This is a genomic window from Terrisporobacter glycolicus ATCC 14880 = DSM 1288, assembly GCF_036812735.1.
Classification (GTDB): Bacteria; Bacillota; Clostridia; order Peptostreptococcales; family Peptostreptococcaceae; genus Terrisporobacter; species Terrisporobacter glycolicus.
The window spans coordinates 1787814-1903156 of sequence record NZ_CP117523.1 but is presented as its reverse complement, the minus strand read 5'-3'; the positions used below and the strand labels follow the sequence as shown (position 1 = coordinate 1903156).

The 115343-nt window shown below is 27.3% G+C and carries 124 protein-coding genes, 1 pseudogene, 1 riboswitch and 1 other annotated feature (2 of these 127 cut by a window edge); of the genes and pseudogenes, 28 read left to right on the top strand and 97 right to left on the bottom strand.

What is annotated here, in order from left to right; translation table 11 throughout:
• The 3 genes in view from ilvD to TEGL_RS09465 are tightly spaced (at most 25 nt apart) and all read right to left on the bottom strand, a layout consistent with a single transcriptional unit that may run on beyond the window.
• A protein-coding gene (gene ilvD, locus TEGL_RS09475; RefSeq protein WP_018591047.1) for a dihydroxy-acid dehydratase crosses the window boundary here: on the bottom strand, positions 1–64 show its 5' end (the start). The gene continues 1583 nt to the left of window position 1, outside the view; the window shows 64 of its 1647 coding nt (coding positions 1–64); it begins with the start codon at positions 62–64; its stop codon lies beyond the left edge, outside the window.
• A 10-nt stretch (positions 65–74) separates the two neighbouring features.
• Positions 75–287 (bottom strand): tautomerase family protein, encoded by a 213-nt coding sequence (locus tag TEGL_RS09470; RefSeq protein ID WP_018591048.1) that lies wholly within the window; start codon positions 285–287, stop codon positions 75–77.
• Positions 288–312: 25 nt separating this feature from the next.
• On the bottom strand, positions 313–1299 hold the full coding sequence (locus TEGL_RS09465; RefSeq protein ID WP_018591049.1) for an ornithine cyclodeaminase family protein: 987 nt from the start codon (positions 1297–1299) through the stop codon (positions 313–315).
• 269 nt (positions 1300–1568) lie between these two features.
• Between TEGL_RS09465 and TEGL_RS09460 the strand changes: the two genes are divergently transcribed.
• Complete coding sequence (locus tag TEGL_RS09460) at positions 1569–2456, top strand: sulfite exporter TauE/SafE family protein (RefSeq protein WP_018591050.1); 888 nt, start codon at positions 1569–1571, stop codon at positions 2454–2456.
• Between the two features lie 117 nt (positions 2457–2573).
• Here TEGL_RS09460 and TEGL_RS09455 read toward each other — a convergent pair whose 3' ends face one another.
• The 4 genes from TEGL_RS09455 to TEGL_RS09440 form a co-directional block, all read right to left on the bottom strand.
• Positions 2574–3752, bottom strand: a complete 1179-nt coding sequence (locus TEGL_RS09455; protein WP_018591051.1) for a CD0519/CD1768 family membrane protein — start codon at positions 3750–3752, stop codon at positions 2574–2576.
• 387 nt (positions 3753–4139) lie between these two features.
• The gene (locus TEGL_RS09450; protein ID WP_018591052.1) at positions 4140–5765 is read right to left on the bottom strand and encodes an ABC-F family ATP-binding cassette domain-containing protein; all 1626 of its coding nucleotides are present in this window, start codon (positions 5763–5765) and stop codon (positions 4140–4142) included.
• Positions 5766–5983: 218 nt separating this feature from the next.
• A complete protein-coding gene (locus TEGL_RS09445) occupies positions 5984–6709 on the bottom strand; it encodes a hypothetical protein (RefSeq protein WP_018591053.1) in 726 nt (241 codons plus the stop codon).
• Between the two features lie 23 nt (positions 6710–6732).
• Positions 6733–7233: a QueT transporter family protein gene (locus TEGL_RS09440; protein ID WP_018591054.1), complete on the bottom strand. Its 501-nt coding sequence runs from the start codon at positions 7231–7233 to the stop codon at positions 6733–6735.
• Positions 7234–7451: 218 nt separating this feature from the next.
• Between TEGL_RS09440 and nhaA the strand changes: the two genes are divergently transcribed.
• Positions 7452–8609, top strand: a complete 1158-nt coding sequence (gene nhaA, locus TEGL_RS09435) for a Na+/H+ antiporter NhaA (protein WP_018591055.1) — start codon at positions 7452–7454, stop codon at positions 8607–8609.
• A 46-nt stretch (positions 8610–8655) separates the two neighbouring features.
• Here the strand turns inward: nhaA and TEGL_RS09430 are convergent, their stop codons facing one another.
• The 13 genes from TEGL_RS09430 to TEGL_RS09370 form a co-directional block, all read right to left on the bottom strand.
• Positions 8656–8967 (bottom strand): hypothetical protein, encoded by a 312-nt coding sequence (locus TEGL_RS09430; protein ID WP_018591056.1) that lies wholly within the window; start codon positions 8965–8967, stop codon positions 8656–8658.
• A 135-nt stretch (positions 8968–9102) separates the two neighbouring features.
• Complete coding sequence (locus TEGL_RS09425; RefSeq protein WP_018591057.1) at positions 9103–10047, bottom strand: L-lactate dehydrogenase; 945 nt, start codon at positions 10045–10047, stop codon at positions 9103–9105.
• 199 nt (positions 10048–10246) lie between these two features.
• Positions 10247–11113 (bottom strand): methionyl aminopeptidase, encoded by an 867-nt coding sequence (locus tag TEGL_RS09420; RefSeq protein WP_018591058.1) that lies wholly within the window; start codon positions 11111–11113, stop codon positions 10247–10249.
• A gap of 27 nt (positions 11114–11140) precedes the next feature.
• Positions 11141–12379 (bottom strand): peptidase U32 family protein, encoded by a 1239-nt coding sequence (locus TEGL_RS09415; RefSeq protein WP_018591059.1) that lies wholly within the window; start codon positions 12377–12379, stop codon positions 11141–11143.
• Positions 12380–12622: 243 nt separating this feature from the next.
• Positions 12623–14053, bottom strand: coding sequence for an MATE family efflux transporter (locus TEGL_RS09410; protein WP_018591060.1), 1431 nt, complete (start codon positions 14051–14053; stop codon positions 12623–12625).
• A gap of 228 nt (positions 14054–14281) precedes the next feature.
• Positions 14282–15658: an NCS2 family permease gene (locus tag TEGL_RS09405; RefSeq protein WP_018591061.1), complete on the bottom strand. Its 1377-nt coding sequence runs from the start codon at positions 15656–15658 to the stop codon at positions 14282–14284.
• Between the two features lie 259 nt (positions 15659–15917).
• Positions 15918–16514, bottom strand: a complete 597-nt coding sequence (locus TEGL_RS09400) for a TIGR04100 family radical SAM protein (protein WP_018591062.1) — start codon at positions 16512–16514, stop codon at positions 15918–15920.
• 23 nt (positions 16515–16537) lie between these two features.
• Entirely contained in the window at positions 16538–17071 is a 534-nt protein-coding gene (locus TEGL_RS09395; protein WP_018591063.1) for a TIGR04002 family protein, read from the bottom strand.
• 142 nt (positions 17072–17213) lie between these two features.
• Entirely contained in the window at positions 17214–17450 is a 237-nt protein-coding gene (locus tag TEGL_RS09390; protein ID WP_018591064.1) for a hypothetical protein, read from the bottom strand.
• A 60-nt stretch (positions 17451–17510) separates the two neighbouring features.
• Positions 17511–18752, bottom strand: coding sequence for a sensor histidine kinase (locus tag TEGL_RS09385; protein WP_242827308.1), 1242 nt, complete (start codon positions 18750–18752; stop codon positions 17511–17513).
• Entirely contained in the window at positions 18736–19416 is a 681-nt protein-coding gene (locus tag TEGL_RS09380; protein WP_018591066.1) for a response regulator transcription factor, read from the bottom strand. The genes TEGL_RS09385 and TEGL_RS09380 overlap by 17 nt, the downstream gene beginning before the upstream one ends.
• A 134-nt stretch (positions 19417–19550) precedes the next feature.
• On the bottom strand, positions 19551–20063 hold the full coding sequence (locus tag TEGL_RS09375; protein ID WP_278244905.1) for a peptidase dimerization domain-containing protein: 513 nt from the start codon (positions 20061–20063) through the stop codon (positions 19551–19553).
• 11 nt (positions 20064–20074) lie between these two features.
• Positions 20075–20533: a M20/M25/M40 family metallo-hydrolase gene (locus TEGL_RS09370; protein WP_018591068.1), complete on the bottom strand. Its 459-nt coding sequence runs from the start codon at positions 20531–20533 to the stop codon at positions 20075–20077.
• Between the two features lie 232 nt (positions 20534–20765).
• On the opposite strand from TEGL_RS09370, the gene TEGL_RS09365 reads away from it, so the two are divergent.
• On the top strand, positions 20766–21293 hold the full coding sequence (locus TEGL_RS09365) for a 2'-5' RNA ligase family protein (RefSeq protein WP_018591069.1): 528 nt from the start codon (positions 20766–20768) through the stop codon (positions 21291–21293).
• A gap of 180 nt (positions 21294–21473) precedes the next feature.
• Entirely contained in the window at positions 21474–23306 is a 1833-nt protein-coding gene (gene typA, locus TEGL_RS09360) for a translational GTPase TypA (protein WP_018591070.1), read from the top strand.
• Between the two features lie 87 nt (positions 23307–23393).
• Here typA and TEGL_RS09355 read toward each other — a convergent pair whose 3' ends face one another.
• Positions 23394–23591, bottom strand: a complete 198-nt coding sequence (locus TEGL_RS09355; protein ID WP_018591071.1) for a hypothetical protein — start codon at positions 23589–23591, stop codon at positions 23394–23396.
• Between the two features lie 572 nt (positions 23592–24163).
• Positions 24164–24389 (top strand) — a binding site (T-box leader).
• A gap of 55 nt (positions 24390–24444) precedes the next feature.
• Between TEGL_RS09355 and thrC the strand changes: the two genes are divergently transcribed.
• The 3 genes from thrC to TEGL_RS09340 all read left to right on the top strand — a co-directional run bounded on the left by thrC (position 24445) and on the right by TEGL_RS09340 (position 28196).
• The gene (gene thrC, locus TEGL_RS09350; protein ID WP_018591073.1) at positions 24445–25926 is read left to right on the top strand and encodes a threonine synthase; all 1482 of its coding nucleotides are present in this window, start codon (positions 24445–24447) and stop codon (positions 25924–25926) included.
• Between the two features lie 8 nt (positions 25927–25934).
• On the top strand, positions 25935–26831 hold the full coding sequence (gene thrB / locus TEGL_RS09345) for a homoserine kinase (protein ID WP_018591074.1): 897 nt from the start codon (positions 25935–25937) through the stop codon (positions 26829–26831).
• A 429-nt stretch (positions 26832–27260) separates the two neighbouring features.
• A complete protein-coding gene (locus tag TEGL_RS09340) occupies positions 27261–28196 on the top strand; it encodes a magnesium transporter CorA family protein (protein ID WP_018591075.1) in 936 nt (311 codons plus the stop codon).
• 108 nt (positions 28197–28304) lie between these two features.
• On the opposite strand, the gene TEGL_RS09335 is transcribed toward TEGL_RS09340, so the two are convergent.
• Complete coding sequence (locus TEGL_RS09335) at positions 28305–30158, bottom strand: tetratricopeptide repeat protein (protein ID WP_018591076.1); 1854 nt, start codon at positions 30156–30158, stop codon at positions 28305–28307.
• A gap of 249 nt (positions 30159–30407) precedes the next feature.
• Between TEGL_RS09335 and TEGL_RS09330 the strand changes: the two genes are divergently transcribed.
• Entirely contained in the window at positions 30408–30560 is a 153-nt protein-coding gene (locus TEGL_RS09330; RefSeq protein ID WP_018591077.1) for a hypothetical protein, read from the top strand.
• Between the two features lie 66 nt (positions 30561–30626).
• On the opposite strand, the gene TEGL_RS09325 is transcribed toward TEGL_RS09330, so the two are convergent.
• Positions 30627–31649: a TDT family transporter gene (locus TEGL_RS09325; protein ID WP_018591078.1), complete on the bottom strand. Its 1023-nt coding sequence runs from the start codon at positions 31647–31649 to the stop codon at positions 30627–30629.
• 219 nt (positions 31650–31868) lie between these two features.
• Positions 31869–33029: a ComEC/Rec2 family competence protein gene (locus tag TEGL_RS09320; protein WP_018591079.1), complete on the bottom strand. Its 1161-nt coding sequence runs from the start codon at positions 33027–33029 to the stop codon at positions 31869–31871.
• 214 nt (positions 33030–33243) lie between these two features.
• Between TEGL_RS09320 and TEGL_RS09315 the strand changes: the two genes are divergently transcribed.
• Both TEGL_RS09315 and TEGL_RS09310 read left to right on the top strand, forming a co-directional pair.
• Positions 33244–34104: a YitT family protein gene (locus TEGL_RS09315; RefSeq protein WP_018591080.1), complete on the top strand. Its 861-nt coding sequence runs from the start codon at positions 33244–33246 to the stop codon at positions 34102–34104.
• 80 nt (positions 34105–34184) lie between these two features.
• Entirely contained in the window at positions 34185–34487 is a 303-nt protein-coding gene (locus TEGL_RS09310; RefSeq protein WP_018591081.1) for a hypothetical protein, read from the top strand.
• A gap of 26 nt (positions 34488–34513) precedes the next feature.
• On the opposite strand, the gene TEGL_RS09305 is transcribed toward TEGL_RS09310, so the two are convergent.
• From TEGL_RS09305 to TEGL_RS19800, 12 genes are all read right to left on the bottom strand, one after another.
• Positions 34514–34738 (bottom strand): hypothetical protein, encoded by a 225-nt coding sequence (locus tag TEGL_RS09305; RefSeq protein WP_026255114.1) that lies wholly within the window; start codon positions 34736–34738, stop codon positions 34514–34516.
• A 23-nt stretch (positions 34739–34761) separates the two neighbouring features.
• Positions 34762–35343, bottom strand: coding sequence for a TetR/AcrR family transcriptional regulator (locus TEGL_RS09300; RefSeq protein ID WP_018591083.1), 582 nt, complete (start codon positions 35341–35343; stop codon positions 34762–34764).
• A gap of 98 nt (positions 35344–35441) precedes the next feature.
• The gene (gene thiE, locus TEGL_RS09295; protein WP_018591084.1) at positions 35442–36074 is read right to left on the bottom strand and encodes a thiamine phosphate synthase; all 633 of its coding nucleotides are present in this window, start codon (positions 36072–36074) and stop codon (positions 35442–35444) included.
• A 10-nt stretch (positions 36075–36084) separates the two neighbouring features.
• Positions 36085–36702 (bottom strand): energy-coupled thiamine transporter ThiT, encoded by a 618-nt coding sequence (gene thiT, locus TEGL_RS09290; protein ID WP_018591085.1) that lies wholly within the window; start codon positions 36700–36702, stop codon positions 36085–36087.
• Positions 36702–37364: a thiaminase II gene (tenA, locus tag TEGL_RS09285; RefSeq protein ID WP_018591086.1), complete on the bottom strand. Its 663-nt coding sequence runs from the start codon at positions 37362–37364 to the stop codon at positions 36702–36704. The genes thiT and tenA overlap by 1 nt, the downstream gene beginning before the upstream one ends.
• A 16-nt stretch (positions 37365–37380) precedes the next feature.
• Positions 37381–38184: a hydroxyethylthiazole kinase gene (gene thiM, locus TEGL_RS09280; protein ID WP_018591087.1), complete on the bottom strand. Its 804-nt coding sequence runs from the start codon at positions 38182–38184 to the stop codon at positions 37381–37383.
• A 15-nt stretch (positions 38185–38199) separates the two neighbouring features.
• On the bottom strand, positions 38200–38994 hold the full coding sequence (thiD, locus tag TEGL_RS09275) for a bifunctional hydroxymethylpyrimidine kinase/phosphomethylpyrimidine kinase (protein ID WP_018591088.1): 795 nt from the start codon (positions 38992–38994) through the stop codon (positions 38200–38202).
• Between the two features lie 106 nt (positions 38995–39100).
• A riboswitch (TPP riboswitch) is annotated at positions 39101–39195 on the bottom strand.
• Between the two features lie 38 nt (positions 39196–39233).
• Entirely contained in the window at positions 39234–39539 is a 306-nt protein-coding gene (locus TEGL_RS09270) for a GIY-YIG nuclease family protein (protein WP_018591089.1), read from the bottom strand.
• Between the two features lie 110 nt (positions 39540–39649).
• A complete protein-coding gene (locus TEGL_RS09265) occupies positions 39650–39838 on the bottom strand; it encodes a ferredoxin (RefSeq protein ID WP_018591090.1) in 189 nt (62 codons plus the stop codon).
• A gap of 83 nt (positions 39839–39921) precedes the next feature.
• Complete coding sequence (locus tag TEGL_RS09260; RefSeq protein ID WP_018591091.1) at positions 39922–40437, bottom strand: flavodoxin domain-containing protein; 516 nt, start codon at positions 40435–40437, stop codon at positions 39922–39924.
• A 61-nt stretch (positions 40438–40498) separates the two neighbouring features.
• Positions 40499–41107, bottom strand: a complete 609-nt coding sequence (locus TEGL_RS09255) for an NUDIX hydrolase (RefSeq protein ID WP_018591092.1) — start codon at positions 41105–41107, stop codon at positions 40499–40501.
• Positions 41108–41374: 267 nt separating this feature from the next.
• Entirely contained in the window at positions 41375–41452 is a 78-nt protein-coding gene (locus tag TEGL_RS19800) for a hypothetical protein (RefSeq protein ID WP_278245127.1), read from the bottom strand.
• Between the two features lie 457 nt (positions 41453–41909).
• On the opposite strand from TEGL_RS19800, the gene TEGL_RS09250 reads away from it, so the two are divergent.
• A complete protein-coding gene (locus TEGL_RS09250; protein ID WP_018591093.1) occupies positions 41910–42137 on the top strand; it encodes a hypothetical protein in 228 nt (75 codons plus the stop codon).
• A 93-nt stretch (positions 42138–42230) separates the two neighbouring features.
• Here TEGL_RS09250 and TEGL_RS09245 read toward each other — a convergent pair whose 3' ends face one another.
• The 3 genes from TEGL_RS09245 to recQ form a co-directional block, all read right to left on the bottom strand.
• Entirely contained in the window at positions 42231–42953 is a 723-nt protein-coding gene (locus TEGL_RS09245) for an EcsC family protein (RefSeq protein ID WP_018591094.1), read from the bottom strand.
• A gap of 164 nt (positions 42954–43117) precedes the next feature.
• Positions 43118–43360 (bottom strand): hypothetical protein, encoded by a 243-nt coding sequence (locus tag TEGL_RS09240; protein WP_018591095.1) that lies wholly within the window; start codon positions 43358–43360, stop codon positions 43118–43120.
• A 48-nt stretch (positions 43361–43408) separates the two neighbouring features.
• Positions 43409–45886, bottom strand: a complete 2478-nt coding sequence (gene recQ / locus TEGL_RS09235) for a DNA helicase RecQ (RefSeq protein ID WP_018591096.1) — start codon at positions 45884–45886, stop codon at positions 43409–43411.
• A gap of 255 nt (positions 45887–46141) precedes the next feature.
• Between recQ and TEGL_RS09230 the strand changes: the two genes are divergently transcribed.
• Together TEGL_RS09230 and TEGL_RS09225 are read left to right on the top strand one after the other, a co-directional pair.
• Positions 46142–47401, top strand: a complete 1260-nt coding sequence (locus TEGL_RS09230) for an SLC13 family permease (protein ID WP_018591097.1) — start codon at positions 46142–46144, stop codon at positions 47399–47401.
• 16 nt (positions 47402–47417) lie between these two features.
• Positions 47418–47882 carry a hypothetical protein gene (locus tag TEGL_RS09225; RefSeq protein WP_018591098.1) on the top strand — a complete coding sequence of 155 codons (465 nt, stop codon included), beginning with the start codon at positions 47418–47420 and terminating at the stop codon, positions 47880–47882.
• A 50-nt stretch (positions 47883–47932) separates the two neighbouring features.
• On the opposite strand, the gene TEGL_RS09220 is transcribed toward TEGL_RS09225, so the two are convergent.
• From TEGL_RS09220 to TEGL_RS09170, 11 genes are all read right to left on the bottom strand, one after another.
• Positions 47933–48304, bottom strand: coding sequence for a NifB/NifX family molybdenum-iron cluster-binding protein (locus TEGL_RS09220; RefSeq protein ID WP_018591099.1), 372 nt, complete (start codon positions 48302–48304; stop codon positions 47933–47935).
• The gene (locus tag TEGL_RS09215) at positions 48301–48672 is read right to left on the bottom strand and encodes an ArsR/SmtB family transcription factor (RefSeq protein ID WP_018591100.1); all 372 of its coding nucleotides are present in this window, start codon (positions 48670–48672) and stop codon (positions 48301–48303) included. The genes TEGL_RS09220 and TEGL_RS09215 overlap by 4 nt, the downstream gene beginning before the upstream one ends.
• 203 nt (positions 48673–48875) lie before the next feature.
• Positions 48876–49766 (bottom strand): NAD(P)/FAD-dependent oxidoreductase, encoded by an 891-nt coding sequence (locus tag TEGL_RS09210; protein WP_018591101.1) that lies wholly within the window; start codon positions 49764–49766, stop codon positions 48876–48878.
• 25 nt (positions 49767–49791) lie between these two features.
• Positions 49792–50109: a thioredoxin gene (gene trxA / locus TEGL_RS09205; protein WP_026255117.1), complete on the bottom strand. Its 318-nt coding sequence runs from the start codon at positions 50107–50109 to the stop codon at positions 49792–49794.
• A gap of 122 nt (positions 50110–50231) precedes the next feature.
• On the bottom strand, positions 50232–51461 hold the full coding sequence (locus TEGL_RS09200; protein WP_018591103.1) for a sensor histidine kinase: 1230 nt from the start codon (positions 51459–51461) through the stop codon (positions 50232–50234).
• On the bottom strand, positions 51451–52122 hold the full coding sequence (locus TEGL_RS09195) for a response regulator transcription factor (RefSeq protein ID WP_018591104.1): 672 nt from the start codon (positions 52120–52122) through the stop codon (positions 51451–51453). Before TEGL_RS09195 ends, TEGL_RS09200 begins: the two co-directional genes overlap by 11 nt.
• Before the next feature lie 82 nt (positions 52123–52204).
• On the bottom strand, positions 52205–53035 hold the full coding sequence (locus TEGL_RS09190) for a hypothetical protein (protein WP_018591105.1): 831 nt from the start codon (positions 53033–53035) through the stop codon (positions 52205–52207).
• 37 nt (positions 53036–53072) lie between these two features.
• The gene (locus TEGL_RS09185) at positions 53073–53699 is read right to left on the bottom strand and encodes a hypothetical protein (protein WP_018591106.1); all 627 of its coding nucleotides are present in this window, start codon (positions 53697–53699) and stop codon (positions 53073–53075) included.
• A gap of 189 nt (positions 53700–53888) precedes the next feature.
• Positions 53889–54677 carry a metal ABC transporter permease gene (locus TEGL_RS09180; RefSeq protein ID WP_018591107.1) on the bottom strand — a complete coding sequence of 263 codons (789 nt, stop codon included), beginning with the start codon at positions 54675–54677 and terminating at the stop codon, positions 53889–53891.
• A 2-nt stretch (positions 54678–54679) separates the two neighbouring features.
• Positions 54680–55366: a metal ABC transporter ATP-binding protein gene (locus tag TEGL_RS09175; protein ID WP_018591108.1), complete on the bottom strand. Its 687-nt coding sequence runs from the start codon at positions 55364–55366 to the stop codon at positions 54680–54682.
• Positions 55367–55391: 25 nt separating this feature from the next.
• Entirely contained in the window at positions 55392–56324 is a 933-nt protein-coding gene (locus tag TEGL_RS09170; RefSeq protein WP_018591109.1) for a metal ABC transporter substrate-binding protein, read from the bottom strand.
• A 224-nt stretch (positions 56325–56548) separates the two neighbouring features.
• On the opposite strand from TEGL_RS09170, the gene TEGL_RS09165 reads away from it, so the two are divergent.
• The gene (locus tag TEGL_RS09165; RefSeq protein WP_018591110.1) at positions 56549–56965 is read left to right on the top strand and encodes a Fur family transcriptional regulator; all 417 of its coding nucleotides are present in this window, start codon (positions 56549–56551) and stop codon (positions 56963–56965) included.
• 52 nt (positions 56966–57017) lie between these two features.
• Here the strand turns inward: TEGL_RS09165 and cysS are convergent, their stop codons facing one another.
• From cysS to TEGL_RS09100, 13 genes are all read right to left on the bottom strand, one after another.
• Positions 57018–58436 (bottom strand): cysteine--tRNA ligase, encoded by a 1419-nt coding sequence (gene cysS, locus TEGL_RS09160; protein ID WP_018591111.1) that lies wholly within the window; start codon positions 58434–58436, stop codon positions 57018–57020.
• Positions 58437–58788: 352 nt separating this feature from the next.
• Positions 58789–59556, bottom strand: coding sequence for an AAA family ATPase (locus tag TEGL_RS09155; protein WP_018591112.1), 768 nt, complete (start codon positions 59554–59556; stop codon positions 58789–58791).
• A gap of 164 nt (positions 59557–59720) precedes the next feature.
• A complete protein-coding gene (locus tag TEGL_RS09150; RefSeq protein WP_018591113.1) occupies positions 59721–60014 on the bottom strand; it encodes a nitrous oxide-stimulated promoter family protein in 294 nt (97 codons plus the stop codon).
• Between the two features lie 12 nt (positions 60015–60026).
• Positions 60027–61700 (bottom strand): amino acid ABC transporter ATP-binding/permease protein, encoded by a 1674-nt coding sequence (locus TEGL_RS09145; RefSeq protein WP_018591114.1) that lies wholly within the window; start codon positions 61698–61700, stop codon positions 60027–60029.
• Positions 61693–63465: an ABC transporter ATP-binding protein/permease gene (locus TEGL_RS09140; RefSeq protein WP_018591115.1), complete on the bottom strand. Its 1773-nt coding sequence runs from the start codon at positions 63463–63465 to the stop codon at positions 61693–61695. Before TEGL_RS09140 ends, TEGL_RS09145 begins: the two co-directional genes overlap by 8 nt.
• Positions 63458–63844 carry a DUF454 family protein gene (locus tag TEGL_RS09135; RefSeq protein ID WP_018591116.1) on the bottom strand — a complete coding sequence of 129 codons (387 nt, stop codon included), beginning with the start codon at positions 63842–63844 and terminating at the stop codon, positions 63458–63460. Before TEGL_RS09135 ends, TEGL_RS09140 begins: the two co-directional genes overlap by 8 nt.
• A gap of 11 nt (positions 63845–63855) precedes the next feature.
• Positions 63856–64629 carry an ABC transporter ATP-binding protein gene (locus TEGL_RS09130; protein WP_018591117.1) on the bottom strand — a complete coding sequence of 258 codons (774 nt, stop codon included), beginning with the start codon at positions 64627–64629 and terminating at the stop codon, positions 63856–63858.
• On the bottom strand, positions 64623–65621 hold the full coding sequence (locus TEGL_RS09125; protein ID WP_018591118.1) for a FecCD family ABC transporter permease: 999 nt from the start codon (positions 65619–65621) through the stop codon (positions 64623–64625). The genes TEGL_RS09130 and TEGL_RS09125 overlap by 7 nt, the downstream gene beginning before the upstream one ends.
• The gene (gene isdE, locus TEGL_RS09120; protein ID WP_018591119.1) at positions 65614–66489 is read right to left on the bottom strand and encodes a heme ABC transporter substrate-binding protein IsdE; all 876 of its coding nucleotides are present in this window, start codon (positions 66487–66489) and stop codon (positions 65614–65616) included. The genes TEGL_RS09125 and isdE overlap by 8 nt, the downstream gene beginning before the upstream one ends.
• Positions 66490–66539: 50 nt before the next feature.
• Entirely contained in the window at positions 66540–67103 is a 564-nt protein-coding gene (locus tag TEGL_RS09115) for a class D sortase (protein ID WP_018591120.1), read from the bottom strand.
• 3 nt (positions 67104–67106) lie between these two features.
• Positions 67107–67727: an NEAT domain-containing protein gene (locus TEGL_RS09110; protein ID WP_018591121.1), complete on the bottom strand. Its 621-nt coding sequence runs from the start codon at positions 67725–67727 to the stop codon at positions 67107–67109.
• 10 nt (positions 67728–67737) lie between these two features.
• On the bottom strand, positions 67738–69771 hold the full coding sequence (locus TEGL_RS09105; RefSeq protein WP_018591122.1) for an NEAT domain-containing protein: 2034 nt from the start codon (positions 69769–69771) through the stop codon (positions 67738–67740).
• A gap of 149 nt (positions 69772–69920) precedes the next feature.
• Positions 69921–70691 carry an arginase family protein gene (locus tag TEGL_RS09100; RefSeq protein ID WP_018591123.1) on the bottom strand — a complete coding sequence of 257 codons (771 nt, stop codon included), beginning with the start codon at positions 70689–70691 and terminating at the stop codon, positions 69921–69923.
• A 197-nt stretch (positions 70692–70888) separates the two neighbouring features.
• On the opposite strand from TEGL_RS09100, the gene TEGL_RS09095 reads away from it, so the two are divergent.
• The 3 genes from TEGL_RS09095 to TEGL_RS09085 all read left to right on the top strand — a co-directional run bounded on the left by TEGL_RS09095 (position 70889) and on the right by TEGL_RS09085 (position 73295).
• Positions 70889–71926 carry a hypothetical protein gene (locus tag TEGL_RS09095; protein ID WP_018591124.1) on the top strand — a complete coding sequence of 346 codons (1038 nt, stop codon included), beginning with the start codon at positions 70889–70891 and terminating at the stop codon, positions 71924–71926.
• 105 nt (positions 71927–72031) lie between these two features.
• The gene (locus tag TEGL_RS09090; RefSeq protein ID WP_018591125.1) at positions 72032–72442 is read left to right on the top strand and encodes a hypothetical protein; all 411 of its coding nucleotides are present in this window, start codon (positions 72032–72034) and stop codon (positions 72440–72442) included.
• 106 nt (positions 72443–72548) lie between these two features.
• The gene (locus TEGL_RS09085) at positions 72549–73295 is read left to right on the top strand and encodes a DUF6873 family GME fold protein (RefSeq protein ID WP_018591126.1); all 747 of its coding nucleotides are present in this window, start codon (positions 72549–72551) and stop codon (positions 73293–73295) included.
• Positions 73296–73373: 78 nt separating this feature from the next.
• Here the strand turns inward: TEGL_RS09085 and abc-f are convergent, their stop codons facing one another.
• The gene (abc-f, locus tag TEGL_RS09080) at positions 73374–74912 is read right to left on the bottom strand and encodes a ribosomal protection-like ABC-F family protein (protein WP_018591127.1); all 1539 of its coding nucleotides are present in this window, start codon (positions 74910–74912) and stop codon (positions 73374–73376) included.
• A 457-nt stretch (positions 74913–75369) separates the two neighbouring features.
• On the opposite strand from abc-f, the gene TEGL_RS09075 reads away from it, so the two are divergent.
• Together TEGL_RS09075 and TEGL_RS09070 are read left to right on the top strand one after the other, a co-directional pair.
• Entirely contained in the window at positions 75370–75759 is a 390-nt protein-coding gene (locus TEGL_RS09075) for a GntR family transcriptional regulator (protein WP_018591128.1), read from the top strand.
• The gene (locus TEGL_RS09070) at positions 75752–76855 is read left to right on the top strand and encodes a DUF5808 domain-containing protein (RefSeq protein ID WP_018591129.1); all 1104 of its coding nucleotides are present in this window, start codon (positions 75752–75754) and stop codon (positions 76853–76855) included. The genes TEGL_RS09075 and TEGL_RS09070 overlap by 8 nt, the downstream gene beginning before the upstream one ends.
• A gap of 57 nt (positions 76856–76912) precedes the next feature.
• Here TEGL_RS09070 and TEGL_RS09065 read toward each other — a convergent pair whose 3' ends face one another.
• The 4 genes from TEGL_RS09065 to TEGL_RS09050 all read right to left on the bottom strand — a co-directional run bounded on the left by TEGL_RS09065 (position 76913) and on the right by TEGL_RS09050 (position 81072).
• On the bottom strand, positions 76913–78016 hold the full coding sequence (locus TEGL_RS09065; RefSeq protein ID WP_018591130.1) for an FUSC family protein: 1104 nt from the start codon (positions 78014–78016) through the stop codon (positions 76913–76915).
• Positions 78017–78027: 11 nt separating this feature from the next.
• The gene (locus TEGL_RS09060) at positions 78028–78462 is read right to left on the bottom strand and encodes a MarR family winged helix-turn-helix transcriptional regulator (RefSeq protein WP_018591131.1); all 435 of its coding nucleotides are present in this window, start codon (positions 78460–78462) and stop codon (positions 78028–78030) included.
• Positions 78463–78773: 311 nt separating this feature from the next.
• Positions 78774–80369 (bottom strand): putative ABC transporter permease subunit, encoded by a 1596-nt coding sequence (locus TEGL_RS09055; RefSeq protein ID WP_018591132.1) that lies wholly within the window; start codon positions 80367–80369, stop codon positions 78774–78776.
• Positions 80338–81072, bottom strand: a complete 735-nt coding sequence (locus tag TEGL_RS09050; RefSeq protein WP_018591133.1) for an ABC transporter ATP-binding protein — start codon at positions 81070–81072, stop codon at positions 80338–80340. Before TEGL_RS09050 ends, TEGL_RS09055 begins: the two co-directional genes overlap by 32 nt.
• A 244-nt stretch (positions 81073–81316) precedes the next feature.
• Here TEGL_RS09050 and TEGL_RS09045 point away from each other — a divergent pair, with 244 nt between their 5' ends.
• Positions 81317–82084: a sulfite exporter TauE/SafE family protein gene (locus TEGL_RS09045; RefSeq protein ID WP_018591134.1), complete on the top strand. Its 768-nt coding sequence runs from the start codon at positions 81317–81319 to the stop codon at positions 82082–82084.
• Positions 82085–82131: 47 nt separating this feature from the next.
• On the opposite strand, the gene TEGL_RS09040 is transcribed toward TEGL_RS09045, so the two are convergent.
• The 7 genes from TEGL_RS09040 to TEGL_RS09010 all read right to left on the bottom strand — a co-directional run bounded on the left by TEGL_RS09040 (position 82132) and on the right by TEGL_RS09010 (position 90374).
• Positions 82132–83076 (bottom strand): alpha/beta hydrolase, encoded by a 945-nt coding sequence (locus TEGL_RS09040; RefSeq protein ID WP_018591135.1) that lies wholly within the window; start codon positions 83074–83076, stop codon positions 82132–82134.
• A gap of 71 nt (positions 83077–83147) precedes the next feature.
• The gene (gene dhaK / locus TEGL_RS09035) at positions 83148–84899 is read right to left on the bottom strand and encodes a dihydroxyacetone kinase subunit DhaK (protein WP_018591136.1); all 1752 of its coding nucleotides are present in this window, start codon (positions 84897–84899) and stop codon (positions 83148–83150) included.
• Positions 84900–85001: 102 nt separating this feature from the next.
• The gene (locus TEGL_RS09030; RefSeq protein ID WP_018591137.1) at positions 85002–86132 is read right to left on the bottom strand and encodes a glycerol dehydrogenase; all 1131 of its coding nucleotides are present in this window, start codon (positions 86130–86132) and stop codon (positions 85002–85004) included.
• A 389-nt stretch (positions 86133–86521) separates the two neighbouring features.
• Positions 86522–86791: a helix-turn-helix transcriptional regulator gene (locus tag TEGL_RS09025; protein ID WP_330370763.1), complete on the bottom strand. Its 270-nt coding sequence runs from the start codon at positions 86789–86791 to the stop codon at positions 86522–86524.
• A gap of 41 nt (positions 86792–86832) precedes the next feature.
• Positions 86833–87543: a PocR ligand-binding domain-containing protein gene (locus tag TEGL_RS09020; protein ID WP_330360099.1), complete on the bottom strand. Its 711-nt coding sequence runs from the start codon at positions 87541–87543 to the stop codon at positions 86833–86835.
• Positions 87544–87594: 51 nt separating this feature from the next.
• Positions 87595–88374, bottom strand: a complete 780-nt coding sequence (locus tag TEGL_RS09015) for a M48 family metallopeptidase (RefSeq protein ID WP_018591138.1) — start codon at positions 88372–88374, stop codon at positions 87595–87597.
• A gap of 14 nt (positions 88375–88388) precedes the next feature.
• On the bottom strand, positions 88389–90374 hold the full coding sequence (locus tag TEGL_RS09010; protein WP_018591139.1) for a GTP-binding protein: 1986 nt from the start codon (positions 90372–90374) through the stop codon (positions 88389–88391).
• A gap of 277 nt (positions 90375–90651) precedes the next feature.
• Here TEGL_RS09010 and TEGL_RS09005 point away from each other — a divergent pair, with 277 nt between their 5' ends.
• The 3 genes from TEGL_RS09005 (at position 90652) to TEGL_RS08995 (ending at position 93171) form a co-directional block, all read left to right on the top strand.
• On the top strand, positions 90652–91374 hold the full coding sequence (locus TEGL_RS09005) for a helix-turn-helix domain-containing protein (RefSeq protein ID WP_018591140.1): 723 nt from the start codon (positions 90652–90654) through the stop codon (positions 91372–91374).
• 123 nt (positions 91375–91497) lie between these two features.
• Complete coding sequence (locus tag TEGL_RS09000; RefSeq protein WP_018591141.1) at positions 91498–92700, top strand: sodium/glutamate symporter; 1203 nt, start codon at positions 91498–91500, stop codon at positions 92698–92700.
• Between the two features lie 162 nt (positions 92701–92862).
• Entirely contained in the window at positions 92863–93171 is a 309-nt protein-coding gene (locus TEGL_RS08995) for a DUF1540 domain-containing protein (RefSeq protein ID WP_018591142.1), read from the top strand.
• Between the two features lie 32 nt (positions 93172–93203).
• Here TEGL_RS08995 and TEGL_RS08990 read toward each other — a convergent pair whose 3' ends face one another.
• Positions 93204–93944 carry a lysophospholipid acyltransferase family protein gene (locus TEGL_RS08990; RefSeq protein WP_018591143.1) on the bottom strand — a complete coding sequence of 247 codons (741 nt, stop codon included), beginning with the start codon at positions 93942–93944 and terminating at the stop codon, positions 93204–93206.
• Between the two features lie 154 nt (positions 93945–94098).
• On the opposite strand from TEGL_RS08990, the gene TEGL_RS08985 reads away from it, so the two are divergent.
• Positions 94099–94371 carry a hypothetical protein gene (locus TEGL_RS08985; protein WP_018591144.1) on the top strand — a complete coding sequence of 91 codons (273 nt, stop codon included), beginning with the start codon at positions 94099–94101 and terminating at the stop codon, positions 94369–94371.
• Positions 94372–94417: 46 nt separating this feature from the next.
• Here TEGL_RS08985 and TEGL_RS08980 read toward each other — a convergent pair.
• Positions 94418–96025: pseudogene (locus TEGL_RS08980) on the bottom strand (Na/Pi cotransporter family protein).
• A 369-nt stretch (positions 96026–96394) separates the two neighbouring features.
• On the opposite strand from TEGL_RS08980, the gene TEGL_RS08975 reads away from it, so the two are divergent.
• Both TEGL_RS08975 and TEGL_RS08970 read left to right on the top strand, forming a co-directional pair.
• Positions 96395–96586 (top strand): hypothetical protein, encoded by a 192-nt coding sequence (locus TEGL_RS08975; RefSeq protein WP_018591146.1) that lies wholly within the window; start codon positions 96395–96397, stop codon positions 96584–96586.
• Between the two features lie 90 nt (positions 96587–96676).
• Positions 96677–96868: a DUF2992 family protein gene (locus TEGL_RS08970; protein ID WP_018591147.1), complete on the top strand. Its 192-nt coding sequence runs from the start codon at positions 96677–96679 to the stop codon at positions 96866–96868.
• Positions 96869–96975: 107 nt separating this feature from the next.
• On the opposite strand, the gene moaA is transcribed toward TEGL_RS08970, so the two are convergent.
• The 4 genes from moaA to TEGL_RS08950 all read right to left on the bottom strand — a co-directional run bounded on the left by moaA (position 96976) and on the right by TEGL_RS08950 (position 99919).
• Positions 96976–97887, bottom strand: coding sequence for a GTP 3',8-cyclase MoaA (gene moaA, locus TEGL_RS08965; protein WP_018591148.1), 912 nt, complete (start codon positions 97885–97887; stop codon positions 96976–96978).
• A gap of 119 nt (positions 97888–98006) precedes the next feature.
• Positions 98007–98147 carry a hypothetical protein gene (locus tag TEGL_RS08960; protein ID WP_018591149.1) on the bottom strand — a complete coding sequence of 47 codons (141 nt, stop codon included), beginning with the start codon at positions 98145–98147 and terminating at the stop codon, positions 98007–98009.
• A gap of 20 nt (positions 98148–98167) precedes the next feature.
• Positions 98168–98485, bottom strand: a complete 318-nt coding sequence (locus TEGL_RS08955) for a YbjQ family protein (RefSeq protein WP_018591150.1) — start codon at positions 98483–98485, stop codon at positions 98168–98170.
• 87 nt (positions 98486–98572) lie between these two features.
• Complete coding sequence (locus TEGL_RS08950) at positions 98573–99919, bottom strand: sodium-dependent transporter (RefSeq protein ID WP_051082137.1); 1347 nt, start codon at positions 99917–99919, stop codon at positions 98573–98575.
• A 173-nt stretch (positions 99920–100092) separates the two neighbouring features.
• Here TEGL_RS08950 and TEGL_RS08945 point away from each other — a divergent pair, with 173 nt between their 5' ends.
• On the top strand, positions 100093–101058 hold the full coding sequence (locus TEGL_RS08945) for a DMT family transporter (protein WP_018591152.1): 966 nt from the start codon (positions 100093–100095) through the stop codon (positions 101056–101058).
• Positions 101059–101159: 101 nt separating this feature from the next.
• Here the strand turns inward: TEGL_RS08945 and TEGL_RS08940 are convergent, their stop codons facing one another.
• The 3 genes from TEGL_RS08940 to TEGL_RS08930 all read right to left on the bottom strand — a co-directional run bounded on the left by TEGL_RS08940 (position 101160) and on the right by TEGL_RS08930 (position 103719).
• The gene (locus TEGL_RS08940) at positions 101160–101738 is read right to left on the bottom strand and encodes an HDIG domain-containing metalloprotein (RefSeq protein WP_018591153.1); all 579 of its coding nucleotides are present in this window, start codon (positions 101736–101738) and stop codon (positions 101160–101162) included.
• Between the two features lie 141 nt (positions 101739–101879).
• Entirely contained in the window at positions 101880–102872 is a 993-nt protein-coding gene (locus tag TEGL_RS08935; protein ID WP_018591154.1) for a peptidylprolyl isomerase, read from the bottom strand.
• The gene (locus TEGL_RS08930) at positions 102823–103719 is read right to left on the bottom strand and encodes a polysaccharide deacetylase family protein (protein ID WP_018591155.1); all 897 of its coding nucleotides are present in this window, start codon (positions 103717–103719) and stop codon (positions 102823–102825) included. Before TEGL_RS08930 ends, TEGL_RS08935 begins: the two co-directional genes overlap by 50 nt.
• 252 nt (positions 103720–103971) lie before the next feature.
• Between TEGL_RS08930 and TEGL_RS08925 the strand changes: the two genes are divergently transcribed.
• The gene (locus TEGL_RS08925; protein WP_018591156.1) at positions 103972–104106 is read left to right on the top strand and encodes a hypothetical protein; all 135 of its coding nucleotides are present in this window, start codon (positions 103972–103974) and stop codon (positions 104104–104106) included.
• A gap of 74 nt (positions 104107–104180) precedes the next feature.
• On the opposite strand, the gene hisIE is transcribed toward TEGL_RS08925, so the two are convergent.
• The 13 genes from hisIE to TEGL_RS08860 all read right to left on the bottom strand — a co-directional run.
• Positions 104181–104843: a bifunctional phosphoribosyl-AMP cyclohydrolase/phosphoribosyl-ATP diphosphatase HisIE gene (gene hisIE, locus TEGL_RS08920; RefSeq protein WP_018591157.1), complete on the bottom strand. Its 663-nt coding sequence runs from the start codon at positions 104841–104843 to the stop codon at positions 104181–104183.
• A gap of 16 nt (positions 104844–104859) precedes the next feature.
• On the bottom strand, positions 104860–105618 hold the full coding sequence (gene hisF / locus TEGL_RS08915; RefSeq protein WP_018591158.1) for an imidazole glycerol phosphate synthase subunit HisF: 759 nt from the start codon (positions 105616–105618) through the stop codon (positions 104860–104862).
• A complete protein-coding gene (gene hisA / locus TEGL_RS08910) occupies positions 105612–106322 on the bottom strand; it encodes a 1-(5-phosphoribosyl)-5-[(5-phosphoribosylamino)methylideneamino]imidazole-4-carboxamide isomerase (RefSeq protein WP_018591159.1) in 711 nt (236 codons plus the stop codon). Before hisA ends, hisF begins: the two co-directional genes overlap by 7 nt.
• A complete protein-coding gene (hisH, locus tag TEGL_RS08905; protein WP_018591160.1) occupies positions 106319–106924 on the bottom strand; it encodes an imidazole glycerol phosphate synthase subunit HisH in 606 nt (201 codons plus the stop codon). Before hisH ends, hisA begins: the two co-directional genes overlap by 4 nt.
• Positions 106924–107502, bottom strand: coding sequence for an imidazoleglycerol-phosphate dehydratase HisB (gene hisB / locus TEGL_RS08900; protein ID WP_018591161.1), 579 nt, complete (start codon positions 107500–107502; stop codon positions 106924–106926). Before hisB ends, hisH begins: the two co-directional genes overlap by 1 nt.
• Positions 107503–107510: 8 nt before the next feature.
• Positions 107511–108536, bottom strand: a complete 1026-nt coding sequence (hisC, locus tag TEGL_RS08895; protein WP_018591162.1) for a histidinol-phosphate transaminase — start codon at positions 108534–108536, stop codon at positions 107511–107513.
• Positions 108537–108550: 14 nt separating this feature from the next.
• On the bottom strand, positions 108551–109195 hold the full coding sequence (hisG, locus tag TEGL_RS08890) for an ATP phosphoribosyltransferase (protein WP_018591163.1): 645 nt from the start codon (positions 109193–109195) through the stop codon (positions 108551–108553).
• A 12-nt stretch (positions 109196–109207) separates the two neighbouring features.
• Positions 109208–110152 carry an ATP phosphoribosyltransferase regulatory subunit gene (locus tag TEGL_RS08885; RefSeq protein ID WP_018591164.1) on the bottom strand — a complete coding sequence of 315 codons (945 nt, stop codon included), beginning with the start codon at positions 110150–110152 and terminating at the stop codon, positions 109208–109210.
• 564 nt (positions 110153–110716) lie between these two features.
• Positions 110717–111367 carry an FMN-dependent NADH-azoreductase gene (locus tag TEGL_RS08880; RefSeq protein ID WP_018591166.1) on the bottom strand — a complete coding sequence of 217 codons (651 nt, stop codon included), beginning with the start codon at positions 111365–111367 and terminating at the stop codon, positions 110717–110719.
• Positions 111368–111487: 120 nt separating this feature from the next.
• Positions 111488–112525 (bottom strand): Fic family protein, encoded by a 1038-nt coding sequence (locus TEGL_RS08875; RefSeq protein WP_018591167.1) that lies wholly within the window; start codon positions 112523–112525, stop codon positions 111488–111490.
• A gap of 206 nt (positions 112526–112731) precedes the next feature.
• Positions 112732–114012, bottom strand: a complete 1281-nt coding sequence (locus tag TEGL_RS08870; RefSeq protein ID WP_018591168.1) for an FAD-dependent oxidoreductase — start codon at positions 114010–114012, stop codon at positions 112732–112734.
• A gap of 15 nt (positions 114013–114027) precedes the next feature.
• Complete coding sequence (locus tag TEGL_RS08865; protein ID WP_018591169.1) at positions 114028–114984, bottom strand: sulfide/dihydroorotate dehydrogenase-like FAD/NAD-binding protein; 957 nt, start codon at positions 114982–114984, stop codon at positions 114028–114030.
• Between the two features lie 145 nt (positions 114985–115129).
• Positions 115130–115343 carry the end of a hypothetical protein gene (locus TEGL_RS08860; RefSeq protein WP_018591170.1) on the bottom strand. The gene runs 245 nt beyond the window's last position, so 214 of the gene's 459 nt are visible here — the last part of the coding sequence; its start codon lies off the right edge, out of view; it ends in the stop codon at positions 115130–115132.

Genomic DNA, 115343 nt, shown 5'->3' with positions numbered 1-115343 from the left:
CAGCTGCTTTCATCATAACTCTTCTATGTGCAGCATCTTTTCCATTCCAGTAACTTTTGCTCATTTTACCCCTCCTAGAAATTTGGTCTTTCATATAATTCTTCATCTTTGATTTTATCCATGACTTCAGATTGCCAATTTTCTTTATCTATTTCTTCAACAGAAATAGAAATAAACTTTTCATCCATTTCTAGTTCCTTAACCATAAATTCTTTAGTATGTTTAGCTAATTTAGCTTTTACTTCTTCACTTCTACCTGGATACATTTTAATATTAATATGTGGCATGTTTAATTCCCCCTATTATAATTTTTTATTCCCAATTAGTTCCAACTTTAGATTCTACAGCTTTTAAATATATAGCTCTTGCTGTCATCAAATCTAAAACGCCTATGCCAACGTTTTCATAGACAATAATTTCCTCATCATTTTCACGTCCAACAACTTTACCAAGCAACACATCTCCTATATCACCTGTAAAATCGTCTTTTGTTATTATCCCTTCTTCTAAAGGTATTAATATATCTCCAGCTTCTGATAAAACTGCTTCTTCTGAATCAAAGTATATTTTTGAAGCTCTTGGTAATATAGCAGGATCCATTTCTTGCATATGATGTTGATATGCTCCTACACAACTTACTGTTGCACCCTTTTTAACTTTTGTTCCATCAAATACAGGCTTAGTTGAAGGTGTTACTGTAACTATTATATCTGCATTTTCTATTGCATTATCTGAAGATGTAGCTTCTACTATTTTAGTACCATAACACTTAAGCTCTTCTTGCATTTTGCTTACAAATACCTGTCTTCTGTTTTCATCTAAATCAAATACTCTGACTTCATCTAATTCTCTAGCAACCATCATAGCCTCTAATTGAGTAGCTGCCTGACCACCAGTTCCTATCAAAGCACCTATTTTAGCATCCTTTATTGCAAATAAATCAAATGCTGCTCCTGAAGATGCGCCTGTACGTAATTGTGTAACATATGTTCCATCTAATATTGCAGTAACTATTCCAGTTTTTCCATCTATTAATAATACCTGTGCTGGAGCTGTAGGTAAATTTTCCTTAACATTTTCAGGGAATATATTAACTACTTTCAATCCTGCTGCATCTAATTCCTCAACATAAGATGGCATAAATAAAAACACTCCATTATGATTTGGTGCTTGTATAGTAGTTCTTAAAGGCACCTCACTTTTACCTTCTGAAAATAATTTAAAACATTCCTTGTTAGTTTCTATGGCATCTTTCATAGTAAACACTTTCTTTATGTCTTTTCTTGATAATAATAACATCTCATACCTCCACTTTTTATTTTTAAAACTCCTTTTAGTAGCTCCCTTTAGTAACTATTGTATTTAGTTGTTATTATTTTGTCAATACAATTAGTAAAATTTTCTATTTTATTTTAATTTTTATTATTTTACTCTGTTTTTATTGACATAAAAATATAAAAAATAAAAATATAAAAAATAAAAATATAAAAAAGATATCATGTAGTTACCAAAAGTTACTACTACTCCTAATTTGTAGCTCCTTAAACTAATTTTAGGAGGATAAATCTATGGTTTTATTTCTACGTGTAGCCATCGTAGTATGGTGTGGTATATTCATATTCTATTTAATTAAGGATTGCATAAATCATAAAGAAGATTTTAAAAAAGGACACCTTGTTATTTATGGAATAATGGGGGCTGTATTAAACTTTCTTGATACTTTAGGTGTGGGAAGTAATGCAACTCAAATGGCATTTTTCAAGTTCACAAAACTTAGTCCTGGTGAAGAACTTCCTGGAAATGGTAATGTTATTTTTGCTGTTCCTGTTGCTGCTGAATTCATTCTTTTTCTAAATATAGTAGAAGTAGACCCTATAACTTTAATTTCAATGTTAATCGCTTCAATTATTGGTGCCACTTTAGGTGCTACTGTTGTAACTAAACTACCAATAAACACTTTAAGATCAATTCTATCCGTCACTTTATTATTCGTAGCAATACTTCTAATAACAAGATCACTTGGTGTGGGTCCATTTGCAATCGTTGAAACTGCTACTACTCTAACTGGTTCTAAATTAATAATAGGTATAGTAGTCAATTTTATTTTAGGTGCACTTATGACTGTAGGTGTAGGTCTTTATGCTCCATGTATGGCCTTAGTTGCTTTACTTGGAATGGATATTACTGCTGCTTTTCCAATTATGATGGGATCTTGTGCATTTTTAATGCCTCCTGCTAGCATTCAGTTTGTAAAGACAGGTAAGTATAATAGACCTGCTGCAGCTATAGCTTCATTAACAGGTGTCATAGGAGTGCTTATTGCTTACTTCTTTGTAAAATCAATGTCTACCACTATTCTTACTTGGATTGTATCTTTAGTATTAGTTTATATGTCGTTAAATTTTGCCAAAACTGTTTTAAAAGTAAGAAAAAACTCTATTAAGGATAAAGCATGAAAAAGTTAATTTTTTATAGGTCTAAATTAATATTATCTTTAAATATATAAATTAAAAGCTGACTTCTAATTTTTTAGAAGTCAGCTTTTGATTTATATTAATTTTTAATATTTATTACTAAGCAAGAAGCATAAATATAAAGTGTGCTGACATACCTGCGCAAAGCCCACCTATCGTATGTGAAAGAATTGCTTTTCCTGTTAAAGGTCTTGCATCTAATGCATCCATCATACCAACATGTGTACTTAAATATCCACTCCAACACATTCCCATTGCTGTAAATACTGCAATATCATTTGGTGTTACTATACCATCAGTTATAAATTTAGGAACTAAACTCATTGCTGCCCCAACTGCACCTAAAGATGTTATAGGGAATGCTATAGCTTCTGGAGAAGTAAATCCAAATAAAGGTTCTAATATGAAGCTTAATTTATCTCCTAACATAGGAAGTAATCCTATACCTTCATAAGCAACTCCTGTATAAATAGCTTTTCCTGTTTCTGGATCAGTTGATGGTCCAAATGTTAAAATCATAACTAAAGTACATACAATTAACACTCCTGGAATTATTGCCATACCAAGTTCTACACCATTTTTTCCACCTTCAAGCATTGCTTCTAATGATCTTTGGAATACATTTCCTGCTCTAACTTGACGTACTTCTTCTATTTTTTCGCTTTTGTGTAAAGCATCTTTTGTTCCATCATATTTGTAGTATTTTTTTGTAAAGTGAAGCATTATTCTAACACTTACAATACTTCCTACTATTGCACCTAAGTTACCTACAAGTGCAGGTAAAACAAATTCACTTCCTTGTGAAATCATAAACGTTGTAACTATAAGACCCATTCCAAATGCTGTACCTATATTACATAATGCAGGTACTTGATAATCTTTAAAATACTTTGTGAAAGACTTATCTTTTGCAAACGCAATTATAGCTGGGTTGTCAGATAAGTAAGTAGTAATAACTCCCGCTATACTAGCTCCTGGCATGCCATATAAAGGTTTCATAAATAATGCAAATATCTTATTTAATAAAGATATAACTCCAAACTCAGATAAAAGTGCACTTAAAGCTCCTGCTAGTACTGCCATAGACATGATTAAGAATACAGTATTTAGAAGTAAGTCATGAGCAGTGGCCATAATTACTTTAAACATAGTTCCTGCACCCATGATACTACCTACATATCCAAATCCTCCTATTAATATAGCTAAGAATACGAAAGTTTCTAGGCTTACATTTTTTACTTTCTTTTGATTTAGTTCATTTTTCGATACAACTTCCATTTAGATGTTTCCCCCTCTAAAATTTATAAAAATTTAACATTTACCAGTAAGTATACAGATAATTTGTTAAATTTGCAAATATATTGAAATATGTTTAAATTGCGAATAAATTTTAATTTTTCAAAATATTTTCATTATGGGTTTATATTTTTTTGTAATATTCAATTGTCTCTATATTTAGACTTCATATATTTTATTTTTCTATAAATACATATAGTTTATATAACACTTATAGTACATTATACAAATTGTATCCGTTTTCATAATCTTACATATATTGACATTTACTTATTTGTATAAATTAGATAGTTTTTTTTCAAAAAAAACATTTTTTTTATAAAAAAAAGAACAAACCAATATGTTATAGTTTGTTCTTTTCATTAAAAACTATCTTTCAACAGCATACATTTCTTTTAATTGTTTTTGTATATCCTTATTTTCTAAATACTCTTCTAAAGTAGTTTTTCTATCCATTATTCCACCAGGAGTAATTTCTATTATTCTATTTGCAAGAGTTTGTATCATCTCGTGGTCATGAGAACTGAATAACATAACTCCAGAGAATTTTTCTAAACCTTTATTTACAGAAGTTATAGACTCTAAGTCTAAGTGGTTAGTTGGATCGTCTAAAACTAATACATTTGAGTTTGAAAGCATTAATTTAGATAACATACATCTAACTTTTTCTCCTCCTGATAAGACGTGGGCTTGTTTTAAAGCTTCTTCACCACTAAATAACATTCTACCTAAGAATCCTCTTATGAATGATTCAGATTTTTCTTCTGAGAATTGTCTTAACCAATCAACTAATGAATATTCGCATCCTTCAAAGAATTCATTGTGGTTCTTTGGAAGATAAGATTGAGAAGTAGTTACACCCCATTTGAATGTACCAGCATCTGCGCTGTCTTCTCCCATTAATATATTGAATAAAGTAGTTATAGCTATTTCATCTCCCATAAAAGCAACTTTATCTTCTTTATCAAGTCTGAAAGATACATTATCTAATACTTTAACACCATCAACAGCTTTAGTTAATCCTTCAACTTCAAGAACTTCGTTTCCTATTTCTCTTTCTGGAGTAAATCCAACATATGGATATCTTCTTCTTGATGGTTGTATGTCTTCAACTTGTAATTTATCTAATTGTTTCTTTCTTGATGTAGCTTGTTTTGCTTTAGAAGCATTTGAGCTAAATCTTGCGATGAACTCTTTTAATTGAGCTATTTTTTCTTCAGTCTTTTTATTTTGGTCTTTTTGTAATTGTAATGCTAATTGACTTGATTCATACCAGAAATCGTAGTTACCTACGTACATTTGTATTTTACCAAAGTCAACGTCAACTATATTTGTACATATTTGGTTTAAGAAATGTCTATCATGTGATACAACTATTACGATAGAATCTTCTAAGTCCATTATGAAGTTGTTTAACCAGTTTATAGATTGGAAGTCTAAGTGGTTAGTAGGTTCATCTAGTAATAATATTTCTGGCTTACCAAATAAGGCTTTAGCAAGTAATACCTTAACTTTTTCTCCACCTTCTAATTCTTTTAATTGCTTGTAATGTAGGTCTTTGTCTATTCCAAGACCCATTAATATTTTTTCTGCATTTGTTTCTGCATCCCATCCATCAAGTTCAGCAAATTCTCCTTCAAGTTCTGCAGCTTTTATACCATCTTCTTCTGAGAAATCTTCTTTCATATATAAAGCATCTTTCTCTTTCATTATTTGGTATAATCTTTCATGTCCCATTATAACAACATCTAAAACAGTTTCTTCATCGTATTTGAAGTGGTCCTGTCTTAAAACAGACATTCTTTCTTTTTCTGTTATACTTATAGATCCTGTGTTTGGCTCTATATCACCAGATAATATTTTAAGGAAAGTAGTTTTTCCTGCACCATTAGCTCCTATTATCCCGTAGCAATTCCCTTTTGTAAATTTTAAGTTAACATCTTTATATAATTCTTTATCTCCGAATCTAAGTCCAACATTAGTAACTTGTAACATATATATCAATCCTTTCTCTTATAGTCATTTATAAAACACAACATTCTAATCTTATAATAAATAATCACTTTAGTCAATAAGTCTATAACTAGAATATATAATATTTTTTTCTAATACAACTATACTAATTTAAATGTCATAAAATTTTATTAAAATATAAAAATTGCAAACAAATTTATTTGCTTGCAATCTTATTAATACTACTTAAAATTTCAATATTATTTACTTATTAAACATATTTTAACTTTGTCATTATTTTGGTTAGTAGCATTATATGAAAACATAATATCATAAGTGTTGCCTAATACTTCATTTATTTTCATATTAACGTCATTTATAAACATTAATTCATTTTCTATTAAGTTTTGAGGCATTTCATAAAATACTAAAGCTTTCTTTTTTACCTCTTCCCCTACAGTGGTATAAGTCTCTTCTGTAAGTAGTTTAGCTATTTCATCAACAGTTGCTTCTTTTTCGAATTCTTCTATAGAATAAGATATAGCTGAGTCTTTAGCAAATATTTCTTTTAAATCTGTATAATCTATAGCTAAAAATAAATTTTCATCAACAGCTTCTACTACTATGTTCATTAAATCTTGCACTTTTTCACTATTGTATTTATTTATTTTTATTTCTTTGTCTAGACCCATTTCATCTTTATTTTCTTTTAGTGAACTGTCTAAGCCTATACAAATTACTCTTCTTTCATTTGCCATAAAAGAAATAGCTTTTACTATATCTTTTACCTTTGCTTCTTCACTGTTGTAAGATATAAATAAAATTTCTATACCATCTAATAAAGCTCTAACATATTCTTTATCCACATCTTGATTTAGATTTATTTCTTCTAAACTAAAGTTTTTTTCTAATTTATTTTTAAATGAATTTAGAGTTTTTATCCCCTCACTACCTACTCCTATAAACTTAGAATATTTCTCCTCCATAAATTGCCTCCTTGCAAAATTAATTATTTTAAATTTTTTATTCTATTGCCATATTTATTATTAACCATTTTAAAAACTGGTAAACCTACGATAGTTATAACTACAAATTCACCAAATCCAACTTGAAGAAATCCTAGTACAAATGGTACTCCAAAGAATTTATATAATTCCCATCCTATTATTAAAGCATTTATTATTGTTGGCCAAAGAGATGCAATGAATAATGTATATTTATTGTTCTTAATAAGTTTTGGCGTATAGTAAACTAAAATAGAACTTAATAAAGTTGCCAGTGTACCAAATATTATATCAGGAACTCCAAATGGTCCTACTACATTTGCTAAAAAACAGCCTAGTGTTAAAGCTATTATGTATTCTTTACCAAATAGAGGTAAAAACATTAATATTTCTGAAATTCTAAATTGAATTTGTCCATAGCTAATAAATCCAAGTGCTAAAGTTATTACAGCATAAAGAGCTGCTATTAATCCAACTATAGCAATTTTTCTATTTTTATTTGTCATACTTCCCTCCTAAGCATAAGTTATACTTTTCTTAATTATTATGCAACATGAACGATTATATTATAAATCCATAAATATCTCAATAAGATAATTACTAGGATTTAATATTTATTTTATTTATTAATCATATACATATATAAGTAATTTTACTTTCTACTCCTTTTTACTATTAAATTTATATAGTAACAAAAGATTAGTTTTAAATATGAGGTGATAATATGGTAAAAAAACATAGAACATTGTTTAAAGTTGATATAGAACCTATTACAAGTGTATTACTTATCTTATCTACTGTTTTTGCTTTATATATATACAATAGCCCATACAAATACTTGTATGATAACTTTTTTTGTAATACTTACATTATAAATAATTTTAATTTACATAGTTTTGTTAATGACTTTTTAATGTCCATATTTTTTTTATTAGCAGGATTAGAAATAAAAGAAGAAGTTTTATATGGAAGCTTGTCTTCTTTTAAAAAAGCGTCTTTTCCTGTAATTGCATCTATTGGTGGTGTAATAATGCCTGCAATAATTTTTACATATTTTAATTTAAATACAAATTATATTAATGGAATTTGCATACCTATATCTACTGATATTGCCTTTTCTATGGGTATTTATTTTTTATTTAGTAAGTATTTAAATCCTTCAATAAAAATGTTTTTATTGTCTTTAGCTGTAGTAGATGATTTAGTATCCATAATATTAATAGGTACAGTTTATTCATCAAAAATCAATTTATCTTTTTTTATTTTAGCTCTTATTTGTTTAATTGTAATTTGTATTGGAAATAAAGCTTTTAAATTTGAAAGTATATTTTTCTATTTACTACTTGGCCTATTTTTATGGTACTTTATCCACCTTAGCGGCATTCATTCAACTTTAAGTGGAATACTTTTAGCTATAGTCATTCCAACAAAATCATATAAAAGAAAATATTCAGTATCTCATTTCACAAGGAAATTTTTTAATATTTTTAATAATTTTATTATAATACCATTGTTTGCATTTGCTAATACAGGAGTAAGCATTGACTCTAGTTTAAATTTGTCAAAATATCCAACTGTATTTTTAGGTATATATTTAGGACTTTTAATAGGAAAGCCACTTGGAATAATGCTATTTACCTATATTAGTAATTTAGTAGGATTATCTAAAAAACCTAGGGAGCTAAACTGGGCATCCGTATTTATTGTATCTCTAATTTCTAGTATTGGTTTTACAATGTCAATATTTGTTTCAGAAGTTGCTTATGTTGGCAATATGGAACTTATAAGTATATCTAGACTTTGCATATTGATAAGCAGCTCAACCTCAATAATACTTTCATCTTTATGTATAAAAACATTTAAGGAATTACATATTCTATAATAAAAAATAGCTATTCACAAATTTGATGTGATAGCTATTTTTATTTTTAGTCTATTTTTTCTTCTTCTGATTTAACATTTTCTTTATTAATAGTCGAAGGACTTAAGTTATTTAGTTTATTAATTATATATCCAATTGCCCAAACCACTATTGCATAAAATACATAAGGCATTGATGTAGTTATATAGTAGCTAATAACTTGTGCCATTTGATCTTTTATAACTATACTACCCGCTGCTACAAGACTAGAAATATATGTATATGAAGTATATATTGTAAATATAGAATAAACTGCTATAAGAGCAGCAACCACATATAATACTATTGGTATAATAGCTTTTTTATTTCCTTTTTTCATTTAAATGTCTCCTTTTTAAGTTTTTTCTACAATAAAATATTATCAAATCCATATGAATTACATATGAATTAATCATGTACTTTGTATGTATTAATTCTATTATAAGAAATAAGATACTTATAAGTATCTTATTTCTTATATATCTAGTTTTGCTATATTTTCTTTCATTATTTCTATTGAATCATCAAGCTTAACTTTTTCTTCCTTCTCTAAAGGTAGCTCTATTACTTCTCTAACACCAGTTTCATTTACAACACTTGGTACAGCTATAAATACATCATTATGTCCATATTTGTTATCTAAGTATGATGATACTGTTAATATACTGCTTTCATTTTCTAGTACAGCTTGCGTAATTCTAGCTAAAGCCATGCCTATTCCATAATAAGTTGAATTCTTACAATCGATTATTTTATAAGCTATGTTTCTCACTTCATCTTCTATTAGTTCTAAATCTTCAAATTTAACCTTTGAATCCTTTTTTGAAGCTACTTGATATATTGGTTGAACTCCCATTAATGCATAGCTCCATGCTACAAATTGAGAATCTCCATGTTCCCCCATTACATAAGCATGTATGGATTTTGGAGTTACTCCCAGTCTTTCACCTAAACTAAATCTAAGTCTTGCTGTGTCAAGCGTAGTTCCTGATCCCATTATTTTCGATTTATCGTATCCTGATGCTTTCCAGACAACATAAGTCATAATATCAACTGGATTTGATGCAACTATAATTATTCCATCAAAACTGGTTTTCTTTATTTCTCCAACTATTGATTTCATTATTTTAGTATTTTTATGTAATAAATCGAGTCTAGTTTCTCCAGGTACTTGAGTAGCTCCTGCCGTTATACAAATTATATTCGCATCACTACAGTCATTATAGTCACCTGAATAAATTTTCATTTTTCTAGGTGCATAGCTTAATCCATGATTTAAGTCTAATGCCTCACCAACAGTTCTATTTTTATCTATATCTATTAAAACCAATTCTTCACATGTTCCTTGGTTTACCATTGAATAGGCATAACTCATGCCAACCATTCCTGCTCCAACTACAACTACTTTATTCTTTTTCATTTTGTCCCTCCTGAAGTCTGTTATATTTTGTCAAATATATTATATATATTAACTTTCATTAACGTCAACATCTATTATTATATATTATTTATTTTTACAAACATTTAATTCACTTAACAGTTAATTATTATTTGTTATACTTATAACATTTAATCATTTAACACATAAAAAAGAACACCTATAAAGGTGTTCTTTTTTATTAATATGCTAAAATTTCATATCCATCTTCAGTTACAAGTATCATGTTTTCCCATTGTGCAGAAAGCTTTCCATCTTCTGTATATGAAGTCCATCCATTATCTGCATCTATATATAATTCATGACGACCTTCATTTATCATAGGTTCTATAGTAAATATCATTCCAGGAACCATAAGCATTCCTTCATTTCTAGTTCCATAGTGGAATACAAACGGATCTTCATGGAACTCTAATCCTATACCATGGCCACCAAATTCTCTAACTACAGAATAACCATTAGCTTTTGCATTTTGTTCTATTGTATGTGCAACATTTCCAAGTCTAGTCCAAGGTTTAACAGCTTCTATACCTTTTATCAAGCATTCTCTTGTTACTTCTACTAATTTCTTAGCATTATCACTTACTTCACCTATCATATACATTCTAGATGCATCTGAATAATATCCATTCAATATAGTAGAAACATCAACGTTTATTATGTCACCGTCTTTTAAAACATATCCATCTGGTATACCATGGCATATTTGGTCATTAACAGACGTACAACAACTTTTAGGAAACCCACTGTATCCGAGAGGTGCTGGTATAGCTCCTTGTGATACTGTGTAGTCATGTACTATTTGGTCAACTTCTTCAGTAGTCATTCCTGCTTTGATTTTTTGTCCAACTAAATCTAATATCTCATTATTTATTTTGGCACTTTCTTTTATTTTTTCTACTTGTTCAGGAGTTTTTATTAAACTTCTATGTGGCACCTCATAACCTTTTGACTTAAATTCTTTTATTTTTTCATCAAAATTCATATGGCACTTTTTATACTTCTCACCACTACCACACCAGCATTTATCATTTCTTCCTATAATCATTTATACTCTCACTTCCTTAATATATATCTATAATATTCTTGTTTTTTCTATAGGCTTTCTTAATATATAGTTTTTCTCTAGCTTTATTCCAACCTTCATTTTAACTATTTGTCTTGCATGAGGAGCCGACTCTATTGGGTTACCTTCTTCATCATACATTTCTTCTATAGCAGTAAACATAGTATCTTTGAAAGGCCCTATAACTTCAATTTTATCTCCCACATACATTTTATTTCTCTGCTCAACTATATATAATCCTGTTTCTTCTTCATAATCTTTAACTAATCCTATAAAATCATAATTTCTTATATAAGAAGCTGATTCATAGTTATTAGAATTTTCATCAGGTCTGTTTAAGAAAAATCCAGTTGAATAATCTCTATGACTTCCTTTTTTTAGTTCTTCTAGCCAAATAGGATTAAACCTCCAGTTTTCAGGATCTTTGTAATACTCATCTATTGCCATTCTATAAGCTCTAACTGTTGTTGCCACATAATAAGCTGTTTTCATTCTTCCTTCTATTTTTAATGAAGTTATTCCACTTTCAAAAATTTGTGGTATGTATTTTATCATACATAAATCTTTTGTATTAAAGAAAAATTCTGGATCAATATCTTCTACAACAGGAGTATATTCACCCTCATTTTCTTCCATTAAAGTATATTTCCATCTACAAGATTGAGCACATGAACCTTTATTTGCATCTCTTCCTGTTGTATAGTTGCTTATTGTACATTTTCCTGAATAAGACATACACATTGCACCATGAACAAAAGCTTCTATATCCATATCTTGTGGAATATGTTCTCTTATTTCTTTCGTTTCCTCAAAAGACAACTCTCTCGCTGTTACTATTCTTTGAGCACCTTTGTTATACCAAAAGTTAGCTGCAACATGATTTGTTGTACTTGCTTGAGTACTTATATGAATTTCCATGTTAGGTATAGTTTCTCTTACTATTTTGAATACACCAGGGTCTGATACTATCACAGCATCTACTCCTATTTCTTCTAACTCTATTAAGTAATCTCTAAGTACTTGTAAATCTTCACTTCTTGGTATTATATTACAAGTAACAAAAACTTTTTTACCTTTTTCGTGTGCAAAATTCACACCTTCTATCATATTCTCTTTAGTGAAGTTTTTTGCTGCAGATCTCATTCCAAAAATTTCTCCACCTATATAAACAGCATCTGCTCCATATTCAAATGCTATTTTTAGTTTTTCTAAATCACCAGCGGGGGCTAATAATTCTATTTCTCTCATTTTGTCTCCTTTGATTTTATATATTTCTAGTAATATATACAATTAATATATTTTAATTATTAAATTAAGATATTATAAATATGTTCTATCTGAACTTTTCCATACTTATTATACCACAATATCTTTCATATAAATTAAAATTACCCTTATAAATTATTTTTAAGCATATTAATCTATTATATATAATCTTCTTCTAATTAAAAAAGAGCAATAATATAAAAGATATTACTACTCATTTTAATATTAATTTTCATTTGTACATTCTATAATTTTAACATTATTATTTTCCCCATTTAAACTTTCTTCATTTTTAACTAACGGCACTATTTCCTTTTTGTATACATATTTGAATCCTATAATACTTAAAAGAACAGAAGCTAACTCTGCAATAGGAAAAGCCCACCATACAAGATTTAAATTATTGGTTTTAGATAGCAAATATGCTACAGGAAGCAATACAACTAACTGTCTGCCTATCGATACAATTAAACTCATTACTCCATTTCCAAGGGCTTGAAACATAGAAGATACAACTATACAGTATCCTGCGAATAAAAAACTAAGGCTAATTATTCTAAGGGCTGGAATACCAATGTTTATCATTTCTTCTGATGCACTAAATAAGCTTAATAGTTGTTTTGGCAAAATTTGAAATATACATAAACCAGCAATCATTATTATTATTGCATAAATAATACTTATTTTTACAGTTTTCATTAACCTATCTTTATGCTTGGCTCCATAATTATAGGATACAATTGGAACCATACCGTTATTAATTCCAAGTACAGGCATAAATATAAAACTTTGTAATTTAAAATATACTCCAAACACTGCAGTTGCTGTGGATGTAAAGACAAGTAAAATCTTATTTATACCAAATGTCATAACTGATCCTATTGATGCCATTACGATTGAAGGTATACCGACAGAATAAATATCTTTTATTGTTTTAATATTAGGCCTGAAACCTTTAATCTTAATTTTTATTTCTTTATTTTTCGTACTATTTAGATAAATACCTAAACTCATTCCACTAATTTGACCTATAACTGTTGCAATTGCTGCTCCAGCTATACCCATCTTAGGAAATCCAAACAATCCAAAAATTAGTATAGGATCTAATATTATATTTATTATTGCGCCAGCTAGCTGAGTCATCATTGAGTATACTGTTTTTCCTGTAGATTGCATTAATTTTTCAAATACTAATTGACCATATAAACCAAAAGAACAAGTGGTACAAATAATTAAATACTCATACCCACCTTCTACAATTTCTTTTATATCTGTTTGCCACTGAAAAAAAGATTTACTAAATAATATACCTATGACTAAAAAAGCTAAATAACTTAAAACTGCCAAGAAAATTCCATTGTTTGCTGCATTATTTGCTTCTTCAAATTTTTTTTCACCTAAAGATCTAGATAGTAGTGCATTTATACCTACACCTGTTCCTACCCCAACAGCTATCATAAAATTTTGAACTGGAAAAGCTAATGATACGGCTGCTAAAGCATTTTCACTAATTTGAGAAACAAAAATGCTATCTACAACATTGTATAGTGCTTGAACTAACATGGATATAATCATTGGAAGTGACATTGTTATAATTAATTTATTTACAGGCATAGTACCCATTTTATTTTCCTTAATTATATTTTCACTTGACATATATCTAATCTCCCCCTTTCATAATTATAATAGTTGCATAAACAACTATTATTTAATAAATAATGGGTATTCTTAACTATTGTATAGTTATAATACCCATTAATTTAAGTGTATATATAGTGAATTATATTGTCAATATACTCAAATATATTACGCTTTTATTATTCAATATTAAAATTTAATAAACAAAAAGAAGTTACTTAGTAGCTAACTTCTCTTTTAATTATATTATAAGTAAATAAGTTTTAAAACAAATAATACTGCAAGAACCACCATTACTGACGAAATTTTTTTTCTTTCCTCTTTTGGTGCAATTAAATTATATAGTATATTTATTACTACATATGATAAAACACCAAGTGTTAAACCATCACCTATTGAATAAGTAAATGCCATAGCTCCTATTGTTATGAACGCTGGAACACCTTCAGTTATATCAGAAAAATCTATATCTTTCACAGTACTAAGCATTAAATATCCAACATATATTAAAGCTGGTGAAGTAGCACATGAAGGTATAGCTATAAATATTGGTGAGAAAAACATAGCTACAAGGAATAATACTCCTACAGTTATAGCAGTATATCCTGTTCTGCCACCTTCAATTACACCTGTTGAACTTTCAACATAAGTAGTAACTGTTGAAACACCAAGTCCTGCACCTATAGTAGTTGCAAATGCATCTGCAAGTAACGCTCTCCCTACATGAGGCACATTCCCGTCTTCATCTATCATATTTGCCTTAGAAGCAACACCAACTATAGTACCTACTGTATCAAAAAAGTCAACAAATAAGAAAGTACAAAGCACTAAAATAAAGTTAGTTAAATTTGCAGGATTTGTAGCATAGCTAAAGTCTAACTTACCTGCTATTGGTGCTAAGCTTTCAAACTTGAATACTCCACTAGGTAAATAGATGCCAAGCTTTGCTGCAGCTGTTGGATTAGATAGTGCATAACCCCAAGCAACTAATGAACAAACAACTATACCTATTAATATAGAACCTTTAACATTTCTCTTTGATAATACTGCTATTATTATAATTCCAACACAGCTTATTAAAACTGCTGGAGTAAAATGTCCCATAGTAATTAATGTTGCATCACTCTTTACAACAAGACCACAGTTTATAAAGCCTATAATTGCTATAAATAAACCTATACCTCCAGATACTGCTAATTTCATATTAACTGGAATTGCATTTACTACTGCTTCACGTACTTTAAATAATGATAAGAATATAAAAATAATACCTTCTACGAAAACTGCAGCTAAAGCAACTTCCCAAGATACTCCCATACCTAAAACTACTGTGTAAGCAAAATATGCATTAAGACCCATTCCAGATGCCAAGGCAAATGGTAGGTTTGCAACAATTCCCATTATAAAGCATCCTATTGCTGCAGCTAAACATGTTCCTGTTACCAATGCTCCTGCAGGCATACCAGCTTCTGATAATATACTTGGGTTAACAGCTATAATATATGCCATAGTTAAAAACGTTGTAACCCCTGCCATTATCTCCTTTTTCATATTTACTCCCTCATTTTCAAGAATAGGAAATAATTTTGTCATAGTATTTGATTCCTGTTTCGCCACTTGCATTAATCAAAACACCTCCGTAATTTAATAATAAATTGACCCCAAATTTTATACTCTGATATTTTATGAAATAGTAATTATATAAACAGAGATAACTATTTCCATATAATACCATTTTACAAGTATAATTCTAAAATATAAAAATCATAATGTCAACATAATTACGAATATATTTTATTAAAATCAAATAATGATTCGTAATTTTTAAATAAATAATATTTTACAATAAAAAATAGCTTATTTTTCAATAAGCTATTTTTATCTAGTTTTTATGTCTTACTCTAAGGACTATATTCATTTTATCAGCCAATTTTTGTGACTCTTCAATTTCTTCATTACTAATTTCATCAACTACAGAAAAGTTCACTTCTTCAACATACGCTTTGCAATCCTCTGCAAAACTTAATAATGCATCAAATGATTTTTCACCAAATTTAGGTTTTGTAACTTCATTGTATCTAGTTTTATTGGGTGCATTCAAACTAATAGATACAGAGTCTATATTGTCTTTTAATAGAATGGCTGTTTTTTTATTGTGAATTAAATCAGATAGACCATTAGTGTTTATTCTTATTTTCAAATCTGAAACACTTCTAATATATTTTGCAATTTCTATAACTTCATTTATTTTTACTAGTGGTTCACCATATCCACAAAATACTATCTCATCATATTTTTCTAAATTAAATTTTTTAAATTCCTCTTTTACTTCTTCTACTGTAGGTTCATGATCTAACCATAAACTATTACTATTTCCCACATGATCAGTTTCTTTTCTTATACAGAAAACACAAGAACATGGACATTGGTTTGTTATATTAACATAAAGACTTTCTTTGTAATCATATAAAATTGTCATTTTTAAATCCCCCATTTTTATGCTTATTTTACCATTTCTTTTATTTTTAATTTATCAAATACTAAACCTATAACTACAAACACTATTAAACTTCCTATTGGTTGAACAAGGCCTACTAATGATAAAACAAAGGCACTAACAAAACTTCCATACATTATTCCTTCTGCTATCATATACAAAACTGTTCCTACTATTCCTGCTAAAATTGCTGCACATATATTTCTTGTATTAATAATTTTTTTACTTTTATTTGTAAAAAATAAAACAAGTATTGGTTTTATTATTATTGTTGCTAAGGCCCAATTAGCTGACCCTGTAAGTATATCTGCCATACCAGCACCTATTGCTGCTGCGCAAGCTGCATAAGGTGTAGGAAGAAGTACTGCTGCTAAATATATAAAAGCATCACCTACATGAACAAATCCACCATTACCTCCCACTGGTATATGAAGAAAATAAGCTATAGTAATACATATAATTCCTGCAAATAAAGCTGCCGATACCAATGTTCTAGTTTTAGATGATAAATTTGTTTTTTGTTGTTTTGTATTTTCCATTATCTCTCCCCCAAATTCTATACTCTATCAAGATAATTATAATACACTTTTATATTTTTATTATAACTATACATATTATTCCTACATTGTATCAGTACAATTATTTCAAAATAATAAAAGGAACCTCGAAAGGCTCCTTTTATTATTTTTTCATTTCATCTTCTATTTTGTCTTTTATGTCGTCAGCTTTGTCAGTAACATCAGACATCATACCAACCATATCGTCTTTAAGGTCCATAGTAGTATGTTTTACTGCATTAGTCAATTTTCCAGCTGCATGTCCTATATTGCTAACAGTATTTTTCATTCCATCTCCTACTTTATCTAAGCCTTTCTTCAAATCATCTTTCATATTTTCCATATCATTTCTTAGATTCATATTCATGCCTCCTATTTATTTCTTAGATATATTTTTCCTTAATTTATGAAAATTATTTATCTAAAAATAAATAGTAAATAAAACAGAGTTTTTCTTGCTTTCCATTTTGTAATAAAGGTTATGACTTTTTAGTATTTTACTTACTATATAAAGACCTAATCCACTTCCACCTGTTTTTCTATTCCTAGATTTTTCCACCCTGTAGAAAGGATTAAATACTTCACTTAGATACTTTTGTTCAATTGTAACTCCCGTATTTTCTATTTCTAGAACTACCGTTTTACTTGCTTTTGATTTGAATGCTTTCACAATTATTTTTTCATTGTTAGGAGAATATTTAATAGCGTTATTTATTAAATTATTTAAAACTTTTATAATTTTTTCTTTGTCAACTTTTATAAATAATTTATCTTCCACTTTATATATAAGATTTAAATTCTTATTTTCAATTAAATAACTTTGCCTGTTTACTAATTGTCCTAACATCTCACTTAAATTAATAATCTCTATCTTTAAATCTTTTTCTTGCAGTTCATTTTTTGATATTTCCATCATTTCATCTACTAGCACTTTTAGTTCTTGAGTAGATTCATATGATTTTTGCAAGTAGGTTTCTCTATCTTTATATTTACCTACATTATATATCATTCCCTCTAATTGACCACTTATTATCGTTATTGGTGTTTTTAATTCGTGAGAAATAGTTGCAATAAACTCTTTTCTTTTTTGCTCTTCTTCTCTTTCTTTATTAATAATTTCAATTAATGGCTTTGTTATTGTCTTAGAGTAAATATATGCTCCAAGTAGAGCTATAAAAAAGGCTGAAATTATTATAAATGGCAAAATATTTCTAAGTACTGTATTTGCCTCATCTATAGGTTGAAGAGGCATTGCAATTTCTAGATGATATAAATCGGGGCTCTCTTTTAATTTTATAGTCGCCCTTATTGTATATTCCTTTATCTGATTAGACATAGGAATATCTCCAGCATACTTATTAGTAATATGTTGTTCATTTTTGCCAAAAATAATAAATCCTTTATCATCTGTTAATATCATTGCAACATTTTGTTTTTTTCCTAAAAAATAAAGCCTTTGTTGTAACTCTTCCAAGTCATAAAACTTAGAGTCTTCTACAATGGAATTTACACTATTTTTTAATAGTTCAATTTTATATTGGTGATAATATGCTGGCATAAAAAAATATAACGTTAAATAAACTATAAATGCTAAGAATATAAGAAGCCCTGATGTAATAGTAAATAACTTATATTTTATATTTAAACTATTCCAAAACTTCAATATCTTTTTCAAGAGTATAACCTATTCCTTTTACAGTTTTAATATATGGAAGGCTTATTTTTTTTCTAAGATTTTTTATATGAGCATCAACTATTCTTGTATCACCATAATAATCGTATCCCCAAATACTATCTAATAAACTTTCTCTTGTTATCACTTGAGGATATTTTTCTATTAATGTTTTTAAAATATTAAATTCTTTTAAAGTTAATTCTATATTATTATCATCTAACTGTACTGAGTAAGTATTCAAATCCAACTTTATTTTTTCAAAAGTTAAAAAATCATTGCTTAAATTACTTTTACCACGCCTTAACACTGCTTTTACTCTCTGAATTAAAACATTAAATGAAAATGGCTTTGTTATATAATCATCGCATTCTAATTCAAATCCCTTAAGTTGATTGCTTTCTTCATTCATTGCAGTTAAAAATATTATTGGCACATTAGAACTTTTTCTAATCATTTTGCATACAGAATAACCATCTAAATTTGGCATCATTATATCTAATAATACTAAATCATATTCCTTTTTTTTAAATAATTGTATTCCTTCTATACCATCACTGGCAAAGTCAACATCATAGCCCTCTGCTTTTAAAAACTCTACTATTAATTCTTGTATATTCACATCATCTTCCATAACCAAAATAGATGTATTCATTTAATCACTCCTATAATTTTATATACCTTAAATACCTATTATTATATTTTATCGTTAAAAAATATAAATATTTTTACCTTTATATTATAATACATATGTGAATTTATGATGAAATTTTTATTCAATAATATGCTTTATTTTATATTGTTTTCTACTAGGTATTTGTTGTATTCATTGATGATATTGTAGAAAAACTCGATTCCAATCTTTAAGTCTTCTAAAGTCATAAATTCATTGATACCATGAATAACCTTTCTATCTTCACTATTACATCTAAAAGGACAGAATTTGTATATATTATCACTTAAATTATCAAAGTATATAGAATCTGTTCCACCTACCATAATAAATGGAACTACTTCAGATACATTTTCATAAGCTAACTTAATACTTTTGCTTATTAAATCAAATTTATCATCAACTTTAGAAAACTTTGAAGAATTTCTAGTAATTAGTAGTTCCAATTGAAATTCTTCTCCAATAACATTTTTAATATGAGATAATAAATCTTCTAAAGTATTCCCTGACAATAACTTAAAATTAACTATTATAAAAGCACAGTTTGGGAAAATATTAGTAGCTTCAGCTCCCTTTGCCATTGTAAGTGACGTTGTAGTTCTTACTAATGCATTTGATTTTGTTCTAATTTACAAGCTGCTTAACATATTTTTCCAAGTGCAGTGCTACCTGGTGGCATAGAAGAATGTTCGCCTTGTGAACTATAAGAAATTTTTATATCTGCATATCCCTTTTCACAAGTACCTACTAAAGCGATTTCTTCTTTCAGTCCTAATATACCATCTGATATCATTCCACCTTCATCAATTATCATAGCAAATCTTATGTTTTTTTCTTTCAAATAATCTGCAACATATTTTGCACCATTTCTTCCCCCTACTTCTTCATCAAATCCTAGTGAAAAATATATATCAAAATCAACTTCCTCATTTTCATTTAACATATATTCTGTCCCTTCAAATATGGAAATTAACTGACTTTTCATATCTTTAGCTCCACGACCCCAAACTATATTGTTTTCTATTATTCCACCAAAAGGTTCATGTTTCCATTTATTAAATATCTCTTTAGCTACAGGAACTACATCCATGTGAGCCATAAAAATCACTCCAAATTTGTGTCATTATCCAATGTAAGTACCATAACTTTATTTTAATTATACATATAAAAATAATTAAAAAGTTAATAATCATTGAAATATTTAAAATTTTCTTTTTTTTCCAATGGCCCAGAACATAGTTGTATTTTCGTTTTACTTTTTATCTTTAAATATCTGTATAATCTTTACAAAATCTTATATTATAATAATAAAAAGTTCTGGAGGTATGAAATTGAGATATGTAATTGTTAGTGTTGTAAAAGGAGATGGTGGAGATTTTAATAATAACCTAAGAAAAGAAGTGTATGAAATATTTAAAGCAAAATCTTCAAAATTACCAGCACATTTTACTATTAAGTCTCCTTTTGAAGAAGAAAACATTAAAGAGGTTGAAGAAGTCTTGAAAACTTTTGTGAAAGATAATTATAAATCTAGTTACACTTTAAATGGATATGATCACTTTGATGACAGAGTAATTTTTATGAAAGTCAATATGAGTGATGAGGGTAAAAAACTACATGATAAATTAATTGATAAACTAAGTGAAATTAATTATATTAGCTTCACTGAAAAAGACGGAAAAAATAAAATTTTTCATGTAACTGTAAGTTCTAAAAAAATCAAAAAAATATATACGGATTTATGGAATTATGTAAATGAATTTCCTTTTAAATTCCACTGTGAATTTGATAATATTTGCATATATAAATGGGAAGATAACACTTGGAAGCTACATAAAGAATACCTTTTTAAAATATAATAATTTATCTATTATACATATTTTCATAAATATATAATAATTATTATTTAATTATGATTTTCTTTTTCGAATTAAGTTAATACTAATAATGATGTAAGAATTTGACTTTAATTTATTTTACTTTTTTACTGTGGTATGATATACTATAAAAGTTATTTTTTAGAAAGGAAAATTAAATAAATGACAACAAAACATAAAATTATCAATATAGCTGTTATTGCCCACGTTGATGCTGGAAAATCAACTTTAGTTGATGCTTTCTTATCTCAAAGTGGTGTGTTTAGAGCCAACGAAGTAGTTAAAGACTGTGTAATGGATAGTAACGACCTTGAAGCAGAGAGAGGTATAACAATATATTCTAAAAACTGTTCTATAAACTATAAAGATTATAAAATAAATATAGTAGATACGCCAGGACATAGTGACTTCTCTTCTGAAGTTGAACGTGTTATTAAAACTGTTGATACTGTTGTATTACTAGTTGATGCATCTGAAGGACCAATGCCTCAAACTAGATTCGTGTTACAAAAATCTTTAGAATTAGGTTTAAGACCAATACTATTTATAAACAAGATAGATAAGTCAGATCAAAGAGCTGAAGAAGTTGTTGATGAAGTATTCGATTTATTCGTAGACTTAAATGCAACTGATGAACAATGTGAATTCCCTATCATATATGGTATAGCTAAACAAGGTATAGCTAAGAGAGAAATGGATGATGATTCTACAGATTTATCTCCTTTATTCGAAACTATAGTTGAACATGCTTCAGCTTACCCAAATTATGATGATAAACACCTTCAATTACAAATATCTGCACTTGCATATGATAACTTTGTAGGAAGACTTGGAATCGGTAGAGTTTACAAAGGAACTGTAAAAAGCGGAGAACAAGTTTCTGTTTGTAAAGCAGGAGAAGTTGTAACTAGAGGAAAAATATCTAAACTTTCTGTTTATGAAGGACTAAAGCAAATTGACGTTGATGAAGCTCACTCAGGAGACATCGTAGTAATAGCAGGTATACCTGATATATCTATAGGTGAAACAATTTGTGAAGTTGGACATCACTTACCAATGGAAATGATACATATAGAAGAACCTACTCTTTCTATGAACTTCTTGGTTAATGATTCTCCATTTGCTGGTAAGAGCGGTAAATTTGTTACTACAAGACACTTAAAAGACAGATTAGACAAAGAATTAGAAGTTAATGTTGGTTTAAAAGTTGAACCTATGGATACAACTGACGGATATAGAGTATCTGGTAGAGGTGAACTTCACTTATCTATACTACTTGAAAACATGAGACGTGAAGGTTATGAAATAGGTGTTTCTAAACCAGAAGTTTTAATGCACAGAGATGAAAACGGAAAATTAGTAGAACCAATTGAAAAAGTTATAATAAACTGTCCAGAAGTTTACTCTGGTACTGTAATAAACAAAATGAACTTAAGAAAAGGTATGATGGAAGCTATGTCTATAGAAGGAGATTTCGTTAAAATAGAATTCTCTGCTCCAACTCGTGGACTTTTAGGATATAGATCTGAATTTATAAATGATACTCGTGGTGAAGGTAATATGGTTCGTTCATTTGCTAGATACGAGGATTACAAAGGCGAAATACCATCAAGAGCTAATGGTGTGTTAATATCTCAAACTAACGGTTCTACTATGGCTTACGGATTAGCTGCTTTAAGTGAAAGAGCTACTATGTTCGTAGATCCAGGTGTAGATGTATACGAAGGTATGATAATAGGTATGAACTCTAGAAAAGATGATATGATAGTTAACCCAACTAAAAATAAAAAGTTAACTAACGTTCGTGCTTCTGGTTCAGATGATGCCATAAAGTTAAATGCTGCAAGAACATTTACTCTTGAAGAAGCATTAGAGTTTATAGATGATGATGAATTAGTTGAAGTAACTCCAGATTCTATAAGACTTAGAAAGAAATATTTAAATGAGCATGAAAGACTTCAATACAATAAAAGAAGAAGATCTTCAGGACAATAATAAATAAAAAACAGAGATTATATTTAATCTCTGTTTTTTTATTTCAGCTATTTCCCTTATACATAGGAAATTCACAAAAAAATATAACTATTTACATTGTTCAAAAAACTCCTCTTCAGTTTTTGTCATAACATAAACTCCATTAATTCTACCAAAAAAGTGTGTTTTTTCCCTTCTACAGGCACTTACACATCCTATCTTTACATTCTCTTCACCGATTGTTTTTTTCAATTTATCAACATCAATATTTGAACAAAAAGGGCATACTCTCACTAACTTATTCATTTTTATTCTCCTTATTATATATTTTATATAACATTAATACCCCTGTGTCTAATTTCAAAACTTTTTAATTTAATCATACATTTTCTATTATTTATTTTTCAAATAAGTAAAATATATTGTAACCCATAATACTAAAAAAAGATTGATTAAAAATCAATCTTTTTACATATATTTAAATAGATAAAACTATTTTATTCTTTTATGCTCAGAGTTATTCTTCTATTAAACTTAACTCTGATAAGTATGATAAAAATGATAATCCAAGCATTATTACTACTAATACTGCTGTTATAAGTACAATTGCCATATTAATTCCTCCTTTTGTTAATATTATAATACCCCAATATGAATAATTTATGAATTTAATAGGAATTCTAATTCTTCTTATATTATTTTATACAAAATACTAGTTAATTTCTCTTAAGAATAATAATATAATACCATATTTTCACTTTGTAAAGAGTTAAGACTTTGTAACATTCTAATATAAATAGAATCTTTTTCCATATTTTTTTGTAATTTTTCTTGACATTCTTAAATACTTTAGTTAGAATTTATAATAAATTTAATATAAATAAGCTGTGATTAGGAAGAGTAAATTTTAATCGGTTACCAGAGAGGGAAATTCATCGGCTGAAAGATTTCCTTAATTAGAAATATTGAAAACTACCTAGGAGCTTCATTCTGAAGTTATCTTTTGATTTTAGTAAGAATAGACGATTTACATACGTTATATGTAACAAGTGGATTTTTTAATCAATTCGGGTGGAACCGCGGGAATATACTCTCGTCCCTTTTTTAGGGATGAGAGTTTTTTTATTGCAAAAAACATAATTTATGAGGAGGTACAAATATGCACTTTATAAGTACAAGAGGATGTAGTGAAAAAATAAAGGGATCAAAAGCTATAGTAAACGGACTTTGCTCAGATGGTGGATTATATGTGCCAACAGAGTTTCCCAACTTAGCAGGTAAATTTAATAAATTTATTGGGCTTACCTATAAAGAACTATGCTTAGAAATTTTAAAACTATTTTTAGATGACTTTACCGAAGAAGAATTAAAGTCATGTATTAATAATGCTTATAATGATAAATTTGACACAAAACTAATTGCACCTACTAAAAAAATTAATAATCATTATTTTTTAGAATTATATCACGGACCTACATGTGCATTTAAAGATATGGCTTTGACACTAATGCCACATCTTCTAGAAAAATCACTTAAAAAAAATAACATTAAAGAAGACTTAGTTATTTTAACTGCAACATCAGGTGATACAGGTAAGGCTGCTTTGGAAGGTTTCAAAGACTTGGATAAAATTAAAATAATTGTTTTTTTCCCAGAGGATGGTGTAAGTAATATACAAAAACTTCAAATGAGAACTCAAGAAGGAAATAATACTTATGTAGTTTCAATAAATGGCAATTTTGATGATGCCCAATCTGGAGTAAAAAATATTTTTAGTGATGAAGAATTCAGTAAATTATTATTAAAAAATAATTATATACTATCTTCTGCAAACTCTATAAATATTGGTCGATTATTACCTCAAGTTGTTTATTATTTTTATTCTTACTTAAATTTGGTAAGAGATAAACAGATTAAGTTAGGTGATCAAATAAATTTCGTAGTACCTACAGGTAATTTTGGCAATATTTTAGCAGCTTATTACGCTAAGCTTATGGGATTGCCCGTCAATAAATTAATTTGTGCTTCCAATGAAAATAATGTACTTTATGACTTTTTTGAAACTGGCAAATATGACAAGAATAGAATTCTTCATCTAACAACATCTCCTTCTATGGATATATTAATATCTAGCAATTTAGAACGACTTTTATTTGAAATTACTAACCGAGATTGTAGTAGGGTTAATTCTCTAATATACAACTTAAATAATAAAGGTTTTTATGAAATAGATAAAAATATGAAACTAAACTTAAATACATTCCATGGAGAATATGCAACGCAATCTGAAGTCAAAGAAAATATTAATAAAGTCTTCAAGGAAAATAATTATTTAATAGATACACACACATGTGTGGCTTATACTGCCTATGAAAAATACAGAAAAAACAATTTTGAGGATATAGCTACTGTAATAGTTTCTACTGCAAACCCTTATAAATTCAGCAAAGACGTATTATCTTCTTTAGATAAAAATATTGAAAATCTAGATGAGTTTAATATTTTAGATAGTCTTAGTTTAGAAACTAATACAAATATTCCATTACCGATAAAAAATTTAAAAAACGCTAAAATTTTACACAATAGAAATTGCGAGAAGTATGAATTAAAGAAAGAAATCAAAAATATTTTAAAGGTGTAGGTGATAATATGTTAGAAGTAATAGTTCCAGCTACTAGTGCAAATATTGGTCCAGGATACGATTGCCTCGGAGTAGCTTTAAATTTATATAATAAATTTTATTTTGAAGAAATAGACGAAGGTATTATAATCGAGGAAAAAGAGAAAGAATATATTAATGAAGATAATATGGTATACAAATCAATGCAATATTTTTTTAAAAAAATTAAACCTAGTATTATCCCAAAAGGTATTAAAATAAAAATTGCAGACGAAATACCTATATGTAGAGGTCTAGGAAGTAGCGCAACATGTATTATAGCAGGACTTGTGGGGGCCAATTATCTTAGCAAATCAAATTTAAATAAAGAGGAAATATTAAAATTAGCAACAGAAATTGAAGGTCACCCTGATAACGTTGCTCCTGCTCTATATGGAAATATGATCGTATCATTTGTGGAAAAAGGAAAAATATACTACGATACTATCAAAGTCCCTAAACAATTAAGGTTTTGCGCTCTTATTCCCAATTTTAAGCTTTCAACAGAAAAAGCAAGATCTGTACTGCCAAAAATAATAGATCATAATGATGGTGTTTTTAATGTTTCAAGAGCAACTCTTTTAGTTACAGCTTTTATGAATAATAATCTAGAGTTACTAAAAGTAGCATGTAAAGATAAATTTCATCAAGAATATAGAAGTCCTTTGATAAATGACTATGATAAAATTGTTAGTCATTCAAATAAATTAAATTGCTTAGGCACATTTTTAAGCGGTGCAGGCCCAACTATAATGTCCCTAACTTCTGATGATGATAAAAATTTTTTACCTGAGATGAAATCCTATTTAGAAACTTTAGAAAACAAATGGCAAATTAAAGATTTACATTGTGATTTTGAAGGTACAGTTATAAATATAATAGAATAGTTAATCTTAATATGTAATTTAAAGGCCTACACACTTTTGTGTATACCTTCATCCATTAAAAGATATAATTTTTAAGATTATATCTTTTTCTATCTGAGCAAATTTATTTTGTCAAATAATAAATTTTTATAAAAAGGATTTTATATTTTTTTTAAAAGGTTTATAATATAAGATAGTTCTATTATTTTTAATCATAATTTTTTTCAAGTATTGATTTATTTTAAGAAAATTATTAATATATAATAGATGTTTCAATAATAAAGGAGAGTGATGAAAAATGGACAGTATTCCGATACTCTTGTTTCGGACTGTAAGACTTTTTAATCACTTAATAATATCTATTTATGACTAATTCCCTTTTTATATATTGGTCTTTTAATAGATATCATTAAGTGCCAATATATAAAACTGAATAAAGGATGTGTTGCCATGATAAGATATTACAAAACAATTGAGACAAAACTAGAAAAACTTAACGACTTTGAAGAAGGTTGTTGGATAAATCTTGTTGAACCAAGTCATGAAGAAATAAGATATATTTCAGATAGATTTGATATAGATATTGATAGTATCAATGCGGCTCTTGATGAAGAGGAACGTTCAAGAATTGACGTTGAGGATAATCATACATTAATTTTAATAGATATTCCCATAGACGAGTCTGACTCTGACTCTGCTCACTACTCTACTATTCCTCTTGGAATAATATTAACTAGTAATTCAATAATTACTGTATGTACTGCTCAGAGTAAGATTTTAAATGACTTTATTGCTGGTCATATTAAGGAGTTTTATACTTATAAGAAGCCTCGTTTCATACTTCAAATTTTGCACAAAAATGCTACTTATTATCTATTATATCTTAGAAGAATTAATAGAATGACAATAGCAATAGAACGTGAAATACACAAGTCTATGAAAAACAAAGAACTTGTTCAATTATTAGAACTAGAAAAATCCTTAGTGTATTTTTCTACATCGTTAAAAGCAATTGAACTAGTTTTAAACAAGATGCTTCGTACCTCTACAATAAAAAAGTATTCTGAAGATGAGGATTTATTGGAAGATGTTATTATAGAAAACAGACAGGCACTTGAAATGGCATCTATTTATGGCGATATTCTTAGTAGAATCATGGATGCTTTTAGTGCTATTGTTAATAATAATCAAAATAATGTAATGCAACTATTAACCGTTGTAACTCTAATTTTATCAATACCTACAATGATTTCAGGATATTTTGGTATGAACGTAGAGGATCTCCCATTTTCAAATGATCCAAATGGATTTTGGATAATACTATTTATCTCAGCAATTATTTGTTTAATATTATCAATACTATTATCTAAAAACAAGCTACTGTAAATGTACTTTTAGTATTGATTTTTTAACTTAATATATAAAAGTGTTTAATAATTTATTTGTAATATAAAAAGGTGCTTATATGGATTTTCATTTAAGCACCTTTTATTTTTAATATTCTATTTTCATTTCATACTCAATATCTTCAAATTCATTTTCTAGGTTTTCATTTACTTCTAAAATATACTGAGGTATATATTCTTCTTCATCTTCATCCAATACCTCTTGGAAGGCTGCAATCAGTCTTTTATTTTTATCTACATCTAGCTCTAAAAGTTCATTATAAATTTTTTCACTATTTCCATAATCGCCTTCACTTAATTCTTTAAATATACTTTTACTTTTTTCATAATATAAATATGCTAGCATATATTCACAATTTTTGTCTTCTTTTCTTAAACCTTCCATAAAGTATTTTTCACTTTCATCTATTTCTCCTAACTTAAGAGAAAGCTGACCTAAATTGTAAATTGATTCAACACATTCTTGTTCTTTAGACTTTTCATACCAATATTTTGCATTCGTATAATCATTGTAATAATTTTCATAGATTAAACCTAGCATATTTTGAGAGTATATATTATTTTCATTTGCACTTATGTCAAACATATTCTTTGCTTCTTCATAATTTCCTTCATTATAATATATTCTTCCTAAATGAATACGGCTATTTAAATGATTATTTTCAACGGCAAAAATGAAATATTTTTTAGCTTCTTCATAATCTTCTAACTCCTCATATATTAATCCTAAAGAATAAGCAGAATAAATATCATTGTTTTCAAATGCTTTTTGATACCAAACTATAGCCTCATCAATATTATCAATTCTTCTAAAAATATCCCCCAGTTTTATTTGACAAGATATAAGAGTAGAATTTCGTTGATAATAGGAAATAGCTTTTTCTATATCTCCAATTTGATCATACAAATCACCAATATTCTCTATTGCTATTTTGCATCCATCTACTATTGCTTCATCATAGTTTTTTATAGCTTTATCGTAGTTTTTCTCCTCAAAATATAGTCCAGCCAAGTTATTTTTAGCTTCTACCATATCATTAGATGCCAAGTCATAATACATCTTAGCTCTTTCGATTTCATTTTCTCTATTGCATAAATTAGCTAATCTAAATTTACACAAAGGATTGTCATGCTCGATACCTTTTTCGTAATACTCAATTGCATCATCTCTTTTATCTTGTCTATCATATAGGTACCCTAGTCTATACTGCGATTTAGCAAATTCACTTTTACAGCTTTTCAAATAGTACCTTTCGGATTCACTTTCATCCTTATTTATTTCCATTATTAATCCCATATTATAACATCCCTTTGCATGAGCTGAACGATATAATTGCTTATACATAGAGATAGCATTCTTTTCATTATCGTTTTTTCTATGTAAAACAGCTAAATTATATTTACAATCATCGGAAAGTAACACGGATCCTTTCTTAAAGTATTCTATAGCTTCTTCTTCTTTCTCTAAATGAAGATACAAAATACCTAAATTGAAGCATGCACTACCTAAATTATCATCTACCGCTATTTTTAACCATTTTTCACTTCTTGAATAATCACCTAGTTTATAATGAACTACCCCAAGGTTATTTTGTGCCTTTACATTTCCTTCCATTGCAACTTTTTCATACCAATATAATGCATACTCATATCCTTCTAGGTCATAATACATATTACCTAAATCATAAGCAGCATTCTCATGGCCATTTTTAAATGCCATAGAAAACCATCTTTCTGCTTCATGGTATTGCTTTTTGTTTAAAAATATCTTCCCTAATGAATATTGTGATTTGACATTTCCTTCTTCTGCTGAGACTTTGTATGATTCAATTGCTTCATCTACTTTTCCCATCTTTTCTAAGATAACAGCCTTTTTATGTGTCAAGCCAGATTCTTTAGGCAAATCTTTAATTTTTCCAAAAGAAAATTTTGAACTCATCATCTTTCTTACTCCTATTTATTTTAATATAATAATTCCAATAATAAATATTATATTACATTGTGTGTACTTCATGAATAATTTTTCAAAATTGTAATAAAGATGTAATTTTATGTTTGCATTATCCATCTATTATATTATTTTTATAATTAGTTTTATTATGCAAAAAATGAAAAACTTGATTAATTAGTAAAAAAAATATATTATATATACATTGACAATATAATATTCTATATTACAGGAGGAATTCATATGGATTTAAATTTATTATTAAAAATTTGTCTTTTAGTAGTTGTCATAGGAATTGGTTTTAAACTATTAAAAGTTTTCACATCTATGATTTTTAAAGTAGCATTATTTGTTTTAGTATGTTTATTAGTGTTTAAATTTTTCAACCTATTTTAACTATAAAACCTCTTAAAACTTATTTTTATAAATTAAGTCTTAAGAGGTTTATTTGAATAGTTATTATTACATTTCATTAACATTATTTTCATAAATAGCTTTGCCAATTATTTTTTCTTCATTTTCGATGAATTTTCCTACCTTAGAGTTTATTGCTTTAATAAACATATTTATAAAGTTTAATAAAACGAAGAAAACTACATAAGTCGCAATAAATATTTCCACATTGCCTAAAGCACTAAATACATGTCCTAAACTTGCATGTCCTGTTGATACAAAGAAAGTTGATAATTTATAAGCTGCTAAAGTTGCAATTGCCAAAGGGAATGTAAATGCTGCATAAGATGGTTTAAAACCATCTTTAAATAGTTTAATAATATATCCATAAACAACACCTAAAAGTATTAATCCTGTTACAATTAACCATATTAACATATACATGTTTGGTTGTGACTCTATTGCTAATATACCAACTATACCTAATGGCGCTGGTGAACAAATAATACCTACAGTAGGAAGTTTTTTATCATCTAGTATTTCACTTTTAAATACGATATATAAAACTACTGGTAATAATATTGTATAGAAAGTAAATCCAAACATTAACATAAAGTGAGCTATAGAAGGTATTATTCCACCCATTCCAACACTGGCAACACTTCCTGTTATCATGCCTGTATATATAATAAAGCACGTAGGCATTATATTGCTAAAGTCTCTTTCTTTAATTCTTATTATTGTATAGTAAATTGCTATAGAGTAATGATAGATAGCTGCCCCTAACCATAAATACGAACAAAGTCTTGGTGCATGAGAATAAAAATAAGCTGATACTAACCAGGCTACCATACCAAATGTAGGATAAAATGTTCCCATAACTGGGTCTCTAAGTTCTTTTAACATTGTTTTAGGAAATTTAATAAACCTAATTAACATCAAAGACAACATTATTACTGCTAATATTATTGATAATGGTTTTAAATAATTTATATCCTTTATTAACCAACAGTTACTCAGTGTTATAAATGCTAAACAAGTACCACTAATTCCTATGTGTAAATTTTCTAATTTATCTAAATACTGATTCATTTAATCACCTCTACATATATTTTATTTACACTTTATTTAATTGCCGGCTTTAAGTATGTAAATTATTATACCACCATTATATTAAAAATAAATAAAGTATCAGCATTTTATGCATTTGACTTTTTCATGCTAACCATAAACTTTCCTTATGATTTATTACATTTATAATATAAAAATATTATAAATGTATTTTTCTATTGCATCTTATAAGACATATTATTAACGACCATAATTGTAACTTCCTTTCACACAATTAACTATTAAGCCATTTCCAGTTGATTTAAATAAAATATTACCACATTCATCACTTCTATGAACTTCTATGTTTTCTTTTTTTAAAGTCTGCATAGTTTCTTTATTAGGATGACCATATCTATTGTTTTTTCCAACAGTTATTACTGCATATTGGGGATTAATTTTTTTTATAAAATCAATATCAGAACTAGTATTGGAACCATGATGACCTATTTTAATTAAATCAACTTCTTTTACATCTATAATCCTTTCAATATCTGTACCAGCATCCCCCATAAGTAACATTTTATCATTTCCATTTAAATATTCTAAAACTATTGAATTATCATTAGGATTATTTAAATTTGCGGCAGATAATACCTTAAATTTTGATGTTCCTAAATAAAACTCTGCACCCAATAAAGGCACACTAGGATATAAATTTTTACTAGACATTGCATTAATAAAGTCTGAATAAGTTTTTGTATTAGCATCACCATTACTCACATAAACAGTTTCTACAGGTATTGAATTAATTACGGCATCTAATCCTCCTATATGATCAGCATCTGGATGTGTAGCTATAACATACTTTAGTTCTTTAACACCTATATCTTTTAAATAGTTAACAACAGTACCTTCATCATCATTGTCTCCCCCATCAATAAGAGCTGCTTCTCCACCTTGTCTAATAAGTATGGCATCTGAATTTCCCGTATTTATAAAATGTAGTTGGCCTTCATAAACATTAGATATTACATCCCCGTCTTTTTCTTTACTTAATTTTTTTTCTTTTTTATTAGTGGTTAAAGAAATTTTGTTGATTGTTTCCGATAATAATTGCGAATCAGCTATTGCTTCATTTATATTGGGTGTTGAGGTTATGAAAACACACAAAGTAATTAAATAACATATTAAAGTATGTAGAAATATTTCTTTTTTCTTTTTGTTTTTTATTTTTTTAATAAAAGCTTTAAAATTACAAACTAATGATGGTGTCATCAAAAGAAGTAAATAAAGCGATATATCACTTATATCTTTGGATGTTCCTAAAAGAAAAAGCAATGTAGTTAAAAAATAATATATACTAGCTTTCTTTTTCTTCTTAGAATTATTGCTCCTAAATCCTGCAATGTACTTTTTCATATTATTTCTCCCCTTAAATTTTATACTTAAATATCATTATAACTGAAAATCTTAAGTATTTTTATAAATTTTTGTAAATTTAATAGCATAATATGCATCTTATATTTTTTGCACTTATTTGTATTTTCAGAATAAAGTTAATATTACATATTATTTCAAACCATTAGTAAAATTCTATTTTACTTGTTATAATAGACCTTATGGAGGGATATAAATGAAAAATAATTTAAAAAATATGATTACAGAAGTTTTAGGTATGATAGTGGGATGTATACTACTAAGTTGTGGTATAAACATATTCTTAAGTCCTCATACTATTGCTCCAGGTGGCCTAAGCGGTCTATCTGTAGTTTTAAGTAAAGTTAGCGGTTTATCTGTGTCGACAATAATGTTAATTTTAGGTATACCTCTAATAGTGTTTTCAATTAAGATTTTAGGGAAAAAAGATGCTATAAAAACTTTATTCGGAATGTTACTACTATCTGGATGTATAGAAATAACATCTTCATTTTCTCAAATTTCAGTAACAAATGATGTTTTACTATCAGCAATAACAGGAGGTATACTTAACGGTCTTGGACTTGGAATTATATTTAGAGTTGATGGTTCCACTGGGGGAACAGATTTAATAGCCTTAATGGTTAACAGAGCAATACCAAGCATTCCAATATCAAAATGCTTAGTATTTATAGACGGACTTGTTGTACTATCATCTGGTATAGTTAATAAAAACTTAGAAACAGCTTTATATTCTGCAATTAGTTTATATGTTATAGTAAAAATGGTAGACTTTATTGTTGCGGGATTTGATTATTCTAAGAGTTTTATGATAATAACAAATGAAGAGGAAGCTCTAAAAAACGCTATTGTAAATGATATGAATAGAGGCATAACAATTCTTGAGGGAAAAGGTGGTTATACTGATAGTAATAAAAGTGTACTAATAGTTGTTGTAAATAAAAATCAAGAAGTTCATCTAAAAAAATTAATTAAAAAAGTTGACAAAAATGCTTTTATTATAGTTAGTGATGTACACGAAGTATTCGGGGAAGGATTTTCTCCTATAAGTGCGTAAATTTATACTAATATAAAACTTGAAATTTCTTAGCAATATATTATAATTATATTTACTTTATTAAAAAGAGGTATAAACTAATGAATATAAAAATAGCTGCAATATGTGATAATGAATTAAGTGGGAAGCTTCTTAAAGAAGCAGGATCTAAATTTGGAATAATTGTAAATTATGAAATCCAAAATGAAAAAGGTATAATAAATAAATTATCTAAAAATATTATACAAAATTCAAATATAGTATTATTTATAACTGAAAAAGAAATTGAACAAGTTGAAGAAATAGAAAGATTTATAGATCGTGAATACTATGAAGTATTACCTCAATTTGTTATAGAAAATCCTGAAAATGTAATTTCAGAAATAACTTTAGATTTAAATTAAAAGAGAGAGAATAAATTCTCTCTCTTTTAATTTATTTTATTTAGGTCAATATATGCCTCAATTTGAGGAATATAAATCATGTTGTCCTTTATATGGGTATTTCCAAACTCCTTTAACTCATTTCCATCTTTATCTTTAGTAATTTTATATTTTACAACTTCACTATTAGGGTTTATTTCAGCATGAAAATACATGCTTTCATATTGCTTAAATTTAAAATTAAAGTTTTCTCTAGTGAGTTTAATATTAATATTGCTCATATTTACCATCCTTGTTAATCTATTCTAATGTCTTTTAAAAACATTTCTAAAAGTTCAATACCATAAGAAGATAAAGGATAATTTCCTTCACAAATGCACCAATCGTATAAAACTGCTCTTTCCTGTATAGCATAAATTTTAGCTAACTCCCAAAATGATTTATCATTTCTTATTTGATTTCTACTTTGACCTTCACTTATTATTTGTTGCAAAACTTTATAATATACTCTTTGTTGATCAAGTAAATGCTTTTTGCCTTTCTTAACAATTTGTGATGAATATAAAATAGACAATAATTCTACTGGTACACTTTCTTCTATAAATCGAAATAAATGTTTACTAGTTGCTATAAGCTTATCGAAACTATTCATATCCTCATTTAGATTACCCATTATTTTTGTGTATTCTTCGTCAAATATATCTGATAATGTATTCAATAAATCATCCTTTGCGCTAAAGTAATGATAGAAGTTTCCTTTTGATATGCCACATTCATTTATTATTTGATCCACTGTCGTTGCTTCATATCCCTGTTCATAAAATAATTTCCATGCAACAGAAGATATTCTGTTTTTTGTTGAATTTAATTGATCCATTTACTTTCCCCTTTATAACTTATTGCTAAAACATATATCCTTTTTCAAGTTCATTATAACATAAAGAAATGACCTATTTCTAGGTCATTTCCATATATCTATATTTTATCATTCCATAGTTTCACTCTAGAGTCTATATCTGTTGCTGCTAATATGCCTGAAACAAGAGCATATCCATCTGGATTAAATGATTTTAGCTCATGTACATTTTTCAGGCTTATCCCCCCAATTAAAACAAATGGCAGATTAACTTTTTTTATTATTTCATTTAGAGTATTAAAAGAAACATTTTTAGCATCTAATTTTGTACTTGTTGAAAACATTGAGCCAATACCTAAATAATCAGCTCCATCTTTTTTAGCTTGTTCAGCCTCTTCAACAGTTCTAGCTGATACTCCTATAATTTTATTCTCACCAATTAATCTTCTTACAGATACAGCATCTATATCACTTTGACCAACATGAACGCCATCAGCATCCACTAACAAAGCAATATCTATTCTGTCATTAACAATAAATGAAACATTATATTTTTTAGTAAGTTCTCTAAGCTTTATTGCTTTTTCTAAAAACTTCTTACCATCGGCATCTTTTTCTCTAAGTTGCACCATGGTAACTCCAGCTTTAATAGCATCTTCAATGCATTTATAAAAATCTCTTCCTTTTAACAAACCTGAATCTGTTACTAAATATAATTTAAGTGATTTTTTTAACTTATTCTTATCTACCATAATAATCTCCTTAACTTACCTTATTTAGTGTAGTTATATTAGCCATTTTCATAATTTTTCCTATAGGAATTATTGTTATAACTAAAGAACTTAAAAATGCCTCTATTCCTTCTCCTGTTAAATTATATACTAAAGAATAGGCTAAAGGACTCCAACCATCAGGTGCATATTCATAAAAATATACACAACCTGATATTACATGCACTGTGACTTTAAGTACTACTGCTATTAAACATCCTAAGAATATTTTACTTCTCTTTTGTGAACCACATATTCCACTTAAACCTAATAACATTGTTGGAAGTATGTAGTCTAATAAAAATTGAGCTGGATGGACTATAAATAGCTCTCCACCTATTAAAGTTATTACTCCTGACACTAAACCACAAGTCATACCTATTGTTGGTCCATATAAAACACCAACTAATAGTATAGGTAAGGATGCAAGTAAATTAAATCCTCCACCTTGAGGATATTGAACAAATTGTATTTTTAATAAAACAAAGTGAACACCTGCAAACAAAGCTATTATCACCATTGTTTTTGTATTTAATTTAAAGTCCTTAAGTTTAGATATATAATATATTACAGGTATTAAACATAAACCTAATATAAATGTATTTATCATTACCTCATCTCCTTGTAAGCCATATCCCAAAATGCCATTTCATATAAGCTACCTTTTATAAAAATATCTTTTAGTTTTTCTCTTTTATTATCGTCTATATTTTTACAAAGTTCGTTTGCCAAATCTATATTTTCATTGGCACACATTCTATATTCTTCACAAGAATATGACTCTATCCATGCAGCGTAATAATTATTTTCTAAATTGTCCTTATATATTTCTTTCATTTCTTTAGCTATATAATAATAACTCCACGCACATGGAAGTACTGCTATTATTAAATCTTGAATATCTCCTGTTAATGCTATGCTTTTCATAAAATTAGTATAGTTTTCATTTTCCCATTTTATATTATGTCTTTGAAGTGTTTTAATATCTTCACCTAGCTCTTTTAAATAAGCTATATGTGTAGCACTTTCATCTTCCATAATTCCATTTACACTATCTTTAAAAAACTTCATATGCTTTACGTCATTGCTTTTTATAAATCCCATGGAATAAACTTTAGCATAGTCTAGAAGATATAAATAATCTTGAACTAAATAGTCTCTAAATTTTTCTTTGTCTAAAGTTCCTTCTCCCATTTCTACTATAAAAGGATGTTTTAAATATTCATCCCATATTTTCTTACTTTCATTAAATAAATAATCTGATAATAACATAGCGTCCCCCTTTCTGCTATAATGAAAATTTAAGTTGTGCTAACTCAATTTTTCCATATTTATTGCAAGTATCTTCATTCAAAATAAACATTTCATCAAATAGTCTTGTTTTAAAGCTTCCTATTGATGGATTTTCTCTATTAGCTAACTCTCCACAAAGAGACATTACTAAAGTTCCCATTACTGCAGCATCTATTTTCTCTTCTGCACATGGTAAAAAACTTCCTATTAAAGATGTACTCATACAACCTGTACCTGTTATAAATTTAAGTTTTGGTGTTCCATTACTTATTTTATAAATTTTATCTCCATCACTGATTACATCAGTCTTTCCTGAAGCAACAACAACGCACTCAAGTTTTTTAGCCACCTCTTTAACAATAAATGATGCATCACTTCCATCATCAAAAGAATCTACACCTTTCCCTTTAACATCTAATCCACCTATAAACTGAATTTCCGATATATTGCCTCTTATTACATCAAATTTAACTTCATTTAATAATTTATTAGTTAAATCGGTTCTTGCCTTTGTAGCAAATACTCCTACTGGATCTAATATAACTGGCTTATTGTACTTATTTGCAGTTTTTCCAGCTAATACATATAAATCTAGTAGTTCACTATTCATAGTTCCAATATTAATAACTACACTGCTAGAAACTTTAACTATGTCATCCACTTCTTCATAAGAAAAACTCATTAGTGGACTTGCCCCTATAGCTAGTGTTGTATTAGCACAATCTGTTATAGTAACATTATTTGTATAGTGTAATACAAGTGGATTTATTTCCTTAACTTTTTTTAATAATTTATACATAATATCCCCCTATGTTTAATCAAATTTATAAAAATGATGTACCGGTCCTACTCCTTGACCTATATCAAAGCTATGCTTTATGGCTTCTGTAATATATTCTTTACTAAGTTTTACTGATTCTTTGATGTCATATCCTAATGCTAAGTGAGATGTAATAGCAGAAGATATAGTACACCCAGTTCCATGAGTATTTTTCTTATTAATTCTTTCGCATTTATAAACCTCAAAAGTGTCTTCTCCCATTAATACATCTACACAATCTCCATCTAAATGACCACCTTTCATAAGCACAAATTTAGATCCTAGATCAAGAATTGCTTTACCTACTTTTTTCATATCTTCAACTGTATTTATTTTTATATTGCTTATTTCCTCAGCTTCAGGAATATTTGGTGTTACTATATATGCCTTAGGTATAAGATATTTAATTAAATTATCTTTAGCTTCTGGTTTAAGAAGTGAATATCCACTTTTAGAGATCATAACCGGATCCACAACTAAATATTTACAAGGATATTTTTCTAATGATTCAACTATATCTTTAATTATTTCTGGAGAAGATACCATCCCTACCTTTATTGCTTTTGGTTGTATATCTTCACATACAGCTTTTATTTGTTCCTTAATTATTTTTGAGCTAAGTTCTTCTACATAAAAAACCCCTTGTGTATTTTGAGCTGTAATAGCTGTAATTACACTCATTCCATAGGTTCCTATAGCTGAAAATGTTTTTAAGTCTGCTTGTATTCCTGCCCCTCCAGATGAGTCTGAGCCTGCAATTGTTAAAGTTGGTATTTTGTAATTTTTCATATCTTTACTCCCTCTATTTTCAATGTTATATAATTTCTGAGCATAAAAAAATGCTATACCCGTAGGCATAGCATAATATAAACAAATTTAAAACCCTTGTATGGTTATAAAATTCATGGTGCTTTCCTACGCTGGCATTATCCAGATCAGGTACAAGGGTTGGTATAAACCTCTCAGCCAATGGCGCCCCTAGCAATTTATTTACTTTCAACTTCATTATAATACTTTTATAAAAATTGTCAACTTTTATTTATTTTTCCTATTCTTATTGAAAATTTATCTTTAACTTCATCTATAAACAATTCCGGATTATTTATTATCCATATTTTTTTAGATTTGCTTAATTTTTTAATATAATATTCTAATTTCATAGCTTGGCTTTTATTATCAATTTCAAAAAATATCTCTAATTTATCAAAACCATTAGCTCTAGTGTATTTAGAATTAATACCTTGCTTATGTTCTTCCATACGCCTTATTATATCTGTAGTATAACCTGTATATAGAGTATTATTTTTGCATTTAATTATATATGTATAGCACATAAATCTCCCCCAGTATTTTTATACTTTTTATTATACCCTATAAGCACTGTAGAAAACAAAATTTTTAACTAAAAAAGAGTTATCAAAATTTGATAACTCTTAAATAAGTACTATTCAACTTTTATTGCATCTACTGGACAGCTTTCTTCTGCATCCTTAGCATCATCTTCTGAACCTGATGGAACAGTATCCACTATTACATGAGATAAACCATCATCACCCATTTCAAATACTTCTGGACATACAGATGGACAAACACCACATCCTATACATAAGTCTTTATCTACATATGCTTTCATTTCTTACCTCCAAATATAAATTTCAATATCGTATATATTATTATCAGTTTATAATAAAATAATACATTAGACTGTATGTATTTCTAGTATGTTTTGTCTAAAACATAATTAATTATTGGCATTATAGTTCGTTTATTACTTCTATCAATACACCTATATTTTTCTAATTTTATCATTTCAAAAGATTGATTTTTATTTATGCTCTTTTTGAATTTTGTTTTATCTATTCTTGTTAAATCATTAAAATCAATACAACCTTGCAAGAAAAAGAACTTCATTTGTTTTTTAATTTCTTCATCTTCAAAATTATGTTCAACTATATCTTCCCTACTTTGCATATTCATACTAACACAAAATAAAACTATATTTTTATTTTTCAAAATCTGATACTTTTCTTCTATATAGTCTGCCAAACATATTTTAGAATTATATATGGGGCTACCAAATATAATTGTTTTATATTTTAATAAATCCCATCTTCCAACGTCAGATATTTCGTACAAATCTGCATTTAGTTTTATGGCTAACCATCCAGCATATTTCATAGTACATCCATATTTAGTTTTATACACAATGGCTATTTTTTTATCATAAGGCACAATAATCCCTCCATATTTTTATATATTAAAAATATGGAGGGATTATGAATTCTTTAATGAATTATAAAAACATTTTTTCTCCTAAAATTGAAAATGACTGTAAAGCCAAATAGACTCTAATATCTAAAGAAGTATGATTATTTTTTATTATTTCTTTTGCTTCTTCCTTTGAAACTAAAACTGCTTCGATATCTTCATCATCTTCTAAAAACTCACTGCTTATCTCACCTTCACATATACAATAAACAAAGGCTGCAGATTCATCTGTCATTCCTGGTGATAAATATACTTGGTTACAACTAAGATCTTTATTTATTTCGATTACATCTAAACCTGTCTCTTCCTTTAACTCTCTTATTACAGCACTTTCAAAATTTTCATCATCACTATCTACAAGTCCTGCTGGCAGCTCATAAATATATTTATTTATTGGAACCCTAAATTCTTTTATTACAACTAACTTTTCACTTTCTTTATGATATGCACATATTATTACTGCATCTACTTTATCCTTTTTATTTTGAAGATAAATGCCTTCTAATACTTCTTTTTTCTTTCTTGATGCAACTGTCCAATTTTTCTCTTCGTTATTTTTATTTAAATATTTAACATTATATAAACTTATAAATTTTGTTTCTACCAATGATGTAATATTTTTTATTCTGTTCATATTTACCTCCTATTAAATAAATCAAAAATTTATTTCTTTATTTTTTTATATTTTTATTAAAATAGTATTCTTCAACTCTTTTAATATTATAATTTCGTAAGTTGTATCTTCATTTTTCAACTTATTCAAATCACCCATATTTTATATAGATAATGGCAACCCTAAATTACTTTTTCTATAAGTTCCTTATTTAATAAATTTATTAACCCTTTGGATCTAGAACTGCTGTAGGTTCGTCCATTATTAGTATTAATGGCTTCATAGCTATTATTGTTGCAATGGCATCAAACTTACACAAAGTCGTAACAACAACGTTGATTTTCCTGCTCCATTAGAGCCTACTATATCTAAAGAATCTCCTTTATCTAAACTAATATTAATATTGTTTAAAGCTTGAAATTTATCTGTATAAATAAAGCATAAATTATCAAACTAATATCATTCATTATCTTCCCCCATTACCAATTAACCTAAGAATAATGGTATATTTACATATTTAAAAACAATAAAAAATATAATACAAAAATCAATGTAAATAAAATCATTTTTTGAATCTTTCATTTTCCCCAGATATGTACTCTCATGAAAACCTTCTATGGATCATTGCATTATAAACATCCCCTATTTATAAATAGTTTAATTTAATTATACTATAATCATTCTATTTTTTAGCCATTACTATCAATTTATTTATTCCAAATAGATTCTTTAATTCATTTTTTCTTTTATAGTGAATATATTGTCAGAAAAATTTAATAATATTACTATATCTACATTTTATTACTTAAAAGGAGTGAAAATAATGGATAATAATAATTCATATAATAATTTTTTACAAAAACCTGTTGAAGTAAATACTTATTTAAGTTCAGTTCCTATAGTTGGAGAAATAGTTGATTCTGACGATAATTCAATTACTATAGCACCAACATTATCAAATTCAGGTTCTGACTATCATAAAAGTAATTATGACAAGGAAAATACTTATTATTTACCTAATAACTCAATTATTTCACTTAAAGAAATTTAAATAATTGCTATATAATCAAATCGTCAAACATCGTTTAACAACACTATGTTTGACGATTTTTACTTAAACTTATACAAGTTTTTATTATATTACTTACTTAAATTCTTCTAATCTCATACGATAAGAATTTATTGCTACATCTCCTAATTTATCAAGCAACTTTCCATTAACATAGAAGCCCACAGCTGCACCTATAACAGGCATTAATTGAAGCAACTTAGCCAAGTCTAAATAATCTCTATATTCTTGTTGAAATGATTTCCAGTCAAAATCATTAATATTCCCTGGTAAATTATATGAATACTCATCCCATTTTTCCATTTTATTATAAACATCCTTACTATAACTTTGAGAGGAAAAAGCTAACTGAATAATGTTAAGTATATATAATCGCTCTTTGTAATCTCTCACATCAAACCCATAAATTGCAGCAATATCATATAATAATTTCACCTTTATACTAAGTAGTAATGGAAAATCTGTCAATCCTAATATAAAACCTCCTGCTCCTGTAGCAAGACCTTCTGCCATAGCAGTTTTTTTATAGAAATCTATTTTACTTTTAACAATTTTTTCTCTCTCTTCTATGGAAATATGATTAAGAGGATCTTTAGTAATATACTTATATCCAAATAATACTGTTTTTACCATGGTTTTAACTGCATTAGTTAATATTTCATGGTATTTTCGGGGCAACATACTATTAAACTTTTTTTGCGTTTTTGATGCTATCTTATTTATTAAGGATACCTTCTTTTTCATTTCTCTTTTCCATAGTTTATGTTGAACTTTTGCATCAATCATATAATCATCCATATAAACCTCCTTATTTAAAACATATAATAATTTTATTCTTAATACGTCTTATTTATATATGTAATATATATTTCCCAAGAAATACATATATATTTTTTTATATCTCAACTTATTTATTAAAAATATAAAGCCATAGTAATAATATACTATGGCTTTATGAATAATTATCTTTTTCTTTTCTTTTTTTTCTTTTTTACTATGTTTTTATCATAAGGATTTGATGCTTTTTCCTTATTAGGTGGATCTACATTTTTATAAATATTCTTAAAACCTTTCCATGCAACACCTAACCCAAATGCCGCTAAGCAAAGTATTAAAGGATTGTACCTAACAAATAATAAACTTATTATAAAAAATGCTAAACCTCCTAAGCTTACAAGTACATTGAGTTTTTTCCATCTCTCCATATTAAGCCTCCACCAATAAGTATAATTAGATTACTTATTCTATAATGCTTAACATAATTCCTTCTTTTTATTTGACAAATTTAAATTATTTTCAATTATTACTGCCATAATACTTTCATATTTAATGTTGGATGGAAGTATTTTTTTGATTAAATTTAAACTTTGACTTTTACACTCATCTATAGCTTTTAATATTTTATCTTTTTCATTTTCATTATAATATTCATTTAATTCTAAATCAAAATTTAAAGTATTACCTTCCACAATATAGTCATTAACATAAGTTAGTAAAGTTGCTGGAGATACTTCAACTTCTAAACTTACATCATTTAACTCTCTCCCTTGATTGAGCAAATCTAAGGCTATTTCGTTATTTTTACGATTCTCTCCGTCTATAACTATACTAAGCTTCTTTTTTTCTTTCCAAGGAGGATTCATATTTTTCTCTTCTAAGTATTCCTTTACAACTTTAATAATCTCTTCACCATATTTTTTGAATTTTACTGAACCTATACCACTAATGTCTAATAATTCCTTTTCACTTATAGGATATCTTCCACTAATTTCTTTTAGTGTATTTTTAGATAGTATTTTATAGAAAATAGTATTTTCTTTCTTTGCATAAAAAGCTCGAAGTTCTTTAAGTCTCTCATATAGTTCTTTATTACTATTTACATATAAAAATTCATCGTATTGTTTTAAATTACTATTTTCTTCTTTTGTACTATTTATTTTTATATTATTTTCATCTGTATATTTTATTATTTCTCCAATAAACATCTCACCATATTTATCAAATTTAACTTCTCCTACACCAGATATACCTAGCATTTCTTCTTTATTTATTGGATACTTCTTGCTCATCTCCATTAAAGTAGAATCAGAAAATACCATATATGGTGCAATATTATTTTTCTTAGCTACGACAAATCTTATCTCTTTCAATTTTTCATATAGATAATTAACTTCTTTTTCATCTTCTTGTGAAAAAATTTCATATAACATTACTTTTTTATTACCCTTGATTACTTCTTTTGACATGTTGTTAATTCTTATAGTTGCAAAAGAAGTATTATTTGAAACACTTTCTACCATATCTAAGTAACCATGAGATATTAAAGTATTAATAAATATTTTTAAATCCTCACTTTTATAGTTTTTCATAATACCATATGTAGATAAACCATTAAAACCTAAACTAATTACTTTCTTATTTTTAGATCCTCTAAGTACATCCACAATCATATTTATTCCATAGCTTCTTTTCATTCTGACAATACAGGAGATTACCTTCATAGCATCCTCACTCTTATCAACCATAATTCCCCTATTTAAACAATTACTACAATTGTCACATTTATTTTCAAACTCTTCTCCAAAGTAGTTTAAAATACTTTTCCTATAACAATCATTACTATAAACTAAATCTATTATCTGTTGTAATTTAATATACTGACTTTGTTTTCTTTCCATATTAGATATTCCAGAATCAATAAGTAGTTTTTGCGTCTGAATATCTTGTGGAGAAAACAGTAACGTACATTTACTTTTTTCTCCATCCCTTCCAGCTCTACCTATTTCTTGATAATAGTTTTCTATACTTTGTGGCATATTATAGTGAAGAATCCACCTAATATTACTTTTATCTATCCCCATACCAAAGGCATTTGTTGCTATCATTATATTTTTTTCATCCTTTACAAATAGCTCCTGATAGTGCTGTCTATCTTCATTATTCAATCCACCATGGTATTTTACAACAGAATAATTTCTTCTTTTTAAGCTTTCATATATTGCTTCTACAGATTTTCTAGTAGCAGCATATACTATTCCGCTATTGTCTTTATTTTTTTCCATATAACTTAATATATATTCTTTTTTATTACAGTTTTTAACTATGTTTATTTCCAAATTATCTCTATTAAATCCTGTAATATACTCCTTGTAATTTTGCAGCTTTAAATTCTTTATTATGTCTTCTTTTACTTTAGTAGATGCAGTTGCAGTAAAAGCTGTAACTATAGGTCTTTCTTCTAAATCACAAATAAAATTTGATATTTTAGTATAACTTTTTCTAAAATCATGACCCCATTGTGAAATACAGTGAGCCTCATCTACTGCAATTTGACTTATATTTGCTCTTTTTATAACATTTATAAAATCATAATTATCTAACCTTTCTGGGGCAACATATATAATCTTATATTCATCATTATATACACCATTTAATATATTTTTTATTTTATTGTCTGATAAAGAACTATTTATATATGATGATTTAATATTCATTGAATTTAAAGTATCTACTTGATCTTTCATTAATGATATTAGTGGCGATATAACTATGGTAATACCATCTAATATAAGTGCTGGAATTTGGTAACATAATGACTTTCCACCACCTGTTGGCATTATAGCTACCACATCTTTTTTATTTAGTATGGAATTAATTATCTCTTCTTGACCTTTTCTAAATTCTTTGTATCCAAAATACTTTTCCAATATTTCTATAGGTTTTTTATACATATTTCATCTCCTATATACGAACTTGTGTTTGTTAATAATTATATCCTAATTTACTTCCTTAATACAAGTTTATTATTATAATTTTAAATACCTTTATATAAAGCGAAGGCATTGTCATAGTACTTTTTTATTTTCTCTTTAATTAATATATTAACAATGAAAAATCCGTTTTACCATTACCTTTTTGGAAATATATGCTAATATTAATATTGTGGCTAGTCTTTCTAATTATTCAATGACTATGGAGGTGATTTTATGAGTAATCAAATTATATCAGTTTTAATCTTTGCAGCAGTAATACTATTTATTGTAACAGAAAAAATAGATAGAACTGTGGCTGCTATTAGTGGTGCTGTCCTTATGATAATTACCAATGTTTTAACTTTAGAGAAAGCTATTTCACATATAGACTTTAATACTATTGGGGTACTTATGGGTATGATGATTGTAGTATCAATAGTTAAAAATTCAGGTTTATTCGAATATATTGCTATTTATTCAGCAAAGAAGTCTAAAGGAAATCCTTGGAAAATAATGATTTACTTTATTGTTATTACAGCTGTATTATCTGCATTGTTAGATAACGTAACAACTGTATTATTAGTAGGCCCTATGACCATTGTAATATGTCAGATTCTTAATGTTAACCCAATTCCATTTCTTATGACAGAAATAATTGCTTCTAATGTTGGAGGTACATCTACTTTAATAGGAGACCCTCCAAATATAATGATTGGTAGTGCGGCAAATTTAAGTTTTTCTGATTTTATTATTAATGTTGGACCTGTTGTTGTAGTTATTTTATTTGCTGTAATTATATGTTTTAAGTTCATATATAAAAAAGACATTTCAAATATGGCAAACGAGGCATGTATTACTTCTTTAGATGAGGAAAAGGCTATACAAGACAGACCTCTACTTTATAAAAGTATCTGTGTTTTATTTTTAATCTTGCTTGGATTTATTTTTCATAGTAGTTTAAATATAGAATCTTCTATGATTGCTTTGTCTGGGGCATGTGTTATGCTTATCATAGGAAAACAAGATACAAATGAGATAATAAGTAGTGTTGAGTGGAGTACAATATTATTTTTCATAGGTTTATTTATAGTTGTAGGTGGACTTTCTGAGTCAGGTGTTATAGATAACCTTGCACAGTTTTTAATAAATTTAACAAAAGGAAATACTACATACACAATGTGTCTTATATTATGGATTTCAGCTATAATATCTTCTTTCCTTGACAATATACCATTTGTAGCCACTTTAATTCCATTAATACTTACTATGCAATCTCAAGGAATGGATGTTATGCCACTTTGGTGGGCAACGTCTTTAGGTGCTTGTCTTGGTGGAAACGGAACATTAATAGGTGCTTCAGCCAATGTGGTCTTAGCAAATATTGGTGAGAAGCATGGGTATGATATTTCTTTTAAAAAATACTTTAAACTTGGCTTCCCAGTCATGTTACTGACAGTTTTTATTTCAACCATATATTTATTATTAAAATATTAACTAGGATGGTGATATAATGAAAATCATAGATACTTATAGTACAAAAGGCGATTCTATTGAAATACTACTTAGACAAATTGGAGCTACTAAAATAACCCGTGTTAGAGGATATTTATATTTTATTAAATTTAAAATTGATGATTTAGATATTACATATACATACAATATAAATCATAAGAATCAATATTTCTTGCAAAGAATTGAGCCTTACCCACTGGGTAAGGGTATATTTGATAATGAAATTGAAATAGTTTCATTTATACAAAAAGATTTAAGTAAATTTAAAAAAGCTAAAAAACTTGATAATTTTAATAATTTTTTAAACTTGAATAATGCAATAACTTCTTTAACAACAGATGTGGAAAATTTATTTTTAAACTACGATATTTCTGATGTTAATATTAGCCAACTTGAAGAAACTTTAAATGCATTTTCAGACAAAATCGAGGAATGTAAAAAAAATATCAATAATATAGAGTAATAAGTAAAAACATCTTGAAGCTAATATTGCTTCAAGATGTTTTTTGTTTTTTAGTGATTTCCACAATCATGGTGATTGCAACCATTATTTGCAGTAAACTCAACTAATTTATTTTCTTTTAATAATTCAAGGTTTTCTTTTACGTTTCCTTCAACACCTCTAAATACTTTTGTTCCCATACTATTTAATTTAGATATTGCTCCAGCACCTATTCCTCTTACTATAACAACATCTACAGCTTTGTTAGCTAAAGCTTTCATTGGTTGACATTTTCCGTGTTCGTGATTTAAATCACCATTATCTATTACCTCTACTTCTTCTCCATCTAAGTTAACAACTAAAAATTTTGGAGCTGACCCAAAGTGATTATATGGAGTACTTTCCATTCCTTTATTTTCTACTACTGGTATACAAATTTTCATTTTAAATTCTCCCTTTTCCTACAACATTTTGACTTCCCTTTACAGGTATTTCCACAACAGTTTTTACTAGTTTCAATATTTGTCATATGTATAAAATTTTGATCATCATCATTTATAAACTTCATAAAAGATATACATTCATTAAAAACTTCTTCATTAATTTTATAAAAAACATAATATCCTTCTTTATATCCTGTTAAAATATTTGCCTCTTTTAATATTTTAATATGCTGAGAAACTGCTGAGTCTGAAATCTGCAAATGCTTTGATATGCCTTTTTGGCACATAACTTTACTAGATATAATCATTAAAATCTTCAATCTAGTTTCATCACTTAGCGCTTTAAATACCTTTACTAAAGTTTCCATGGATACCTCTTTTTATTTAAGTACTTACTTAACTAAATAATAGTACACTTAACTAGTTTTATCAAGTACTTTTTTATTATTTTTTATATAATAAATATTTACACAAAGCTATAATATTAACTTAATATTTATTTCTGCAATAAAAAAGAGTTAATATATTATGACTTTTGAATTAAAAATCATTAATATTAACTCTGAAAATTTTATTTAATATTTTTTTCTTTTACTTTTAATTGATCTATATATGACACTGCATTAATTGCTGCTATTTGACCTTGCCCAGCTGATTTAATATAAGAATAAGGTTTACCAGCTATATCTCCACATGCAAAGCACCCAGCAATATTAGTATTCATATTTATATCAACTTTAACGTGCGACTCATCAACTTCAAGTCCTGGAACTAAAGTTTTTGGAGATGCACTATCTTTTATTACAAAAACTCCATCTACGTCTATAGCACTATTTTTAAATGATACTTGATTTACTAACATTTCTCCTTTTATTTCAACTGGCCTTTCATTTATAACTTCTATACTTGTATCTAAATCATTACCTCTCATAAGTCCTTCTTTTTTATACATTGGTATAAAATATGTTTTAGATGCTATTTCATTTAAAAAATTTGCTTCTTCTTCAGATTCTTTATTGTAACCTATAATAGCTACAGTTTTTTCTCTATATAAAGGAGCATCACAAGTAGCACAATAGCCTACACCTCTACCTAAATATTCTTCTTCACCTTTAATTGGTTTGCCATATTGAACGCCTGTTGCTAATATAACTGTAGTAGCTTCAAACATATTTTCACCACTCATTAAAGCAAAATAATCACCCATAGCATAAATATTTGTAATTTTATTATTAGAAACTTTAATTCCCATACTATCTATATGGTGCTTAAATTTGCTTTTTAGATCTTCTCCACTAATTTCATGAAATCCTAAATAGTTGTTTATTTCTGGAGCTTTCTCTAGTTTGTTACTCAAATTATCATTTCCAAATACTATTATATTTTTATTTCTAATTTTCGCGTTTATTGCCGCTGAAAGGCCAGCTGGCCCACTTCCTACGATTGCTATATCATACCTCATTATTATTCACCACAATTCACAGCTCTTATAAATGAGCCTTTATTTTAGATTTTATTTGTTCCTTTGGAACGAACCCTACTATTCTTTGAACTTCTTTTCCATTTTTAAACATTATCATTGTTGGAACAGAAACTATTTTATACTCCTCTACCACTTCTAGACTTCTATCAATATCAATTTTAGCAAAGTCAACTTTATCGGACATTTCATCGCTTAAAGATTCAAATATGGGCGCTAGCATTTTACAAGGTCCACACCACGTTGCAAAAAAATCCATTACTACTAACTTATCTGACGTTCTAACTTTATTATAAAATTGAGAATTATTTAATATACTTGGCATTATTTCTCCTCCTAATGTATCACTATATAATATTAATTTTTTGCAATAAAGGTTAACATTATATGAATAGATATGTATATTATATTTCATTTATAACCACTTTATAACGGAAAAAACTTTATTTAAGAAATTTCTCTAGGTATTATTATTTCAAATTTAGATCCTTCGTTTACTACAGAATAAGGTTTTATCTTACACTTAAGATTTATACTTATCATTTTTGCAATTGATAAACCAATTCCTGATCCATCAATATCTTGATTTCTTACATTATCACTTCTAAAAAATCTATCAAAAATATGTTTTAAATCACTTTCCTTAATTCCAATGCCTGTATCTAGTATTAAACAAACTATTTTATTATCTTTTTCGTCTAGCGTAAATCTTATCTCGTCATTCGTATCCGTGTATTTAAATGCATTATCTATAAATATTAATAATAATTGTTTAAGCTTGTTTCTATCGCTTAAAATCAATGGATTTTTAAGATTATTTTCGTATTTTAAAACTTTATTTTGAATATTTGCTATATCAATATAATCTCTATATATCTCTTCAACTAAATCTACCATATTTATTTCTTCAATTTTCAATTTTGTTATAGAGTCTTCTTTTGAAAGAGATAATAAATCTTTAATCATCTTTTTTAGCCTTCTAGTTTCATTCATAGCATCTGCTATAGTTTCCACTTCATCACTTATTGTATTATTTGGTACAGTCAAAAGACTTTGTAATTTAGATGATACTATTGTAATTGGAGTTCTTAGTTCATGAGAGGCGTCTTGAATAAATTTAGCTTGTGTATGCCAAGCATTTTCTATTGGTAACAAGGCCTTTCGTGTCAAATATAGAGCAACGAAATATGTAATAATAATAGAAAATACTATTCCAATTCCTATAACAAAAAGTAATTGTTTTAATGAGGAAAGCTCAGAATCAATATTTCTTATTATTCTAATTTTCATATTATTTATTGTTATCGATAACTCTCTGAATGTGTAATTTCCTTTTTTGTAAGTAAAACATGCATTTATTTCATTACCTTCTTCTGAGGGTACATATTCATTAAAATAATCACTTTTTGTATAATATATAAGCCTATTATTTTTATAAATATATACTAAATCCCTAGGATCATTTAAAACTATAGGGTTTAAATATGAACTCCTGTTTACTTGCATACTAATATATTCGTATTCTTCTTTTAACTTATCATCTATACTATTATAAGTTATGCTTTGAAAATAAAAAAATGTAAAAAGAGAAAAAATAATTAAAAAGCTAGATACTACTAAAATATTAATTTTAATCAGTTTATCTTTAGTATCATTAAAGACTTTTTTATTTATCATCAAACATATACCCAACCTTACGCTTAGTTTTTATACATTTATCATATCCAAATTTACTTAATATTTTTCTCAAATTACTTATATATACTTCCACAATTTCTATAGTTGCGTCCGATTCCATACCCCAAATTCTGTCATATATTTGTTCCTTTAATAAAATAGTTCCTTTATTTAATAAGAAGTACTCTAGTAAATTAAACTGTTTGTTTTGCAGTTCTATTTCTTCATTTTTATAAAATACTCTTCTTTTACTCAAATCCAGATGCAAATCATAAAAATCCAATGTATTTTTTGTTTGTAATTTTCCTGTTGTTCTAAGCATTGCATATATTCTTGCAACTAATTCTTCCATATAAAATGGCTTTGTTAAGTAATCATTAGCTCCAATAGAAAAAGCTTCTACTTTTTCATCAAGACTTTCTTTGGCTGTTAAAATAAGCACAGGTGTATCTATATGATTATTTCTTATATTTTTTAGAATATCTATACCACCTAAACTTGGTAACATTAAATCTAGTACAACTAAATCATATATTCCTTGTTTTATAAGATAAAGAGCTTCTTCTCCATCTTCACAGCATTCAACTTCAAAGTGTTTTTTTAGTTCCTTTTCAATAGTTTGTAATAACTTTTTATTATCTTCTACTACTAATATTTTCATTTTTTTCTCCTATTGTTTCTTATTATTTCTTCTATATAAACAAAAGGAATACCCCAAATAAGATTTGAAATATTCCTAATTATTATTGTCCACTCTCAACTATATTTACTTTATTTGTAATTAAATCAATATCCACATTACTCTTATTTTCCATATCATCATATGTGTAACCTAAAATTTTAATATCATAACTAGAATCATATAAAGAACTTACTATCTTATCCTTTTGTTCTGGCTTTAAAATAGAATTATATATTATATGATCAACTCTTACTATTTCCTTATTTTTATCTATTTCTGCAACTTTCAATACAATATTTCCTAAATTTTTATTTGATATATTCTCAATTTCTATAGTGAAATTTAAATCATCTTGTTTAGCTCTGCTATTACCTTTATTTATTGACATTACATCATAGTTTTTACTGTTTTGTAAATACTTATTATTCTCATATGTTTTTGTTTCATTATCCTTTAAATTTACAACCACCCTACAGTCTTCTGCTATATATGTATAACCTGTAATTTCTATAGAGTCAGTATAATCTTTTGCTGTAAATTGCACCTGCATTATATCATTTGGACTTAATGTTATATCGATATCAGTTTTAGATTGAGATATAATATTGTCATTTTTATCTAGCTCATCATAAAATAATACTATTTGACTTAAATTCAATTTAGAGATATTTTTTATCTTAGTCATAGCAGTAACATCATTTCCAGTTCTATCTGATAAATTAGTGATTTTACTATTATCAATTTGTAATGTTTTTGCATTACTACTATTTATAGTACCTGTTTTGTATTCACTATATTTTGTTTCTTTGACACTTGTAACAATATTTATACCTATTATTAAAACTATTAATATAAGAATAAGTAAAATTGATTTTTTCATAATGTTATTCATATACTTGCACCTCATTTTCATTCTAATAGGTCTTTTCTTAAAGAAGGTTCTTGTATGCTTTCATAAAATCTTTTAAGGCTTGTGTTAAAATTTCTTTCTTATTGTAAGATGAGTTACTACATAGTCTTTCAAAGTCTTCCCAAGTCTGCTTATCAACTCTAATATTAGCTGATTTCACATCACTAACCTCTTCAATATCTAATATAATATCTTTTTTATTAGATACTCTCTTGGGTTTAAAAATTTTATTATCTTTTACTTCTATGTACCAATCATAAACTTCACATAGTTTATCTATGTCATCTTGGTATATATTTATCTTTTTATCCTTCTTAGGTATAGTAGATTTCTTTTTATTTACTTTTTCTTTAGTTTTTATAGTTTCTTTAATTTTAGGTTTTTCATTAGTTTTATTTTTTTCTTTCATATCATTTGTCATTTGCTTACTTTTAGGACTTTTTTTTGTATTTTTTACATTGTCAAATGATAATTGTGACTCATCAATATATTTTACATATATTCCTTTTTCTGATTTATATCCATTTTTATTTAAATTTCTTCTAAGTGTAGAAGGTTTTATTTCTAACTCTTTAGAAATATCTTCAAAGGACATATTTTGATTTTGATATTTTAGAAATAATTCTATTCTGTCTTTAGAATTCATAATTGCCTCCGTCATATTCCTTTTTTTATAATTGTACCATAAATTTCTTTCAACACATATATTTTTCAAAAAATCTACTACATATTATTATTTTTTTCTTCTTATTATATAAGTAAATTGCATAATAATACGTAAATAGATTTTTTCTATTCAAGTGGAAATAAAAAGCAAGTGAAGTATTCACTTGCTTTAATCTCTTTTAATTATTATTGTCAATATAAGGAATAAAACTCCTGTTAAAACGATAGTACCTCCAGGCTTTAACCCTATATAATATGATATTGTTAGTCCTATGATTGTAAAAATCAAAGCAAACAATATTGATAGCAATACTGTATGTTTATAACTTTTTCCAAATTTCATTGCACAAGCAACTGGTACTACCATCATAGAAGAAACTATTAATGCACCTACTGTTCTAGCAGCTATAGATACTGTAAAAGCTGTTAGTATAGTGAAAATAAAGTTAACAGTTTTTATTGGTATACCTACAAGTCTTGCTCCTTCTTCATCGAAAGCAATATACATTAATTCTTTATATAAAAATATAAAAGCAATTATAACTAATAAACTTATTCCTATTACCATAAATAATTCAAAATCCGTTATTGCTACAATACTACCAAATAAAAAACTATTAAATGAAGCCGAATCTTTTACAAATCCAGATAATACACCAGCTAAACCAACGCCAGCTGACATAATAATTGCTATGGACATTTCCGAGTACTTTGGCATTTTCTTTCTTATAAATTCTATACTAAAAGCAGATGCTAAAGATGCTATTACAGCTGCAAGTACAGGGTTAATATTAAAAACTAAGCCTGCTGCAATACCAGCAAGAGATGAATGAGATAGTGCGTCTCCTATCATAGATAATCTTTTTAAGACTACTATAATACCGATACAAGGTACAATAATCGCAAGTAATATTCCTACAATAAATGCCCTCCTCATAAAATCATATTCAAAAATCATGTCTACACCTCATTCTCCTTACCCATTAAAGATACCTTATTATTTTCAACTACAAATATTTTACTTGTATATTTAGATATTTTTGCAAAATCATGACTAACAATAACTATTGTTATTTTAGACTCTTTATTTAATTTTTCAAGAAGAGTATACAGTTGCTCTTCTGAAGTAGCATCAATACCTGTTGTTGGTTCATCTAAAATTATAATTTTAGGATCACTAACTAAAGCTTTTGCAATCATTACCCTTTGTTGCTGACCTCCAGATAAGTTGCCTATTAACCGTTTTGAATAGTCTTCCATATTAACAATTTTTAGAGCTTCTTTTACTTTTTGTTTATGTTCCTTTTTAGGAAATTTCATAAAACCAACTTTGGAGTATAAATTTGCCATAACAATTTCTTCTACTGTAGCTGGAAAGTTTGCCCCACTAGATAGTGATATTTGTGGTACATATCCTATTTTATTTAAATTATTACTTTTATCTAATTCTTCATTAAATAATTTTATTTTTCCTTTTGATGGATTTAACTGTCCTATTAAAAGCTTCATAAGTGTACTCTTCCCACTACCATTACAACCAATTATACCCACAAAATCTCCTTCATCTATGGATAAAATAATATCTTGTAACACATTTTCCTTATTATAAGCAAAGGATACATTTTCAATAGATATTATATTTTTCATATACGCCTCCCAAATTTAGTATGAATTATTTCATTGATTCATACAATGCTTCTAAATTCTTTTCCATCACACTAAAATAATCTTCACCATTATTTATTTGCTCTTCACTTAAACCTTCTAATGGATTTAATACTTCTGTTTTAGCATTTATTTCTTTTGCTATTGTCTCAGCAACTTTTGGGCTTACAAGTTCTTCAAAGAATATTGTTTTTACATTATTTTCTTTCGCAAATTTAATTATTTCCCTCATTCTTGCAGGGTCTGGTTCGCTATCAGGTGTTAATCCCTCTATTCCCTCTTGATTTATATTATAGTCTGAACATAAATATCCAAAAGCTTCATGAGCAACTATAATTGTTTTATTTTTAATTGGACCTAAAGTATCAGAGTATTTTTTGTCTAGCTCATCAAGCTTTTTAGCATATTTTTCATAATTTTTTTCATAATACTTAGTATTTTCAGAATCATGCTTTATTAATGCGTCCTTGATATTTTTCATTTCCTTCTTTGCATTTTTTATACTTAGCCATGTGTGAGGATCAAAACTTCCGTGGCTATGTCCATCATCTTTATTACTGTTTGCTTTTTCTCCTGCCTTATGTATGTCTAATCCTTCACTAGTTTTTACATATACTATATCTTTGTTTTCTAAGGTATCTATAACTTTATCCGTCCAGTTTTCAATACCTGCTCCATTATAAATAAGCATCTCTGCTTTTTCTAGATTTACAATATCACTTGTTGATATTTCCCAATCATGTGGCTCTGTTCCTGCCGGAACTAAGTTTGTTACCTCAACTTTATCTCCTCCAACTTTTTTAGCGAAATCGTACAAAGGATATATACTAGTATATATTTTTATCTTTCCATCTGAATTTTCATCAGTTTTATTTTCTTTACTACAACCTATTGTAAACAACATAGGTATTACTAGTAGTAAGGATATTATTTTTTTCATATTTATTTTCCACTCCTTTAAATTATATATTTATTAAGTTATTTTTAAATGATAACACCTCTCATTTGCATCGATAAATAAATAATACTACTTATATATATATTAGTCAAGTGCAAATCATATGCATTTATATTTTATTGACAAAGTCATATAATAAGTTTATCCTTTTCTTAGTATTACTATAATAAACATATTATTTTTTATTTTTTAAGGATGTGAAAAGCATGAATAATGAAGATAATATTTTAAAAGCAGCTAATTTAAAAACTACTAAAAAAAGAATGATAATACTTTCTGTATTAAATAACGCTGACAGCCCTCTTACATCTGAAGATATATTAGAACAAGCTTCAAAGGAAGTTAATATAAATCTATCTACTGTTTATAGGGCATTAAATGCTCTAACTGAAAAAAATATTTTATTAAAACAATTGAGCAATGATGGAAAAACATATTTTCAAATTAATAATAGAGAACATAAACATCAATTAATATGTTCTTTATGCAATAAAGTTGTATTAGTAAATTGTTGCCCTTTAAAAAAATTTGAAAATGATTTATGTGATGAAACAGGCTTTACCATCACTAGTCATAACTTGGAGTTTACAGGCATATGTCCTGAGTGTGCGAAAAAATTATAAAAAAAGTCCTATTCTAGATTATATCTAGTTAATAGGACTTTTATTTTTATAATTATATTCTTATTTTCCAAGTTGTCTTATCTTTATTATCCATTATTTCAATATTATTTTCTAATAAATAATCTCTAATCTCATCAGACTTTTTATAGTCTTTATTTTTTCTAGAAGCTTCTCTTTGTTCTATTAATAAATTAATCTTGTTAACAAAATCTTTATTAAGCTTTTCTTTGTCATCACTTAATTCATTTAATTTTAAACCAAATACTTTATCAAAATCATCTATTATTATTTTCTTTTCTTTATTATTTAATTTTTCACTTTTTATTACCTCATGAAGCAAAGTAAAACCATTTGCTATATTTAAATCATCATTTATATATTTTAAAAATCTATTTTTATATTCTTCTATTATATTTTCATTTGTTAACATTTCATCATTAATATTTCCATTTATTAATGTTACTTTATTTTTCAATATTTCAAAAGAATTAGATGCATCTTTTAATCTATCATAACTAAATACTAATGGTTTTCTGTATTTTGATTGTAAAACATAATATCTATATACTAATGGGTCCACATTATTTTCTATTAAATTATTTAATGTAATAAATGATCCGCTCGATTTTGACATTTTTCCTTTATCAAGAATTAAAAACTCACCATGTAACCAGTAATTTACCCATTTGTGTCCAAGTGCTCCTTCAGATTGTGCGATTTCATTTGTGTGATGTACTGGTATATGATCTATTCCTCCACAATGAATATCCATATCCTCCCCTAAGTATTTTATTGCCATTGCTGAACATTCAACATGCCAACCTGGAAATCCTCCCCCCCATGGAGAGTCCCACTGTAATATATGATTATCATATTTTGAATTAGTAAACCATAAAACAAAATCAAGAGGATTTTTTTTATAAATATCTACTTCCACTCGATTTCCAGCGTTCATTTCTTCTAAGCTTAAATTGGCCAGTTTGTTATAATCTTTAAATTTATCAATAGAAAAATATACATTATTATTAGCTATATATGTGTATCCCCTTTTTTCCAACTTTTCTATTAACCCTATCATTTCTTTTACATGATCAGTTGCTCTAGGAATATGATTTGCTACTTGAATATTTAAAAGTTGTAAGTCTTTTAGAAACTCACCTTCATAAAATCTTGCTATATCTAGCACACTTTTATTTTCTCTTTTAGCACCCATTTCCATTTTATCTTCACCAGTATCTCCATCTGATTGTAAATGCCCCACATCTGTTATATTCATTACATGATTAACTTCATATCCATTGTATTTAAGAGTTCTTTTTAATACATCTTCAAATATATAAGTTCTTAAATTCCCTATGTGGGCATAGTTGTATACCGTTGGTCCACAAGTATACATTTTAACTTTCTTTTCTTCAATAGGTATAAATTTTTCTACATTTCTGCTTAATGTGTTATACAGTTTTATATCCATAATAGATCCTCCCTAAATTAAAAAACTGCAAGCATATGAAGCTTTTCTACAAAAAGAAAAACTCCAGATACACCTGCAGTTTAGTATTATTAATTATTTACATTATGACTTATGATTAAATATTAAAATAAACACAGGTATGCTGTTTTTTTTGAAATTTTTAAGTTTTTCAAACAACAGCAACAACAAGTTTTCATTTTAATATCCTCCTTAAATAAATTATATGATTTAATTATATGTAAATATAATTCATTTTGCAACTAGTTATAACTAAAAACTTATTTTTAGAACTAATAAATTATAATATTAAATAAAAAAACAGTATAAAATAAATTTATACTGTTTTTTTATATTAAACATTTAGTTTTTCAAAAATTTCTTTCATGGCTACTCTAGCTTTAGAAGTCTCTGGTAATTCAACTAATGGTTTTCTATTACAGTCGTATTCAAATATCATTTCGTCCATAGGAACTACTCCAAGTAAATCTAAATCAAATCTTTCAATTTCTCTCTTTACACCATCATTTAACTCTCCATTAGGTGCTTTATTTACTATTAAAGATGTTCTCCCAACTCTTATTCCCATTTCTTTAGCTAAATCTCTTATTCTTGCAACAGCTTCTATACTTCTAGCTGAACAGTCACTTATTAATAATAGATCATCTATTTCTCTAAGTGTTTTTCTACTTAAATGTTCCATACCAGCTTCATTGTCCATAACTACATAATCATAGTGATTAGACATTAATTGAATTTGTCTTTTTAAGATTGAATTGACAAAACAATAACAACCTTCACCTTCTGATCTACCCATTACAAGTAAATCATATCCATTTCCCTCTTCAACAATAGAATTTAATTCATATTCTAAATATTGAGATTTAGTCATTCCCCCTGGATATTGTTCTCTTTTTTGCTCCATTAGGTTTGCTTTTTCTTTTATTTCTCCTATTGTACCACTTAATTCCATTCCTAATACATCATTTATATTAGAGTTTGCATCTGCGTCTACTACTAAAGTTTCACCCTTTTTTTCTTTAGTAAGATAATCAATAAGTATTCCTGTTAAACTTGTTTTCCCTGTACCACCTTTACCTGCAACTGCTATATTGTATGACATAGTTACTTTCCCCCTTATGCCTTTAGAATTATTTGTTAACTATCTATCTAAATTATAGCAAAGTTCTTCCAGATTAAACATTTTTTTATATAAAAAATTTGCTTCGTTAAAGCAACTAAGCTTTAAAAAAAGAAAAACCTGCTAAAAAGCAGGCTTTATTTTTATTATTCGAATATATGTTTTATAAATTGAATTGGACTGTAAATTATAAGTCTCGGTCCTGAAAATTTCATAACACCTTTAACTTTTGCTTTCATATCTTTTTTGTAGCAATGTATGGGACACTTACTACAAAAGCTTTTTTCCTCACCAAATTTACAAAAGTCCAGTCTTTTATGAGCATATTCTAATAGCTCTTTACATTCTTCACACAGACCATCTTTATTTTTATGTTTTTTCTTACAATAAATATTTATCATAATATTTATTGTTTTTTTCTCTTTTTCTATTCTTCCCATTGTGTTACCTTCTTAAGCTAAATTTAGCGTATTGTTTTTCACATAAACCTTTTTATCACAAATTGATACACTTGATTTTCTATGAGAAACCATTACTATGGACTTATCTTTACATTCATTATTTATTGACTTTAAAATTTCAGCTTCATTTAAAGTATCTAAATTACTTGTTGGCTCGTCTAGTATTAATATATCTGCATCATGTAAGAAAGCTCTAGCTATTCCTATTCTTTGTTTTTCTCCAGATGAAAAGTTCGATCCAAGTTCACCTGCATTAGTTTTGTAACCTTGTGGTAGGGTGATTATAAACTCATGAATAGATGCTTTTTTACAAGCTGCTATTACTTCTCCTTCACTGGCATCTTTTTTACCTATTTTTATATTATTTTCTATACTATCATTAAATAAGAAAGTCTCTTGTGTAACTAAAGACTGAGATCTTCTAAGGGTTTTAGTTGGCATATTTTTAAGGTTTTTATTATCTAAATATATGCTACCTTCATTAACATCCCAAAACCTCATTAATAATTTTAAGAATGTAGACTTACCACATCCACTTTCACCAAGAATACCTATTTTATCTCCTGGCTTTATATCTAAGTTTATATCTTTTAATAAGTTTTCATCTCTACCTTTATAAGCAAAGTTTACATTTTTCACATTTATGTGAGAAGAACTTAACTTCATGTCTCCATCAACTTCCTGTACTGCTGGTACTTCATCTAATATATCAAATAATCGTCCTGCACAAGCAAAAGTTTGAAGTAAGTTATTTGATAAGTTACTTAAAGCAACAACTGGCCCAAATGAGCTTGAAAGGACAACTATGGCAACTAGACCTTCACCTATGTTAACAGTTCCTTCATTATATAATTTTATACTTATAAATAAGAATGTAAGTATGGCAATCATTATAGTTACATCTGTAAAAGCTCTGATTATTCCTTCATGCTTTTTAATTCCACCCATTTTTTCATCTAATATATCACTCTTTTCATTTATTTGATTTAATCTATTTTTTCCTTCATCAAATAATAATATTTCTTTTATACCTTTTAAAGATTCTAATAAATGTGAGTTTGTTTTTGCGAATTCTTCTCTATATTCTACCCCTGCATCTTTTCCAAATTTAGAAGATATAACAGGTATTAAATATCCTACTATTATGTAAAAGACAGCTGATGTAGCGCCATAAATAGGATTAATATTCCAAAGTATTATACTCATTATTATTGAAGTAATTATGGCTATGGCTATTGGTGCCACTGTATGAGCATAAAAAACTTCTAATAATTCTATATCACTTGTTATTACAGAAATTAAATTTCCTTTTTCTTTACTTTCAAGCTTTGCAGGTGATAATTTTCTAAGTGCTTTGAAAACTTTATCTCTAAGTATGGCAAGTATGTTAAATGCTATAAAATGTCCTGAGTATTGTTCTATATATCTAAGTATTCCTCTCAGTACTCCACATGCTATTATTATAATCATACAAGTTTTGAAAGAAACTCCCATATCTATGTTTAAAGCAGTGGCAGTTGCTATCATTCCAAATGATGTTATTGCAATGGCTGCTAAAAATCCAAGTACACCAAATGATATGGTAATCATCATTATAGGTGCTAGTGGTTTTAATATTTTTATTAGTCTTGTCATTATTTTAAACCCTGATTCTCTATTATTCATTTACTGCCACCTCCTTCGTTTCATTATCTATTTTATATATATTTTCTAGGTTTTGTTGATGAGTTACTAATTCATTGTATTTACCTTTTATCATTAATAATTCTTTATGTTTTCCACTTTCAACTATGTTTCCTTTATCTAGTACATAAATCATGTCTGCATTTATAACATTAGCAAGTCTATGTGATATAACTATTACAGTTTTATTTTTAGCTAGTTTATAAATACTTTCCCAAACTTTTTCTTCACTTTCTACATCTATGTTAGAAGTTGCTTCGTCAAATATATATATTTCAGGATCTGTTATTATTGTTCTAGCTAAAGCTAATCTTTGTTTTTGTCCCCCTGATAAAAGGGAACCACCTTCGCCCACATTAGTTTTTAATTTATCTGGTAAGCTCGTTACAAAATCGTATAAATTTGCTTTTTTAAGTGCATCATATATTTCTTCATTAGTTGCATTGTTTTTACCCATTCTTATGTTATCTTCTATACTTCCATTAAATACATAAGCACTATGATTTATAAATCCAACTTTTTTAGTTAATACATCAAATGGTATTTCATTTATGTTAACTCCATTTAATAGAATTTCTCCACTATCAACTTTATGTTGCTTTAGAAGTAAGTTGGTAATTGTACTTTTACCACATCCACTTTCTCCAACTAAAGCAATCATTTTATTATTTTTCATTTCTATATTTATCTCTTCTAAGACTTTTCTTTCTTTATCATAACTAAAATCAACATTTTTTAATTCTATATTTATGTTATTTAACTTGTTTATTTTTTCTTCATCTAAATCTTTTATTTCTTCTACTTCTGTATCTAATAATTTAAACATTCTTTCACTGGCAGATATACCGTTCATAGCTACATGGAAGAACGATCCTAAAAGTCTCATTGGTATGAAAAATTCTGCAGATAAAAGTATTATTATTAAAACATCTCCTGCACTTAATACACCTGCTCTAAATTCAAATATTGCTATAAGTATACCAAGAGCAGATCCACCAAAAGCTATTATATCCATTACTATTATGGAATTTAATTGCATTGATAAAACTTTCATAGTTATTTTTCTAAAATGCTCTGCATTATTATTCATCTCTTTATTTTTATCTTCATCAATATCAAATATTTTTAAGGTTGTAAGTCCTTGAAGATTTTCTAAGAATGAATCTCCTAAGTCAGTATAAACACCCCAGTACTTACTAAGTAATTTCTTAGCTATTTTCATAACTATCATTATTGTAATAGGTATTAAAGGTACACAGATTAAAAGTACTATTGCTGTTTTGAAACTTATAAAACTCATTGCTGCAAATAAAGTTAATGGTGCCACTAAAGAGTAAAATAATTGTGGCATAAATCTACCAAAATAAATTTCTAACTGTTCCACACCGTCTACTGCTATTTGAACCGTAGAAGATGTAGATATGGTATTTGTATAATTTACTCCTAAACTTAATAATTTTTCATATATTGTACTTCTTAAAGTTTTTTTAACTTCACTTGATGAGTGAAGAGAAAATTTAGTAGATAAGAAATTTGCTACAAATCTTATTCCTAACATTCCTATTATAAATATAGATGTACTCATCATATTTAAATTTAAATTTCCATTTATTAATTTGTCTACAGTAGTCCCTATAAATACAATTAATGCTATATTACAGATTATAGAAATCCAGTTCATTAAAACTGTAAGTCCAATCCATTTTTTTGAACTATCACATATTGATAGTAATCTTTTATTAAACATTGTTTGCCTCCACTTTGATTGTCTTCATTTTTGTAAATACTATAACTTTAGCTAGCCACATGATAACAATAATTATTCTCATCACAAAACTATCAATAGTTATAAACATAAACAATAATAGTAATGATACAGGTATAGTTAAAGTAAGTTTTGCTCTTAAAGTCATTCCACCTTGTTCTTGGAATTTCTTTACATATTTTTCATATATTTTAGTTTTCATAAATTTTTCGTTTAATTTATCGCTACTCTTTAATAAACAGTAAGATGTTAATAATAATAATGGCGTTGTAGGTAATACTGGTAAAAATATGCCTATAATACCAAGTATTAAAGAAATCATACCTACTGTTAAAAATAACGCTTTTTTTGCTATATTCATTTCTATCCCTCCTAACATGCTTTTGTTGGAACAAAATACATTTCTTCTTTGTCTATATTGCAAATTACGCCTTCTACATTGTAAACAGATTTTATTGTATTTTCATTTATAACTTTTTGCGGGTTTCCTTCTTCTATTATTTTTCCATCTTTCATAATCACAATATTATCACTGTATTTTATTGCTTGATTTATATCATGAAGAACCATAATTATTGTTATTTTATGATCTTCATTTAATTTTTTCACAAGTTCAAGTATTTCAATTTGATGATAAATATCAAGATAAGTTGTAGGCTCATCAAGAAGTAGTACGTCTGTCTTTTGTGCTAGAGCCATAGCTATGAAAGCTCGTTGTCTTTGACCACCAGATAAACTCATAACTTTGTTATCTTTTATATCCTCTAAATTCGTTGACTTAATTGCCCAATCTATTATTTTTTCGTCCTCATTTTTGTCCTTACAATGTTTATTATGAGGAACTCTACCATAACTAACTAAAGCCTCCACATCTAAATCAGTTGGTGATTCATTGTGTTGATGAACAGTGGCAATAAGCCTTGCAATTTCTTTCGTTTTTAAATTCTTCAAATTTTTATCTTCTAAATAAACATTTCCTTTTGATGCCTTGTTGTAAGTTGATAAAATACTAAGCAATGTGGATTTACCACTTCCATTTGGACCTAAAATAGTAGTTATTTTCCCTTTTGGAATATTTATATTTAAATTTTCTATGAAAGCTTTGTCTTTATTATAAGAAAAGCTTATATTCTCTCCTCTTAACATTTTTTCATACTCCTTCTTAATAAGAATATAAAGAATGGCCCACCTATTACTGACATAACAAGACCAACTGGTATTTCGTAAGGTACAAATAAACATCTTCCCACTGTATCAGCTATTAAAAGTAGTATAGCTCCCATGGTGAAAGAAAAAGGTATTAGATATTTGTGATCTGACCCTATTAAAAACCTTCCTATATGTGGTACTATTAATCCTACAAAAGATATAATTCCTGCTACACCTGTACTTATACTTGCTAAAAATACAGCAACAGCTGATATTATTACTCTTTGTTTATTAATGTTCACACCTAAACTCTTTGCTGTTTTATCTCCAAGACTCATTAAATTGCAAGTTTGCCTTAAAGTAAATGATATTAATACACCTATTAAAGAATAAATAACTAACATTTTTGCATCTGACCATGTTACTGTTGCCAAGCTACCATTTAACCAATTTGTAACTGATGATATTCCCGTTGAATTTACAGTTGTTAGTATAGATGACATGGCAGAAAGCATGGCATTTATAGCAACCCCTGCTAAAATTATTCTAAGAGGTGAAAATCCTTTGTCATAAGCTATGGAGAATACTAATAATGCTGAAATTAATCCTCCACAAAAAGCTAATATAGGTTTTAAATTACTAAGTCCTGGAAAAAGTACCATTATTAACACTGCAACTAATGATGCTCCTGCAGAAATTCCTGTTATACCTGGGTCTGCTAAAGGATTTTTTACAACAACTTGTAAAAGCACACCACATATGGCCAAGTTTCCACCAACTAATACGGCAATAATAATTCTAGGAAATCTCAATTCTCTTATAATTGACATATTACCTTCATTTGAATTTATAAAGATACCTTTTATTAACTCACCATAAGATATGTCTAAAGAACCTAATTTCATTGATACTAGAGATACAATAAATAAAAATATTACTGAAGCAACTATATATAATGTTTTTTTCCTGTCTAAACTTTTATTACTCATTTAAGATAACTCCCATCTTATCTAGTGCTTCTATAACTTTTAAGTTTGCACTCATTCCAAAATATCCGTTTTCAAGATAATACACTTTATTGTTTTTTATAGCATCTAATTGTTTCCAACTTTCTTTAGCAAACTCTTCTTCAACAGTTTTCTTTGCTTCCTCAGGAACAGCGTGTGTCATTATAAGAATTTTGTCAGGATTTCTTTTAATTATTTCTTCCATATTCACTTGCATGAAAGATGAAGTTTCACTTTCAAAAATATTGTTACCACCAGCGATTTTCACTAAATTACCTACGTAAGATAAATCCGTTGAAACCATTACAGATCCAGGTGCTCCAAATAATATAAGAACTTCTTCATCATTTTTTTTATTATTTAAAGTTAATTCTTTTTCTTTTTTTTCTAATTCTTCTATTATTTCATCGGCTTTTTCTTTTTTATCAAATTCTTTACCTAATTCTAGAATTGTTTTTTTTAGTCCGTCAACATTACTTAAATTAACAAACTTACTTGGTATATTATTTTCTGTAAATTTCTTTTCAAAGTCAGATCCTAATGTATCTACAGAAACCACACAAGTTGGATTTAGAGATTTTATTATTTCTAAATCTGGGCTCATAGGATTACCAACTTTCGTTGCATTTTTTACACTTTTCGGTAATTCATAGGAAGTAGTTGGAACACCACTTACTTCAACACCTAATTTATCTAAAATTTCTGTTACAGCAACTGATGTTGCAACTACTACCTTTTTATCACTGCTATTTGTAACTTTATTTTCATTACTTTCATTACTTGAGCAACCAACCATTAAAGCTAAAGTTGCCACTGAAAGTAATCCAACTATTTTCTTCTTTAAGCTCATCTTTTTCTTCCCTCTCTTTTACATAACAATAATTTCTTTTATAATTTCTTCTATTTTATTTCACCTTTTACTATAAACCTTTGTATCCCACCACTAGTACAAGTTACTAATGTAATTTCTTTCTTAGTCATATCTTGATCTAACACACCTATTTCATCTGACTCAACAACTCTCGTTTCAGTTATTGTATAAATAAATTCATCATCTATTGTTGTTATTTTTATTTTGTCTCCAACTTTAACCTTGTGAACTTCATTAAATACTTGATTGTAATAATAAGTACTACTATGACCAGCTAGTGCAAAATTACCATCTTCCCCTGGCATTACACTTTCTTCAAAATGAGTTACATGATGATTTAAATATTTATCATCCGTAGACTCTACTATTACATTTTTTAAATTTACAGATTCTATTTCTATAATTCCAATTTCATCTCCAGGATTTATTTTTGGTTTTACCTTTTTATTTTCATTTTGTTGACTTTCTATTTTTTTTTCAAAAGAAGTTAAAGCCTTTTTATCAATATATTTGGAGTAAGCAGTTAGAGTTAAAGAGCCTATTATAATTAATAGGCCCATAGAAATTAAAAGTTTTGAAATTTTATTTTTCATAAACTATTTTTTTAATTTTCTTAAAACTAATACTATAATTATTACTGCTAATACTACTCCAACACCTATAAAAATTGTTTTATTTGAAGAATCTTCTCTTACTTCTTTCGAATTTTCTTTATTTTCTTTTTTTGTACTTTCTGCTTTAACTTCTTCTTTTGGCTCTTCTACGGCTTTTACTAATTTTAAAGTGTCTTTCTTTGGAATTATATCAAACTCCACATCTCTTTCCATGGCATCCACATATATTTTTGTACTTAATTTAGGAGTTATAGAGTCTGTTTCAAATTTAAATTCTACTGTATTTTTATCTGCATTTTCATTTATTGCTTCAGCCTCAATTTCTTTTCCATTTAAACATATTCTATGGTTGTTCATATAATTAGTGCCACTGAATTTTATTGTATAATACCATTTGCCTTCTCTTTTTTCTAACGTCATATTTTCATCTAAATATTGTCTAGCCATATTCATCCCAATTTCTTGTTCATGGTAAACATCATTACTTATTTCATAAATTCCACTTTCTAGTTCCTTAAGCTCAGCTGCATTTGATACTAAAACTTGAGTACTCATAATTATTGAAAATATGGCTACAAGAAATATATTCTTAATTTTTTTCATTTATTTTGTCCTACTTTCTTTTTCTTCTAAGTAGCGCTCCACTTGCAGTTAATAATCCACCAAGTCCTAATAAAATTTCACTACCAAAAGCACTACCTGTTTGTGGAAGATTTCCATCTTTCACATCAAAATCTTTTACAAATGTTAATGTATCTTCTAATAATTTAACTCCAAATGTTACTGTTGAGTTCATTGGAATTACATAAACTTGAACTTTAATATCTGCATTTATATCAGGTATTGCAAATCTTATCGATTTTGAACTTGAGCTACTAGCAGTTACAGTATAATTTACTAAACTTCCATTTACGTAAATTTTGTGATTACTCATTAAATCAACACCTGTAAATGTTAAAGTTGCATACATTTTTCCATTAATTTCTTCTATTTTTGTAGTAGAATTTAAGTATTTTCTAGCCATTTCTCTACCAGTTGCACTATCTGATACTATTTCATTTTTTATAGTATATAACTTACCTTTTGCAGCGTTATTTTCTACTACTGTATTATTTGAACCACTATTTGAATTATTTGATGACGAGTTAGTATTCCCACTATTATTTGTACTTGAACCATTTGAACCTGGAATTGTCGGCTCTTCATTTGAACTTATAAACTTAACTGTACTTTTATCAAAAGAAACTCCAAAGTCTACTGTTTTATTCATTGCTGTTACAAACATACCCATTGTTATTTTTGCATTTAAATTTGGCACTTCTACTGTAAATTCAACTGTATCATTATTTATTACATTTTTAGTAAACTTAGCTGTTTTATTATTAACCTTCATAGTAATATCACCCATTAAGCTATATGATGACATTCTTAATGTTACATATGTCTTTCCATTTTCAACTTCCATATTAGTAGTTTCACTTAATAAATTTCTTACCATTTGATATCCTACGGCATTATCACAGTGAAGAATATTTTTTAATTGATAATACCCATTTTTATATGTATTGCTTGAATTAGATGAGTTTGAGTTAGATCCACTTCCTGAATTATTATTCGAACCATTTCCTGTCCCATTATCTGATCCACTTCCTAATCCGTTATTTGAACCTGATCCGTTATTATCTTTATCTTCTTCATTATCATTTGGTGGAGTTGTTTCTCCTCCATCTTCAGTTCCTGCTATTTTAGATTGGATTCTAGCTGAATGTGTCATACTTCCTATTGGAGTGTTGTATGTGAAAGTTAATAACATTTTATCTTCTAATGAAGATACTTCAAATTCTACTGTTGCTATATCACTTTTTTCATCATATTCAAACTTAGTATCAACTTCTTTTCCATTTACTGAAGCTTTCATTGCAGTGAACATATTACCATTATTAAAATTCATCACCATATACTTTTTATTTCCTACTGTTTTTAATTTACTTGATTGTAAATATCTATTTGCTGATGAATCTTTATCTTGTGTTTCATGTTTTAGTACAGTTTCTAGATTTTTTTCATTTTCTTTGATATCTTCCTTATCATTTTCACCTTCATCTGGCACACTTGGAGTTGGTGAAGTAACTGCATCATCATCAGGAACTGTAGGTATATTTATTTTTCCCATCTCAACATCACAAGATGCTGTAATTACAAATCCTATATTCATTTCTAAATTAAGACTTATTTTATCTTCCAATGAGTTTATTTCAAATTTAATAGTTTTTGTATTTTCAGAACTATTATTAGTAGTTTTTACGCCTGTTACTTCCTTACCATTAATAACCGGTTGTACCTTTTGTAACAATGTAGCTATTTTATATTGTTCATCTCCCTCAAATGTCATTGTCATGTACATCTTTCCTTTTGATACTTCTATTTTAGAAGACTTTAAATATTTATTAGCCATTGAATTTTCTGTAGAAGAATTTGTTTTTCTTAACTTAACGCTTATATCATATGTTCCTTCTACATATTGAGTAATTGCCGTAGAATTTTTCATTATCTCTGCAGCACTTACCGGAGTTAACGTACTTCCAAATACTGATATTATTGCTAAAGTAATTGCTGTATTCTTTACTAATTGACCTTTTCTTATCATAGTATTTCCTCTCTCCCTGAATCATTTTTGTAATATAAGTTTATCATCATTGAGAATCATTGTCAATAAATAATCATTATCATTTTTATTAATATATATACGAAAAAAAGCTAAATATATTAATAAATTTAATATATTTAGCCCTTTATCTATACGTTTACTTCTAATTCATCGATAAGCTCTTCTTCTATTATATGTAATATCTCTTTATTGCTTTTATTATTTATTTTATTGTAATTATTGAATAATAGTTCACTATCATAAGAAGAATCACCGCAAATATCAATGCCTATTATTTCATGTTTTTTACATATCCCTATATAAATTTCCTTTAATTCATTTAATGTAAGATTTCCTTGGTCCCAATCAGTTTTAGCTTCTTTAGGATTTATAATATCTTTATCAATGGAAATATATATGGGATAATTAATATATTTTTGTGAAAACGCCTCCCAGTTATACTCTTCTTCAATAAACTCCTCACTAAAACAAATTATTTTATCTCTATATTTTTCCTCAATTAAATTAATTTGTTTTTCCCTTGCTCCAATGATTATCACTTTTTGAATATATTCATTTTTATCCAATGTTTTTTTTACCCAACAACCACAAGACATTAACTCCTTAAAAAATGAAGGTTGCATATCTGTATGATGGTCAAATAAAACTAAAATAAATGGTTGCTTAATTTTTTCCAATAATAAATAGGTAACATAATGATAATTGCCAGAATCAATAAATTTTATCTTTGAATCATAAAATTTACTAATTTTTTCCCGTATCATTTCTAGAGACCTTTCGTCACAATATCTACTAACATTTTTTAAGTCACTTAAATCAACTATTTTGTAATTCTTATTTTTGTAAAAGTCTTGATTTTTATAAGTATTATTGAAATTTAATATACATATATTTTCCATAAATACTTTCCCCCTTTAGTCATAAATTTTTCTTCCTAATTTAATTTTATTACATTTTATACGTGTGCTAACCATGGTTTTTCTTAATTATTCCTACAAATAGTATTCTAAATTGACAAAATATGATAGAATATCTACTATAATAAATTTTTAAATATTTATTATTAAATTCTTTGTTTAAATAAAAGGAGAGAAATATGAATAAAAAAATACTTAGTCTTATAATTGCTCTAAGTCTTCCATTAGCTTTTTTAGTTGGATGTAATAAATCTAAAGATGAGGAATTTGTAATGACTGAAGATACTACAGCTTTAGATGGAAGTGTTGAGTACAGCGCAAAAACTTATAAAGATGCATTTTATTCAACAGAAAACTATTCTGATGAATATTTACAAAAGGAGTTTGAAACTATTGTAAAAGAAATCACTTCTAAGGAAGATAAAGAAGCATTAGTAGAGCTATTAAAATCTTATTCTAGTACACAAGATGGAAGCCTTGACGTTGTCAAATCATGTTTTGAAAAATATGGGAATCAAAGTGGAAATTCTCAAGACGTTACTTTAGATAGTAATGGAATGCATGAGATTTCAGCTAGACTTTATAAAGCTACTTTAAATGCTACTAAGAAATACTACGACATTAACGATTTCTACATATACTATAAAGATAAATTATCAACTTCTTCTACATCAAAAGATGATGATTTTGAAAACGAAGTTAAAATGACAACAATAAAAGAATATACTATTGCAAATATTTATAAAAATGCTTACAATGATTCATTTATTTCTAAAATAATAACTTCAATAGAAAAACCGTCAAGCAGTGATAAAGTTGTAAATGATACAACTGAAAATGTTACAAAACCAGAAACGAACAAACCAGTTGTTGATAATAGTAATAATAGCAATAACAATAATAACAGCAACAATAATAGTAACAGTAATAATAATAGTAACAACAATAATTCTTCTAATAATAATTCAAATGATACTTATCCTGAATACTTAGAGTTGTCAGAAGCTGTAAAAAGTCAAATATATGATGCAGGAGTAAATGCAGCTATAGAATATATAGGTCAAAATATTTCCTCATCATCATCAAGTTACTGTAGAGAGACATATGATGCTTTAGAAAATGATAATCCACTTGGTAAAAAGAAAGAAGAAGGATATAAATCTTTCTTACAAGGATTTAAAACTACATTACAAAACAATAACGTTGAGTTCAAATAATAAAAAAACTATGCATTTTACATGCATAGTTTTTTTATTATTTCTTTTTATGATTTATGTATTTTATATAATTTTCTACTATAATATTTATAGGGGGGTGTTTTTATGAATTTTGGAGATAGAGTATTATATAAAAACGATGACAGTACTACAAAAGGCGTTTTTATAAAAGAACTAAATCAAGTAGAAGTATTAATAAAGCTAGATGATAAAAAAGAAAAAAGTATAGTTTCAAAGAATGATATTAAATTTGTAAGTAATATGGATCACATGGATTTAAGTCATGCAATAGCCGTAGCAGATTATATTTCAAAAGAAAAATATGATGGTCACTTCACTCTTCTTTGTTTCACAACAGGATGCAAATTTTGCTTCGGAACATTAGATAAGATTAATTACAATACAACAAGTTTAATGGCTTCCGGAAAAACAATTGAAGATGCTATAAAAATAGCTATTGACAGAAAAATAGATGCTGACAAAATTTTAGATAATGAAGATAAAATGTATAAATAAAGCTACATAGTTTAATTTTTCAAAATAATCCATTAACCAATATTTAATGGATTATTTTTTTTATTTGTTTTATATTATAATTAGAAAAAAACAAGGAGAGTTCATAATGAAATTTATAAAATCATCATTTATTCCAAATAAGAAAATATGTTTAGCATTAATTGATAATAGAGCAGATGAAGATATTATTAATAATCTAAATAAACTTAATATAAATGTAATTAAAAGTGCAAAATGTGAAGAAACTTATAATGCCATAAGTTGTCACCCTGATATATGTGTTATTAAGTTGAATGATAATAATATTTTAGTAGCTCCAAATGTTTATGATTATTACTATGAAAATTTAACTCCTTTAGGTTTTAATGTAATTAAGGGTAACTTACCTATTGGTAATAAATATCCTAATAATATTCAGTATAATATTGTTATGTTAGGAAATAAAGTAATTCATAATTTTAAATATACAGATAGTATCCTACTGCATTATATAGAGAAAAATAACATGGAAAAAATTAATGTCAAACAGGGATATTGTAAGTGTTCCACATGTATAGTTGACGAAAATTCAATTATCACTTCTGATGAAGGAATTTATAAGGAAGTTATTAAGCATAATATTGATTGTCTATTAATCGATAAGGGGCATATAGATTTATTTGAATTAAACTATGGTTTTATTGGTGGATGTAGCGGCTTAATAAGTGATGATACTATTGTTTTCTTTGGAAACTTAGAAAACCATCCAAATTTTAAAGAGATAAAAAACTTTGTTTATAGTCGAAATAAAAAAATACTTTCTCTTAAAAAAGAAAAACTTACTGATTTAGGTTCTTTAATTCCCTTACTTTAAATAAATTTTATTTTAATATTATAGTTATAAATAAAAAAGGCATATTTTATTAAACATGCCTTTCTTTTATTTATAAATTTATATGTTTACTATCTTTGTTGCTATTTTTTCTCCAAAGGAAGTGTCATGCTCTACAAACAAAATTGTTGGATTTTCACTAAGTATTAACTCTTCTATTTGCATACGAGAAATAACATCTATAAAGTTTAGTGGTTCATCCCAAATATATAACTCTGCTTTTTCACATAAGCTTTTGCTTATAAGTAGTTTTTTCTTTTGTCCCTCGCTCCACTCATTAATATCTTTTTCAAATTGAATATTATTAAATCCTAATTTTACTAAAGTTCTTTTAATAGATTCTACATCTATATCTAAAGATTTTGCAAAATCATTTAGATTACCTTTCAAATAAGATGTATCTTGAGAAATATATGATATATCATCTACTTTTTTCACATATCCATCATGAGGAATATCTTCACCCATTATTAATTTAATAATACTTGATTTGCCAGACCCATTTTTACCACATAACCAAACTCTTTCCTCAGGTTTTATATTAAAACTTACATCCTTAAATATGTCTTTATCTCCATAGTTAACTTTTAAGTTATGAACTTCTAATACATCTATATTTGATGACTTCGATTTGGATAAATCCAACTTTTCAGCCATATCTAAATTCTTTAGTAGTTTTGATTTTTCTTCTATAGCCTTATTTTGTCTTATTTCAATGCACTTGGCTCTTTTCATCATTTTTGATGATTTATGTCCTATAAAGCCTCTATCACAAGGACCATTACCCTTCTTTTTTGATTCAATTTCATAAGACCAATTTGATTTTTGTTTTGCTGTCTTTTGTAATCTTTGTATATCTTTTTGTAGCTTTTCATTTTGAGCTTTCTCAAATTCATCTTCTCTATCTTTATTAAATTGATAAGTTGAAAAATTGCCTTTTTGTATTTCTATATTTGCTTTGTTAATAGAAAGTATATGATCAGCTACTATATCTAAAAAAGCTCTGTCATGAGATACTACTATAAATCCTTTTTTACTTGCTAAGTATTTTGCTACAATTTCTCTTCCGTCTACATCTAAATGATTTGTTGGCTCATCTATTAATAAAAAATGATTTTTTCTTAAAAATAAACCTACTAAAAGTAGCTTCGTCTGCTCACCTGAACTTAATGTAGCAAAGTTTCTAGTAAGTATACTTTTATCTAAGCCAATCAAGTTTACTTCCTTTTCAATTAATTCGTTTATAATATATCCATCATTATAAATATATTTTTCTAAAATTTCTCCGTAAATATCTAGTTTATCTGGTAAATTACAATACTTTTCCATATCTTCTTCATATTTAGAAAATGGAGCTATAGAGTTTCTTACAACTTCCAAGGCCGTATCATTTTTGTTACCACCTTTAATTGGGAAATATTCAAACTTGACCGTACTACTAATTATTCCACTATATTCATACTCACCCATTAGAAGTTTTAAAAAAGTTGTTTTTCCTCTACCATTTCGACCAATTAAACCTAGTTTCCAATCAGTATCTATACTAAATGATACATTTTTGAATATATCTTCTCCATGTGTATCATATTGAAAACTCAAATTATTAATATTTATTTGTGATATGACAATCATCTCCTATCATAAGGAAAATTAATTCACATATGATTACATAAAAAAATCTTCCTCAAATTAAAGTATTTTCTACCTTAAATCAAGAAAGACATAATTGTTCTTCTAAGTATTGACACACAGAAATAAAGCTATGTTTAGCTTGTGTTTCAGGTAATTAGAGTACTTTAGTATTAATCTTATCCTCAATTTAAAGTAGTCTAGGCTCAATAAATAGAGTATTTGTAAACACTCTAAAAAACCTATTAAACTATATATTTTGAATAAGATTATTTTCTCACTTTACCTGATCACCTCCGTTATTTAATGTAATTATTATATATCCATATACCTAAATAGTCAAATTTTATTTTGAATTTAGTTGTAATACATTTGTTTTATGTTATATAATATATATAACATATATATTATAGTTTGGAGTGATAAAATGATATTAAATTTGGATTTTAACAGTGATGTTCCCATATATACACAAATTAACGAGGAAATTATTAAGTCTATTGCCTGTGGCGATTTAAAAATAAATGAATCTCTACCTTCTGTTAGAAATATGGCTGAAGAAATTGGAGTAAACCTTCATACAGTAAATAAATCTTATAATTTACTTAAAGATGAAGGCTATATTAATGTTGATAGAAGAAAAGGTGCTATGGTAAATACATTGCCATTACCTAAAAAGGAAGAAAATACAGAAAAAATAAAATCTATGCTTGAACTTTTAACTGCACAGAGTTACCTTTTAGGTATATCCAAAGAGGAATTTATAGATTTTAGTAATAAATTCTTTGATGATTATGAGGTGAAAAATTATGAATAGTACCATGGCAGTTATTATAAATCTCCCAACATTATTTTTATTGTATATTATGATATATTTCACTCAAGCTTTAAGTGGAAAAAGACAGTTTTATGGAGTTAGTTTAAATAGTGATTATTTTACTAAGTATGATTTTAAAGCATTAGACAAGAAATTTAAATTCCTTGTTACCATAGGATTTATTGTATTTGCAATAATTACATTAGTATGTATTTATGTTTTTAAAGCTTATGAACTTTCTTCTATTTTTCCCATTTTAGCTTTTTGTTTATATCAGTTTGCTGTATTTGTGTATATCCATAACAAAGTAAAAGCTTTGAAAAAAGAATTGTCAATAGAAATAAAAGATTTAGAATTAGAGAAAACTCGTCTAGTATTAGACACAGATTTTATTAATGAAAAAAATAGAATTATAAAAAAATATTCCATATTATTTATAATTCCTGTAGTTGTCACTGTGCTAATGGGGATTTATACTATTACTCAATATAATTCTATGCCTGACATTATACCTTCTCATTGGGGTATAACTGGTGAACCTGATGCTTTTTCAGAAAAATCATTTATATCTGTAATAGGTCCCATAATTATGAGTGTTGGTATTGGAATTATTATATGTATTAGCGCTATATACTCTCTGAAAACTAGAGGCAAATTAAATACAGATGACATTGCAGAAAGTAAAAAACTTCATTTAAATTACTTAAAGCAAATTGCACTTACTTTTTTCGTAGTAAATTTATCTTGTCAAGTTTTATTTATTACTATATTAATTGCTACTGCTAATGCAAGTGGAGTTAATGTTTTTGTAATGTGGACTTGTACAATATCATTAATTTTAGCTGCAATATATCAAATGTATTTATATTATAAATCACCTAGTAAATCTAAAACTGCTGTTTACTCTGTAGATGATGATGATAATAACTGGTTATTAGGTACTTTTTATAATAATCCTAATGATCCGTCTTTATTTGTACAAAAAAGATTTGGTGTTGGATGGACTGTAAATATAGGAAACACCAAAGGAAAAATATTATTTATTTCTCCTTTCATAATACTTATAGTTATATTAATTATTGCTTTTAATATGTAATAGATTATACAACTACGTAAAAAGTCGACGAATAAGTTTTCGTCGACTTTTTAATATCTATATGTTTACTTCAATTTGTTCAAGTTCATCCTCGTCTTCATTATTAAATCTATTGTCTATATGATTAATTACTTTGTCATATAAACAGTCAAATAATTTACTATATAGCGATCCAAAAACATTACTTACTATACGAAATGTAATAGCATCTGCTAAACCTAGTGTTAAAACTGCAGATGGTAATGCAGAAAAACTATTTACTACTGTTTGCCATTCATAAGTAGCACAAAAACCAACCATTACTCCAGCCATAAGTGGCATCATAGTTCTAAGATTTTCTGGAAATACTCTATAAATAACAAAAAAGGCAATGGAGCCAACAATTGCAAATACTATTCTATTTTTACAGCGTAGGTTTAATTTTTCCTTAGTTGTTTGGTGAATTACTGACATACATGCAAAAGCTATCCACATTGTCTTAGGAAAATGAAAAATTTCTCCTATTAGTACAGCAGTATTAACTCCAAGAGCAAGTTTTAACTGCCATCTACTTTTCTCTGTGTTTATATCAAAACCTTTTATAACATCTAAAATAGTATTATCATATTCTTTTTTTGATTTTTTATGTTTAGTATAAAATATTGAAGCCACAATTATACCACCGAATAATAATCCAATAACACGAGATAAATATACTTCTATACTACTAACATCATTACCATATAAAAGAAAATATGATAATATTAGCACTATATGATTTGCATATATCATGTTATGACAAGTTAATATTACTATAGTTATTATTGACGTAAAGTTTATAATAAATCCTAATATTGGATTTGATATATTTGATAAGTAAGGACTAATTGCATATATTAAGAAAATTCCAATTAAAGTAATCGCTGACTGTTTTACCTTAAAATCTAAATTTGCAAATCTAAAAGTTAGTATTAATATTACTGTTACAACACCTACTATACTATTTTCTTTTCCAAAAATATTACTAAAGGAAGACACAACTAAAATACAAAATAGCATACATAAAATATTTTTAGTTATAAATGCCCCTATATATTTTTGTTTTAGTTTTTTATCTGATTCTTCTTTTATCAAAGGTTTTAGTTGTGATGCACCTAGTTGCATAGCCTGATAAAAACTCATTCTTCACTCTCCTATTCTTCATTCATTATCTTATTTGCTTTTTCAATAGATGAAATCAATTTAAAAAATTCTTCATCACCTAATTTCTTACGTAACTTATATATTGGTGATAAATAAAATTCATATATTTTTTGTAACTCTTTTTTTCCAACCTCTGAAATACAAACATAATAGCTTCTTTTGTCATTTATATCTGGTTTTTTAGTTATATATCCATTTTTACTTAAACTATCTATTAATCTGCTTACAATTGTTTTATTTAAGCACATTGCTTTGCTAAGTTTGATAGGCGTCATACCTTCTTCATTCTTTAGAAGTTGAGACAATAAATCGTATTCTTGGTTAGTTCTTTCAAGTGCTGGAGTATAACGATGTACTAACGTTCTGCTAAATAGTCTTACTTCATTCATTTTCACTGTCATATCTATCCAATCAAAATTATCCATTTTTTCACCTCTTTAAAATATAGTTTACTTTGTTAACTATATTTTATATAATATAGAATTTAGTTTACTTTGTCAACTATATTTCATGTATAAATTTCTTAGTTTGCAAGTTATTTGTGTCTCTTAACCACTGCATAGCCGCTATGAAATTTTAAGCAACCACCTTGCTCAAAAATGTATTTTTTACATTTTCTAAACGAGTTTATATAACTATAATTTCTTAATATGTAAAAAAATAGAGTGGATAAATTGCACTAATGCACATATTTATCAACTCTAATATAATATTTTATATTTATTTTATATATTTACTACAAACTTCTAAATATTTTTGTTCCTTTATTTTTTAATAATATATATATAATGAAAATACTTATAATCGTAATTATATTACCAAATATTAAAAATGTATTAATGTTACTTATACTTAAGATATATCCTAGTCCACAAATTATGGCTATAAATATTATATTAGAAATCATACTTATTATTACACTTGCTCCTCTTTTTACAACAGCTACATCGCTTGTAAAATCCATTTTGGGATAAAGTAAATTAATAAATATTCCAAGTGTGGCACTAAAGATTGAAATCATTATAATTGTAAGTATTACTAAAACTGTAGACATCATATCAAATCCCAATCTAAATGATAAAACCATAAAACAAATTATAGATATGGGTATAGTTAAAATAATATTTAATAAAATCTTGCTTTTAAAGATATCTATTTCTTTAATTGGAGATGATTTTAAAATCCACAAGTTTTTACCCTCTAAAGAAATTGAAACACAAGCTGTATTAGTCATTATTATACAAAATAATGTTATTCCTATAATTTGAAGTGCAATCATCTCTTTTACTACAGCTATCTCTAATATTTGAGCAATTTTATCATATCCTATTACAACTATTGCAACAGTAAATATGACTAACATTATCATTCCTACAAAAGTATTCATTACATATACTGTTGATGAAAAATATCTTTTAAATTCTTTTTTTAATAAAGCTATTACAGGCTTTGATAATTTTAGATCTTTAAATTTATAATTATTAGCTTTGTAAGTTTCACTTAATTTGCTATTTATATTGTTAAAATTATTTGCAAATAAATATATAAACAAAACTGTTGGAACTATGGAAATTAATACAAATATTAATAAAGATCCTATGTTATCGTTTTTTAATGCATCTACAAAATAATAAGCAGGCATATAAAATTTTTGTGTAGCTTCAATAATAGAGCTACTATTTTGGATAATGTTCATCATAACATTTTGTAGATTAAAAGATAAAAGTAAAACTATAGCAACTAATAATAAGTTTAATATTATTGATAGTAAATTATTTTTCTTACTTCTTGATGAAATATTCGTAATTACAAATGCTATAACTGATGAAATTACTGTTGGTATTAAGGGTGTTGTCAAAATTAATATTATTAAAAATGGAAAGTATAGTACTCCAGTATTAACTTTTATAAAATATACTATTCCAGGTATAAGTAAACATGGTAGCGCAAATAAATAATTATTAATAACTAGCATTATAATTTTACTACTTAATATGCTAGATTGCTTTATTGGTAAACTTGTCAACATTTCATAATCTTTGCTTTGAAAAAGATATGAAGATGCTTTATATATTGAAGTAAAAAATGTTGCCATGGTACATCCTATAATCCCTAAAATAAGAAGTAGTTCCATTTGATTTATTTTAACTAAAAAATCTGATAAATAAAAACATGCTGCAAAACCATAAACACTTAACATAATCACAGTAAACACTATTATCAAAACCATACATATTGCTTTTATTTTCTCATTTTTATCAGCATATTTTAATTTATTAATTCCACTTTCATTTATTAAACTATTTTTCATTAACAAAGCTAAATTGCTCATTATTAATCATCTCCATAAATATATTCTCAAGGGATTTATCGCCTTTAACTTTTTCAGTTTCTCCATAAGTTACTAATTTTCCATCTTTAATTATGGCAATTTTATCACAAATTTTTTCTGCTACTTCTAATACATGTGTAGAGAAAAATATGCACCCACCATTGTTACAAAATTCCTTCATAATTTCTTTTAAAGTAAATGCGGCTTTAGGATCTAGTCCTACAAAAGGTTCATCTAATATTAATATTTTAGGACTGTGCATCAATGCCGATATAATAGCTAACTTTTGTTTCATTCCATGAGAATAAGATGAAATTAAATCTCCTAAGGCCTTGTCTATTTCAAATTCCTTTGAGTAATATTTTATTTTTTCTTCTCTTTCTTTTTTCTCTACTTTAAATATATCTGCAATAAAATTTAAATACCCTATTCCAGTAAGTGACTCATATAAATCTGGATTATCAGGAATATATGCTATTTCTTTTTTACATTCTATTGGATATTTTTTTATAGATTTTGAATTAATTAATACATCTCCTTCTTCAAAGTTGTGTATTCCAACTATGGATTTTATTGTAGTAGTTTTACCAGCCCCATTGTGACCTATAAAACCAAATATTTCTCCTTCTTTAACTTCCATAGATATATTCTCTATGGCCTTTTTATTTTTATATGATTTAGTTAAATTTATTATTTTTAACATTTTATCTCCCTCTTTATATATTTTATAGTTTTTCTATCTGTTATATATAATATATAACAGATATCATATTTACGCAACATTTTTGTAATAGTTTTTTTAATTCCAATAAATCATAATTTTAATATTACATTTTTCATTCTTATATTTTGTATACAATATTAAATGCTCTGCTTTCTATTATCAAATTTATAAACTATAATTATAATTAAATACAAAAGTAAATTACTAATTGGAGGAATACATATTGGAATCACTTACTATTTATCTAATCGTTTGTCCCCTTGTCTTTCTTGGTGGATTTGTTGATTCAATTGCTGGTGGCGGAGGATTTATTTCACTTCCTGCTTACATGATGTCTGGTTTACCTGTTCACATGGCAATTGGAACAAACAAATTAAGCTCAGCCATGGGAACTTCCCTAGCTACATATAGGTTTGCCAAAAAAGGATATATTAATTTGAAAACAGCCTTGTACTGTGCTGTTTGTGCCTTAATTGGATCTATGATGGGTGCAAAAACAGCCTTATTAATTGATGATAAAATTTTCAGGTTAATTATGCTTATTATTTTACCTATAACAGGCTTATATGTTATTTTTAATAAAAGCTTGGAGAGAAATAAAAAAGAATATGATAATGATTTTTCATATAAGAAAACTTTGATTGTAGGCATGGTTGTTGCTTTGTTTATAGGTTTTTACGATGGTTTTTATGGTCCTGGTACTGGAACTTTTTTAATGATAGCTTTAACTAGTTTTGCTCATATGACTTTAAATGAGTCCGCAGGTATTACTAAAGTTATTAATTTAACTACAAATATAACTAGTTTATGCGTTTTTCTTTTAAATGGAAAAGTAATGTTTAGCGTAGGCCTTATTGCAGGTTTATTTGGAATTGCAGGAAATTATGTTGGCACTAATCTATTTTCAGATAAGGGAGTTAAAATTGTAAAACCTATTATGATTGTAGTTTTATCTATATTTTTTATAAAGCTTCTTATTGAAGTAATATAACAAAATAAAGTGGGTATCATTTCTGATCCCACTTTATTTATATTATTTTAATCATTAACACATTCTTTTTCTCTTTCATCAAGCCAAGAAATTATATCATTAATAACTTCTTCTTTATTTATTTCATTTAACATTTCATGTCTACCACCTTCGTATAACTTCCATGAAACCTTTTTAACACCTAAATTCACATATCTATCTTTAAGTCTAAGAACACCTTTTCCATTTTTACCAACTGGGTCTTTATCTCCAGACATTATATAAATAGGTAAATCTAAAGGAACTTTATTTAGATTATCTTTGTCTTCCACTTCTTGCAGTCCTTTTATAAAGTCATAGAAAAATCCACAAGTAAATAATACACCACAGAAAGGATCATCTATATACTGTTGTACTTCTTTTTGATCTCTACTTAACCAATCAAAATCAGTTTTAGATGGTTTAAATCCTTTATTGTTTCCACCAAATATTAAATTGTCCAGCTTTTTACTTCTATGTCTTCTTCCATGTTTTTTTATTTCAAATTTTGATATTAATTCTGCTACTTTTAAAATTTTACCGTGTTTACCGTTTGATCCAGATAGTATTAAGCCTGCTAAATTGTTACCATATTCCATTATATATCTTTGACTAGCAAAAGAACCCATACTATGTCCAAATAAATATATTGGCAAATCAGGATTTTCTTCTTTAATTATGTTTGTAAGAATATTCATATCTTCTACTAAACATGTAAATCCCTCTTTTTCAGCTAAATATCCCACATTGTCCATAGTTTTAGCTGTTATACCATGACCTCTATGATCATTTATATAAACAACATAACCATTTTCAGTTAGTTTTTGTGCAAATTCTTTATATCTAATTGCTGTTTCTGACATACCATGAGCTATTTGTATCACTGCTTTTGGTTTTACACTTTCACTTGTATATTTATAAACATGTATATTTAAATCTTCTTTTCCTTTAAAATAAAATTCTTTACACTTCATTATTTTTCCCTCATCTAGATATGTTTTAAGAGTATTAAAATAATCATTTTAATACTCTTTTACTTATTATACTACTTTATGCAATTATATACTTCTGTAAATATTACGCCAAGTCCGTATGCTCCTGCGTCTGGATGACCTAAACTTCTCTCTCCAACTGTTCCTGCACGTCCCATACGTGCTACTATTTCTTCTGTAGATTTTGCACCATCTACAGCAGCTTTTGCACCAAACTCAAAAGATTCTTTTAAAGTATGATTTTTCTTTGCACTTTCAGTCCAAGTATCTGCACAAGGAACTAAAGCATCTATAAGAGTCTTATCTCCCACAACTGCTCCACGTCCAAATGATCTTTCCCCTGTAGCTTGAATTCCTTTAACTGCACCTTGCATCATATTTGCAAAATCCTCTATATTTAACTCTTTTTTATTTCCTACTTCTCTAGAAGCTGCTCTAAAAGCAGATCCCCATATAGGACCTGACGCTCCTCCACAGTGCTCCATTATAATCATAGAACAGTCATCTAAAAACTTGCTTATAGTTAAATTATCTTGTAATAATATTTCCTTCCACTCTCTTTTTAATTGCTTAAATCCTTTTGCAACACTCATACCAAAGTCACCGTCACCTGCAAAAGAGTCTAGCTCACAAAATGGCACTTCGTTTTCTATTATTACTTCACTCATTTTATCCACTATATATATCATATTATCTAGCGTTATTTTTTCATCTACTATGCATGCCATTTCTTCTTTTGATTCAACTTCAAAAGATGTAAGTGCAAGCTCATCAGATACTTCTATAGAAGAATATTTTACAGAATCAACTGGCCCACTTACCTTAAATGCTGGAGTATCACTTTCACATGATAATAATTCTTTTAACTCTTCATCAAGCTTCATTATAGACACAGATGCTCCTGCCATATCTATGCTTGTCATATAGTTTCCTACAAAAGTTCTGTTTATTTTTATATTTTTCTTTGATAATTCGCCAGTAACAGAATTATTAAATAAATATAATTCTTGTAAAGGTGTTCCTCCAAATCCATTTATTAATAAAGCTATTTCATCATTTTCATTTAATTTCATATCATTTGATAAAGCGTCCACTATTCTACTAGCTAATTTATCTGCTGTAGTAATTTTTTCTCTTTTTATACCTGGCTCACCATGTATACCAACACCAAATTCCATTTCGTCTTTTGCTATTTCAAATGTTGGAGTTCCTTTTGCTGGTACAGTACAAGAAGTCAGTCCAAATCCTAAACTTCTAACATTGTCCGCTGCCTTTTGTGCTACTGTTTTTACTTCTTCTAATGACATACCTTTTTCTGCTGCTGCACCTGCAATTTTATGAACAAACACAGTTCCTGCAACACCACGTCTTCCTACTGTATATAAGCTATCTTCCACTGCTATATCGTCATCTACTTTTACATAATCTACAGTTATTTTATCTTCATTTGCTAAATGAGCAGCATTTTTGAAATTCATCATATCTCCACTGTAGTTTTTTATTATAAGTAAAGTACCTTTTTCACTGGCAGTAGCTTTTATTCCTTGATAAACTTGAATTTGAGAAGGTGATGCAAATACGTCTCCGCATATGGCTGCATCTAACATTCCTTTTCCTATAAAGCCTGCATGTGCTGGCTCGTGTCCACTACCTCCACCACTTATTAAGCTTACTTTATTTTTATTTATTTCTTTTTTCTTTATTATTTTATACTTTTTAACGAACTCTAACTCAGGATGAGCTAGGGCTATTCCGTTACACATTTCCATAACAACATTTTCTGGTTTATTTATGATTTTTTTCATTTATTCCACCTCATAAGTCATATTTTAAATTTAAAATACTATAAATTATATAAATATAAGTACCTATTTTATAAAGTACTTATATTTATAATTTTTTACATCCTATTTATTATTTTTATAGTTTTTTCCAAGTCTATCAGCAGTAATAATTGCAGCTGCCACAGCTTCTACGCTTATAGGCTGTGGCATAGAATGTACTGATTCTTCTGGTATACAAGATTTTGCTGCAACTTCCATTAATTCTTCTTCGCTTATTTCATTTACCCCTATATCTTCTAAACAAACTGGTAAACCAACTTCCACACAGAAGTCTAATACTTGATTTATTTCTTCTTCAGATGCATTTTCTAGCACTAACTGAGCTAAAGTACCAAATGCAACTTTTTCACCATGGAAATACTTATGAGTTCCTTCTAATATAGTAAGACCGTCATGTATAGCGTGAGCTGCTGCAAGTCCTCCACTTTCAAAACCAAGTCCTGATAAAAGTATGTTTGCTTCTATTATATTTTCAAGAGCAGGAGTAACTAAATTACAATCACAAGATACCTTTGCCTTAGGTCCATCAGCAAGTAAAGTTTCATAACATAATTTTGCAAGAGCAAAAGCAGTATTAGTACCTTTTGCTGGAGCTGTTAAGTTTTCTCTTGCTCCACAAGGAAGACCAGCATTTACATTTGAGTATGATTCTCTTGTTGCTCTAGCCTCAAAATAAGTTGATAAGGCATCACCCATGCCAGATACTAAAAATCTAGTAGGTGCTTTAGCTATTACAGTTGTATCTATTAGTACAACACTTGGGCTTTGCTTAAAATATGCGTAATCATCAAAAGATCCATCTGGAGTGTATAGTACTGCTGAGTGACTAGTAGGTGCATCTGTTGCTGCTATTGTTGGAACTATTATTAAAGCTTCACCTTCAGCCACACATTTTGCAGTATCTATTGCTTTACCTCCACCAAGACCTATTGTACAATCACACTTATTTTCTCTTGCTACTTCTTGTAATCTTGCTACTTCTTGTCTTGAGCACTCTCCTGTAAATCCACTTTCTACAAAAGTAATATTAAACTTCTCACAAGTTTTATCTAACTTATCTTTTACACGATTTACATCATCTGGATGTGCTATAAGTAGAGCTGATTTTCCAAAAGTTTTTACGAAATAACCTAAATTTAATAATTCATCTTCACCTTGAACATATTTTGTTGGACATATTAATGCTTTTCTCATCTTTTAATTACTCCCATCTATTTTAGTTTTATTTTGTTGAAATTTTATATTTTAATTATAATACCGTTTTCCTTTTTAATCATGAGGCTTACATGTCATAAAATTACAATTTATAATCGTAATTTTATTAACTAAAATAATAAAATTATACTATTTCTACTTTTCGTTAAGTACTTAACCATTTTTCAAAGATAAAAATTTATTGCTCTTCATGAGAAAAAACTTGTTTTTTACTATTGTTTATACAAATTTATTAATTTAAAAAAGCTACAAATAAAAAGAGATGAGCTCTTTTATATTTATAGCTTTCTTTATATTTTCATTAAATTGTTAATCTTTTATTTATAAATGAAACTTGCATACAAAACTTCTTGTGCTATCATTGATTTTTACGTGTTTTTATAATATTTCCTATAAACAGAAGGTGTTACTCCTTCATATTTTTTAAAAATCTTAATAAAATAACCAGGTTCATTAAATCCAAGTTCATCACTTACTTGACTTACACTCATATCACTGTCTTCCAAAAGTTCTTTAGCCCAATTAATTTTCAATTTTGATATATAATTAGAAAAACTATCTCCCATTTCCTTTGAAAATAATCTACTAAAGTAACTTTGGCTTATATGACAAATTTTCGCCATACCTTCCACAGTAATATTTTCACTTTTATTTTTGTATATATAATCAATAGCTGGTTTTAAAGTTGAACTAACCTTTTATCGCATTCATACTGTGAGACATAAGCATCAATAACAGCATTAGATATTCCTTTTTTTAGTTTCTCAATATTATCTACACTGTAACCTTGGAAAAAATCTTCATCTAATTCTTTATTATTACCTATAGATTTTTTATACATCTCTAAAATTAAATTTTTATCTAATGCTTCTTCCACTAAATAATTACATAAAGAAGACAACATATTAGCAATATTTTGTACTTCTTTATAAGTAAGTAAAGGTAGCTGTTCATAATACTCCTTAAATTCTTCTAAAACTTCAATAGACACTGAGTTGTTAGAAGTGTCTACTATTTTTTCCATATCTTCAGTAGAATTATCACTTAACTTAACTTGACCTGCCATTATTGCTCCCATATATCTTCCATCAATAATTATAGGCACTGCCACATCTACTATATTGTAGTGACATAGATAAATATAAGGTTCATTTGATCTAACAGCTTCTAGTCCACCTCTAGAGTCACATTTTTGACAATACTTCACCATTTGAGGATGATTTCTTACAGATTCACAAAACTTAGAACATTTGCTATGTTTACTTATGGGATTTCCCTTATAATCAACTGTTATAATAGCCATGTTTGTGACTAAGGATAAATTGTCTTGAAGAGTTTGCCATTTTTTAAAATCTATTACTTTGTCCAAATTTATTTTTTCTTTTTTCAATCTGTAATCCTCCTCCATAATACGATTATTACTTTATTAAAAATATAAAAATTACAATGTAAGTTTGTAGGAATTTTCTTTAAGCCATTTTTCACTTTTTCTAAAGTCAGGCAATATTTCTTCTACAAGATTATAAAAATCCTTTGAATGATTCATCTGAGCCAAGTGTGAAAATTCATGAACAATAATATAGTCTATTACGTCAACTTTTGCCATGGAAATTCTTGAATTTATATAAATAGTTTTTTTAGACGTACAACTTCCCCACCTTTTCTTTTGTTCTTTAATTTTAATTATATTGGGAATCAGTTTATTCATCATCGGCTTTTCTTTTTTTAATTCTTCAAGCCTTTTTAAAACTATTTTTTCACTTTCTATCTTATACCATTTTTTTAGCTCATTTTTAATATACTCACCTTCATTGTTGTTAGTAGTAATAATTAAGTTTTTATCCTTTATGTTTATATAGCAATAATTTTTTTTATTATTTTGAGTGTTTTTATCCTCAACTATTTTTAGTTTATATTCCTCTCCTAAATAGTAAAAAATCTCATCATTTATATATTTTCTTTCCTTAAAACTTTCATCTATATTTTCAAATTTATCTAAAGTTTTCATTATCCAAGATGATTTTTCCTCAAGTACTTTTTTTAAGAATGAAATAGATACAGATCTTGGACTAATTATTTCTATAGTATTTTTAGGAATTATCCTAATTGAAATATTCTTTCTTTTTCTATATTCAACTTTAACTCCTATATTTTCTTCTTTATATAAAAAACTAATGGAGTTATTTTTATTATCTAGGAGTACTTTATATTCTTCTCTCATTTTCATCTCCCAAGCTATATATTTATCTGGCAGTGCATGTAATTTCTCACATCTTCACCTTTTACAGTATAACCTTGTCCTTTTGAGCAAAATATGGAATTGGATGTATAAAGCTTATCACTATTTTTATCGTAATTTCTATCTTTTAAAACTTCATCACTATTGTGGCATTCATCGTATCCATCATAATTAAAAGTGATTCGCCCTCTTCCCTTAGTAAAGGATATTAACTCTAGGGGATAATCCATAAACTCACTTACAGGACCTCTTCCACTTATTATTGACTTATTATTGCTAGAATCTTTAATATTAAAGCTTCCACTCATTTTTTGAATATCTGAAATTACTCTTCCCATATAATCATTGTCTATTTCTATTTTAAACTTATAATAAGGTTCTAGTAAAATATTCTCTACTTGTTCTAATCCTTGTCTTAAAGCTCTAAAGGTAGCTTGTCTAAAATCTCCACCTTCAGTATGCTTGTTGTGTTCTTTTCCAGTTAAAAGAGTTATTTTTACATCTGTAACTTCATAACCACCAAGTATACCTCTATGATTTCTTTCAAATATATGAGTTTTTACTAAATTTTGATGACCTATAGTAATATTATCCACATGAGCTAAACTTTCAAAACTTATGCCACTATTTCTTTTGTCTGGTTCAATTTTTAGCACAACTTCTGCATAATGTCTTAGTGGTTCAAAATGACCTATTCCGATGGCTGTATCTTTTATAGTTTCTTTATATAGAATTTCACAAGGACCAAAATCCACATTTAAGTTAAATCTCTCTAAAATCATTTCTTTTAAAACTTCAAGTTGGATTTTGCCCATTATATTGATCTTTATTTCTTTAAGTTCTTCACTATATATGGGATTTAGCGAAATTTCTTCTTCCCCTAAAATTTTAAAATATGAGTAAACATCTTTAATATTTACACTTTTATCAAATAATACTTTTGTAGCAAGCGTTGGCACAATAAAGTTACTCTCTTCAGTGTTTAATTTAGAAAGTCTATCCTCTTCTTTGATTGAAACTATAAAATTTGAAGGATATGTTTCACTTAATCCTTTTATTGCTACTATTTCTCCAGCATAAGCTTCATCTCTACTTATAAATTTATCACCCTTATAAATTCTTATTTCATTTACTTTTTCTCTTAATATATGCTTTTGCCCACTGTAACATAGTTCATCTTTAATTTTCAATTTACCTGATAGGACTTTTATAAATGTTAATCTTTGTTTGTTTTCTTCAGTTTTTATTTTATACACTTTTCCAGTAAAACTTTTATTCTCATGGTAATTTGTTTCACTTAAACAATCCAATACTTCTAAAAGATTATCTACATTTTCATCAAATAAAGCTGAACCAAATACACAAGGATAAATATTACAACTATTAAATAAAGATTTAATTCTTTCAAACCATAGATTATAATCAAAATTTTCATCTAAAAATCTTTCTAATAATTCTTCATCTTTTTCTGCAATAAATTCTATTAATTCTTCACTCATATTATTGTTTAGCTCTTTTGTAAAATCAAAAATATCCTTAGATAAATTTTCTTTTAAACTTTTATTTATCTCATCTTTATTAGATATATCTCTATCCATTTTATTTGCAAAAATAATAGTGGGAATATTATGTTCTCTCAAATAATTAAATATAGTTTCACTGTGTGACTGAACTTTCTCCACACCACTTACTATTAAAATAGCATAATCTAACATTTTCAGACTCCTCTCCATTTCTGGACTAAAATCCACGTGCCCAGGAGTATCTATTAAATAGTAATTTGAGTCTTTGTAGTTAAAGTATCCTTCCTTAGAAAATACGGTAATACCTCTTTGTCTTTCTATATGATTATTATCAAAGTATGAATCTTTATGATCCACCCTTCCCCTTTTTCTTATGGAATTCGTATGATAAAGTATTTGCTCACATAAAGTAGTTTTTCCACTATCAACATGAGCCAAAATACCGATTATTTTATTCATCTTACACCTCATTTTGTCATAATATATAAACTTATATTATCATATTGCATAAGTATTAGTAAAATGGATTGCAAATAAAAATATCTAATCTATTTACTTAGTCTTTTACCTCCTATTTTCATTGACAAATTTATTATTTTTATTTAATATTATATGTGATAGTTGTTCTCATTTGTAAATTAATTATAATTGATAATAATATTCTATTATGTCCATATTTTTTTATTTATTAATATATTGGCATTAAATTTATACTAGAATTAAGGAGTAAAATAAGATGTTAAATATAAATTATATCTCAGAAACATTTTATAATTGCTGTAATATTCCTATTAAAGCAATATCTAAAGAATATAGTGAAATCTATAAATTTGGATACAATGATTATTTAGATGAAATATACCCCAAAAATAAAATAAATGACTTTATATTAAATGAAATGAATAGTAACAAAGATATTTATACCCTATCTATTGATAATGATATTCACTATATTATTACAGATGCTTGTAATGTTTTGTTTATACTAGGCCCTATATCAACAGATAGTTCTAATAAGTTAGTTTGTTATAAACCTGCTACTTGTTTTGAATATATAGAGTGTATACTATGTAAAATAATTGAAAATAATCTTATTTATGACGTTAATAGTCGTTCTTATAATATATATGTTAGAAAAGCAATACATCATATACATAAGTATTACAACGAAGATATATCCATAGATGATTTATGTGAAAAACTAAGTATAAATAAGTCTTATTTTTGTAACTTATTTAAAAAATCAACAAATCAGACCTTTTCTAACTTTTTAAATTACTTTAGAGTGGAAAAAAGTAAAAAGTTGTTAGAGGATTCTAGCCTATCTTTATTAGACGTTGCTTTAGAGGTTGGTTTTACTAATCAAAACTATTATACAATTGTTTTTAAAAAAATAACAAATCAAACTCCATCAGCGTATAGAAAAGCCCTTGTTTCTCTTAAAAATCAAGTATATTAGCATCATCTTTAGAATATAATCTATAAATATTTTCTTTTAATTGTATACAGTAATATTTTAAATTTAAAGACGTTGATAAATCAACGTCTTTAAATAATTTGGTATATAAAGGTAGGTGAAAAGATGTATAACCTAGATTTAAACATAGTAAGCACTTTAATATTATCCATTGTTCTATATTTATTTGGTAATTTTCTTACTAATAAAATCTACATACTTAACAAATTATGTATTCCTTCTCCCGTTGTAGGTGGTCTTACATTTTCATTATTTGTTTTTATTTTAGAATATTTTAAAATAGTAAATGTATCTATGAATACTCTTCTTATGCCATATTTTATGTCATTTTTCTTCACAATAGTAGGATTAAATGTGAGTTTTAAGTTATTAAGAAAGGGAGGAAAAGTTTTAATTATTTATTGGTTATTATGTGCCCTTTTAGGATTTTCTCAAAATATAATAACTTTTGTTTCATCAAAACTTTTAGATATTAACCCTCTTTTAGGTTTAATGTGCGGCAGTATATCTATGGAAGGTGGACATGGTTATTCTTTGGCTTTTGGAAGGACTTTAGAATCTTTAGGTGTGACTAATGCTTGTAGCGTAGGATTTGCTTCTGCTACTTTAGGCTTAATTATGGGTGGAATAATTGGAGGCCCTGTTACCAAGATCTTAATTGAAAAATATCATTTAAAGTCTTCTAATATACATAAAAAAAATAAATCTTCTGTAATAAAAAGTAATACTTCTATTTTAGATATTAACGACACTTTATTCTTTGAACAAATTTTAATCGTTTTAGTTTCCATGAGTATTGGTAGTGCTTTAGCAAACATTGTTAATGTATATTTTCATATAGTGGTACCAAATATTGTGGGGTGTATTTTTATTGCAGTATTATTTAGAAATTTTAACGATAAAACCAAAATTATGATAATGAATTTTAAACTACTAAATTTTTTACAAGAATTATCCCTTGGAATGTTTTTAACTATGGCACTTATGAGTATTGACTTTTTCACTTTGTCTAGTTTATTTGGACCTATAGTTTTTATAGTAATTTGCCAAGTAATATTTATTGTTATATTTACTACTACACTTGCTTTTAGGGCACTGGGGAAAGATTACGACGCTGCAGTAATGATAAGCGGTATGTTGGGTCACGGTCTGGGAGCAACGCCTAATGCTTTGGCTAATATGGGGTCAATAACTAATAAATATGGACATAGTCAAAGTGCCTATTTAGTGGTTCCCTTAGTTGCAGCTTTTTTATTAGATATTTTCAGTATTCCATGTATTCTATTTTTTATTAATATTCTTACCTAAACCAAATTTCCATAAGAAATCTTATCATACTACTTAGTTAATTCTTTTACTAATTAACTTTATTTTTAATTATAAGATACCTTAAATTATCATATTTGTATTAAATTTATAAAAAATATCATAATAATAATAGTAAAGTAAATATTATTAAGGAGGTACATTATGAATAGCAATTTAAATTGCCTTGTTTCAAATTGTGCTTATAATAAATCTGGTTATTGTTATGCTTCACATATAAAAGTAGAAGGCTTTGAAGCCACTGTTACTCCAGAAACTTACTGTGAAAGTTTCATAAATAAAGCAGAGGCTAATTTTACAAGTAGTGTAAGTGATAGTACACTAACTAATACTCAAAACATTTCTTGTAGCGCCAAAAACTGTACATATAATATTCAAGGTGCTTGCAATGCAAATCACATTCTTATTAATATGAAAAATGCAGTTTGTGATACATTTAGACTTAAACATTAGTATATAAAAAAGAGAGGTTACCCTCTCTTTTTTTAATTTATCTTCTTTTCCATAGCAGCAATCATTTTTTCTTTTATTATTTCTGCCAATACTACTGTTTTAATTCTTGGATTTTCAATATGATCATATATAGGGTCTAAGTACTCAACTTCTACACTTCCTGAATGAATTTTACCCACTGGCTCATAGCCTTCATAAGTACTTCTAGAGTTTTTTATTACCATGGGAACTATAGGGCATTTTGCCTTATATGCAATTTTTAGAGACCCAGCTTTAAAATCAGAAACTAAAACATTAGGATCTTTTACCCAAGTCAAATCTCCTTCAGGAAAAACTGCCATGCTTTGCCCGCTCTTTATATTCTCTGAGGCTTTAATTATACTTTTCATACCTTCTCTATTATTTTCTCTATTTATAAAAACACACTTCATTATATTTAGCCAATGGCTAACAATTGGTATATGCCTCCACGTAGGTACATCAGCTATTATAACACCCACTGGTTTTGCTATGCTAGAAACTAAAATATAACTATCTAACATACTTGCATGATTTGATACAAATAAGACGTCTTCTTTAGGCACTTTTTCTTTACCTGTAATTTTTATCTTTATTTTGACTAAATTAAGAGATCTTTTTGCATGATTCTTTACAAATCTAAATTTTTCAATACTACTGTATTTTTTTTCATTGTACTTTATTTTTATTAGTTCTGGTATAGATAATATGAATCCAAAAATTTGAAATAATGCAAATTTAATATAATTAAACACTAACTCACACTCCTTAAAAAAATGTTAACAATTAATTCTAGCACACTTTTATTTATTTTTTAAGTATTTATATTTTGTTATAAAATCAGTAAGTCTATGAATATAAATTAATAAATAGATAGATAAAGGTTTTCTATATAAAAGGAGGATAAATATGGCATCTACCATAAAAAACTATAATGATAGATTAGTTATCATAAATATAAACTCTCATACAGGTGATAAGGTTAAACTAAATTTACCTGTGGAGTTTGTAAAAAAACTAATAAAAAACAATGCCTTGAATTTTTTTATATTTGAGGAAGAAATAGTTGATACACAAAAAATGATAAAATCTCTTTTAGACTCTTTTAATTACAACCTAACAGGAGAAATTCTTAATTTAGAAAGATATAATGGTGATTTAATAAAAATTAAAATTCAATAAATTAATCCAGTAAATAAAAAAGTTGTCTCCTAAGAGACAACTTTTTTTAGTTTGCTTCAACTTGATTAGCTATATTACATGCATGATCTGATACTCTTTCTAAATTTGTTAATAAATCTAAGAATAGTACTCCAGAATCAATTGTACATTTTCCTTCATTTAATCTTTCCATATGAGTTTTCTTGTAAAGTTTATTAAGAGCATCTACTTCGTCTTCTACTTTATAAATTTCAGCTACACCATTTTTATTATTTTCTGCTAAACAATTTAATGAAGCTTTGAAGTTTTCTTGCGCTTTAGTGTATATGTTAGTCATTTCTTCAATAGCATTTTTAGAGAATTCTAAGTCTTTATCTATGGCTATTTTAGATAATTCAGATATATTTTCAGCATGGTCAGATACTCTTTCAATATCATTAACTGTGTTGAATAATAAGTCAACCTTACTTCTTTCATCATCACTTAATGATGATTTAGATAGTTTTAGTAAATAATTTAATATTTCTTTTTGTAATATGTTTACAGTCTCTTCATGTTTTTCTGTTTTTTGAATAGAATCTGTTGATTTATTTAATAAAGAATCTATAGAGGATTCTAGTGCATAGTTTGCTTTTTCACCCATTCTTAGAACTTCTTTTACTGTATTTCCAAGAGCTATAGATGGAGTTTGAAGTATTCTTTCATCTAAATATTTAGTTTTAACTGATGCTTAACTTTCCTCTTCAGTTATTGGCATAAGTTTTAATACTATTTTTACTATATATTTTGCAAATGGTAATAAGATTAATACATTTACTACGTTGAATATAGTATGTGCATTTGCTATTTGTCTAGCTGCATCATTTGGATCTAAATACTGAACAACCATGCTTATTGGTTTACCTAATATTAACATAAATATTATTGTTCCTATCACGTTAAAGGTTAAGTGCATTATTGCTGCACGTTTAGCATTTCTAGATGCACCTATACTTGATAATAATGAAGTAACACAAGTTCCTATATTGTCTCCATATAATATTGGAAGTGCTGCACTAAGTGGTATTAAACCTTGTGATGCTAGAGCTATAAGCATACCCATAGATGCTGAAGAGCTTTGTATTATCCCTGTTATTGCAAATCCTGCAAGAATTCCTAGAACTGGATGTTTACCAAAGTAAATGAATGCATCTCTAAATCCTTGGTATTCAGCTAAAGGTTTAACAGCATCTTTCATAAATTCCATACCTGTAAATAAAATACCAAATCCTAAAAGTATAGTTGCTAATTCTTTAGTTTTTTGTTTTTTACTAAATAAATATAGTATTATACCTATTCCAAGTGCAATTGGTGCTATTGATTCTAATTTAAATGATACCAATTGAGCTGTAACAGTTGTTCCTATATTAGCTCCCATTATTACACCTATTGCTTGGCTTAAAGTCATAATACCAGCATTAACAAAACCAACAACCATAACTGTTGATGCTGATGAACTTTGTATAATTCCTGTTACTACTGTTCCTACTAGAACACCCATAACCACATTGCTAGTTAACTTTTCAACTATTTTTTTTAATTTTTCTCCTGCTGCTTTTTGTAAACCTTCTGCCATTAAATTCATTCCATATAAGAATAAACCTAAGCCACCTAATAGACTTATTGCTATTTCCAAAATAATTTCCTCCTTAAGTTATATCTAGTGATTATTATCTGCTTTTATGTACAATTTTATCTTGTCATACATATTTAACAATTATTTTTGCCATTTAACAAATATTTAATAAACATTTAAGTTCCTATGAAATAATAATACATTTTTTGACTTATTTGGTTAAGGAAAGGTTAAATAATTGTTAAGAAAATGTTAAATTATATATCAACACTTTAAACACAGTGTTATTTTTTACAACTGAAATGAAATTATTATATTATTTTTCTATTATTTCTTCTTACATATCCCTACTAATTTATTTAATAAAGTTTAATCTTAAATTATTAGATTAGTAAAATATTGGGTATCTATTTTTTAGGAGGTGATTTTGTGGAAGAAATAATGAAACTAATAAATAGAAAGTTTTTAAAAGATAATGAGTTATTGTATTTGGAAGATCATGATTTAGTTAAGTCTTGTGAATTTTTGAAGCCACATAATGCCCATTATAAAGAGTATTTAGTAATAATCGATAATAATGGTAAAGATGAAGAATATATTGTGTGCTGTAAGTTCATATAGTTTTCTAAAAATTATCTCCTTTTGTCATAGTCAAATCACATTATGAATAATTATATATAAATCAATTGATAAACTTTAGGAGGTATGTGAATGAAGGAAGTATGTGCAGATTTGACTGTTTACTTTCAAGAGCCTTATTGGGTAGGAGAATACAAACGCATTTCAGAAGAAAAAATTGAAACAAGTAAAGTATTTTTTGACTATGAACCATTAATTCATCAAGTGTATAATTATTATTTAAAAAATTGGAATAAACTTAATTTTACCATATCTTATGAATAAATAAATAAATGTATGTAAAAATAGCTAGACTTACTTTATTTGAAATAATAATCTAGCTATTTTTATATTGAGTTTTTCATTGCAATATTTGCATCTCCTAGTAAACATTAAACTAATGTATGATTTCTTGGTTTTTCTTTAAGTATGTCTTTTATTACCTCTTTAAACATTATTGGTTTATGTAAAAAATCTCTCAAATCAATTTCTTCATCTGCATAAAGACAAAGTCTTACAAATCCATCATTAGTAATAATCATTTTATTGCACTTTTCACAAAAACAATCACTAATTGGTGAAATAATTCCCACTCGTCCTTTTGACTTCTCCATCTTATAATATATCACATTATGATCTTCCTCAAAACCTGATATATTAATATCTTCAAGATTTTCCATCAATTCTTTCGTATTAACATAGCTTAAATCATAAAGTCTTTTACTGCTACCCCATGGTGTAAGTTCTACAAACCTAACATCCACATTATTGTATTTTGTCAGTCTAATAAAGTCATATACTTCATCTGTATTAAATTCATCTATAAGTACACAATTAATTTTAACTGGCAATTTAAGTCTTATACATGTATTTAAAGCATTTAACACTTCTGTTAAACTACCACCTCTAGTTACTGCATTATATTTATATTCTTTTAGAGAATCAATACTTAAATTTACCCTATCAAGACCGCTATTTTTTAATTCCAATGCTTTTTCACTGAAATGTTGACCATTTGTTGTAATAGAAATATCATCTATATTACACTCATGTTTAGCAAAATAAATTAAATCCTTTAAATAAGGATATAAAAGAGGCTCTCCTCCTATAAATTTTATTTTATTTACACCAAGTTCTTTAAAGTTTTTTATTATAAACTTATAATCGTCAAAACTTAGTATATTATTAACATATTCTTCTTCAACTACCTCATCTTCATCCTTACAATAAACACACCTTAAGTTACATTTATCTGTAAGAGAAATTTTTAGATAGTTTATTTCTCTTGAATAGCTGTCTTTCATCTAGTTACCCTCTTTGCTTATAATTTTCCTCTTTAATTATATAATATTACTTAAAGCAAATTAATTCAAATATTTTCATGAAAAATAGCATAAAAATATAAATTTTTATGCCATAAGTCTTAATATTTATCGTATTTATCTAAATTTTCTTCTTTTTTCTCTTTTTGTCTCTCAATAATTTTCATAATAAGTAGAATTATGGAGCCAATTATCATTACTCCATAAAATAATACAAATATACTAGAAATAATCCTATCCATAAATATACTCTCCTTATGAATTACTCCTCTATTAAAACTGCAGTTCCATAAGCTATTACTTCACTAGCACCAGTCATAATTGCTGAAGTGCCTATTTTCATACCTATAATAGCATTTGCCCCCATATCTTCAGCTTTTTCTACCATTCTTCCTATGGCAATTTTTCTAGCCTCTTCCATCATTTCTTGATAAGCTTTTATTTCTCCACCAACTAAAGTTTTAAAACTAGCTCCTATATCTTTTCCTATATTTTTTGTTCTAACTGTGCTTGCTGATACAAATCCATAAACTTCTTTTATTTCTTTTCCTGGTACGTCATTAGTTGTAGTTATTATCATTTTTTATCCTCCTTATAATCACTTTTAATTTAATTATAGCAATTTATCCATTTTTTCACATTCAAATATTGTTTTGAATTAAAAATATTATCCTATTCCTCCAAGTAGAATTCCTGCAATAAATACTATTAACGTTAAAAATACATATACATATTTGGCCATAGGATTAAACCAAGAACCAAGTAGCTTTTTAGAACCACTTTCAATTTCTGATTTTGCCTTATCAATACCAATTACCCAGAAAAACATTATTGCTGCTATAAATGCTCCAAGAGGTATTATGTATATTGATACAAAGTCCATCCACTTTCCTAATATATCTCCATTTTCCACAAATAACCCAAATAGAAATGCCAGGAAACAAACAAGTATTACAGAGAGTTTTCTACTTAATTTTAAATTGCTTTGTATTGCTTCTATTGGTACTTCTAATAAGTTCATTAGAGATGTTATAGATGCAAATAAAACTGATATAAAAAATACAATAGCAAATATCCTTCCAAAAGGCATTAACTTAAATACTGATGGCAGTGTTATAAAAAGTAATGGTGGCCCTGCAGTTGGATCTAAATTAAAGGCAAATACTGCTGGAATAATTACAAGCCCTGCAGTTAAAGCTGCTAAAGTATCAAATATAACTGTATTCTTTGCTGAGTTTGGTATGTCTATATCTCTTTTTAAATAACTTCCATATACTATCATTCCAGACCCTGCTATGGATAATGAGAAAAATGCCTGACCTAAAGCATATATCCAAGTTTTTGGTTGAGATAAATACTCCCATTTTGGAACAAATAAATAATTTATTCCATCCATTGCTCCATCTAACATCAAAACTCTTATCAAAAGTATTAAAAATAAAATATAAAATGTTGGCATCATAATTTTATTTACTTTTTCTATTCCATTTGAAACACCAAGTAATAAAATTAAAGCTGTAATAAGTAAGGCTAAAAAGTGCCAAACTACACTTCCAAAAGGTCCTGCAATAGCCCCAAAATACGCTCCTGAATCTACAACATTTAGAGCTTCTCCAGAAATACTTCCTACTAAAAATTTTATAAACCACCCTACTACAACAGCATATCCAACAGCTATACCAAAAGCACCCAGTACTGGTATAACTCCAAATATGCCTCCACCTTTTTTATCTTTTGTTTCTAATGCTTTTTTAAATGAACCTATTGGCCCGCTTTGAGTCATTCTTCCAAAGGCGAACTCTCCCATAAGTCCTGTGCACCCTAGTAAAACTATAAACAAAATATAAGGTATTAAAAAAGCAGCTCCTCCAAATTGACCAACTCTATATGGAAACATCCATATATTTCCCATTCCTACAGCTGAACCAATACATGCTAATATAAATCCTGCTTTTGAGGTAAAAAGATCCCTACTTTCATTTTGCCTTTTCACATTATTATCAGACACAATCATCTCCCCCTTTGATATTTTCTGTTATAATTATATGAATTTTTTCATTTCAAATTATATCATTTAGATAATTCTATCATAAAAGGAAATCATTAACCATAATTTAACATGTAGGTTTCATGCACAGTTGAATATTTATTATTAAAGTACTACTCTTATAATTGGAGGTGGGTAACATGAAAAAGGGCTATTTATATATAGCTATAGCAACAATTTTATTTAGTTCTATGGAAATAATGTTAAAAACTATTTCTCAAAGTTTTAATCCCATACAACTAACTTTTGAAAGATTTTTTATTGGGGGATTAATATTATTGCCCTTTGCAATTAAATCACTTAAATCCAAGGATGAATTCGTTAATAAAGAAGATATAAAACAATTTCTATTTTTAGGCTTTATGTGTGTTGTTGTCAGCATGATTTTTTATCAACTTGCTGTAAATTATACAAAAGCTTCTGTTGTTGCAGTTATTTTTAGCTGTAATCCTGTTTTCGTAATGATATTTGCTTATATGTTTTTAAAAGAAGTAATCCACTCGCATAATGTCCTATCCCTTATTCTAGAAATTATGGGTATAATAATTATTATTAATCCCTTATCAATTAAATTATCATCTATTGGATTAACCTTAACACTTCTAGCAGCTATTACCTTTGCTTTGTATGGAGTCTTAGGCAAGAAAAGTACGAGTAAATTTGGAGGAGAGGTTGTAACTTGTTTTAGCTTTATTTTAGGAAGTATAGAAATGCTTATTTTAATATTAATAGGTCATATTCCTTCTGTTTCACATCTTTTAACTTCATTTAGACTAGATAATTTTGCCAATGTACCTTTATTTACTGGATATAATATGGATAATATTTTATCTGTAATTTATGTTTATGTTTTTGTAACAGGTCTTGGATATGCTTCTTATTTTAAGTCCATGGAAGAAACTTCAGCTAATACTGCATCTTTAGTATTTTTCTTTAAACCTGTTCTCTCTCCTATACTAGCTTTTATTTTTATAAAAGAATTCATTCCTATGAATATGATTGTGGGAATTGTATTTATAGTTGTTGGTTCTATTTTTACAATTATATGTAATATGTCATTGGAGAAAAAGTTATTAGCTAATGATGAGGAAATAAATTCAAATTAGTAAAAAATTCTCTTTACTCATGTCGCCAACGGCTTAGACCGTTGCCTAATTCGCAAAGTTGAAAATAAAAAAAGTATAAGCGTAACGCTTATACTTTTATATTATAAATTAACAGCTTCCCCTACAAGTCCTATTTCTTTAGCCACTGATTTCATTCCTTCTATTGTTTCTTCTATAACTTCTTCTAAAGGTTTATCTAACATTTCACATCCATTTTTTATAACTTCTCTATTTACACCTGCAGCAAAGCCACTAGATTTAAATTTTTTCTTAACTGATTTTACCCCTAAATCTAATACGCTCTTTGATGGTCTCATAATGGCTGTAGCATTTATAAGACCTGTTAGCTCATCAATTGTATATAATACCTTCTCCATGTTGCTTTCTGGCTTTACATCACAAACTAGACCATATCCATGACTAACAACAGATCGTATTAATTCTTCGTCTAAATCTTTTTCTCTCATTATTTCTATTACTTTTTTACAATGCTCATCTGGATATTTTTCATAATCTAGATCATGTAATAATCCTACTATTCCCCATTTTTCAGGATCTTCATTATAAAGATTAGCAAAATGTCTCATAACACCTTCTACTGCAAGGGCATGATTAATTAAGTGCTCATCTTGGTTATACTCCCTTAGTATATTCCATGCTTCTTCTCTTGTTGGATACATATATTATACTCCTCCTATGATTAATATTATCTTATATTATTGTATCACCAATTAATACCATTTAATCTAAGATATTATAAATTATTCCAATTTTCTCAAAATTTTAAACAATATCTATCATATAAAAATAACAATCACTTATTAAGTGATTGTTATTTTTCCATTTTTATATAATGAGTCTATATGCTTTGTATATTTTTCATTTAATATTTTAGCTTTTATATCATCTTTACTATCTTCAAATGATTTTGTAACAGTCCTCTTATCAGTCACTTTTACAATGTGATATCCATAAGGTGTTTCAATAAGGTTTGAAACTTGATTTGTATCTAATTTAAATACCTCTTTAGTAAATTCAATATTTTTACCACTCTTAGTAAAGTACCCTAAATCTCCACCATCTTTTCCTGAATTTTTGTCATCAGAATATTCTTTTGCTAAAGTAGCAAAGTCTTCATTATTTTTTATTTTATCTAAAATATTTTGAGCCTTTTCTTTTAGCTTTTCTTTTTCTTCTTTACTAACTTCTTTATTGTCTTTATCTAAAGTAGATATTAAAATTTGGCTTGCTTTTACTTCTTCAACATTAAATTGATCTTTGTGATTATTGTAGTAAGCTTCCATTTCCTTATCAGAAACCTTAATATCTTTTATAAAGTTCTCTTTGTATTTTGCCACAATTAAGTCTTTTTTAATTTGTTCCTTTAAAAAGTCTTCTGTAACACCAGATGCTTCTAGTTTTTCTTTGTAAAGTGGGTTTGTATTTAAAGTTTCTTTTAATTGTTCAAACTTTTCATTTACTTCACTATCTTCTACTTTAATGTTTTGCTTTTGTGCTTCTTGATAAGCCACTTCATTATCTATAATAAATGATAATACATCATTGTTTATTTCATCGCTATTTTTATCTTTTTTTTCTATATATCCTGTTACACATAAAAGTTCTTCTATCTTTTTATAATTGTCTTTACTTATATCCACATCATTAACTTTTGCTACGTTTTTATTCCCGCATGCTACCATATTTATAGAGATTAAAATTGTTAATCCCATAAGAGCTATTTTTTTCAATTTTTTACCTCCATTATTTCTCTGACTTGAATAATTTACCATTCCAATAATTTCTTTGTTCATCACTTTGTTTTATTGGTAATATTTCAAATCCTTCTTTTTTGAAGTGCTGAATCATTTCATCTAACACTGCTACTGTTTGCTTTCTTTCGTGCATTAATAAGACTGCATCATCAGTATCATTTGTATGTTTTATAACAGATTGAATTATCTGTGGAGAAGTTGATCTCCAATCTTCTGTATCTAGTGTCCAGTCCCATAACTTGTATCCAGCATCCATAAGAGCACTGTATGAACTTCTTGGTGTGTATGGTTTGCTACCAAATGGAAGTCTAATAACCTTTGATGTTTCTCCCGTTATTTCCTTGAATGTTTTTTGATTAGTATCGAATTCATTTTTTGCTGCTGTTGGTGATGTATATAATTTGTGAATGTCATGACTTACGCTGTGAAATCCTGCTGTATTTCCATTTTTGACTATATTTTTTACTTGCTCTGGATAAGCTTGCATATTTGAATTAATCATAAAAAATGTGGCTTTTACATTGTTTTTATTTAGTATTTTAATTATTTCATCTGTGTATTCTGATGGACCGTCATCAATTGTAAGATATACTACTTTTCCATAACTTTTCGATGGACCTTTTTCTATTTCCCTTGATCCGTTTAGTGCAATATCGGTTGTTGTTTCTCCTTGAAGCATAATATTTCTGCTCTTGGCACAGGCTAATACTTCTTTACTGTTTAGTTTCACAATAGAAACTACACCTACACATATAACAATAGCAACAATACCTGCTATAACTTTTGTTTTATTTTTATTGTGCCTTATATAATCCAAAACGTGTTTTATTGTTTTCAAAATTTTTTCTTTTGACTTTTCTTTAAATGTTAAATCTTCTTTTTTCATTTTCAAAATCCCCCAAATTTCTTACATTTTTCGCAATACAAACTACTACACTTCTTCATAAATTCTAATCCAAACAATACTACAGCGTCAATACTATTGTCTTCCAACATAATGGTGGAAGTCAATAAAAAAATTGAATCAAAATTGTTACATCTATTTTGTAATACCATTTTTTGTTTGTTATTTTTGCGAATATTTTTTCTTATAACGAGCATCATATTACTGAAATTAATTAATAAAGGAGATTTGAAAATGGCTAAAAAATCAAACGAAAAAAGTAAAATGGTAGACAAAAAGAACAACAAAATGGAAGACAAAAAAGCTAACAAAATGACAGACAAAGTCAATGTTAACGACGAATGCAACGATTGTTCTAATTGCAAATAAAAATTAAAACAACATAAGTAACAAAGGCAAGCACACATATATTTCTATAATTGTGTGCTTGCTTTTTCTAAATTTTAATGATTTCTACCACTTAATTCATTTTTTATATCTTCAATTGTTATATTCGAATTTACCATTAATACTAAAACATGATAAGCCAAGTCGCTTATTTCATAAATCATTTCATTTTTATTTTCGTTTTTGGCTCCAATAATTACTTCTGCACTTTCTTCTCCTACTTTTTTAAGTATTTTATCTAAACCTTTATCAAATAAATAATTTGTATAAGAGCCTTCTTTTGGATTATTCTTTCTATCTTCTATTAGTTTATATAATCTTTGCAACAATTCAGTTTTTGAAACTTCTTTATCACAAAATATTTCATTAAAGAAGCAAGAATAATTTCCTGTATGACAGGCTACACCTTTTTGCTTAACAATTAGTAGTATGGTGTCTTTGTCACAGTCATAATAAAATCCTACCACCTGTTGAGTGTTTTCTGAGGTTTCTCCCTTTGTCCAAAGTTTTTCTCTACTTCTGCTAAAGTAAGTGGCTTTTTTGTCAGTTAAGGTTTTTTTCATAGATTCTTTGTTCATATATGCGAGCATTAATACTTCCTTAGTATGCACATCTTGTACAACTACTGGAATTAAACCTTTTTCATCAAATTTTAAAGTATTGATAAAATCTAAGTCAATTTCTTTTTTTATATTTTTTTCAATCAAATTGTCTCTCATTATTTCATCTCCTAATTCAAAATCTCACTTCTATTCCCTCTTTTTTCATGTACGTTTTCAATTCCATGATTTTTATTTCTCCAAAGTGAAATACAGATGCAGCCAATACACCATCACAGTTGGCTTTTTTTATTGCTTTGCAGAAATCTTCCATTTTTCCTGCGCCTCCAGAAGCTATAACTGGAACATTAACAGCTTCTGTTATTTTTGATAATAATTCTATATCATATCCCTTTTTCATTCCATCTTCATCAATACTGTTTACAACTATTTCTCCAGCTCCAAGATTTACTACTTTTTTTGCCCATTCAACAGCATCTAAATTAGTTTTTTCTCTTCCACCTTTTACGTATACATCCCAAGAACCTTCATTATTTTTCTTTACATCCATGGATAAAACTACGCACTGGTTTCCAAATTTCTCTGCAGCTTCTTTTATAATATTTGGACTTTTTACAGCAGCAGAGTTTACAGAAACTTTATCTGCTCCGTTTCTAAGGATGCTAGTGAAATCATCTATAGATGAAACACCACCTCCCACACAAAATGGTATGAATAAGTTTTCAGCAACTTTTGAAACAAACTCTAGTGAAGTCTTTCTATCTTCATTTGAAGCCGTTATATCGTAAAATACAAGTTCATCGGCTCCACTATCGCTATAATATTTTCCTAGAACTTCTGGAGAGTCTACATCTTTTATATCTTCAAACTTTTTTCCCTTAACTACTCTTCCATTTCTAACATCAAGACATGGTATGATTCTTTTTGTTAACATAAGCTTAAAGCCTCCTCCAGTTCTATTTTATTTTCATAAAGAGATTTGCCTATTATAGCTCCATATAAATTCATTAGATTTAATTTTTTCACATCTTCTAAAGTCGTAACTCCACCAGAAGCTATAATATCTAAACTTGTTTCTTTAGATAGTTTTTCATATATATTAAAGTTTGGTCCAATCATCATTCCATCTTTTGAAATATCCGTATAAACTATGGTTTTCACACCTATTTCTTCTAATTCCTTACATAGGTCAATTGAGTCCAAACTACTTACTTCTTCCCACCCTTCAATGGCAACTTTTCCATTTTTAGCATCTATTGATACCACAATTTTTTCTTTGTATTTTTTTACCAAATCTTTCAATAGCTCTTTATTTTTTACTGCCATGCTTCCAATTATTACTCTGTTAACACCCATATCTAAAAGATCTTCTATTCTTTTTTCATCTCTAACGCCTCCACCAATTTGTATAGGAATTTTTACACTTTGTATTATTTTTTTTATGCTGTCATCATTTATATTACCTTCTCTCCTTGCTCCATTTAGAGACACAATATGAATAAATTCAGCTCCTTTTTCTTCCCATTTTTTAGCCATTTGACTTGGATCATCACCATAAATATTCACTTTATTGAAATCACCTTGCAATAGTCTTACACATTTATTATCTTTTATGTCTATAGCAGGAAAAATTATCATCCAATAATCAACTCCTTATATGCCTTTAATATGTTTTCTCCAACTTCACCACTTTTTTCTGGATGAAATTGAAGTCCATAAACATTTTCTTTTCTAACTATTCCTGGGATCTTTTTTTCATATTCTGCAAATGCTATTAATTCTTTGTTTGATGAATTTGCAAAATAAGAGTGTACAAAGTAAACATAAGAATCTTCATATATATATTTTAGTATTTCATCATCTTTTTCAAATCTCAAATTATTCCAACCCATATGAGGAACCTTTAAGTCAATATCAAGAAAATCTACTTCTCCTTCAATTAAGCCTAAACCTTCATGTTCTCCATATTCATAACTTTTTTCATAAAGTAGCTGCATACCTAAACAAATACCTACCATATATTTTCCACTTTTTACAAAATCTTTAATAGGCTGAACTAAATCCAAATCATTTAATGCATTTATGGCATCTCTATAAGCTCCAACACCTGGAAGAATAAGAGAATCTGCATTTTTTATTTCATCTAAATTTCTAGATATTTTTGTTTCAATTCCTGCTCTAGCAAAACCCCTACTAACTGAACCTAAATTGCCTAGACCATAGTCAACTATTATATTCATTATAAAACTCCTTTCGAAGAAGAAATATCACCAGATACAACTTCACTTCCTTCTTTTAAAGCCCTTGCAAAAGATTTAAATACTGCCTCAATTTTATGGTGGTCATTTTCTCCATAAAGAAGGTTTATGTGAAGAGTTATTCTACTTTCATTTACAAAAGCTCTAAAAAATTCCTTAAACATTTGAGTTGACATATTTCCTATTTTTTCACTTTGGAAATTCACATTAAAAACTAAATAAGGTCTATTACTTATATCTAAACTTGCATAAGCCAAAGATTCATCCATTGGTATATATACAGTTGAATATCTTCTAATTCCTACTTTTTCTCCTAGGGCATCTTTAAATGATTGCCCTAAACAAATTCCTAAGTCTTCAATAGTATGATGATCATCCACCTGTAAATCTCCACTGCATTTTACAATTAAATCGAACTTACTGTGAAAAGTAAAAAGAGTTAGCATATGATCTAAAAATCCTATTCCTGTATCTATATCAGCTTTTCCACTACCATCAAGATTTATTTTTCCCTTTACCTTTGTTTCCAGCGTATTTCTTTCTACAAAACCCCTTCTCATATTGCCTCCTACACAAACTTCTTCATAGCTTTAATAAATTCATTATTTTCATCTTCGCTTCCTATTGTAACTCTGTAGTGATTATCTAATTTTCCGCCAAATCTTCTAATTAACACATCTTCTTTTATCAATTTGTCTTCTAAATTTTTTATATCACTGTGAAAGAAAATAAAGTTTGCTCCTGATGGAAATACTTTTACATTCATATCTAGAAGAGATTTATATACCTTTTCTCTTTCTTTTTTTATTTCTTTTACATAAGTTCTCATTTTATCTTTTTTCTCTAATGCTTTTGTTGCTAAAAAAGCTGATATGGAATTTAAATTATAAGGTGGTCTTACTTTTTCTACAGTATTTACAAGGTCCTCACATGCTAGTAAGTAACCTGTTCTAATTCCTGCCATGGAAAATGCTTTAGATAGAGTTTTAACTACTATAAGATTTTTATAATTTTCAATTTCATCTACCACACTTTCATCACCAAACTCCATGTATGCTTCGTCTACTATAACAATGTTGTCTGTAGATTTTATTATTCTAATTACATCATCTTTTTTTATCATGCTTCCTGTTGGATTATTGGGATTACATATTATAGTTACTTTGGGATTATTTTCTTTTATGGCATGAATAACTTTATCTGCATTTATTACAAAATCATCTTCAGACTTAGCTCCCATATACTTAGTGTCAAAGATTTTGGCATAGACTGAATACATGGCGAAACTTGGATCTAAACTTAAAATCAGTTCGTCTCTATCAACAAAAGTTTTTATACATAAATCAAGTAACTCACTAGAACCATTACCTACACATATATTTGAAATTTTGCATCCAACATAATTAGATATAGCCTTTTTCAAATCAATGTAAGAATCATCTGGGTAAACATTCAAGTAGAAATCTTCACCCAATTGTTTTACTAAATCTTTAAATAAATCTTTACTTCCTTCATTTGCATCTAGTTTTACTGAACATACTATTGGATTTACCACGTATGGTTGTAACTCCTTTACACTTTGTTTTTCCTTCATAATTAGCACCCCTTCTAATAATTTTTTTCATCTAAAGTTGAAGCAAATTTATTTACAATCTCTTCAATCTTATTTTTATTAAATTTATAACTTACTCTATTGGCTATTATTCTAGAACTTATGTTGCACATATCTTCCACAATTTCTAGACCATTTGCTTTTAGCGTATTACCTGTTTCCACCAAGTCAACAATAACATCTGAGAGCCCTACTATTGGAGCTAACTCTACTGAACCATTAAGTTTTATAATTTGTATTTTTTGCCCTCTAGATTTAAAGTAATTTTTTGCAATTGTTGGATATTTCGTTGCAACTTTTAAAGTTTCTTCTTTTGCATAATTATTTTTACCTTTTACCCCTGCCACAGAAAACTTACATTTACCAAATCCTAAATCTAGTAGTTCATATACTTCATTATCATTTTCATTTTCTAAAATAGTGTCTTTTCCTACTATGCCAAGATCCGCTACACCTTTTTCCACATAAGTTACAACATCAGATGGCTTTACATGAATATAAGTAATTTTATTTTCTTCATCTTTAAAAATTAATTTTCTGCTATCTGTTTCTATACACTCCTCCATATTTAGAATCTTCAGTCTTTTATAAATATCTTTTTCTATTCTTCCTTTAGCTATGGCTATTACAATATTGTCCACCTTTATCAACTCCTATCTTTTTGATGCTTCCATTAGTCCATCCACATCTATGCAAAATCCTATAGCAGGAACTCTTTTTCCAAACTCCTCTGTAAGAGAATCATATCTTCCTCCACTTAGAATTTCTTTGTACACATTGGCATAATATCCTTTAATCATTATTCCTTCATAATAATCAAACTTTCCTACCATGGATAAATCACAATTTGTATATTTTTTATATTCGCTCTTTTTCAGTAAAATACTTATTTCCTCCAACTCTTTTAAGCCCTTGTTCATTAAATCATTTGTATAGAATTTCCTAGCTTTTGATATTACTTGGTCTATACCTCCATTTAGTTCAAACAAATTATATATAATTTCTTTTATTTCTTCATTTATGTTGTATTTTTCAATATAATCTCTTAATTCTATTTTATTTTTTCTAAGTATTAGATTTTTTAATTTGTTTTCTTGGTATTCTTTAATATTTAACTCGCCAAGTAATCCATTTATGTAATTACTACTTCCAATTTCTAAAATAAAATTCCCCCCGAATTTTTTAAGTATATCTAAAGACATATTTACTATTTCTGAGTCTGCTTTTATAGACTTTTCTCCTAAGTACTCACATCCAAACTGTCTAATTTCTTTTATACCTTCTTTATTTTCATTTTTGTAAACTGTAGAATGATAAAACAATTTCAGTACTAAGTTATCTTCCCACTTAGGTATTAAACTTTTTATAATACTTGTTGTAATATCAGGTCTTAATACTAAAATCTTATCATTTACTACTTTCACCATAGATTCTGTAGGAATTCTTTTGTTTATAGATGTAAAGTTGTCGTAATCCTCAAATATACTTGGTTTTATCTGAATATAGTTATTTTTTACAAATATATATTCTATTTCTTTAGTAAATTCATACCTTTTCTTTGAATAATTTAGTTCATTTTCTATGCTTAAATACTTCATATTTCCTCCTTGTAGTCCTTTCTTACTTATTAAAATTCGCTTCGCTTAAGCCACTGCGTGGGCGCTACACTTTATGTCGCCAACGAGATGCCTTTGAGCAACATGTTGGCGAATCATTTTGCTACCGCTTCAGGCAACTCCGTTGCTCAAAATTCACTTTTTTACTACTTCTTAAATGTATTGATAATACTTTAATCTAGAAGTTTTCCACAGACAAAATAATATTCTAGTAATTAAAAAAACCATATAGGCTATGCCTATATGGTTTATAAGTTTCATATACCATCATAGATACAAGCCCATTTGCTGTACTTAAAATAGGGCTTGTATCTATGAAAAATTTCATGATTACAATCCCTTGGATCTATGATGATGATAATATAATGTTGTATTTAATTTGCTATTAAGTTTTTCATTTATAATATACATCATACTTACCTCCAAAGAATTTATTTTAATTTATTAACAATAATGATAATCTACTTTGTATACATTATCAACAACTATTTTATATTTTTAATATTTTTTCTTACTATACATTTTCTTATGTATATTTAATTTTAATTAGTATTTTAAAGATTTTATTACTTTATCAATTTCATTATTAGCTTTATCTATGGAACTTAGCCTTTCTTTTTCTGTAGTACCAGTACCATCAACTAGTATTTCTTTTGTCTTTTTTATTCCCATGAACTTGGATATATATTTTATGTAGCTAACTCCACGATTTAAAATTGGTTTTGTATATGCAGGTATTTTGCCACCACTTGATTGGATATATACTAAGCTTCTATAAAAATCATTTAGTTTTCCCTTTGGTTTTTTATTTTCAAACTTAATAGTTTTTTTGTCTTGAATTACACAGTCAAAATATTCTTTAAGCTGTGGTGGAAAAGATGAACTCCACATTGGTGCTGAAATAACATATACTCTAGCTTTCATAAATTGATTACACAAATCATTAATTCTTTTTATTTCTTTTTGTGCATGGTCATCTAATTGCTTTAAAGCTTCTCCTTCAATTAAGGCACTACGACCTGAAAAATATTCATATTCTAGTCTTGGTATATAATCTTTAAATAAATCTACTTCTTCCACATCAAAATCAGGATTTTTTTCAATAAACTTTTGTATAAAAAGTCTAGCTACTGTTTTACTTGATGATAATTTTTCTGGTTTTGAATTACAACTAATATATAATAATGTTTTTCTCATAATTCACCTCGAACAAATAATTGATAATATTATATTATTTGTTAAATATTAGAATTTATTCTATTAATCACTAATTATTTAGTCAAAAATGGGTACACATTTTTGTGTACCCCTTTCAATCTATCTTTTTTTCCACTTGGCACTTCTACCTTTTGCCACAACTTCTATTTTTCCGCTTTTTCTTAAGTTGTTAAAAACACGATTAATAGTTGGTTCTGGAATGTCAGGACACTGATTCCTCACATCATCCTTTGTAAAATATCCCAAAGTAGAATTTATAACTTTCTCTATTCTTCTAGTTTTAGTTTCTTTTTTAATTCCAGTTAAATTCATTTCTTCACTTAAATCTTCGTAGGCTGATAATACAATTGACAAGAAATAGTCTAACCATTTGTTCATATTGTAAGATTCTCTTTCAAGATCTCCTTGTTTAGAAAATAAAGTTTTAAAATATGAGTAATTTTCATCATTATATAAATTACCCAAACTAGTAAATCTTCCTATCTCATAGCCACTTTTATTTAATAATAGCAAAGTCAAAATTTTTGACATTGCTAAATTATTTTCTTTAAATGGAGCTATTAACATAAAATCCATTATAAAAGAAGCAATTATTATAAGATCTTGAATTTTATTTTCTTCTAAAAACTTATAGTATTTTTTACATAAACTTTCCACTTTGTATTCTATATTTTTTTCTATATCGTGGACATTATCAAAATCATCATTTGGTTTTCCAAAGTCAATAAAACCTATTGCTTCATTTCTGTATCTGCCACCTCTTATTAAAGAATATCTGTGCAAATATCCGTGAAGCTCTAATATAGTTTGAGAGCATATTTGAATATCTTCAAAAGCACTATTTATTGTTTTAATTACATCTCTAAATTCTACAACACCAATCTCATCTCTAGATTGTGGTGTAATTTCATTGTGTATCAATTTTACTAAGTTTTCCTGCCCCCCAAGAAAACTATCAATATAAGTATCATAAACAAATTTAAGAATAGCATCATCTGTCATTGAAGTTACCACATTTTTAGGTTGCTTCTTGTAGACAATTTGCTCTCCTTTGTATTCATTTATCTTACATAATTTTTTAACATTGTTCATATCAACTGATATATTAGCCAGCTTTGTCCCCATAGTGTATTCCATAATATCACTCCAAACCCCAATAATATACTTTACCTATTAAATAGTCGTATTAATTTGATTTTACCATAATTTGTTATCATTTACAATTATATATATATTATTTCCCTTTAATTGACAGAATATTTTAATTATTGTCTCAAATTTAACAATTGTATTTATATAGCAAAAAAGCCTCACTTGATTTTATCTAAGTAAGGCTTTCATTTTTATATTAACTTATTATTATAAACACCTAATAAATCTACATCTTTTACTCTTTTTTCTATTTTTTCTTTGTCTATTGTATAAAGTCCAAGCTCTTTCATTCTATTAAAGTAGATACTTCCTGCAAAGGTAAATCTCATCTTTGATCCCTCTACTTTATGCATTTCCTCATTAGAATAAGATATAAAATCTCCTATTAATAAACTGCTTGGTAATTGTAAATATCCCTTATTTGTTAAATATCTTACAGCATTGTGTCCAGCCAAAGATCCTGTACAAATAGCTTCTGTATGGCCTACATAAAATCCTGATTTTTCTCCTCCAACAAATAAATTTTTCATTCCTTCCGCTCTCATATAATTATCTCTTGGAGATACTGCCATATATCTAATAGAATTTCCTTTTCCTCCACTATATGGATCAACTATACATGCTGTTTCAAATCCTGGCACACTTCTTAATTTTTCTAGATCAAAAAATGGCGTCATTAATTTTGCATGACCAGTGTCTAACAAAATAATATTTTCAGCAAACTCATGAAGGGCATATTGCTGACAAACTTTAATATCAAGTTTCTTTTCATTTCTAAGTTCCTTAGGCAGTGGTATTACTGCAAAACCTTCATCATTTAATTCTTTTTGTATATCTTCACTTAAACTTTCTTTTAATAATTTCATAGAACCACTAAATGCTCCGAAATCACCATTTACTCTTTCCCCGATCATATCATTTACGCCACATCTTCCTGTTACGCTTACCCTTCCTCCAAAAGAAGGACATCTAAGAACGCACATAGCACATCCATTACCATACTTAGAACAATTACCCATTGGACCAGAAGAACCTGTTGTATCAACAAAACTATCTCCTTCTATCCTTTGTCCATCTTCTAATATAACTGCCCTTAATATATTTTTTTCACAGTCAACATCCACTACTCTGCTCATTATTTTTACTTCTATTCCCATGTCTTTTATAAGTTTTCTAACTGGTGGTTCAATTTTTAAAACATTATATATTGTTGCATGATTATGCCCTGGAAAATTAACATTTTTATGAGTTGAATTTTCATCTGTCAAAGTAAATAATTCACTTGCACCTAAATACATAGCCTCTTCACATGCAGTGTATCTTCCGTTATTTCTCATTATTCCGCCCACGTTACCAAGTCCTATTAATAAATCTGTTTTTTCCAAAATAACCACTTGTGCGCCAGCTTTTGATGCGCTTATTGCAGCGGCACATCCAGCCCAGCCACCACCTATTACTACAACTTTTGCCATTAATATCCCCCCCATTTATTTAAGATTACTTAAAAACTCTCGTCCATTCATTTGAGCTTTACATGTCTTTATTCTGCAATTATTTAATCTAATAGTACATGCACCGCATATACCTTCTCCGCAACAGATTAAATTATTATTTGGAATTGCAAATTTTATCTTATCATCAATGCTATCTACTAGTTGTAAGATAGACTTATTAAAATATATTAATCCACAACTGTAAACAAAACTTATATTGTTACTTCTTATATAATTTATTAGAATTTCTTTTTTCTCTTCTAAATTAAAAAGTTGAATATTTACTCCCAAATCTTCTATTTTTTCTTCCATCATTTCTAGTCTTTTACCTTTTTCATTTATAAATACTTCCACTTCGTTGTTATTTCTAATTAATCTTTTTATAACTTTTAGCGAGTTTACTTGAGATAAGCCATCTAGAACTACTACACATTTGTTACAGGCATTTGATTTGATTTCTTTTAGCCCAAAAATCCCATTAAAATAAGGAGCCTTTACAATTATCTCTTCACAATTTACTAAAGACTTTGTTTTTATTCCTCTTGGAACTACTACCACTTCTAGTATATTATCTTCTTCATCCACATCCATTACAGATATAGGTGCATTGAAAAATCCACTTTCTCTATCTTTGTCCTTCAAAAAAACATATGCACCTGGTTCACTTAAATCTCTAGTTAAATAACTAGGTATTTTAATCTTTAAAAAGTAAATATTTTTTTCTATTTCTTTACTTTCAATAACTTTACATAGTAAGTCTTTTCTTTCTTCTACTGGTACTATTTTGTTGTGCATAAGTTCATTGTAAATACAAACTCCTTGCCACTTACACTCACAAGTCTTTTCCCCTCTAATTAAAGAGCATTTTATACAGTCCCCACTGTGAGCTAAATGACATGGACAGTATTTTCCCCCTGCATCAGCACAAAATTGATTATTAGGTCTTTCCATTTTGTCCACTTCCTTAAAATGATTTTTTCTCTTAAACTTCTTCATCACTATTAAGCTATATTATTAATTTATTAATTATGGAAAAATGAGTGACAGAAAAAAAGAAGTTTAAAATATATTTCTTTTAAACTTCTACATTATTATTTTATATATAAGGATCTGCTGCAAACCAAACAGCAGTATAATAATCCTCCTTGTTTGTATCACTCCAAGCAATAGCAATACTAAAATCATCAATATATTGTAAATCTATAATTTCTGCTTCTAATCCATTTTTTATAACAGAAAATGAATAAGCAAAGTTTTCTTGGCTCTTGTGGTCGTTAATATCATATCCTCCTATTGCTAAATACAAATCA

Excerpts from the sequence above, each read along its gene's own strand:
- TEGL_RS09470 (WP_018591048.1), bottom strand. The coding sequence starts at position 287 with ATGCCACATATTAATATTAAAATGTATCCAGGTAGAAGTGAAGAAGTA.
- TEGL_RS09465 (WP_018591049.1), bottom strand. The coding sequence starts at position 1,299 with ATGTTATTATTATCAAGAAAAGACATAAAGAAAGTGTTTACTATGAAA.
- TEGL_RS09460 (WP_018591050.1), top strand. The coding sequence starts at position 1,569 with ATGGTTTTATTTCTACGTGTAGCCATCGTAGTATGGTGTGGTATATTC.
- TEGL_RS09455 (WP_018591051.1), bottom strand. The coding sequence starts at position 3,752 with ATGGAAGTTGTATCGAAAAATGAACTAAATCAAAAGAAAGTAAAAAAT.
- TEGL_RS09450 (WP_018591052.1), bottom strand. The coding sequence starts at position 5,765 with ATGTTACAAGTTACTAATGTTGGACTTAGATTCGGAGATAAAGAATTA.
- TEGL_RS09445 (WP_018591053.1), bottom strand. The coding sequence starts at position 6,709 with ATGGAGGAGAAATATTCTAAGTTTATAGGAGTAGGTAGTGAGGGGATA.
- TEGL_RS09440 (WP_018591054.1), bottom strand. The coding sequence starts at position 7,233 with ATGACAAATAAAAATAGAAAAATTGCTATAGTTGGATTAATAGCAGCT.
- nhaA (WP_018591055.1), top strand. The coding sequence starts at position 7,452 with ATGGTAAAAAAACATAGAACATTGTTTAAAGTTGATATAGAACCTATT.
- TEGL_RS09430 (WP_018591056.1), bottom strand. The coding sequence starts at position 8,967 with ATGAAAAAAGGAAATAAAAAAGCTATTATACCAATAGTATTATATGTG.
- TEGL_RS09425 (WP_018591057.1), bottom strand. The coding sequence starts at position 10,047 with ATGAAAAAGAATAAAGTAGTTGTAGTTGGAGCAGGAATGGTTGGCATG.
- TEGL_RS09420 (WP_018591058.1), bottom strand. The coding sequence starts at position 11,113 with ATGATTATAGGAAGAAATGATAAATGCTGGTGTGGTAGTGGTGAGAAG.
- TEGL_RS09415 (WP_018591059.1), bottom strand. The coding sequence starts at position 12,379 with ATGAGAGAAATAGAATTATTAGCCCCCGCTGGTGATTTAGAAAAACTA.
- TEGL_RS09410 (WP_018591060.1), bottom strand. The coding sequence starts at position 14,053 with ATGTCAAGTGAAAATATAATTAAGGAAAATAAAATGGGTACTATGCCT.
- TEGL_RS09405 (WP_018591061.1), bottom strand. The coding sequence starts at position 15,658 with ATGCAAGTGGCGAAACAGGAATCAAATACTATGACAAAATTATTTCCT.
- TEGL_RS09400 (WP_018591062.1), bottom strand. The coding sequence starts at position 16,514 with ATGACAATTTTATATGATTACAAAGAAAGTCTTTATGTTAATATAACA.
- TEGL_RS09395 (WP_018591063.1), bottom strand. The coding sequence starts at position 17,071 with ATGGAAAATACAAAACAACAAAAAACAAATTTATCATCTAAAACTAGA.
- TEGL_RS09390 (WP_018591064.1), bottom strand. The coding sequence starts at position 17,450 with ATGAATCTAAGAAATGATATGGAAAATATGAAAGATGATTTGAAGAAA.
- TEGL_RS09380 (WP_018591066.1), bottom strand. The coding sequence starts at position 19,416 with ATGAATACATCTATTTTGGTTATGGAAGATGATGTGAATATACAAGAA.
- TEGL_RS09370 (WP_018591068.1), bottom strand. The coding sequence starts at position 20,533 with ATGGCTCACATGGATGTAGTTCCTGTAGCTAAAGAGATATTTAATAAA.
- typA (WP_018591070.1), top strand. The coding sequence starts at position 21,474 with ATGACAACAAAACATAAAATTATCAATATAGCTGTTATTGCCCACGTT.
- TEGL_RS09355 (WP_018591071.1), bottom strand. The coding sequence starts at position 23,591 with ATGAATAAGTTAGTGAGAGTATGCCCTTTTTGTTCAAATATTGATGTT.
- thrC (WP_018591073.1), top strand. The coding sequence starts at position 24,445 with ATGCACTTTATAAGTACAAGAGGATGTAGTGAAAAAATAAAGGGATCA.
- thrB (WP_018591074.1), top strand. The coding sequence starts at position 25,935 with ATGTTAGAAGTAATAGTTCCAGCTACTAGTGCAAATATTGGTCCAGGA.
- TEGL_RS09340 (WP_018591075.1), top strand. The coding sequence starts at position 27,261 with ATGATAAGATATTACAAAACAATTGAGACAAAACTAGAAAAACTTAAC.
- TEGL_RS09335 (WP_018591076.1), bottom strand. The coding sequence starts at position 30,158 with ATGATGAGTTCAAAATTTTCTTTTGGAAAAATTAAAGATTTGCCTAAA.
- TEGL_RS09330 (WP_018591077.1), top strand. The coding sequence starts at position 30,408 with ATGGATTTAAATTTATTATTAAAAATTTGTCTTTTAGTAGTTGTCATA.
- TEGL_RS09325 (WP_018591078.1), bottom strand. The coding sequence starts at position 31,649 with ATGAATCAGTATTTAGATAAATTAGAAAATTTACACATAGGAATTAGT.
- TEGL_RS09320 (WP_018591079.1), bottom strand. The coding sequence starts at position 33,029 with ATGAAAAAGTACATTGCAGGATTTAGGAGCAATAATTCTAAGAAGAAA.
- TEGL_RS09315 (WP_018591080.1), top strand. The coding sequence starts at position 33,244 with ATGAAAAATAATTTAAAAAATATGATTACAGAAGTTTTAGGTATGATA.
- TEGL_RS09310 (WP_018591081.1), top strand. The coding sequence starts at position 34,185 with ATGAATATAAAAATAGCTGCAATATGTGATAATGAATTAAGTGGGAAG.
- TEGL_RS09300 (WP_018591083.1), bottom strand. The coding sequence starts at position 35,343 with ATGGATCAATTAAATTCAACAAAAAACAGAATATCTTCTGTTGCATGG.
- thiE (WP_018591084.1), bottom strand. The coding sequence starts at position 36,074 with ATGGTAGATAAGAATAAGTTAAAAAAATCACTTAAATTATATTTAGTA.
- thiT (WP_018591085.1), bottom strand. The coding sequence starts at position 36,702 with ATGATAAATACATTTATATTAGGTTTATGTTTAATACCTGTAATATAT.
- tenA (WP_018591086.1), bottom strand. The coding sequence starts at position 37,364 with ATGTTATTATCAGATTATTTATTTAATGAAAGTAAGAAAATATGGGAT.
- thiM (WP_018591087.1), bottom strand. The coding sequence starts at position 38,184 with ATGTATAAATTATTAAAAAAAGTTAAGGAAATAAATCCACTTGTATTA.
- thiD (WP_018591088.1), bottom strand. The coding sequence starts at position 38,994 with ATGAAAAATTACAAAATACCAACTTTAACAATTGCAGGCTCAGACTCA.
- TEGL_RS09270 (WP_018591089.1), bottom strand. The coding sequence starts at position 39,539 with ATGTGCTATACATATATAATTAAATGCAAAAATAATACTCTATATACA.
- TEGL_RS09265 (WP_018591090.1), bottom strand. The coding sequence starts at position 39,838 with ATGAAAGCATATGTAGATAAAGACTTATGTATAGGATGTGGTGTTTGT.
- TEGL_RS09255 (WP_018591092.1), bottom strand. The coding sequence starts at position 41,107 with ATGAACAGAATAAAAAATATTACATCATTGGTAGAAACAAAATTTATA.
- TEGL_RS09250 (WP_018591093.1), top strand. The coding sequence starts at position 41,910 with ATGGATAATAATAATTCATATAATAATTTTTTACAAAAACCTGTTGAA.
- TEGL_RS09245 (WP_018591094.1), bottom strand. The coding sequence starts at position 42,953 with ATGGATGATTATATGATTGATGCAAAAGTTCAACATAAACTATGGAAA.
- TEGL_RS09240 (WP_018591095.1), bottom strand. The coding sequence starts at position 43,360 with ATGGAGAGATGGAAAAAACTCAATGTACTTGTAAGCTTAGGAGGTTTA.
- recQ (WP_018591096.1), bottom strand. The coding sequence starts at position 45,886 with ATGTATAAAAAACCTATAGAAATATTGGAAAAGTATTTTGGATACAAA.
- TEGL_RS09230 (WP_018591097.1), top strand. The coding sequence starts at position 46,142 with ATGAGTAATCAAATTATATCAGTTTTAATCTTTGCAGCAGTAATACTA.
- TEGL_RS09225 (WP_018591098.1), top strand. The coding sequence starts at position 47,418 with ATGAAAATCATAGATACTTATAGTACAAAAGGCGATTCTATTGAAATA.
- TEGL_RS09220 (WP_018591099.1), bottom strand. The coding sequence starts at position 48,304 with ATGAAAATTTGTATACCAGTAGTAGAAAATAAAGGAATGGAAAGTACT.
- TEGL_RS09215 (WP_018591100.1), bottom strand. The coding sequence starts at position 48,672 with ATGGAAACTTTAGTAAAGGTATTTAAAGCGCTAAGTGATGAAACTAGA.
- TEGL_RS09210 (WP_018591101.1), bottom strand. The coding sequence starts at position 49,766 with ATGAGGTATGATATAGCAATCGTAGGAAGTGGGCCAGCTGGCCTTTCA.
- trxA (WP_026255117.1), bottom strand. The coding sequence starts at position 50,109 with ATGCCAAGTATATTAAATAATTCTCAATTTTATAATAAAGTTAGAACG.
- TEGL_RS09200 (WP_018591103.1), bottom strand. The coding sequence starts at position 51,461 with ATGATAAATAAAAAAGTCTTTAATGATACTAAAGATAAACTGATTAAA.
- TEGL_RS09195 (WP_018591104.1), bottom strand. The coding sequence starts at position 52,122 with ATGAAAATATTAGTAGTAGAAGATAATAAAAAGTTATTACAAACTATT.
- TEGL_RS09190 (WP_018591105.1), bottom strand. The coding sequence starts at position 53,035 with ATGAATAACATTATGAAAAAATCAATTTTACTTATTCTTATATTAATA.
- TEGL_RS09185 (WP_018591106.1), bottom strand. The coding sequence starts at position 53,699 with ATGAATTCTAAAGACAGAATAGAATTATTTCTAAAATATCAAAATCAA.
- TEGL_RS09180 (WP_018591107.1), bottom strand. The coding sequence starts at position 54,677 with ATGATTTTTGAATATGATTTTATGAGGAGGGCATTTATTGTAGGAATA.
- TEGL_RS09175 (WP_018591108.1), bottom strand. The coding sequence starts at position 55,366 with ATGAAAAATATAATATCTATTGAAAATGTATCCTTTGCTTATAATAAG.
- TEGL_RS09170 (WP_018591109.1), bottom strand. The coding sequence starts at position 56,324 with ATGAAAAAAATAATATCCTTACTACTAGTAATACCTATGTTGTTTACA.
- TEGL_RS09165 (WP_018591110.1), top strand. The coding sequence starts at position 56,549 with ATGAATAATGAAGATAATATTTTAAAAGCAGCTAATTTAAAAACTACT.
- cysS (WP_018591111.1), bottom strand. The coding sequence starts at position 58,436 with ATGGATATAAAACTGTATAACACATTAAGCAGAAATGTAGAAAAATTT.
- TEGL_RS09155 (WP_018591112.1), bottom strand. The coding sequence starts at position 59,556 with ATGTCATACAATATAGCAGTTGCAGGTAAAGGTGGTACAGGGAAAACA.
- TEGL_RS09150 (WP_018591113.1), bottom strand. The coding sequence starts at position 60,014 with ATGGGAAGAATAGAAAAAGAGAAAAAAACAATAAATATTATGATAAAT.
- TEGL_RS09145 (WP_018591114.1), bottom strand. The coding sequence starts at position 61,700 with ATGAATAATAGAGAATCAGGGTTTAAAATAATGACAAGACTAATAAAA.
- TEGL_RS09140 (WP_018591115.1), bottom strand. The coding sequence starts at position 63,465 with ATGTTTAATAAAAGATTACTATCAATATGTGATAGTTCAAAAAAATGG.
- TEGL_RS09135 (WP_018591116.1), bottom strand. The coding sequence starts at position 63,844 with ATGAATATAGCAAAAAAAGCGTTATTTTTAACAGTAGGTATGATTTCT.
- TEGL_RS09130 (WP_018591117.1), bottom strand. The coding sequence starts at position 64,629 with ATGTTAAGAGGAGAGAATATAAGCTTTTCTTATAATAAAGACAAAGCT.
- TEGL_RS09125 (WP_018591118.1), bottom strand. The coding sequence starts at position 65,621 with ATGAGTAATAAAAGTTTAGACAGGAAAAAAACATTATATATAGTTGCT.
- isdE (WP_018591119.1), bottom strand. The coding sequence starts at position 66,489 with ATGAGCTTAAAGAAGAAAATAGTTGGATTACTTTCAGTGGCAACTTTA.
- TEGL_RS09115 (WP_018591120.1), bottom strand. The coding sequence starts at position 67,103 with ATGAAAAATAAAATTTCAAAACTTTTAATTTCTATGGGCCTATTAATT.
- TEGL_RS09110 (WP_018591121.1), bottom strand. The coding sequence starts at position 67,727 with ATGAAAAAAATTAAGAATATATTTCTTGTAGCCATATTTTCAATAATT.
- TEGL_RS09105 (WP_018591122.1), bottom strand. The coding sequence starts at position 69,771 with ATGATAAGAAAAGGTCAATTAGTAAAGAATACAGCAATTACTTTAGCA.
- TEGL_RS09100 (WP_018591123.1), bottom strand. The coding sequence starts at position 70,691 with ATGGAAAATATATGTATATTAAATTTCAATAATACTTATAAAAATCAA.
- TEGL_RS09095 (WP_018591124.1), top strand. The coding sequence starts at position 70,889 with ATGAATAAAAAAATACTTAGTCTTATAATTGCTCTAAGTCTTCCATTA.
- TEGL_RS09090 (WP_018591125.1), top strand. The coding sequence starts at position 72,032 with ATGAATTTTGGAGATAGAGTATTATATAAAAACGATGACAGTACTACA.
- TEGL_RS09085 (WP_018591126.1), top strand. The coding sequence starts at position 72,549 with ATGAAATTTATAAAATCATCATTTATTCCAAATAAGAAAATATGTTTA.
- TEGL_RS09075 (WP_018591128.1), top strand. The coding sequence starts at position 75,370 with ATGATATTAAATTTGGATTTTAACAGTGATGTTCCCATATATACACAA.
- TEGL_RS09070 (WP_018591129.1), top strand. The coding sequence starts at position 75,752 with ATGAATAGTACCATGGCAGTTATTATAAATCTCCCAACATTATTTTTA.
- TEGL_RS09065 (WP_018591130.1), bottom strand. The coding sequence starts at position 78,016 with ATGAGTTTTTATCAGGCTATGCAACTAGGTGCATCACAACTAAAACCT.
- TEGL_RS09060 (WP_018591131.1), bottom strand. The coding sequence starts at position 78,462 with ATGGATAATTTTGATTGGATAGATATGACAGTGAAAATGAATGAAGTA.
- TEGL_RS09055 (WP_018591132.1), bottom strand. The coding sequence starts at position 80,369 with ATGAGCAATTTAGCTTTGTTAATGAAAAATAGTTTAATAAATGAAAGT.
- TEGL_RS09050 (WP_018591133.1), bottom strand. The coding sequence starts at position 81,072 with ATGTTAAAAATAATAAATTTAACTAAATCATATAAAAATAAAAAGGCC.
- TEGL_RS09040 (WP_018591135.1), bottom strand. The coding sequence starts at position 83,076 with ATGAAGTGTAAAGAATTTTATTTTAAAGGAAAAGAAGATTTAAATATA.
- dhaK (WP_018591136.1), bottom strand. The coding sequence starts at position 84,899 with ATGAAAAAAATCATAAATAAACCAGAAAATGTTGTTATGGAAATGTGT.
- TEGL_RS09030 (WP_018591137.1), bottom strand. The coding sequence starts at position 86,132 with ATGAGAAAAGCATTAATATGTCCAACAAAATATGTTCAAGGTGAAGAT.
- TEGL_RS09015 (WP_018591138.1), bottom strand. The coding sequence starts at position 88,374 with ATGAGAGAAGAATATAAAGTACTCCTAGATAATAAAAATAACTCCATT.
- TEGL_RS09010 (WP_018591139.1), bottom strand. The coding sequence starts at position 90,374 with ATGAATAAAATAATCGGTATTTTGGCTCATGTTGATAGTGGAAAAACT.
- TEGL_RS09005 (WP_018591140.1), top strand. The coding sequence starts at position 90,652 with ATGTTAAATATAAATTATATCTCAGAAACATTTTATAATTGCTGTAAT.
- TEGL_RS09000 (WP_018591141.1), top strand. The coding sequence starts at position 91,498 with ATGTATAACCTAGATTTAAACATAGTAAGCACTTTAATATTATCCATT.
- TEGL_RS08995 (WP_018591142.1), top strand. The coding sequence starts at position 92,863 with ATGAATAGCAATTTAAATTGCCTTGTTTCAAATTGTGCTTATAATAAA.
- TEGL_RS08985 (WP_018591144.1), top strand. The coding sequence starts at position 94,099 with ATGGCATCTACCATAAAAAACTATAATGATAGATTAGTTATCATAAAT.
- TEGL_RS08970 (WP_018591147.1), top strand. The coding sequence starts at position 96,677 with ATGAAGGAAGTATGTGCAGATTTGACTGTTTACTTTCAAGAGCCTTAT.
- moaA (WP_018591148.1), bottom strand. The coding sequence starts at position 97,887 with ATGAAAGACAGCTATTCAAGAGAAATAAACTATCTAAAAATTTCTCTT.
- TEGL_RS08960 (WP_018591149.1), bottom strand. The coding sequence starts at position 98,147 with ATGGATAGGATTATTTCTAGTATATTTGTATTATTTTATGGAGTAATG.
- TEGL_RS08955 (WP_018591150.1), bottom strand. The coding sequence starts at position 98,485 with ATGATAATAACTACAACTAATGACGTACCAGGAAAAGAAATAAAAGAA.
- TEGL_RS08950 (WP_051082137.1), bottom strand. The coding sequence starts at position 99,919 with ATGATTGTGTCTGATAATAATGTGAAAAGGCAAAATGAAAGTAGGGAT.
- TEGL_RS08945 (WP_018591152.1), top strand. The coding sequence starts at position 100,093 with ATGAAAAAGGGCTATTTATATATAGCTATAGCAACAATTTTATTTAGT.
- TEGL_RS08940 (WP_018591153.1), bottom strand. The coding sequence starts at position 101,738 with ATGTATCCAACAAGAGAAGAAGCATGGAATATACTAAGGGAGTATAAC.
- TEGL_RS08935 (WP_018591154.1), bottom strand. The coding sequence starts at position 102,872 with ATGAACAAAGAAATTATTGGAATGGTAAATTATTCAAGTCAGAGAAAT.
- TEGL_RS08930 (WP_018591155.1), bottom strand. The coding sequence starts at position 103,719 with ATGAAAAAAGAAGATTTAACATTTAAAGAAAAGTCAAAAGAAAAAATT.
- TEGL_RS08925 (WP_018591156.1), top strand. The coding sequence starts at position 103,972 with ATGGCTAAAAAATCAAACGAAAAAAGTAAAATGGTAGACAAAAAGAAC.
- hisIE (WP_018591157.1), bottom strand. The coding sequence starts at position 104,843 with ATGAGAGACAATTTGATTGAAAAAAATATAAAAAAAGAAATTGACTTA.
- hisF (WP_018591158.1), bottom strand. The coding sequence starts at position 105,618 with ATGTTAACAAAAAGAATCATACCATGTCTTGATGTTAGAAATGGAAGA.
- hisA (WP_018591159.1), bottom strand. The coding sequence starts at position 106,322 with ATGATAATTTTTCCTGCTATAGACATAAAAGATAATAAATGTGTAAGA.
- hisH (WP_018591160.1), bottom strand. The coding sequence starts at position 106,924 with ATGAATATAATAGTTGACTATGGTCTAGGCAATTTAGGTTCAGTTAGT.
- hisB (WP_018591161.1), bottom strand. The coding sequence starts at position 107,502 with ATGAGAAGGGGTTTTGTAGAAAGAAATACGCTGGAAACAAAGGTAAAG.
- hisC (WP_018591162.1), bottom strand. The coding sequence starts at position 108,536 with ATGAAGGAAAAACAAAGTGTAAAGGAGTTACAACCATACGTGGTAAAT.
- TEGL_RS08885 (WP_018591164.1), bottom strand. The coding sequence starts at position 110,152 with ATGAAGTATTTAAGCATAGAAAATGAACTAAATTATTCAAAGAAAAGG.
- TEGL_RS08880 (WP_018591166.1), bottom strand. The coding sequence starts at position 111,367 with ATGAGAAAAACATTATTATATATTAGTTGTAATTCAAAACCAGAAAAA.
- TEGL_RS08875 (WP_018591167.1), bottom strand. The coding sequence starts at position 112,525 with ATGGAATACACTATGGGGACAAAGCTGGCTAATATATCAGTTGATATG.
- TEGL_RS08870 (WP_018591168.1), bottom strand. The coding sequence starts at position 114,012 with ATGGCAAAAGTTGTAGTAATAGGTGGTGGCTGGGCTGGATGTGCCGCT.
- TEGL_RS08865 (WP_018591169.1), bottom strand. The coding sequence starts at position 114,984 with ATGGAAAGACCTAATAATCAATTTTGTGCTGATGCAGGGGGAAAATAC.